110 protein-coding genes, 1 tRNA gene and 1 riboswitch (2 of these 112 cut by a window edge) are annotated in these 112227 nt (G+C 65.1%); of the genes, 52 read left to right on the plus strand and 59 right to left on the minus strand.

Features of this window, described 5'->3' with window-relative positions; all coding sequences use genetic code 11:
• Positions 1-565, plus strand: partial view of an acyltransferase family protein gene (locus SLG_RS14745; RefSeq protein ID WP_014077292.1) — the 3' end only. It extends 620 nt beyond the left edge of the window; 565 of the gene's 1185 nt are visible here — the last part of the coding sequence; the start codon falls outside the window, past its left edge; it ends in the stop codon at positions 563-565.
• Here SLG_RS14745 and SLG_RS14750 read toward each other — a convergent pair.
• Both SLG_RS14750 and SLG_RS14755 read right to left on the minus strand, forming a co-directional pair.
• Complete coding sequence (locus SLG_RS14750; RefSeq protein WP_014077293.1) at positions 509-841, minus strand: ArsR/SmtB family transcription factor; 333 nt, start codon at positions 839-841, stop codon at positions 509-511. The genes SLG_RS14745 and SLG_RS14750 overlap by 57 nt on opposite strands.
• Positions 841-1467, minus strand: coding sequence for an SRPBCC family protein (locus SLG_RS14755; RefSeq protein WP_014077294.1), 627 nt, complete (start codon positions 1465-1467; stop codon positions 841-843). Before SLG_RS14755 ends, SLG_RS14750 begins: the two co-directional genes overlap by 1 nt.
• Before the next feature lie 249 nt (positions 1468-1716).
• On the opposite strand from SLG_RS14755, the gene rpsD reads away from it, so the two are divergent.
• Complete coding sequence (rpsD, locus tag SLG_RS14760) at positions 1717-2331, plus strand: 30S ribosomal protein S4 (RefSeq protein ID WP_014077295.1); 615 nt, start codon at positions 1717-1719, stop codon at positions 2329-2331.
• Between the two features lie 156 nt (positions 2332-2487).
• On the opposite strand, the gene SLG_RS22245 is transcribed toward rpsD, so the two are convergent.
• Entirely contained in the window at positions 2488-3150 is a 663-nt protein-coding gene (locus tag SLG_RS22245; RefSeq protein WP_014077296.1) for a PEPxxWA-CTERM sorting domain-containing protein, read from the minus strand.
• Between the two features lie 228 nt (positions 3151-3378).
• Entirely contained in the window at positions 3379-5340 is a 1962-nt protein-coding gene (locus SLG_RS14770) for an alpha/beta hydrolase family protein (RefSeq protein WP_014077297.1), read from the minus strand.
• Positions 5341-5481: 141 nt separating this feature from the next.
• On the opposite strand from SLG_RS14770, the gene SLG_RS14775 reads away from it, so the two are divergent.
• The 5 genes from SLG_RS14775 (at position 5482) to SLG_RS14795 (ending at position 11676) form a co-directional block, all read left to right on the plus strand.
• The gene (locus SLG_RS14775) at positions 5482-7194 is read left to right on the plus strand and encodes a M28 family metallopeptidase (RefSeq protein WP_014077298.1); all 1713 of its coding nucleotides are present in this window, start codon (positions 5482-5484) and stop codon (positions 7192-7194) included.
• Between the two features lie 169 nt (positions 7195-7363).
• Positions 7364-8356, plus strand: coding sequence for a KpsF/GutQ family sugar-phosphate isomerase (locus SLG_RS14780; RefSeq protein WP_014077299.1), 993 nt, complete (start codon positions 7364-7366; stop codon positions 8354-8356).
• A 26-nt stretch (positions 8357-8382) separates the two neighbouring features.
• On the plus strand, positions 8383-9222 hold the full coding sequence (locus SLG_RS14785; RefSeq protein WP_014077300.1) for a 3-deoxy-manno-octulosonate cytidylyltransferase: 840 nt from the start codon (positions 8383-8385) through the stop codon (positions 9220-9222).
• Positions 9223-9244: 22 nt separating this feature from the next.
• Positions 9245-10135, plus strand: coding sequence for an alpha/beta hydrolase (locus SLG_RS14790; RefSeq protein ID WP_014077301.1), 891 nt, complete (start codon positions 9245-9247; stop codon positions 10133-10135).
• Positions 10132-11676 carry a capsular polysaccharide export protein, LipB/KpsS family gene (locus tag SLG_RS14795; protein WP_014077302.1) on the plus strand — a complete coding sequence of 515 codons (1545 nt, stop codon included), beginning with the start codon at positions 10132-10134 and terminating at the stop codon, positions 11674-11676. The genes SLG_RS14790 and SLG_RS14795 overlap by 4 nt, the downstream gene beginning before the upstream one ends.
• Here the strand turns inward: SLG_RS14795 and SLG_RS22250 are convergent.
• A complete protein-coding gene (locus SLG_RS22250) occupies positions 11613-11984 on the minus strand; it encodes a hypothetical protein (RefSeq protein ID WP_231848684.1) in 372 nt (123 codons plus the stop codon). The two genes, SLG_RS14795 and SLG_RS22250, sit on opposite strands and share 64 nt — an antisense overlap.
• Between SLG_RS22250 and SLG_RS14800 the strand changes: the two genes are divergently transcribed.
• The gene (locus SLG_RS14800; RefSeq protein WP_231848685.1) at positions 11955-12917 is read left to right on the plus strand and encodes a capsular biosynthesis protein; all 963 of its coding nucleotides are present in this window, start codon (positions 11955-11957) and stop codon (positions 12915-12917) included. The genes SLG_RS22250 and SLG_RS14800 overlap by 30 nt on opposite strands.
• Here SLG_RS14800 and SLG_RS14805 read toward each other — a convergent pair.
• The gene (locus tag SLG_RS14805) at positions 12904-14094 is read right to left on the minus strand and encodes a glycosyltransferase family 4 protein (RefSeq protein WP_014077304.1); all 1191 of its coding nucleotides are present in this window, start codon (positions 14092-14094) and stop codon (positions 12904-12906) included. The genes SLG_RS14800 and SLG_RS14805 overlap by 14 nt on opposite strands.
• A 17-nt stretch (positions 14095-14111) precedes the next feature.
• The gene (locus SLG_RS21495) at positions 14112-14336 is read right to left on the minus strand and encodes a hypothetical protein (RefSeq protein ID WP_148276614.1); all 225 of its coding nucleotides are present in this window, start codon (positions 14334-14336) and stop codon (positions 14112-14114) included.
• A 285-nt stretch (positions 14337-14621) separates the two neighbouring features.
• Between SLG_RS21495 and SLG_RS14810 the strand changes: the two genes are divergently transcribed.
• The 9 genes from SLG_RS14810 (at position 14622) to SLG_RS14850 (ending at position 24800) form a co-directional block, all read left to right on the plus strand.
• Positions 14622-15605 carry an agmatine deiminase family protein gene (locus tag SLG_RS14810; RefSeq protein ID WP_014077306.1) on the plus strand — a complete coding sequence of 328 codons (984 nt, stop codon included), beginning with the start codon at positions 14622-14624 and terminating at the stop codon, positions 15603-15605.
• Between the two features lie 21 nt (positions 15606-15626).
• Entirely contained in the window at positions 15627-16493 is an 867-nt protein-coding gene (gene aguB / locus SLG_RS14815) for an N-carbamoylputrescine amidase (RefSeq protein WP_014077307.1), read from the plus strand.
• A 28-nt stretch (positions 16494-16521) separates the two neighbouring features.
• Positions 16522-16812: a putative quinol monooxygenase gene (locus SLG_RS14820; protein WP_014077308.1), complete on the plus strand. Its 291-nt coding sequence runs from the start codon at positions 16522-16524 to the stop codon at positions 16810-16812.
• Positions 16813-17872: 1060 nt separating this feature from the next.
• Complete coding sequence (locus tag SLG_RS14825) at positions 17873-18586, plus strand: response regulator transcription factor (protein ID WP_014077309.1); 714 nt, start codon at positions 17873-17875, stop codon at positions 18584-18586.
• Entirely contained in the window at positions 18586-19956 is a 1371-nt protein-coding gene (locus SLG_RS14830) for an ATP-binding protein (protein WP_014077310.1), read from the plus strand. Before SLG_RS14825 ends, SLG_RS14830 begins: the two co-directional genes overlap by 1 nt.
• A gap of 47 nt (positions 19957-20003) precedes the next feature.
• On the plus strand, positions 20004-20699 hold the full coding sequence (locus SLG_RS14835; protein ID WP_014077311.1) for a carbonic anhydrase: 696 nt from the start codon (positions 20004-20006) through the stop codon (positions 20697-20699).
• The gene (locus SLG_RS14840) at positions 20696-22237 is read left to right on the plus strand and encodes a SulP family inorganic anion transporter (protein ID WP_014077312.1); all 1542 of its coding nucleotides are present in this window, start codon (positions 20696-20698) and stop codon (positions 22235-22237) included. The genes SLG_RS14835 and SLG_RS14840 overlap by 4 nt, the downstream gene beginning before the upstream one ends.
• A 326-nt stretch (positions 22238-22563) precedes the next feature.
• Positions 22564-24330 (plus strand): DEAD/DEAH box helicase, encoded by a 1767-nt coding sequence (locus SLG_RS14845; RefSeq protein WP_014077313.1) that lies wholly within the window; start codon positions 22564-22566, stop codon positions 24328-24330.
• Complete coding sequence (locus SLG_RS14850; RefSeq protein WP_041393460.1) at positions 24330-24800, plus strand: YaiI/YqxD family protein; 471 nt, start codon at positions 24330-24332, stop codon at positions 24798-24800. Before SLG_RS14845 ends, SLG_RS14850 begins: the two co-directional genes overlap by 1 nt.
• Positions 24801-24922: 122 nt before the next feature.
• On the opposite strand, the gene SLG_RS14855 is transcribed toward SLG_RS14850, so the two are convergent.
• From SLG_RS14855 to SLG_RS14880, 6 genes are all read right to left on the minus strand, one after another.
• Positions 24923-25321, minus strand: a complete 399-nt coding sequence (locus SLG_RS14855; RefSeq protein WP_014077315.1) for a nuclear transport factor 2 family protein — start codon at positions 25319-25321, stop codon at positions 24923-24925.
• Positions 25318-25842, minus strand: a complete 525-nt coding sequence (locus SLG_RS14860; protein WP_041392083.1) for a nuclear transport factor 2 family protein — start codon at positions 25840-25842, stop codon at positions 25318-25320. Before SLG_RS14860 ends, SLG_RS14855 begins: the two co-directional genes overlap by 4 nt.
• Positions 25843-26070: 228 nt before the next feature.
• On the minus strand, positions 26071-27657 hold the full coding sequence (locus SLG_RS14865) for an alkaline phosphatase D family protein (protein WP_014077316.1): 1587 nt from the start codon (positions 27655-27657) through the stop codon (positions 26071-26073).
• A 12-nt stretch (positions 27658-27669) separates the two neighbouring features.
• Entirely contained in the window at positions 27670-30939 is a 3270-nt protein-coding gene (locus SLG_RS14870) for a TonB-dependent receptor (RefSeq protein WP_014077317.1), read from the minus strand.
• 90 nt (positions 30940-31029) lie between these two features.
• The gene (locus tag SLG_RS14875; RefSeq protein WP_014077318.1) at positions 31030-32019 is read right to left on the minus strand and encodes a FecR family protein; all 990 of its coding nucleotides are present in this window, start codon (positions 32017-32019) and stop codon (positions 31030-31032) included.
• A complete protein-coding gene (locus tag SLG_RS14880; RefSeq protein ID WP_014077319.1) occupies positions 31988-32590 on the minus strand; it encodes an RNA polymerase sigma factor in 603 nt (200 codons plus the stop codon). Before SLG_RS14880 ends, SLG_RS14875 begins: the two co-directional genes overlap by 32 nt.
• A 158-nt stretch (positions 32591-32748) precedes the next feature.
• On the opposite strand from SLG_RS14880, the gene SLG_RS14885 reads away from it, so the two are divergent.
• The 9 genes from SLG_RS14885 to SLG_RS14930 all read left to right on the plus strand — a co-directional run bounded on the left by SLG_RS14885 (position 32749) and on the right by SLG_RS14930 (position 41550).
• Positions 32749-33180 carry a MarR family winged helix-turn-helix transcriptional regulator gene (locus tag SLG_RS14885; protein ID WP_014077320.1) on the plus strand — a complete coding sequence of 144 codons (432 nt, stop codon included), beginning with the start codon at positions 32749-32751 and terminating at the stop codon, positions 33178-33180.
• Positions 33181-33252: 72 nt separating this feature from the next.
• Positions 33253-33762 (plus strand): 2Fe-2S iron-sulfur cluster-binding protein, encoded by a 510-nt coding sequence (locus SLG_RS14890; protein WP_014077321.1) that lies wholly within the window; start codon positions 33253-33255, stop codon positions 33760-33762.
• A complete protein-coding gene (locus tag SLG_RS14895) occupies positions 33759-34745 on the plus strand; it encodes an FAD binding domain-containing protein (protein WP_014077322.1) in 987 nt (328 codons plus the stop codon). Before SLG_RS14890 ends, SLG_RS14895 begins: the two co-directional genes overlap by 4 nt.
• On the plus strand, positions 34742-37054 hold the full coding sequence (locus SLG_RS14900; RefSeq protein ID WP_014077323.1) for a xanthine dehydrogenase family protein molybdopterin-binding subunit: 2313 nt from the start codon (positions 34742-34744) through the stop codon (positions 37052-37054). The genes SLG_RS14895 and SLG_RS14900 overlap by 4 nt, the downstream gene beginning before the upstream one ends.
• A gap of 193 nt (positions 37055-37247) precedes the next feature.
• A complete protein-coding gene (locus SLG_RS14905) occupies positions 37248-37703 on the plus strand; it encodes a carboxymuconolactone decarboxylase family protein (protein WP_014077324.1) in 456 nt (151 codons plus the stop codon).
• A gap of 141 nt (positions 37704-37844) precedes the next feature.
• On the plus strand, positions 37845-38291 hold the full coding sequence (locus SLG_RS14910; RefSeq protein WP_014077325.1) for a YybH family protein: 447 nt from the start codon (positions 37845-37847) through the stop codon (positions 38289-38291).
• Between the two features lie 408 nt (positions 38292-38699).
• Positions 38700-40265, plus strand: a complete 1566-nt coding sequence (locus SLG_RS14920) for a tyrosine-type recombinase/integrase (protein ID WP_014077327.1) — start codon at positions 38700-38702, stop codon at positions 40263-40265.
• A gap of 124 nt (positions 40266-40389) precedes the next feature.
• Complete coding sequence (locus SLG_RS14925) at positions 40390-41268, plus strand: nickel/cobalt efflux transporter (RefSeq protein WP_014077328.1); 879 nt, start codon at positions 40390-40392, stop codon at positions 41266-41268.
• 15 nt (positions 41269-41283) lie between these two features.
• Positions 41284-41550, plus strand: a complete 267-nt coding sequence (locus SLG_RS14930) for a metal-sensing transcriptional repressor (protein ID WP_014077329.1) — start codon at positions 41284-41286, stop codon at positions 41548-41550.
• A 15-nt stretch (positions 41551-41565) separates the two neighbouring features.
• On the opposite strand, the gene SLG_RS14935 is transcribed toward SLG_RS14930, so the two are convergent.
• Genes SLG_RS14935 through SLG_RS14945 form a run of 3 tightly spaced genes read right to left on the minus strand, consistent with a single transcriptional unit; the run spans position 41566 to position 44746 of the window.
• Positions 41566-42459 (minus strand): DUF1259 domain-containing protein, encoded by an 894-nt coding sequence (locus SLG_RS14935; RefSeq protein ID WP_014077330.1) that lies wholly within the window; start codon positions 42457-42459, stop codon positions 41566-41568.
• 23 nt (positions 42460-42482) lie between these two features.
• Positions 42483-43895 carry a chromate efflux transporter gene (gene chrA / locus SLG_RS14940; protein WP_014077331.1) on the minus strand — a complete coding sequence of 471 codons (1413 nt, stop codon included), beginning with the start codon at positions 43893-43895 and terminating at the stop codon, positions 42483-42485.
• Positions 43892-44746, minus strand: coding sequence for a chromate resistance protein ChrB domain-containing protein (locus SLG_RS14945; RefSeq protein WP_014077332.1), 855 nt, complete (start codon positions 44744-44746; stop codon positions 43892-43894). Before SLG_RS14945 ends, chrA begins: the two co-directional genes overlap by 4 nt.
• 239 nt (positions 44747-44985) lie before the next feature.
• Between SLG_RS14945 and SLG_RS21500 the strand changes: the two genes are divergently transcribed.
• The 10 genes from SLG_RS21500 (at position 44986) to SLG_RS14990 (ending at position 55978) form a co-directional block, all read left to right on the plus strand.
• Positions 44986-45411, plus strand: a complete 426-nt coding sequence (locus SLG_RS21500) for a hypothetical protein (RefSeq protein ID WP_148276615.1) — start codon at positions 44986-44988, stop codon at positions 45409-45411.
• A gap of 59 nt (positions 45412-45470) precedes the next feature.
• Entirely contained in the window at positions 45471-46751 is a 1281-nt protein-coding gene (locus SLG_RS14950; protein ID WP_014077333.1) for a TolC family protein, read from the plus strand.
• Entirely contained in the window at positions 46751-48001 is a 1251-nt protein-coding gene (locus SLG_RS14955) for an efflux RND transporter periplasmic adaptor subunit (protein WP_014077334.1), read from the plus strand. The genes SLG_RS14950 and SLG_RS14955 overlap by 1 nt, the downstream gene beginning before the upstream one ends.
• Positions 47991-51197 carry an efflux RND transporter permease subunit gene (locus tag SLG_RS14960; protein WP_014077335.1) on the plus strand — a complete coding sequence of 1069 codons (3207 nt, stop codon included), beginning with the start codon at positions 47991-47993 and terminating at the stop codon, positions 51195-51197. The genes SLG_RS14955 and SLG_RS14960 overlap by 11 nt, the downstream gene beginning before the upstream one ends.
• A gap of 59 nt (positions 51198-51256) precedes the next feature.
• Complete coding sequence (locus SLG_RS14965) at positions 51257-51979, plus strand: HupE/UreJ family protein (protein WP_014077336.1); 723 nt, start codon at positions 51257-51259, stop codon at positions 51977-51979.
• Positions 51980-51994: 15 nt separating this feature from the next.
• A complete protein-coding gene (locus tag SLG_RS14970) occupies positions 51995-52642 on the plus strand; it encodes a hypothetical protein (protein WP_014077337.1) in 648 nt (215 codons plus the stop codon).
• Positions 52643-52695: 53 nt separating this feature from the next.
• Positions 52696-53193: a YqaA family protein gene (locus tag SLG_RS14975; protein ID WP_231848686.1), complete on the plus strand. Its 498-nt coding sequence runs from the start codon at positions 52696-52698 to the stop codon at positions 53191-53193.
• Between the two features lie 37 nt (positions 53194-53230).
• Complete coding sequence (locus tag SLG_RS14980; RefSeq protein WP_014077339.1) at positions 53231-54565, plus strand: MFS transporter; 1335 nt, start codon at positions 53231-53233, stop codon at positions 54563-54565.
• 160 nt (positions 54566-54725) lie between these two features.
• Entirely contained in the window at positions 54726-55673 is a 948-nt protein-coding gene (locus SLG_RS14985; RefSeq protein WP_014077340.1) for a LysR family transcriptional regulator, read from the plus strand.
• Complete coding sequence (locus SLG_RS14990; RefSeq protein WP_014077341.1) at positions 55670-55978, plus strand: hypothetical protein; 309 nt, start codon at positions 55670-55672, stop codon at positions 55976-55978. The genes SLG_RS14985 and SLG_RS14990 overlap by 4 nt, the downstream gene beginning before the upstream one ends.
• Positions 55979-55996: 18 nt before the next feature.
• Here SLG_RS14990 and SLG_RS14995 read toward each other — a convergent pair whose 3' ends face one another.
• The 28 genes from SLG_RS14995 to SLG_RS22255 all read right to left on the minus strand — a co-directional run bounded on the left by SLG_RS14995 (position 55997) and on the right by SLG_RS22255 (position 81976).
• The gene (locus SLG_RS14995) at positions 55997-56218 is read right to left on the minus strand and encodes a DUF2274 domain-containing protein (protein WP_014077342.1); all 222 of its coding nucleotides are present in this window, start codon (positions 56216-56218) and stop codon (positions 55997-55999) included.
• Positions 56215-57432: a TrbI/VirB10 family protein gene (locus tag SLG_RS15000; RefSeq protein WP_014077343.1), complete on the minus strand. Its 1218-nt coding sequence runs from the start codon at positions 57430-57432 to the stop codon at positions 56215-56217. The genes SLG_RS14995 and SLG_RS15000 overlap by 4 nt, the downstream gene beginning before the upstream one ends.
• Positions 57429-58445 carry a P-type conjugative transfer protein TrbG gene (gene trbG / locus SLG_RS15005; protein ID WP_014077344.1) on the minus strand — a complete coding sequence of 339 codons (1017 nt, stop codon included), beginning with the start codon at positions 58443-58445 and terminating at the stop codon, positions 57429-57431. Before trbG ends, SLG_RS15000 begins: the two co-directional genes overlap by 4 nt.
• Complete coding sequence (gene trbF / locus SLG_RS15010) at positions 58442-59125, minus strand: conjugal transfer protein TrbF (RefSeq protein ID WP_014077345.1); 684 nt, start codon at positions 59123-59125, stop codon at positions 58442-58444. Before trbF ends, trbG begins: the two co-directional genes overlap by 4 nt.
• A gap of 6 nt (positions 59126-59131) precedes the next feature.
• Positions 59132-60517, minus strand: coding sequence for a P-type conjugative transfer protein TrbL (trbL, locus tag SLG_RS15015; RefSeq protein WP_014077346.1), 1386 nt, complete (start codon positions 60515-60517; stop codon positions 59132-59134).
• A complete protein-coding gene (gene trbK-alt / locus SLG_RS15020) occupies positions 60514-60816 on the minus strand; it encodes a putative entry exclusion protein TrbK-alt (protein ID WP_014077347.1) in 303 nt (100 codons plus the stop codon). The genes trbL and trbK-alt overlap by 4 nt, the downstream gene beginning before the upstream one ends.
• An 8-nt stretch (positions 60817-60824) precedes the next feature.
• Entirely contained in the window at positions 60825-61541 is a 717-nt protein-coding gene (gene trbJ, locus SLG_RS15025; protein ID WP_014077348.1) for a P-type conjugative transfer protein TrbJ, read from the minus strand.
• Positions 61538-63994 (minus strand): conjugal transfer protein TrbE, encoded by a 2457-nt coding sequence (gene trbE / locus SLG_RS15030; RefSeq protein WP_014077349.1) that lies wholly within the window; start codon positions 63992-63994, stop codon positions 61538-61540. Before trbE ends, trbJ begins: the two co-directional genes overlap by 4 nt.
• Positions 63991-64272: a VirB3 family type IV secretion system protein gene (locus SLG_RS15035; protein WP_014077350.1), complete on the minus strand. Its 282-nt coding sequence runs from the start codon at positions 64270-64272 to the stop codon at positions 63991-63993. Before SLG_RS15035 ends, trbE begins: the two co-directional genes overlap by 4 nt.
• The gene (locus SLG_RS15040) at positions 64269-64604 is read right to left on the minus strand and encodes a TrbC/VirB2 family protein (protein ID WP_014077351.1); all 336 of its coding nucleotides are present in this window, start codon (positions 64602-64604) and stop codon (positions 64269-64271) included. Before SLG_RS15040 ends, SLG_RS15035 begins: the two co-directional genes overlap by 4 nt.
• A complete protein-coding gene (trbB, locus tag SLG_RS15045; protein ID WP_014077352.1) occupies positions 64601-65587 on the minus strand; it encodes a P-type conjugative transfer ATPase TrbB in 987 nt (328 codons plus the stop codon). The genes SLG_RS15040 and trbB overlap by 4 nt, the downstream gene beginning before the upstream one ends.
• Positions 65588-65752: 165 nt before the next feature.
• Entirely contained in the window at positions 65753-66421 is a 669-nt protein-coding gene (locus SLG_RS15050; RefSeq protein WP_231848687.1) for a hypothetical protein, read from the minus strand.
• 41 nt (positions 66422-66462) lie between these two features.
• Positions 66463-69477, minus strand: coding sequence for an HsdM family class I SAM-dependent methyltransferase (locus SLG_RS15055; RefSeq protein ID WP_014077354.1), 3015 nt, complete (start codon positions 69475-69477; stop codon positions 66463-66465).
• Between the two features lie 54 nt (positions 69478-69531).
• Entirely contained in the window at positions 69532-69822 is a 291-nt protein-coding gene (locus SLG_RS15060) for a DNA-binding protein (protein WP_014077355.1), read from the minus strand.
• A gap of 84 nt (positions 69823-69906) precedes the next feature.
• Positions 69907-70332 (minus strand): CopG family ribbon-helix-helix protein, encoded by a 426-nt coding sequence (locus SLG_RS15065; RefSeq protein ID WP_014077356.1) that lies wholly within the window; start codon positions 70330-70332, stop codon positions 69907-69909.
• Positions 70329-72359 (minus strand): conjugal transfer protein TraG, encoded by a 2031-nt coding sequence (locus SLG_RS15070; RefSeq protein WP_014077357.1) that lies wholly within the window; start codon positions 72357-72359, stop codon positions 70329-70331. Before SLG_RS15070 ends, SLG_RS15065 begins: the two co-directional genes overlap by 4 nt.
• 179 nt (positions 72360-72538) lie before the next feature.
• Positions 72539-74269, minus strand: coding sequence for a relaxase/mobilization nuclease domain-containing protein (locus tag SLG_RS15075; protein WP_041392086.1), 1731 nt, complete (start codon positions 74267-74269; stop codon positions 72539-72541).
• Between the two features lie 259 nt (positions 74270-74528).
• Complete coding sequence (locus tag SLG_RS15080) at positions 74529-75245, minus strand: lytic transglycosylase domain-containing protein (RefSeq protein WP_231848688.1); 717 nt, start codon at positions 75243-75245, stop codon at positions 74529-74531.
• Between the two features lie 189 nt (positions 75246-75434).
• Positions 75435-75767, minus strand: a complete 333-nt coding sequence (locus tag SLG_RS15085; RefSeq protein ID WP_014077360.1) for a DUF736 domain-containing protein — start codon at positions 75765-75767, stop codon at positions 75435-75437.
• Positions 75748-76326, minus strand: coding sequence for a S26 family signal peptidase (locus SLG_RS15090; protein ID WP_014077361.1), 579 nt, complete (start codon positions 76324-76326; stop codon positions 75748-75750). The genes SLG_RS15085 and SLG_RS15090 overlap by 20 nt, the downstream gene beginning before the upstream one ends.
• Positions 76323-76844, minus strand: coding sequence for a DUF2840 domain-containing protein (locus tag SLG_RS15095; RefSeq protein WP_041392088.1), 522 nt, complete (start codon positions 76842-76844; stop codon positions 76323-76325). Before SLG_RS15095 ends, SLG_RS15090 begins: the two co-directional genes overlap by 4 nt.
• A 235-nt stretch (positions 76845-77079) precedes the next feature.
• On the minus strand, positions 77080-77973 hold the full coding sequence (locus SLG_RS15100) for a replication initiator protein A (protein ID WP_014077363.1): 894 nt from the start codon (positions 77971-77973) through the stop codon (positions 77080-77082).
• Positions 77974-77978: 5 nt separating this feature from the next.
• Entirely contained in the window at positions 77979-78245 is a 267-nt protein-coding gene (locus tag SLG_RS15105; protein ID WP_014077364.1) for a helix-turn-helix transcriptional regulator, read from the minus strand.
• A gap of 119 nt (positions 78246-78364) precedes the next feature.
• On the minus strand, positions 78365-79144 hold the full coding sequence (locus SLG_RS15110) for a DUF2285 domain-containing protein (RefSeq protein ID WP_041392089.1): 780 nt from the start codon (positions 79142-79144) through the stop codon (positions 78365-78367).
• A 166-nt stretch (positions 79145-79310) separates the two neighbouring features.
• Positions 79311-79565 carry a hypothetical protein gene (locus SLG_RS15115; protein ID WP_041393472.1) on the minus strand — a complete coding sequence of 85 codons (255 nt, stop codon included), beginning with the start codon at positions 79563-79565 and terminating at the stop codon, positions 79311-79313.
• A 138-nt stretch (positions 79566-79703) separates the two neighbouring features.
• On the minus strand, positions 79704-79955 hold the full coding sequence (locus SLG_RS15120; RefSeq protein ID WP_014077367.1) for a transcriptional regulator: 252 nt from the start codon (positions 79953-79955) through the stop codon (positions 79704-79706).
• Between the two features lie 228 nt (positions 79956-80183).
• Positions 80184-81026: a DUF932 domain-containing protein gene (locus tag SLG_RS15125; RefSeq protein WP_014077368.1), complete on the minus strand. Its 843-nt coding sequence runs from the start codon at positions 81024-81026 to the stop codon at positions 80184-80186.
• A 398-nt stretch (positions 81027-81424) separates the two neighbouring features.
• Positions 81425-81976 (minus strand): DUF736 domain-containing protein, encoded by a 552-nt coding sequence (locus tag SLG_RS22255; RefSeq protein WP_231848689.1) that lies wholly within the window; start codon positions 81974-81976, stop codon positions 81425-81427.
• A 150-nt stretch (positions 81977-82126) separates the two neighbouring features.
• On the opposite strand from SLG_RS22255, the gene SLG_RS15135 reads away from it, so the two are divergent.
• Together SLG_RS15135 and SLG_RS15140 are read left to right on the plus strand one after the other, a co-directional pair.
• Positions 82127-82405 (plus strand): type II toxin-antitoxin system ParD family antitoxin, encoded by a 279-nt coding sequence (locus SLG_RS15135; protein ID WP_041392091.1) that lies wholly within the window; start codon positions 82127-82129, stop codon positions 82403-82405.
• Positions 82406-82407: 2 nt separating this feature from the next.
• Complete coding sequence (locus tag SLG_RS15140; protein WP_014077372.1) at positions 82408-82716, plus strand: type II toxin-antitoxin system RelE/ParE family toxin; 309 nt, start codon at positions 82408-82410, stop codon at positions 82714-82716.
• Positions 82717-82858: 142 nt separating this feature from the next.
• Here SLG_RS15140 and SLG_RS15145 read toward each other — a convergent pair whose 3' ends face one another.
• Entirely contained in the window at positions 82859-84946 is a 2088-nt protein-coding gene (locus SLG_RS15145) for a ParB/RepB/Spo0J family partition protein (RefSeq protein ID WP_014077373.1), read from the minus strand.
• 555 nt (positions 84947-85501) lie between these two features.
• A tRNA-Gly gene (locus SLG_RS15150) sits at positions 85502-85576 on the minus strand.
• Between the two features lie 172 nt (positions 85577-85748).
• Between SLG_RS15150 and SLG_RS15155 the strand changes: the two genes are divergently transcribed.
• Positions 85749-86660 (plus strand): tetratricopeptide repeat protein, encoded by a 912-nt coding sequence (locus SLG_RS15155; RefSeq protein ID WP_014077374.1) that lies wholly within the window; start codon positions 85749-85751, stop codon positions 86658-86660.
• A 5-nt stretch (positions 86661-86665) separates the two neighbouring features.
• Positions 86666-87286, plus strand: a complete 621-nt coding sequence (locus SLG_RS15160; RefSeq protein ID WP_148276616.1) for an LON peptidase substrate-binding domain-containing protein — start codon at positions 86666-86668, stop codon at positions 87284-87286.
• Positions 87287-87390: 104 nt separating this feature from the next.
• Here the strand turns inward: SLG_RS15160 and SLG_RS15165 are convergent, their stop codons facing one another.
• From SLG_RS15165 to SLG_RS15195, 7 genes are all read right to left on the minus strand, one after another.
• A complete protein-coding gene (locus tag SLG_RS15165; protein ID WP_014077376.1) occupies positions 87391-87696 on the minus strand; it encodes a PspC domain-containing protein in 306 nt (101 codons plus the stop codon).
• Positions 87697-88095: 399 nt separating this feature from the next.
• Positions 88096-89304, minus strand: a complete 1209-nt coding sequence (locus SLG_RS15170) for an FAD-dependent monooxygenase (RefSeq protein ID WP_014077377.1) — start codon at positions 89302-89304, stop codon at positions 88096-88098.
• A gap of 95 nt (positions 89305-89399) precedes the next feature.
• Complete coding sequence (locus SLG_RS15175; protein WP_014077378.1) at positions 89400-90158, minus strand: ABC transporter ATP-binding protein; 759 nt, start codon at positions 90156-90158, stop codon at positions 89400-89402.
• A complete protein-coding gene (locus SLG_RS15180) occupies positions 90158-91126 on the minus strand; it encodes a FecCD family ABC transporter permease (RefSeq protein ID WP_014077379.1) in 969 nt (322 codons plus the stop codon). The genes SLG_RS15175 and SLG_RS15180 overlap by 1 nt, the downstream gene beginning before the upstream one ends.
• Positions 91123-91956, minus strand: a complete 834-nt coding sequence (locus SLG_RS15185; protein ID WP_014077380.1) for an ABC transporter substrate-binding protein — start codon at positions 91954-91956, stop codon at positions 91123-91125. The genes SLG_RS15180 and SLG_RS15185 overlap by 4 nt, the downstream gene beginning before the upstream one ends.
• The gene (locus SLG_RS15190) at positions 91956-93764 is read right to left on the minus strand and encodes a TonB-dependent receptor plug domain-containing protein (RefSeq protein WP_231848690.1); all 1809 of its coding nucleotides are present in this window, start codon (positions 93762-93764) and stop codon (positions 91956-91958) included. Before SLG_RS15190 ends, SLG_RS15185 begins: the two co-directional genes overlap by 1 nt.
• A gap of 180 nt (positions 93765-93944) precedes the next feature.
• A riboswitch (cobalamin riboswitch) is annotated at positions 93945-94166 on the minus strand.
• A 74-nt stretch (positions 94167-94240) separates the two neighbouring features.
• Positions 94241-95461: a DUF418 domain-containing protein gene (locus SLG_RS15195; protein ID WP_014077382.1), complete on the minus strand. Its 1221-nt coding sequence runs from the start codon at positions 95459-95461 to the stop codon at positions 94241-94243.
• A 58-nt stretch (positions 95462-95519) separates the two neighbouring features.
• On the opposite strand from SLG_RS15195, the gene SLG_RS15200 reads away from it, so the two are divergent.
• Both SLG_RS15200 and SLG_RS15205 read left to right on the plus strand, forming a co-directional pair.
• Positions 95520-96284 carry a methyltransferase domain-containing protein gene (locus SLG_RS15200; RefSeq protein WP_014077383.1) on the plus strand — a complete coding sequence of 255 codons (765 nt, stop codon included), beginning with the start codon at positions 95520-95522 and terminating at the stop codon, positions 96282-96284.
• Positions 96277-96819, plus strand: coding sequence for a GNAT family N-acetyltransferase (locus SLG_RS15205; protein ID WP_014077384.1), 543 nt, complete (start codon positions 96277-96279; stop codon positions 96817-96819). Before SLG_RS15200 ends, SLG_RS15205 begins: the two co-directional genes overlap by 8 nt.
• Before the next feature lie 36 nt (positions 96820-96855).
• Here SLG_RS15205 and purL read toward each other — a convergent pair whose 3' ends face one another.
• Positions 96856-99087 (minus strand): phosphoribosylformylglycinamidine synthase subunit PurL, encoded by a 2232-nt coding sequence (gene purL, locus SLG_RS15210; RefSeq protein ID WP_014077385.1) that lies wholly within the window; start codon positions 99085-99087, stop codon positions 96856-96858.
• 112 nt (positions 99088-99199) lie between these two features.
• Here purL and SLG_RS15215 point away from each other — a divergent pair, with 112 nt between their 5' ends.
• The gene (locus tag SLG_RS15215; protein ID WP_014077386.1) at positions 99200-100579 is read left to right on the plus strand and encodes a hypothetical protein; all 1380 of its coding nucleotides are present in this window, start codon (positions 99200-99202) and stop codon (positions 100577-100579) included.
• A 140-nt stretch (positions 100580-100719) separates the two neighbouring features.
• On the plus strand, positions 100720-101232 hold the full coding sequence (locus SLG_RS15220; protein ID WP_014077387.1) for a nuclear transport factor 2 family protein: 513 nt from the start codon (positions 100720-100722) through the stop codon (positions 101230-101232).
• A gap of 79 nt (positions 101233-101311) precedes the next feature.
• On the opposite strand, the gene SLG_RS15225 is transcribed toward SLG_RS15220, so the two are convergent.
• Positions 101312-101695, minus strand: a complete 384-nt coding sequence (locus SLG_RS15225; RefSeq protein WP_014077388.1) for a hypothetical protein — start codon at positions 101693-101695, stop codon at positions 101312-101314.
• Between the two features lie 123 nt (positions 101696-101818).
• Here SLG_RS15225 and SLG_RS15230 point away from each other — a divergent pair, with 123 nt between their 5' ends.
• From SLG_RS15230 to SLG_RS15245, 4 genes are read left to right on the plus strand one after another with little or no spacing between them, the layout of a single operon-like run.
• On the plus strand, positions 101819-102064 hold the full coding sequence (locus tag SLG_RS15230; protein WP_014077389.1) for an exodeoxyribonuclease VII small subunit: 246 nt from the start codon (positions 101819-101821) through the stop codon (positions 102062-102064).
• Between the two features lie 7 nt (positions 102065-102071).
• Positions 102072-102974, plus strand: a complete 903-nt coding sequence (locus SLG_RS15235) for a polyprenyl synthetase family protein (protein ID WP_014077390.1) — start codon at positions 102072-102074, stop codon at positions 102972-102974.
• 6 nt (positions 102975-102980) lie between these two features.
• Positions 102981-103484: a pantetheine-phosphate adenylyltransferase gene (coaD, locus tag SLG_RS15240; protein ID WP_148276617.1), complete on the plus strand. Its 504-nt coding sequence runs from the start codon at positions 102981-102983 to the stop codon at positions 103482-103484.
• Between the two features lie 59 nt (positions 103485-103543).
• Entirely contained in the window at positions 103544-104248 is a 705-nt protein-coding gene (locus tag SLG_RS15245) for a peptidylprolyl isomerase (RefSeq protein ID WP_014077392.1), read from the plus strand.
• An 893-nt stretch (positions 104249-105141) separates the two neighbouring features.
• Here the strand turns inward: SLG_RS15245 and SLG_RS20530 are convergent.
• From SLG_RS20530 to SLG_RS15260, 3 genes are all read right to left on the minus strand, one after another.
• Positions 105142-105669, minus strand: coding sequence for an FxDxF family PEP-CTERM protein (locus SLG_RS20530; protein WP_148276618.1), 528 nt, complete (start codon positions 105667-105669; stop codon positions 105142-105144).
• A 373-nt stretch (positions 105670-106042) separates the two neighbouring features.
• Positions 106043-106567 (minus strand): FxDxF family PEP-CTERM protein, encoded by a 525-nt coding sequence (locus SLG_RS20535; RefSeq protein ID WP_014077394.1) that lies wholly within the window; start codon positions 106565-106567, stop codon positions 106043-106045.
• 249 nt (positions 106568-106816) lie between these two features.
• The gene (locus tag SLG_RS15260) at positions 106817-108883 is read right to left on the minus strand and encodes a M13 family metallopeptidase (protein WP_041392099.1); all 2067 of its coding nucleotides are present in this window, start codon (positions 108881-108883) and stop codon (positions 106817-106819) included.
• A gap of 320 nt (positions 108884-109203) precedes the next feature.
• Here SLG_RS15260 and SLG_RS15265 point away from each other — a divergent pair, with 320 nt between their 5' ends.
• The 4 genes from SLG_RS15265 to SLG_RS15280 all read left to right on the plus strand — a co-directional run bounded on the left by SLG_RS15265 (position 109204) and on the right by SLG_RS15280 (position 111854).
• Positions 109204-110082: a LysR substrate-binding domain-containing protein gene (locus SLG_RS15265; protein ID WP_014077396.1), complete on the plus strand. Its 879-nt coding sequence runs from the start codon at positions 109204-109206 to the stop codon at positions 110080-110082.
• 297 nt (positions 110083-110379) lie between these two features.
• Entirely contained in the window at positions 110380-110751 is a 372-nt protein-coding gene (locus SLG_RS15270) for a response regulator (protein WP_148276619.1), read from the plus strand.
• A 22-nt stretch (positions 110752-110773) separates the two neighbouring features.
• Entirely contained in the window at positions 110774-111109 is a 336-nt protein-coding gene (locus SLG_RS15275; RefSeq protein ID WP_014077398.1) for a hypothetical protein, read from the plus strand.
• 124 nt (positions 111110-111233) lie between these two features.
• On the plus strand, positions 111234-111854 hold the full coding sequence (locus tag SLG_RS15280; protein WP_014077399.1) for a class I SAM-dependent methyltransferase: 621 nt from the start codon (positions 111234-111236) through the stop codon (positions 111852-111854).
• A 105-nt stretch (positions 111855-111959) separates the two neighbouring features.
• On the opposite strand, the gene SLG_RS15285 is transcribed toward SLG_RS15280, so the two are convergent.
• Positions 111960-112227: the end of a M28 family peptidase gene (locus SLG_RS15285; RefSeq protein WP_014077400.1), read on the minus strand. 1061 nt of this gene lie beyond the right edge of the window; the window shows 268 of its 1329 coding nt (coding positions 1062-1329); the start codon falls outside the window, past its right edge; its stop codon occupies positions 111960-111962.

Here is a 112227-nt window from a genome sequence, read left to right on the forward strand (position 1 = left end):
CTTTGCCACCAATGTCCCCCAGCAGATTTTCCGGCTCGACCAGCTGCTCCAGTTCATTCCCTGGTTCGCGGCGGGCTGCCTTGTGGCGCGCGCCCCCCGGCTGCGGGATGCGCTGCATCGGCCCTCCTTTGCGATCGCCTTGCTCGGGGTCCTCGCACTGGCAGCGCATTTCATGTTCAAGGGGCAGCTGCATCCCGCCGCCGGCCGCCTTGTCGAGACGGTGGCCGCGGTGGCCATCACGCAGATGCTGCTCGCAGGGGTCAAGCATGTGGCGGACCGGCCGCATCCCGCCGTTCAGGAATTGGTGCGCGCGTCCTTCGTCATTTATCTGTTCCATCTGCCGATCACGGCCGCGCTCGTGGTGATCGGGCAGCCGCTGGCGCTGCCGGTCAGCGTCAAGGCCGTGCTGGCAATCCTGCTGACGCTGGGTCTTTCCTGGATGGCCTGGCGCATCGTGCTGCGCTCGCCCATGCTGCGCCTGCTCTATGACGGCGTGCCGCCTGCGGTGTCACCCCGTCCCGCTCTCCCGCTGGCCGCGCGCGACCTCCGTCGCCAGAGCCTCTAGTCGCGGCGTCCAGAAGCCCCGGAAGCGTTCCAGCCATTGATCGACATCGCGCATCGGCTCGGCGTTGACGCTGTAGAGCCGGACGGCGCCCAGCGGACGCACCGTCGCAAAGCCGCTGTCCCGCAGCACGCGCAAATGCTGGGAAACGGCCGACTGGGTGATGCCGAACTCGCGCTGGACGATCGCCGTCATGTCGCCGGCCGCACGTTCTCTTTCGGCCAGAAGCTCCAGGAGCCGCCGCCGCACGGGATCGCCAAGCACATCGAAAGCATGCATCAATCGCCCATATAGAAGGCCGCGGTGCGTTGCGCCATGGCTTGTGCAACGGCCCGATCCTCTCCCGCCGCGATATGGACTTCCGCCCAGGCGGCAGTGCTTGCCCGCATGAAGCTCCTGCCCGGCTCGGAGAAGGACCAGCGCTCCACCTCCTCCTGGTCGACGCTTCTGCCATCCTTGAGATGGAGGCCCAGTCCCATGAGCGCGAGGTCCCAGCCGGTGCCCGTCGCGGCGGGACCGAAGCTTTCCCAATGGGCCTCCATGACGCCGACCGGGGCAATATGCTCCAGGACCAGCAGCGTGCCCGCGCCCTCCGGGCTGAGACGGACGGTCACCCAGCTCGTGGCGCCGGAGAATTCCCAGCTGATGTCCAGCGCGCGCGGGGGATCGCAGCGCGTGATGGTGCCGCCCGCATTACCGTCAAGCTGGTAGCGTCCGCCCTGTCTCAGCTCGCCGCTCACCGGCAGGAACCAGCGCGGCAGACGCTCCGGGCTCGTCATGGCATTCCAGATGTCGCGCATCCCGGCGAGATAAGTTCGTTCGAGGATCACGACGCGCGCCGGGACGCCCTCATGTTCGCGTTCCTCGAAGCGGCGCACCTGCGCGCCGATGGCATTGGTGAACATGGCAGCCTCTCCTTTGCGCCGCGCATGCTAGTAGCCATGTCTAATATTAGTCAATTCTTACCACTGGGGAGTTGATCATGCGGCAGGGCTTCCCCGGGGACGAGAAAACTTGACTCATGCCGCTCCTCTCGTCATAGGCGCGCCTTCGCGATTGGCCCCGCATCCCGGTGAAGCGGCGGCCCTGCCTCTGAAACATGAGTGTCAGGCGGATACCGGGACCAACGTCATCAGCAATCGAAGGACAAGGACATGACGAAGCGCACCAGCGCCAAGCACAAGATCGATCGCCGCATGGGCGAGAATATCTGGGGCCGCCCCAAGAGCCCGGTCAACAAGCGTGAATATGGCCCCGGCCAGCACGGCCAGCGCCGCAAGGGCAAGATGTCGGACTTCGGCATCCAGCTGCGCGCCAAGCAGAAGCTCAAGGGCTATTATGGCGACGTGACCGAGAAGCAGTTCAAGAAGAACTATATCGAGGCGAGCCGCATGAAGGGCGACACGGGCCAGAACCTGATCGGCCTGCTCGAGCGTCGCCTGGACGCCGTCGTCTATCGCGCCAAGTTCGCACCGACGATCTTTTCGGCGCGTCAGATCGTCAGCCACGGCCACATCTATGTGAATGGCGTGAAGTGCAACATTGCCTCGCGCCTCGTGAAGCCGGGCGACGAAGTCACGCTGGGCAAGAAGGCGCAGGAAATGGCGCTGGTCATGGAAGCGCAGAGCCTGTCCGAGCGGGACATCCCCGACTATATCGCGCCCGATGGCGCCGCGAAGGTCGTATACACCCGCGTCCCCACGCTGGACGAAGTGCCCTATCCGGTGAAGATGGAGCCCAATCTGGTCGTCGAGTTCTACTCGCGCTGATCCGGCTCTCGCCGAAACGACATACAAAAAGGGCGGCTCCCCGGAGCCGCCCTTTTTCGTTTCGCGCTACCCGGAGCCGCGTGACGCAGACTGGCCTGCAAGGCAGCCGCCGGACTTCCGGATCGCGTCTCTCAGCCGGTCATCGGACGGAGCGGATCAGGACGCGAAGCGCACCGTCTGCACGGCGATGGCCGGCCTGCGCCGCCGCATGGCGCCGCCCGCCAGACCGAAGCCGGCGATCATGAGGGCCCAGCTTGCCGGCTCGGGCACTGCCGAGGACGTCACCTGCGTGACCGAGACCCCATCGAGCGTCCAGAAGGAGAGGCCGCTGTAGAAGCGGAACTCCAGCGTCGCGCTGGTCCCGGAAGCGATCACCGACCCGCCGAAATTCGCCCAGTCGAAATCACTGGCGCCCACATTGTCGATATAGGTCACCCCATCGAAGACGAGCGCGAAGAAGTTGTCGCCGCCATCGTCCATATGCGCGAGATCGAACGAAATCGCGTAGGTCGCGCCCGGCGTCGTCGAGATGGTCTGGCGGATGCCGCCTGCGCCGAAGGCAGGGCCGAACACGCCCAGGAAATCGCCCTCCGCTGGCGGATAGCCGGCCTCGGCGGGGAAGACGCCCGTGAAGCTCGTGTCGCCGAACTGCGTCCAGCCGGAGAAATCCCCCGTTTCGAACCCGCCATTGACGATCAGATTGGCTGCATGCGCCGGTCCCACGGCCGCGAGCGTGCTGAAGACGAGCGCCACCGCGCCCGGAATGATCCTGATCAGAATTGTCGCCTCCCACCTGCGATCCGCACGGCCCAGCCGCACCTTCCCGCGCCCGGAGACTCCGGCGATTGCCCCACCCCCGTCCGCGTCTGTCGGAGATGCACTGCATCAACTGGGTTGGCAACAATTAACCACGTTCACCCCGGAGGCCCATCGCCTCACGGTGAGACAGGGCCAGCGCATTCACGCCCGCCTGCAACCGGCCGGCGAGCGGCAAGGTGAGCAGGTCTGCTTGCCCGACGTCCCTGCCGCGCGCCGCACGCTCCTCGCTCAGCGGCCCGCAGCGAGAAGGAAGTCGCTGCTCTTCTGGAGCATGTCGGCGCGCACGTCGCTATCCACCAGACTATGCTCCAGATCCTCGTAGATCACCAGTTCGCTGCGCTTACCAGCGCCGCGGAGCTTCGACTCCATGATCTTCGCCTGCGAGACGTCCACATTCCTGTCGGCCGTGCCATGAAACATGAGCACCGGCGCCTGGAACTTGTCGACATGGTTGACCGGCGAAGCATCCTCCGCCTCCGGCCCGCTGCCCAGGCGCGCACGCTCGACATAGTAGCTGCCATCGGAGCGGGCCCGGCGCAGGCGATCGCCGATATCAGTGACGGGCGCGATCGCCACCACTGCCTTGAACAGGGTCGGGTCGATCGCCTGCGCCTGCAACGCGGCATAGCCGCCATAGGACCAGCCGAGAATCGTCAGCCGCGCGGGATCGGCAATGCCCTCGGCGACCAGCCATCGCCCGGCGTCGGCAACGTCGCCGACGGACGTCCGCCAGGAGCGAAAACCCGTATCCATGAGCCACTGCTCGCCGAAGCCATAGGAGCCCCGGAACTGCGGCTGGATGACCGCGAACCCGCGCGCCGCGAAATACTGGGCCAGCCAGTCAAATCCCCATTGGTCGCGCGAGTCCGGGCCGCCATGCGGCATGACCATCGCGGGCAGACCCCGAGCGGTCTCCTTGCCGGGGGGAAGCGTGAGATAAGCCGGGATGACTGTCCCGTCCCCGGCCTTGTAGCTGATCGGCTTCATCGTCGCGAGCGTCCGGCCGGCCAGCTCCGGTCGATCGGGCATGACGGGCGCGAGCTTCTTCGTCGCCCGGTCGAACAGATAATATTGCCCCGGATCGACATCGCTGCCCGCCCAGACCAGCGCTTTCTGCCCATCCTCGCTCATGTCCCCCATATGCACGGCCTTGCCGCCGAGCGCCTTGCCGAGCGCGTCGACCAGAGCGGCCGTGGCCGGATCGAAATAGACCGCCTCGCCATGTTCGAGCGTATAGCGCGCGCCCACGATCCGCCTGTTCCGCCCGACCTGCACGATGCCGGAGACGTCCGCCACGGGATGCGCGAAGACCACTTCGCGCGTCATGTCCTGATCGAGCGTGATGCTGACCAGCGCATCGCGACCATCCACGCGCTCGAGGCCGTAAGCGACATTCTTATCCGAATCGACGCCGACCGGCCAGAAGCCCGCATTCTGGAGGGAATCATATGTCGAAAGCTCGTGCCATTTGTCCGATCCGGCCATGCGGAACATGAACTTGTATCGGGCCTTGAAGCCCGTCTGGAGATCGTCCCACAGGCCCATCACCCGGATCCTGCCTTGTCCGTCGGAAATGTAATTATAGGCCAGCGGTCGCGGCTGTTCGATCCGCCGCGCGGCGCCTGAGCGCGTGTCGATCCGGTCGACGCCGAGTCCATCCTGCCGCTTCTCGACAAGGCTGCCGATCTTCGCTTCCGGAACATAGGAGCGGGTCATGAGAACCACCCCATCCTGCCCGGGCAACAGGTCGACGATGCTCCCGCCCCGGAAATCCCAGCCGAGCGCATTGCTGCCCCGTCGCTGGCTGAGCGTCTTCACATTTCCGCCGCCTGCATCGATGGCAAGGATGTTCGAGAAGCTGTAGACCTCGTCCGCGTAGCGGGTGGTACCATAGATTTTACAGGCCAGCCGGTCGCTCGCGACCCAGTCGCATCCGGTGAGATTCTCCGGCTTTCCCGTGGTGGCCATGATCGGCTTGGGCGTCGCGCCCTCGGCCGCATCGAGCACATAGCCCCGCGTGGCGCGCCCGCCGGCCGCCGCGATGATTGCGATCTTCGAGCCATCGGGTGAAAGGCTCGCGGACATCACGGTTTCCCGCGCTCCGAATGCCTTCGCCAGCGCGTCCGGTTCGGCATGCGCGGCCATAGCGAGCAACAGGCCGGCGAGGCCCGCCCCTGCAATCTTGTACATTTAGCCCCCAGTTCCGCGCAAACAAGCGCGGCACAATCATTCCCCCAAAGCGAGTCTCCCCCAAGCGAACGGGCGGCGACCCTTGTTCCCATTGAGAGCAAATGGCATCAGGCTTGGCAACGAAAATTGCCGACCGGGGACATGAACATGCGCCGCTTTCCACTCCTGGCCCTTTGCGCGCTCGCAAGCGCCACCGCTGCCCATGGACGGGATGCCGCCGTGCCGGCGCCCGCTGTGGTGGCGAACGAAGCGGCGGCGCTTGTCCTGCCCCCGCCGGCCCGGGTGCCGCCCATCAGCCTCAATCTGCTGAGGACTATCACCAAGACGTTGTCCTCCGATGCCTTCGAAGGCCGGGCGCCGACGACGCCCGGGGAAGAGAAAACCGTCGTCTATCTGATCGACCAGATGCAGCGGGCCGGGCTGAAGCCGGGCAACAAGGGAAGCTGGACGCAGGACGTGCCGCTGGTGGAGCTGACACCCGTCCGCACGAGCGCGCTCGCGATCGAGGGTGGCAAGGCGCCACTGCACCTCGCCTACAAGACGGACTTCGTCGCGGGCACCTATCGCGTGGTTCCCCACAGCGAGATCGCGCGGAGCGAGATGGTATTCGTCGGCTATGGCATCAATGCGCCCGAAAAGGGCTGGAACGACTATGCCGGGGTCGACGTCAAGGGAAAGACCGTCGTCGTCCTCGTCAACGATCCGGACTATGAAATGGAGGGACTGGATGGCCCCTTCGACGGGCGCGCCATGACCTATTATGGCCGCTGGACCTACAAGTTCGAGGAAGCCGCCCGGCAGGGAGCGGCAGGCGTTCTGCTGGTCCATGACGACTTCCCGGCAGCTTATCCCTGGGGTGTGCCCCTGTCCTCCTGGACCGGCCCGCAACTCGGCCTCGATCTGCCCGATGGCCACATGGACCAGTCCGCCGTGATCGGCTGGGTGACATTGGACGCGGCGAAGCAGATCCTGGCGAGCGCCGGCAAGGATTTCGATCAGCTCGCCGAGGAAGCCAAGCGCCCCGGCTTCCGCGCCCGGCCGCTCGGCCTGCGCGCGAGCCTCGAGGTCGAGAACAGCATCCGCAAACAGGCGTCCCGCAATGTCATCGGCATCCTGCCCGGCAAGACGCGGCCCGACGAATATGTCCTCTATTCCGCGCATTGGGACCATCTGGGGCGCTGCGAGCCGGTGGATGGAGACGATATCTGCAATGGCGCGCTGGACAATGCCAGCGGCACCGCCGGCCTTATCGCACTGGCGCAGGCCCATGCACGCACCGGTGCCAGTGCGCGCTCCATCGTCTTCCTCGCCGTCACGGCCGAGGAAAGCGGCCTGCTCGGCTCGCAATATTATGCGGAAAATCCGGTGTTCCCGCTGACGAGCACGGTAGGCGGCGTGAACATCGACGGCCTGAACCTTTCCGGTCCGACCCGCGACGTAGTGATCGTCGGGGGCGGCAAGTCGCAGCTCGAAGCTTTTCTTGCCCGCGCGGTAGAAGCCCAGGGCCGGAGCATCCTGCCGGAGCCCTCTCCGGAGAAGGGCAGCTTCTATCGCTCCGATCATTTCAACTTCGCCAAGCGCGGCGTGCCCATGATCTATGCGACGAGCGGAGAAGACATGGTCGATGGCGGCGTTGCTGCAGGACGCGCTGCAAGCGAGGACTACACGGCCAACCGCTATCACAAGCCGCAGGATGAATATGATCCGGCATGGAACTGGTCGGGCGCCGTGCAGGACCTGCAGATCTATTATCGGATCGGCCGCGAGCTTGCGACCAGCGATCTTTGGCCCAACTGGCACCCGGGCGCGGAATTCCGGGCGATTCGAGACCGGAGCCGAGAAGGCGCGAAGTAAAAGACGAAGTGAGAGGCCGACCGCCTTGATGCCCGTTCACCATTTTTGCGCGCAGCATGGATAAAGAGTGCTGGAACCGCGATGAATTGCTGCGATGCAAAATTGTCTTGATCCGGCATCCTCGCGGGACTAGCCACGATCATGAAAATTGAGGGAGTTTGAGAAGTCTATGGCGACCCGCCATCATCGCGCCAGGGAACAATCGCTCTCCAATCAGGCAGAAATACTGGACGCCGGCCGCGCGGCTATTCTTCAGGAAGCGCAAGGGCTCGCCGCCCTCGCAACCGCACTGGACCATTGTTTCGTGCAGGCCGTCGACGCGATCCTGAATGTCGAGCGCCGGGTCATCGTCACCGGCATCGGCAAGTCAGGTCATATTGGCCGGAAGATCGCAGCGACGTTTGCGGCGACGGGCACGGCCTCCTTCTTCCTTCATGCGAGCGAGGCCGCGCACGGCGATCTCGGCATGGTCACCACGGGCGACCTTCTGCTCGTGCTGTCCAACAGCGGCTTCTCGCCCGAACTGCGCCCCCTTCTCGCTTATGCCCGCCGCAACGGTGTGCCGGTGATCGGCATCGTGTCGAAGCCGCATTCGCCGCTTGGCCGCGCGTCCGACATCATGCTGCAACTGCCCGATGCGCCGGAAGCCTGCCCGGTGCGGATCGCGCCGACCACGTCCACGACCATGATGCTGGGTCTGGGTGATGCGCTCGCGCTGGCGGTTATGCAGCGCCGTGGCCTGACGCGCACGGACATCGCGCAATGGCACCCTGGTGGGGAGATCGGCTCGCGCATCGCGCCGATCGACGAGATCGTCGCGTGCGGTGAGCCCCTGCCCCTTGTGCGCTGGGACGCACCCATGCGCGACATCGTTTTCGAGATGACGTCCGGGGGCAAGGGTGTCGCCGGAGTCATCGGCGAGGACGGCCGTCTGATCGGTGTCATCACGGACGGCGACCTGCGCCGCGCGTTCGATCAGGTGCTGACCGCTCGCGCCGTCGACATCATGACTCCTGATCCGATCACGGTGCCAAGTGGAACCCCGGTCGAAGAAGTGCTGACGCTGATGAACAACGCGAAGATCACCGTGCTGTTCGTCACGGAGGTGGACGACCCGGCCCGGCCGATCGCCATCGCTCATATTCACGACCTGGTGCCCTGACCGGCCCCGGCCGCGCCGCAGCCGCCATGACCACCGCCGGTTCGCTCGATCCTGAGGCCCTCGCCCGTGCGAAGACCGTCATCGTCATTCCGGCGCGCTACCCATCGAGCCGCTTTCCGGGCAAGCCGCTGGCCGTGCTGCGGCAGGGTTCCGTCGCCGCCAAGCCTCTGATCCGCTGGAGCCATGACGCCGCATCCGCGGTGACCAATGCGCAAGCCGTGCTGGTCGCCACGGATGACGAGCGCATTGCCGAGACCGTTCGCGGGTTCGGTGGTCTCGCGCTCATGACGCCGGAAAGCTGCGCCAACGGAACGGAGCGTGTCGCGGCCTGCCTCGAACAGCTCCCCGGCGCCGAGCTGCTGGTCAATTTCCAGGGCGATGCCCTGTTGACGCCCCCGCCCTTCGTCGAGGCGCTGATCGCGCATATGGAACGCCATCCCGAGGCGCAGGCGGGCACCGTCGCGGTGCGCTGCTCGGCGGAAACCTTCCGCCATCTCGCCGAAGATGCCGCGCAGGGCCGCGTCGGTGGCACGACCGTGGTGGTGAACGATCGCGGCGAGGCCCTTTATTTCTCGAAGCGCATTCTTCCCTACCTGCCGGCGGGTCGCATGCCGGACGACGACATGCCTGTGCTTCTGCATCTCGGCCTTTACGCCTACCGGCGCGCCGCGCTGGAGCGCTATGTCGGCAGGGGCGCAACCATGCTCGAAACGGTCGAGGGTCTCGAGCAGCTGCGGTTCCTCGTGGCGGGCATGCCGATGACTGTGCTGACGCTGGATGAACCGGGCTTTCCGATGGTCGAGATCAACAACCCCAGTGACATCGCCATCGTCGAGGGGATCTTGGCGAGCCGCGACAGGCCCTAGGGACGAAGGCGCACCGCATCACATGATTGTCCGCCAAGGGACTGCCGGCGACTGGCCGGGCACCGGACGCCTCAGGGGATGGCTCGTCCTGCCGCTGGCGCTTTGCCTCTCTCTCGGGGGCTGCGGCATCTCGCGCCAGATCCTCTATTCGCCCGATCCGGTATCGGCGACCGAGCCCGCGTGGGTCGGGGCTGCGCCGCAATCGGTCGATGTGCAGACAAGCGACGGCCTCGCGATCAGGGGTCTCTACTGGCCCGCGTCGAAAGGCAGCAATGACGACATCATCATATTCTTCCACGGTCGGAACTGGACCCTGAACCGTAGCGGGCGAAGCGCCCAGTATTTGGCCGGGGATGACATGGCCGTTCTGGTGGCGTCCTATCGCGGCTTCAGCGGCAATGCCGGGCATCCAAGCGAGCAGGGCCTGCTCCGCGATGCCGCCGCATTCATCGGGACGGCGCGCAGCCTTGCCGGCCCGAAGGCGCGCGTGTGGCTCATCGGCCATTCGATCGGCGCGGCTGTTGCCATGCATGCGGCGGCGCAGGAGGGGCATATCGATGGCGTCATCGCCATGAGCAGCTTCGTGCGCGTGCAGGAGTCCGCGCCCCGCATCGCCCGTGCGTTCATTCCGGACGATTGGGACAATCTGACCGCCCTCGAGTCCCTATCCATCCCGCTCATCGTCATCCAGGGCGGCCTCGACCGCTTCATAGCGCCGGATAGCGGAGACACGCTGTTTTCCGCCTATCATGGCCCGTCGAGTCTGGTCATGGGCGTGAATGCTCGTCACAATCCGGACATGGAAGTCCTCGCGCCCTGGCTTCATCAGGCGATTTCAACCATGCGCAGCGGCTCGCTCGACAGCCTGCCCCATCCCCCGGCCGGTTGGGTGGAGAAGGTCCGGCGCCCATGAACGGCGTGACCTCTCCTGCCCCTCTGGCGATCGCGCGCGCCATCATGGCGGTGCCCCCCTTCCCGGGCGCCAGGCCGCATCCGGTCGTGCAAGCGCGCAGCGAAGGCCGGCCGGCCCCGAGCGCTTCTCCCGCACAACTGATCGCCGCCCTGCGGGAGCAGCGGGTCGGCGGTTCGTTCTGGCTGCCCGAAAGCGTCTGGTCCACGCCGGATGAGACCGTTTCCGGGTCTGGCGCCGATCCGGTGCTCCTGCTGGCCGCCATCGCCGGAAAGCGCATCCGCAGCGAGAGTGAAGGACCATTCGCGATCCTCTCGGGCATGGAGCCCGGTTCACCCGATGCGGAAGGCCGCATCGAGGATCTGGTGGACCGCTATCTGTGGCGCGATGTCGCTTATGCCGACCCGTTCACGGGCGACCCCGTCGACCCTGTCGCGCTCACCGACAGTCTCGCGGACTGGCGCAACCTCATCGATGCCAACCGTCCGCTCGCCGCCGCCTTCGGCTTCGCGCACTGGAAACGGGACACGGTGGAACCGCTGCTCTGGGGCGGTCATCCCGTCCCCTTCAGAAGTGCCAGCCGCAGCGCGCTGGACGCATTGCCGCCCGGCGCCGCCGTAGCCGTCTGGAAAGCGCGCGTGCCCCCGGCCTTTCTCGCCGAGCTTGAGCGCGGCCCCTGGCGCATCCTCGAAGTCGAGGATGGGTTTATCCGGTCCGCAGGCCTCGGCGCGGACTGCGTTCCGCCGCTCTCGATCGTGGTGGATGATCTTGGCGTCCATTATGATCCGTCGCGGCCAAGCCGCCTGGAAGAGATGCTCGCGCGCGACGACACCTCCCCGGCCGATCGCGCGCGTGCGCAGCGCCTGTGCGCCTGGCTGGTGCGCGAGGGTGTCAGCAAATATGGCGTCGGCGGTGGCGCGGCAGTCCCGCGCCTCGGCGGAAGCAAGCGGCACATTCTCGTGGTCGGCCAGGTGGAGGATGATCGATCCGTCCTTTCGGGCGGCGGCGATGTTCGCTCCAATCTCGAATTGCTGCGGCGTGTGCGCCGGGATGCGCCGGATGCATGGATCGTCTATCGGCCTCATCCCGATGTGGAGGCGGGCCATCGTCGCGGTGCCATCCCCGCGCCGGTGGCCCTGAGCCTCGCTGACGCGATCGATGCGGAGAGCCCGATCAGCGGCCTCATCGCGATGAGCGACGAAGTGCATGTCATCACGTCTCTTGCGGGCTTCGAGGCGCTGCTGCAGGGACGAGCCGTCGTCACGCACGGCACGCCGTTCTTCGCGGGCTGGGGCCTGACACGGGATCTCGCCGCGCCCGTCTCCCGCCGTGGCAAGTCCCTGTCCATCGAGGCGCTCGCGGCGGCCGTGCTGCTGCGCTATCCCCGCTATCTCGATCCTGTGACAAATTTGCCCTGCCCGGCGGAAATTGTCGTCCGGCGATTGCTCTCTGGTGTTCAGCGCGAAAATATTGCACTAGTTCAGTCACGCCGGTTGGTTGGGTGGGCCAGACGCGCATTTGCGCAACTTGTGGGAACAAGATGAAGTACCAACCCATAGCGCACCGGAATTTTCTGTTTCTGCAAGGTCCTCCCGGCAGCTTCTTCTGGAGTCTGGCCGAACGGCTTCGCGATCTTGAGTGCGGGATCTTCCGGATCAATCTGAACGGTGGCGATCGTGCCGACTGGCCGGGAGACGCGACAGATTACCGCGGCACCCGCAGGCGATGGACCCTGTTCATCGACAGGTTCCTGAGCGAGCATGGCATTACGGATATCGTGCTCTTTGGCGATTGTCGGCCGATGCACATGGCCGCCCATCACATGGCGCAGCTCCGCAAGATCGATGTTCATGTCTTCGAGGAAGGCTATATCCGTCCGGACTGGCTCACGCTGGAACCGAGCGGCGTCAACGGCAACTCGTCACTTTCCCGCGATCCCCAATGGTATCTCGATGCGGCGAAAAAGCTCCCTCCCCTGCCGGATCGCCCGCCGATCACCGCCAGCTTCCGCCGCCGGGCGCGCGACGCCTATCGTTATTATTCCCAGGTTGTTCTGAAGCGGCCATTCTATCCCTTCTACACATCCCATCGCCGGGGATCGCTGCTGCTCGAGGGCTTCGGCTGGCTCTACAAATTCGCGCGCGAAAAGGCGGATGAGAATCACGCCGCAAAGATGGTCGCCCGCCTGCCGGAAGCGCCGTATTTTCTCTTCCCGCTCCAACTTTCCAACGACTACCAGATCCGCGAGCACTCACCGTTCCAGAACATGGCGGAAGCGGTCGACTATGTGCTCTACAGTTTCGCCCGCCGCGCGCCGCAACATGTGCGTCTCCTCGTCAAGGAACATCCGCTTGACGCGAACTTCCTCAGCTGGAGGCGGCGCATCGAGGCGCGGGCGCGACGCTTGGGTATTGCGGACAGGGTGATGCATATCGCCGGCGGGGACCTGGCCCTGCTGACGGAAGATGCCTGTGGGATGGTGACCGTGAACAGCACGTCCGCCACGCTGGCGCTGGCGGCCGGTGTGCCCACCATGGCGCTGGGCAAGGCGATTTACGACATTCCCCAGCTCACGCATCAGGGCCGGCTCGACGATTTCTGGACGCGCCCGCAGGCGCCCAATGCCCGGCTGTTCGACGCTTTCCGGCGCGTGCTGTATGATCGCTGCCTGATCTACGGCGGTCTGGCCAGCCAATCCGCTACGGAAATCCTCGTGGAATCGGCGGTCGAGCGTCTCGCGGGCGATCGCGTGAGCCACTGGGCGCCGGAGCTTATCCGGGCGTGACAAGGAACTCCAGCCAGTGGTCGACTTTCGCGAAGTGAGTTTCCCAGCGATGCGGCTCCCAGCCTGAAAGGCGGCCGAGCTGGCTGGCGCGCGAGGGGCTGTTTTCCAGCGCATAATCCTCGATCAGCCGGGCCCAACCCAGCCCGTCGATCGGGCTCAGATAATCCGGAATTTCGCCGGCAAGCTCGCGGAAAACGGGCAGATCGCTTGCGATTGCCGGCGTGCCGCAGGCCAACGCCTCGACCAGCGGCAGCCCGTATCCTTCCGCGAACGACGGGAAGAGAAGCGCGCGCGCGCCGCGCATATAAGTGATCAGCGCGGCATCGTCGCAGCGTGAAAGCTCGATCACATGCCCCCGGATCGCCTCGCTGCGCTCGAGCATGTCGACTGTCTGTTCGCATTCCCACCCGCGCTGCCCGATGATGACCAGTTGCGGACAGGCAGCGCCCAGTCGCCGCGCCATCTGCGCCCAGATATTCAGGATCAGGAGGTGGTTCTTGCGCGCCTCGATAGTGCCGACCATCACGAAATAAGGGCGCCCCGGCAACAGCGGCACGGGCCCCGTCTCGGGCATAGCCGGCGCGGCCACGCCCAGCGGCGCCATCAGCGACGGCGGCAAGCGCAATGTTCGCTGCAGGCCCGCGAAGACGGCGAGTTCGTGAAGCGTGTCCCGGCTGTTGCCGATCACGCCCGCGCCATGATGCAGGAGCGAGGTCATGCGCCGGAGATGCTTCTCGGGTTCACCGGGACGGCAATATTCGGGATGGGTCAACGGAATGAGATCATGCACGAAGTAGATGGGCTTCACGCCGGTCCGTTCCAGCCAAGCGGCATGGCCCGGCCGATCCAGACCCGTATGACCGACATTGAGGTAAATCCGGTTGGCGACATCCCGCCGTCCCGGGCTCCCCATGAGAGCCCCCGGAAGCGTCGCCAGCAATCGGGAACGCACCTCACCACCCTGAGCGAGCAGCAGATCGAAGAGCCGCGCTGAGTCCCGCCGGTTCAGGACACGCGTGAGCCCGCCCCGCTGCACCACAGCCCGGGCACGCTCCCGGAAATGCCGCACATAAGCGAGGCAGGTCCGATCGATCCCCGTCGGGAAAAGGCCCTCCCACGCCCGCCAGACAAGCCGGCTGACGTCGAGGAGGATTTCATTGCCATCTCCGCTTTGCATGACAACAGCCGGGGCGATCAGACGATGGTCTGCGATACGGCCTGAGGAACCTTCGAGAAGTCCGCCAGCGGCGCGTTCGTCACGTCGATCACATCCATGTCCCTGATCTTCGAAATCTCGGTCACTCTACTCAGGTTGATCTTCAAACCGACCATCCGATCCTGATAACGCACGAACAGCCGGCCGGATAACATTCCCTGGTCGCGGCGCCTTCCACGGCGGCAGTGGCTCGGCTTCGGCATGCCCGGCAATCGACGTCTTTGCAATGCATAATGGCTGCTCCGCGCACGCATGACAGTCACGACCTCGTGGCTCGCAGCTGCGCATTCTTCTGACGGAATCGGCCTCATCTTTCCTTGGAGATGACGCAACCGCCCCCCCCGATCGCGATCCGGACAAGGAGTGCGGCGGCGGATGCGCGCTCGTCCTGGCTCCTTGCCGGGCTTTCCCGGAGGCTACCGGCTTGATGACGGGGCCCAAGCACGTCAAGGACGGATCAAGCATCCAAAAAGCGAGTCTGGTTCATCATGTCCCTTCTCATGCCTCCCGAATGGGCGCCGCAGGAGCGGCTCTGGATCGGCTTTCCCGGCGATCCTGCCGAGTGGCCGGCTGCCCTGCCGGCTGCGCAAAGCCAGGCCGCGGCTTTCGCCAGTGCGGTGGCGGATGCAGGGCAGCCGGTCACGCTGCTTGTCCGCAGCGAGGCTGACCTTGCCACCGCCCGGTCTCTCGCCGCGCCTGCGGTCACCGTGCAGCACCTGCCCTTCGGGGACGTCTGGCTGCGCGACACGGGCCCGCTCGGCATCCTCGGGCCTAACGGCGCCCGCGCGCTCGCCGATTTCGATTTCAACGGCTGGGGCGGCAAGTTCAGGATGTCGGGGGATGAGGATATCGGCGCGCGCCTCGCCGCGACGACCGGCCTTCCCTGCCGCCATGTGCCGATGATCTTTGAGGGCGGCGCGGTGGATACGGACGGCACCGGCCTGTTCGTCACCACCGAGCAATGCCTCCTTAACCGAAATCGCAATCCCGGACTGGATCGCCGCCAGATCGAGACACTGCTGGCCGGCGCGCTTGGCCTTTCCGCCATGCTCTGGCTGGGCGACGGGCTGGTCAACGATCATACCGACGGCCATGTCGACAATCTCGCTCGCTTCGTGGCGCCCGGCGTGCTGGCCGTCCCGCAGGCGACCACGCCGGAGGACCCCAACACGGCTATCTATGCCGATGCCGCCGAGCGCGCCCGTGCCTTCGGGCTGGAGATTGCGCCGATGCCCTCGGTCGGTCGATATGAAGTGAACGGCGCGATTGTGCCCGCGAGCTACATGAATTTCTGCATTACCAACGGCGCCGTCATCGTTCCTCAATATGGCGTGGCGAATGACGGGGCCGCACTGGACGCGCTGGCGCCCTTCTTCCCCGGCCGCGCCCTTGTGGGCCTGCCCTCGGACGCCATATTGCGCGGCGGCGGCAGTTTCCATTGCATGAGCCAGCAGCTTCCCGCCGCCGCCTGATTTCCACCGCAGGATCGCCAGATGTCGAAAGTCACCATCGCCGCCCTTCAACTCGCCTTCTCGGATGACGAGGCCGCCAATATCGCGCTCGTCGAGGAGAATGTGGCCAAGGCCGCCGCTCGCGGCGCGCGGATCGTGCTGCCGCCCGAACTGTTCGAGGGGCCCTATTTCTGCACGGTCGAGGATGAGGCTTTGTTTGCCCGCGCCCGGCCGGTTGGCGAGCATCCTGCCGTTCTCGCCATGCAGCGGGTGGCCAAGACGCAGGGCGTCTACATTCCCGTGAGTTTCTTCGAGCGCGACGGGCAGCATCACTACAACAGCCTCGCCATGATCGATGACGAAGGCGAGATCATGGGGGTCTATCGCAAGAGCCACATCCCGGACGGCCCGGGCTATGAGGAGAAATATTATTTCCGCCCCGGCAACACCGGCTTCCGGGTGTGGGAAACCCGCTACGGCACCATTGGCGTCGGGATCTGCTGGGACCAGTGGTATCCCGAGGTCGCGCGCGCGATGGCGCTGATGGGAGCCGAGCTGCTGTTCTACCCCACCGCAATCGGCACCGAGCCTTATGATGCCGACCTCGATACCAGCCGCATGTGGCGCCGCGCCATGCAGGGCCATGCGGTCTCCAACTGCATGCCCGTGATCGCCGCCAATCGCATCGGCGAGGAAGCCATGCCGGGCTGCGCTGGCCCGCAGCGTTTCTATGGCCATAGTTTCATCACCGATGAATGGGGCGACCTCGTCTCGGACGTGGAAGACTGGCAAACGGGCGCGCTCGTCGCTACGCTCGATCTGGCCCAGGCACGTCGCCATCGCGCGGGCATGGGCTTCTTCCGGGATCGGCGGCCGGATCTCTACGGCCGGCTGGTCCAGGATATCTGAACGGCCTCATCTGCAAGGAGAGCTAAGCATGACCGTTGCCCGCCTCTACATCATTCCCGCCGCTGACGGGAAAAGCGCCGAAATGGAGGAAGCCCTCGTGGAACTGTCGAAAGTGGTCTCGGCCGCGGATGGCAGCGAAGGCGTGGAGCTTCTGCGCGACCTCGGCAACGAGCATCGCTTCATCTTCATCGAGAAATGGGCGAGCGAAGAGCATCACGCCCGCAGCCTCGCGGCGATGCCGGCCGGGTCGCTCGACGGTGTCCAGGCTGCCGCCGGCGGCCCGCCGGACGGGGCCTATTACGACTATCTGCTGTCCTGACTTCACAGCCTCGCGCCGCTTCCTCGGGAGCGGCGCCATGGCCCCTCTCCAAGCGCGTGCGAAACGACGGTGACCGGAGGGTCACCCTGCGCCGCCAAGCGTAACCGCGCGCGGTCCAACCGTGCCGGCCCAACACCGCACAGCGGGCTGGAAGTTTACAAAGATGACGGCACGTCCCCGTCATCTTCCGCTTCCGTGAACCTCGCGGGAGGGCGGATATGGCGGACACCTCGTCCAACCCCGCAAGCCTGTGCGGCCTGACCGATTGATGAAAGCGCTCCGAGAAGAAAGAGCCGTACATGGACTGTCTCCGTCGATGGCAAGAGGCGTCGGGCGGGGTTGCCATGGCGGATAGGGTGTAGGACAGCGGAAAAGCGAGGCTGATGGAAGAAGGAGTCGAGGTCGACGCCGGCCCATCTCATCCGCCTGCCCTGTAGCGCGACGCGATGGGCGCCATGCACGTTCCGTGTGGGCCCCGCCATCTGGTCGGCGAACTCTTCCTGACGATGGCGCGGCTCTCTGCAGCAATCTTTTGTAATGTATCGGCGCAAATCGCGAAACAATCCGGTGGCACTCCTCTCATGGATAATCCACGGAGGTTCCCGCTTGAGTTCCCGTCCGCGGTGTGCGCGATCAGCCCGTTCTGCCCAGGTTGCGCGCCCTACAGTTCGCACGGTCTCTCGTGTCGGGACGAACCATGCCGCTTCCTGCGGGCTTCGGCCTGCGCTGGCTCCCTTTCTCGCCGGGGACCTTGAAGAGGTTGTTCCCCGCATCGCCGCAGGATATGAGCCGGGTTCGCGCGTGGCTCATGCCCGGGATGATCTGGACCGCACTGGCAATCCCGCAAAGAGGGACAGTTCCCGGGCTGACGCCGCAGTTTTACAGTAAGTGCTGAAGACATGGCGACGGGGGAGCCGGGGACCGGCCTGATCCGAAAGGATCTGATGAAAGGAGAGGGAGTCGATGCCGGTTGTCCGGCTATTTCGCTTGGGAAGGCGGCCGGCGTTGCGGCTGTCCCCACCATTCAACAAAAAACGACTTCAAAGAGCCCCGAAACCCTATGACTGCCCAGACTATCATTCTCGTCGAGGACGACCCGGCCCTGCGCACGCTGATTGCGCGGCTCCTGCAGGAAAACGGCTTCATGGTGCGGACCGCCGCGACGGCGCCGGAAATGTGGGTCGCGCTGGAAAACGGCCCCGAGGCGGACCTGATCATCCTGGATATCATGCTGCCCGGCACCAACGGCATCGACTTGTGCCGCAAGATCCGCAAGAGCAGCGACGTGCCTATCATCTTCATCAGCGCGAAAGGCAGCGACGAGGACCGCATCCTGGGACTCGAGCTCGGGGCCGATGACTTCCTCTCCAAGCCTTTCCAGCCGCGCGAGCTCATCGCGCGCACCCGGGCGATCCTGCGCCGGGGGCCGCGCACGGACCGGGATGATTCGCGCGGGCGCAACGAATTCCAGTTCAACGGCTGGACCGTCTTCTTCTCCCGCCGCGAGCTTCGCTCGCCGACGGGCGCAGTGGTCGATCTGACGGGCGCCGAGTTCGATCTCCTCGCCACATTCGTGTCGCAGCCCATGCGCGTCATCGGCCGCGAGCGATTGATCGAATTGTCGCGCACGCGGCTGAGCGACAGTTCGGACCGCAGCATAGACGTGCTGGTCAGCCGGCTGAGACGCAAGCTCGCGGCGGCCGGGGGCGATCCGCCCATCGTGACCATCCGCGGCGTCGGCTACATGTTCAGCGCGCAGGTCACGCCGGCTTGATGCGCCTGCCGTCCGTCGGCCTGCTGGGCAGGATCGTGCTGATCCTCGCCTTCGTGCTGATAACCGAGTTCGTCGCCAACACATTCGTCTTCGAACGGGTGAGCCGCTTCGCGCTTCAGGACGACGAAGCCAATCTCATGGCGGAATATCTCGTGGTGGCGCGCCGGGTCATGGATCGCACGCCGCCCCAGGATCGGGATGCGGTCGCGCGCGAACTCAGTACGCCCCGGCTGCAACTGAACTGGCACAAGGGCATCGACAGCCGGGCGGCACGGTTCAATCTCGACGAACTGCGCTCGCAAATGCTCGCCATCGAGCCCAAATTGCGGGAAGCGAAGCTGCGCCTCTATCTCATGCCGCTCAGCCGTGGCGGGGAAGTGGGTGGCAGCGTGGAGCTGAGCGACCACACGACCGTGATGTTCCGGGCCGTCCAGCCCCATGCCTTCTGGCCTCTGACGGTCGGCCGCATGCTCGCACTGTCGGTGCCGATGATCCTGCTGGCGGTGCTGGGCGGCCTCATGATCCGCGCGACCCTGAAGCCCCTGAGCATGCTGATGCACGCCACGCGAACCCTCGGCAATCAGGAACCCGTCCCCGTGACGGAGCGTGGCCCGCGCGAGGTCCGCACGCTCATTCGTGACTTCAACATGATGCAGCAGCGCATCCATCGGCTGGTCTCCGCGCGGACGCAGGCGCTTGCCGCGGTCGGGCATGACCTGCGCACGCCGCTCGCCCGCATGGAGCTGCGGCTCCACGGCGCGAAGGTCGACGAGGAGACGCGGGCCGCGCTCATCAAGGACATCGGAGAGATGAGCGACCTGCTCCAGTCGCTCCAGACCTATCTTGGCGGCGAGGGCGATACCCTTCCGGTGGAGAAAGTGGATATCGCCGTGATGGCGGCCACCATCGTCGACGCCGCGAGCGACGCCGGGCACGACGCGACCTATGATGGCCCTTCCAGCCTCGAGGTCATGACCCGTGCCGTCTCGATGCGCCGCGCCATCTCAAATCTCGTCGAGAACGCGCTTCATTATGCGGGCAATGTGCGCGTCAGCGTGCGCGAGGAGAACGGCGCCGTCCTCATCTGCGTGGAAGATGATGGCCCCGGCATTCCGGCGGAAAAGCTGGACACAGCCCTCCAGCCCTTCGTCCGCCTGGACGAAGGCCGGGCGCGGAACACACGCGGCATGGGGCTGGGCCTCGCGATCGTCCACAACGGCGTGCGGGCGGAAGGCGGGACGCTGAGCCTGACCAATCGTTCCGAGGGTGGCCTGCGCGCCGTCATCCGTTTGCCGACTGCCGGTCACGATGCGTCGCGCAGCAATATTTCCTTACAAGACGGAGCAAGCGCAGAAATTTTCCGTGGCTAGATTTCCTGAAACGCGGGCCCTGGCTCGCCATCAAGGAGATTTCTGCGATGAACGAACTGATCGGACGAGTTTTCAGCTTCGAAAAAAGCGTCTTCCCGGGGAGCTTCGACCTTTATTCCAAGCTTGCCGCTCATGGACAAAGCCCCAAGGCACTGATGATTTCCTGCGCGGACTCCCGCGTCGTGCCGGAGCAGATCATGCAGGCGCAGCCGGGCGACCTTTTCGTCTGCCGCAACGCGGGCAACATCGTGCCGCCCTTTGCCACTCAGAATGGCGGCGTGTCCTCGACGGTCGAATATGCCGTCATGGCGCTGGGCGTGCGGGACATCATCGTGTGCGGCCATTCCGACTGCGGCGCGATGAAGGCCCTCAGCAAGCCCGAATCCCTGGCGACGATGCCGAATGTGGCCGCATGGCTGCGCCATGGCTCGGCGGCACAGCATGTCGTCGACACCTGCTATGCGCATCTGGAGGATGATGCCCGCATCCGCGCCATCAGCCTCGAGAATGTGATCGCCCAGCTCGCGCACCTGCGCACGCATCCTTCCGTGGCGGCCGCCATCGCGCGTGGCGAGATGAGCCTGCACGGCTGGTTCGTGGACATTCATGCCGGCCATGTGCTTGGCCTCGACGGCGAGACCGGACGCTTCCGGCCGCTGCGCGAGAACCAGCCGCTTCCGGTCGCCGTGCCGGCCTCGACGCGGATCGTTTCCGACTTCTACGCGGTCGAGGCTGCCGAATGATTGGCGCGCTGAAGGGCCGATCCTTGGGCGGCGGGGCGGAAGGCGGCACCTTCACCCGCGACTTCACCGCTTCGATCGTGGTGTTCCTGGTGGCGATGCCGCTTTGCATGGGCATCGCGATCGCCTCCGGTGTCCCGGCCGAAAAGGGCCTCATCACCGGCATCATCGGCGGCATCATCGTCGGCTTTCTCGCCGGCTCCCCCCTGCAGGTCAGCGGCCCCGCCGCTGGCCTGGCCGTCATCGTATTCGAGTTCGTGCGCGAGCATGGCCTCGCCGCGCTCGGCCCGGTGCTCCTGCTGGCGGGCCTTCTTCAGTTCGTCGCCGGCATGGCCAGGATGGGCGGCTTCTTCCGCTCGGTCTCGCCGGCGGTGGTTCACGGCATGCTGGCGGGCATCGGTGCCCTCATCGTCGTCGGGCAGTTCCATATCCTGTTCGACAATCAGCCGATGTCCAGCGGCCTCGAGAACATTGCCCTGATGCCGGCCCGGGTGCTGGGCCTGTCGCCCTTCAGCCTCCAGTCCGCAGAATATGCGCTGTTGCTCGGCCTCGTTACCATCGGCGCGATGGTGGGCTGGGAGAAGCTGCGTCCCGCCAGCATGAAGCTGGTGCCCGGCGCTCTTCTGGGCGTGGTCGCCGCGACCCTGATCGCATGGATCGCCCAGCTGGACGTAACCCGGATCGACGTGCCCGCATCGATCGTCGGTGCGATCGATGCACCCGGCACCGGCTTCCTTGCGCCGCTGACGCAGCCCGCGCTGCTGGTGGCCGCGCTTGCCATCGCCTTCATTGCCAGCGCGGAGACCCTGCTCTCGGCGGCGGCTGTCGACCGCATGCACGATGGCGTCCGCACGGATTATAACAAGGAACTGCGCGCACAGGGCGTCGGCAACCTGCTCTGCGGCCTCGCGGGCGCCTTGCCGATGACCGGCGTGATCGTCCGCAGCTCGGCCAACGTGCAGGCCGGCGCGAAGACCCGCTGGTCGGCCATTCTGCATGGCATCTGGATCCTCGGCTTCGTCGCGCTGCTGCCCGGCCTGCTGCGCGAGATCCCGATGGCAGCGCTTGGCGGTGTCCTGGTCGTCACCGGCTGGCGGCTCGTGAGCCTGACGCATGTGCGCCACCTGTTCGCCAATTACGGCATATTGCCGGCGGCGATCTGGGCAGTCACCTTCATCCTAGTAGTGACGACGGACCTTCTGACCGGTGTTCTGGTGGGCCTTGGCCTCTCGGTGATCGAACTGATCCAGCATCGCAAGACGCTGCGGCTCAAGGTCGAGGAAGAGCGCTCGGAGGAAATCAGCCATCTGCGTCTTGATGGCTCGGCCACCTTCGTCAGCCTGACCCGGCTCACGCAGGTGCTGGAAAGCATTCCCCGCGAGCATGCCGTCGAACTCGATCTCCATCGGCTGCACGGCATCGACCATACCAGCACGGAGCTGATGCGCGAATGGGTCGCGCGCCGGAAAGCCACGGGCAAGCCCGTGACGCTGCTCGGCCCCGATCACCTCGTCAAACGACTGGCGTTCAACGCCCACTGACCCCCAGGGGAGGCGCCCCCAAATCCCTCCCCAAGGCCGGATCGTGGCAATGCCGCGGTCCGGCCTTTCCTGTTCAGGCGTCCGCATCGGGTACTTTGCTCTCCCGCTTCACGGACAAATCGCGGCCCTGCCCACTCGCTGGCGGGACGAATCGAAAACTGTGGAAGCCAAAAGCACAGATAAGCTGTATGGGGCCCTTCAAGGCATCCGCTGACGCGGCCGGCCCACCACAGCCGCCAGATCATGCGCGCGCCCGATGCCGGGCCGCGAAAGCGTCTATTGCCACATTCCGGGCCGCGCGCGGCTCTTCTTGATTTGCGAGTCACATGTCCTTTTCCAATCTTCCGCTTGTTCTTGGCGATGCGCTATCCGAGCATGGCTACACTGCCCCCACAGCCGTTCAGGCCGCCGTCCTCGAGGCAGAGGCCCATGGCCGCGACCTCATCGTCTCCGCGCAGACCGGTTCCGGCAAGACGGTCGCCTTCGGCCTGGCCCTTGCGAGCGATCTGCTTGGGGACGATGGCCTCATGCCGCCGCCCGGCAAGCCGCTGGCGCTCATTATCGCCCCGACGCGGGAACTGGCCCTGCAGGTCAGCCGCGAGTTCATCTGGCTCTACGGCAAGGCCGGCGCCCGTATCGCGACCTGCGTCGGCGGCATGGACGCATCGCGGGAAAGGCGCGCGCTCAACCATGGCGCGCATATCGTGGTGGGTACCCCCGGGCGCCTGCGCGATCATCTGGAGCGCGGCGCGCTCGATCTGGCGGCGCTCCGCGGCGTGGTGCTCGATGAAGCCGACGAAATGCTCGACATGGGCTTTCGCGAGGATCTCGAGGAAATCCTCGACGCGACGCCGTCCGAACGGCGGACCCTGCTCTTCTCGGCAACGATGCCCGCGCCGATCGTGGCGCTCGCCCGGCGCTATCAGCGCGACGCCCTGCGCATCTCGACCGTCTCGCAGGATCGCGGCCATGGCGACATCAGCTATCAGGCCATGGCCATCGCGCCGTCCGACATCGAGAATGCCGTGGTCAACCTGCTGCGCTTCCACGAGGCGGAGACAGCGATCCTGTTCTGCGGGACGCGGGACAATGTCCGCCATCTCCATGCCAATCTCGTGGAGCGTGGCTTCGGCGCCGTCGCGCTTTCCGGCGAGCACAGCCAGAACGAGCGCAATCAGGCGCTGCAGGCCCTGCGCGATCGCCGCGCGCGGGTCTGCGTGGCGACCGACGTGGCCGCGCGCGGCATCGACCTGCCCAATCTCAGCCTCGTCATCCATGTCGATATCCCCCGTGACGCGGAGACGCTGCAGCATCGCTCCGGCCGCACCGGTCGCGCGGGAAAGAAAGGCACGGCCGTCCTCATCGTGCCCTATCAGCGGCGCAGGCGGGTCGAATCCATGTTGCGGGGCGCCCGCATCCCCGCCGAATGGGTCTCGCCGCCTTCCGCGGACGACATTCGCCGCGCCGACAGCGAACGCCTGCTGACCACCCTGCTCGCCCCCGTGGAGCTCGACGAACAGGACCACAAGCTGGCCGACCGGTTGCTGGCCGAGCGAAGCGCGCATGACATTGCCGCGGCGCTGGTCCACGCCCATCGCGTCCGCCTGCCCGCGCCCGAGGATCTGCTGGGCAGCGATGCGCCTCAGGAAGCGCGCCAGCCCCGCGCGGGGTTCGAGGGGAGCGCGTGGTTCCGCCTCAACATCGGTCGCCGACAGAATGCCGAGGCCCGCTGGATCCTGCCGTTGCTCTGCCGGCGCGGCCATGTGAGCCGCAACGAGATCGGCGCCATCCGCATCGCGGCCAGCGAGACGCTGTTCGAGGTGCCCGGTGCCCTGGCGTCACGGTTCCTGGATGCCGTCCGCCGCACGGCGAATGAAGAGGATGATGTCGAGATCCAGCCGGTCGAGGGAAAGCCGCGTGACGCTGCGCGTCAGAACCGCCGCGAGGAGAACCGTCCGTCCGATGGCCCACGCCCCATTCGGGCCCGTCTCGGGCGAGCCGATCATGGCAAGCCGGATGGCGGCAAGGGCCGCAAGCCCGGGCCGGGGGCTGGCAAGGGCGGCTGGCGCAAGAAGAACGGGCGGGAGAGGTGATCCGCATCCTGGTGGATGCCGACGCCTGCCCCGTGAAGGACGAGATATACAAGGTCGCCTTCCGGCATGAGGTCGCCGTCAGCATCGTCAGCAACAGCCCGATGCGGGTTCCGATCGCCCCCTCGATCGAGCGCGTGATCGTCTCCGACGGTTTCGACGCCGCCGATGACTGGATCGCGGAGCGGGCGGACGGGGAAGCCGTCTGCATCACCGCGGACATCCTGCTTGCCGACCGGTGCCTCAAGGCCGGGGCGATCGTGATTGCCCCGAACGGCAAGCCCTTCACCATGGCCTCGATCGGCGGCGCGATCGCCACGCGGGCGATCATGGCCGACCTGCGCGCCGGAGGCGATATCATCGGCGGCCCCGCTCCCTTCAGCAAGACCGATCGCTCCCGCTTCCTCTCGGCCCTCGACGAAGCACTGGTGCGCCTGAAGCGCAGCGGCACCGGGGCCAGCCGCGAGGGGTAGGATCGGTGTTTTGATATGGACGACGTGCGCTGGCTGACGAGCTTGCCCGGGCCGTTATTGGGATCCGCCGTCGGAAAGTTGTTCGCCCCGCTCTGATCGCGGCAGCGGTATGCCGATCGTCTTCAGCCGAACGGCCCGAAATCCCGACGGAAAACGGCGGCGCGGATATTGGTGTACTGGTCAGCTTCATACTCATAGAGCGCGAAGCTGTTGATACGGTAGCGATCGCCCTTCTTGAGCGGACCGGACGTGAAATCAGGAGCATCCACGATGGCCTCAAACTCCGAGGCCAACTCCGCGACAAGGCGCTTGCCGTCCGTAAAGCTGTGGCGGACTTCGATAATTCGGCGGGTCTGCTGGTTAACCTTGCGATAGAATTCGATGATGGCATGATGTCCGATCATCTGGGTGCCATTGCCGATGGTGAGGTGCACATCGGGCGCATAGTGGCGCACCAACTCGCTCCAGTCCTGTGCATTGAAGGCCGCGATGTAGGCGCGGAACCGCTCTTCCTGGTTCATGCGCTGCGTCCCTTCTGTGGGCTGAACCGGGCTGAGCGGACGCGGGTGAAGAATCCCTCCGCAATGTCATACATCACGAAGTTCACGCTCTCGCGCGTGTCTCCAGCTTTCAGCGGGCCGGTGGGCATATCCGGCCAGTCTGTATGAGCCACCAACGTGGTTCTCAGCACCGCGAGCATGTGGGCGCCCGTGGGATCGCCAACAAAGGTCTGGAGCTCCACACGCTCATGAAGATATTTCCGGACTGTTCTGTAGAAGTCCAAGATAGCCTGCCGACCCGTAACCTGAGCAGCTTGGCCGAAGAACTGCACATCATCGGCATAATAGGCACCGAACTTCTCTTCGTCCGCCCGATTGAACGCGTCGAGATACGTCTCGAACCAGGGCTGGGATGCAACGGGATGGGTGCGGGTAGAGACGGCCAGCGCGCTTTTGCCACCGAGGCCCAGAACAGCGGCACCTCCAATAAACCCTCGTCGAGAAGCGGTAAGGAATTGGTGCTCAACTGGTTTCTCGGCCATGATCCTCTCCGCTGCCGGCTGCCCGGCATGCTACCATGGTGCCTCACCGATGTTGAGAGATCAACAGCCCGTGACGACACCGTTGGTTCAGTCACGGCTCAAAGAACCGCGTTCCCTGGCAGAAGACATACGCTCATGTATGTACGGCGAACTCCGGCATGAGAGCATTCCTTTAGACAGCAGACAGCAAGTCGAGAGTGATCAGTGTTCCGCTGCGCTTATGCATCGTCAGGCACGCACTATCGCGGCTCCGTGAGGGGCCACGGCAAAACGCGCCAATGTGTGCGCGCTCCCGCCCGGCTTCTGGACCTGGTCGATCACCTTGACGTCGGTGCGCCACAGCGCCGGTTCGATATCGAACCGGTCATAGCCGCGCTGGTGATTGGCGAGGACGAGATTGGGGTTGCGGCCATCCAGATAGGCCTGGATGGCAGGCGTTACCGGAGCGCCATCGCCCTCGGAGGAAATCGAACTGGCCATGAATTCGACAGCGGCGGCTGGTCCATCGGGCTCATCGTCCCGCATGGGCACGGTGCCGACATTGTGCATATGCGCGTCTCCCGTGGCGACAATGACATTGGTGAGGCCGGCTTGGGCGATCTCGCTCACCAGCCGCGCGCGCGCTTGCGGGTAACCGCTCCACGTATCGGTTGGAGTGGGCAGCGCTTCGCCCGCCGGCCCGCGCCGGACCAGCGGCATCATGCGCACCTGTTGCGCGATCAGGTTCCAGCGGGCCGTGCTGCCGCGCAGGCCCTCGGCCAGCCAGGCCTCCTGGGCAGGGCCGATCATCGTCGAGTCCGGGCGCTCATCGGTGCGGCAATGATGGTCGTCCGATCCCATGCAGAGCTGGTCGGTCCGGTAGCTGCGCGTGTCGAGCACATGGATGCGGCAGAGGGCACCATAATCCAGCCGCCGAAACATGGTGAGACCATCGGCATGGGGGAACTGCGCGCGCCGTACCGGCACATGTTCGTACCAGGCCTGCATCGCGGCGAAGCGGCGTAGCAGGAAAGCCTCTGGCGGCGTTCCGTCCTGATCGGATGCCCCGACCCAGTTATTATCCACTTCATGATCGTCGAACGACATGATGAAGGCCGCCGCCGCATGGGCGGCCTGCAGATCGGGGTCGCTCTTGTAGAGCGCATAGCGGCGGCGATAATCGTCGAGGCTGTATGTTTCGCCGCCCAGATGAGCGCGGCTGACCACCTTGCCCGAGGCATCGCAGATGACCTTCTTCGAGGGGCCGCCATCCTCATAGATATAGTCGCCATAGTGGAACACGGCGTCGATATCGGGTTCTTCGGAAATATGGCGCCAGGCGCTATACCAGCCATGCTGATAATTCTGGCAGCCCGCCACGATCAGGCGCATCTGTTCCGGCAGATCGCCCGGGGCGGGCGCCGTGCGCGCCATCCCGACGGGACTTTGGGCAACCCCACCGATGGCAAAGCGATACCAATAGGGGCGGCGCGGATGCAGTCCCTCCACTTCCACATGGATGCTGTGCGCCAGTTCCGGTCTTGCCAGCGTGTCGCCATGCTGGACCACGCGCCGGAAGGCCGGGTCCTCCGCCACTTCCCATTGCAACGCGACGGCCGCCTTGGGCATGCCGCCATTCTCCTCGAGCGGTCGAGGCGCGAGCCTCGTCCAGATGACGAAGCCGTCCGGCCAGGGATCGCCAGCCGCTACCCCCAGCGCGAACGGATCGTCGGGAAACCGCGGGGCCGCCCAGAGCCTGTCCACGCGTCCCAGAGCGCCGGTCAGGGCCAGCCCGCCCGTCGCTGCCAGGAAATGCCGGCGATCGCATGTCAGCATGGCTGGCCTCGCTCAGAAGGTTGCCCGGACGCCGAAGGTCGCGCTGCGACCGTAGGCACGATAATCCCCAGCATGGTCGCCGACCGGACCGGCCGGCGTGTCGACGCCGGGCAGCATGATGAGCGTCTTCTCGTTGAGCAGGTTGCGCATGGACATGAACAGCCGCACGCGGGGGCTCAGCGAATAGCTGCCCGAGAAGTTCATGTCGGTGCGCGGCCGGATGTAGGAGCCGCTCGCAGCACTGTTGAGCTTCCGGCCGGTCCAGAGGCTGTTCAGGTTGAAGGCGATGGGCCCCTTCTTGTAGGCCAGCGATGCGGAGATCAGATGCCGTGCCGAAAGGGCGATGGGGACTTCCGGCGCGGTATAGGTGTAAGAGCCCCGCACCGTCAGTCCGCTCAGCAGGCCCGGCAGATAGTCGAGCGAATGATTCAGCTCGAGCTCCAGACCGCGAATGTTGATGGCGTCGCCCGACACCGTCCGCGTCGTGCGGAAAATGTATCCGGCATAGTCGGTACCGGTATAGCCGAACTCCTCCGCCGTCATTTCCTCGGTCTGGAACAGACCCTTCACACGGTTCTGGAAATAGTTGACGGCGACGAGACCCACCGGCTCGAAATATTTGACGATCCGCGCGGAAAAATTGTCGGATACCTCCGGTTTCAGGCCGGGATTGGGCGCGGTCACCGTCAGCGTGGCGTCGTTCACCGACCAGACGCCCGCCAATATGTTGACTTCGGGCCGCCGGATCGTGCGGCTGTAGCCGAGCTGGATGTCCAGGCTGTCCGTGGGCGAAAATTTGAGCGACGCGCTCGGGAAGAAATAGTCGTAGCTTCCTTTCCGGTCGATCAGCGGATTGCTTTCATATTGATATTTGATGCCTTCCAGCGTCGAGGCACGCCCCGTGCTCGCCGTGACCGCATAGCCAGCGGCGCGAACGGCGTCGGCGGACAGGGCATCGAACTCGCGCGACCGGGTCCGCGTCTGCTCCCAGCGCAGGCCGGCCCGGACCTTCAGGCGGGCGGTAATGTCCGCCGTGCCCATGACGTAGGCGGCATTGGTGTCTTCCTCGAAATGCCGGCGATTGGCGATATAGGCGGTGTAGTAGTTCGCGGCGGTCAGCGTATGCTCGAACAGGTCGGGGTTCGAGAGGAACATCTGCCCGATCTTCTGGTTGCTGGGCATGTAGAGCCGGCTGCTGCCGGACAGTGAGGCGATGTCGATATCGAGTTGATCGAAGGACAGTTCGTTGGCGCTCTGGTTCAACGCCAGGAAGGCAGCCGGGCTGAGTGGCCCCGTGTAGCGATACTGGCTGGCCGCGCGCTCATTGGCGAAGTCATAGATGGCGCGCTGGAATTTCACGCCTGTCTTGAACAGGATCGGCAAGGCTTCGAAAGGCGAGTGGAACGAGAGGTTCAGCCCGCCGCCCCATAATTCGGTGCGCGCCCACCGCCCGTCCTGCGTGTTGAGCACGATCGATGTCGGGCTCGTATAGCTGGCCGGATCGCTCCAGTCGGCACCGGTCAGCTGGGTGATCGTCCAGTCCTGCGTGTCCAGGCCCGAGCGATGCACAGAGAAGCTGCCCCGCGCACTGGGAGACGTGGCAAGACTGAAGATGGCGCCCTCATTGCCCAGCGGATCATAGTTGCTGGTCGAGTTGGAGTAGGAGAAATTGCCGTCGAGCGTGAAACGCTCGTGCTTATATTCGAAGCTCGGGAGCAGCGTCACACCTTTGCCACGCTTGGAAATGGCGTTGGACACGGCCTCGACGCTGGCCGTGCTGGACTTGGTCGTGAAATCCACGGCGGGATCGCCAATCACGCCGGCCGCCCGCGCGCCCGTGATGAAGCTGTAGGCACGCTGGCCGGACCAGAGATAGGACCGGTTGTAGATGCCGGCCAAGGAAAGTGTCAGCGCGTCCGTCGCGCGGAAGTCCAGCGTCAGCGATGAGGCGAAGCGCGAGACCTCCTGCGCGCGCATATGCGTATAGATGCTCGTCAGCGCCAATGGCTCGGGGCTGGCGGCGGTGGGCACGTAGCTGCGCGGATAATAGACCTGTTCCATCTCCGTATAGGTCTTGGACTGGCTGATGCTGGCCACCACGCCCAGGCGATTGCCGAAGAAGACATCGGAATATTCAAGTTGCCCATTGGGTCGAAAGCGCCCTTCGTGCTTGCCTTCGCCCGGCCCCGTCACGCGATCGCGCCACATGTCGTCGTGAGTGTAGCCGCTCAGCTGGACGTTGATCCGTCGTCCCTTGCGATCGAAAGCGCGCTTGGTCCGCAGATTGATGGTGCCGGCCGGGGCATTGGCGTCCACGTCCGCGCTGATCGTCTTGGAAATCTCGATCGAATCCACACTGCTCAGCGAGACCTGCTCGAAGCTGAAGGAGCGCGAAGTGGTCGAGCCGTCATTCGCGTCCGCTGCGGCCATGCGCACCCCGTTCACCGTGATGGCGGTGTACTCGGACGGTAGGCCGCGCAGGCGGACATAGCGCACCGTATCATCACCTTCGCCAGCCGTGTCGACGCCGGGCATGAACTTGATGAACTCGCCGACATTGCCTTCGGCGATATCGCCGAAGGATTCCGAGGAAAGGCTGTTGGTGATGTTCATCGACTTGCGCTGGCTCATGATCGCGCGCGCATCGCCCTCTCGCACGGTGCCAGTCACCACGATGTCATTTCCGGACGACGCCTGCGTCACGCCGGTCTGCTGGAGATCGAAATTCAGCGTGGTCGTGCCGCCTGCGGTGATTTCGACCGTCTGGGAAATCTCCTCATAGCCCGTGTAGCTGACGGTGATCTGCGCGGTGCCTGCGGGCAGATCGGCGATGCGATAGGCCCCTTCGTTGTCTACGGTGGTGACATGCCGGTCGCCATCGGCAGTCGTCAGCCGGATGATGGCGTCACGCATATAGTTGCCGGTGACTGGGTTCAGAACCTGGCCGGTTATGCTGCCTTTCTCCCGCACGGCACGCAGGGTGGACTGGAGCATGATGAGCTTTCCATTGTCCGACACGATGCGCAGTGGCGTGCCTTCGAGCAGGCGGCGAAGCGCGACGCGAATGTCCAGCGAGCCGATGACCGCCTTTGTGTGAACGCCCTGGAGGTCGCCGGCCGGCGCGATGATCTGGATCTGCGCCTGCCGCGCGAACTCGGGAATGCCGCTGACGGCAGGCTGCTCTGAAACATTGAAGCTGCGCGTCTGTGCCTGCGCTGGCGTGGCAGTCGCAAGCACGGCAAGAGCCACGCCGCCCGTCAGGACGGCTGCACGAATAGTCATTCCCTACCCCCGATTTACGATGATGCAGTGATCGGGGTGGTTGACGTTCGGCAGAGCGACTTCCGCCACTCGCCATCAGATTATTTTTGATCAGGCGGCCGGACGGCTCAAAACGATGCTGCTGCCCTGGCGGACCAGATGGGCGCCGAACAGGCTTGCAATGGCCTTGCTGAACCCGACCGGATCGTTGGCCGCGAACAAGCCCGTGACCTGCTCCTGCCGCAAAGCCTCGTCGCGAATTTCGATCGATGGATCACCATAGCGTGCGAAGGCCTCCGCTGCCTGTGCGAGCGTCTCGCCCTGAAAGGCGATCTTGCCGTCGCGCCAGGCAAGATCGCGAATGATCTCCTCTGCCGAGATCGAGACGGGGCGTGCCCGGCCCGGGGAGTCCAACGCCATATCCAGACGGGTTCCCGCCCGCAGCAGGACATTGTGGCCGGCAGCAGCGGTCGCGCTCACCTGCCCCTCGTCGACGAGAATGCGGGCCGGCCGATCTTCCAGCAGGCGCACGCAAAAACTGGCGCCCCCGGTGCTGATGCGATCCTCACCGGCCTCGACCGTGAAGGGACGTTTCGCATCGGGCGCGACGGTGAAGAAGGCTTCTCCCTTGACCAGATCGACAATCCGCGCGCCGCCGGCATAGCGCACGGAAACGCGCGTATCGGTGTTGAGGAAGATGCTCGACCCGTCTTCGAGGCGCACGAGCCGCCGTTCTCCGCGCTCCGTTGCATAAGCTTGCGGCATGAGCAGGCCGAAACCGAGCCCGCCGACAATCACAGCGGCCGCCATGCCGCTGCCCGCCATCAGCAGACGCCGCCGCGAGACTTGAGGGGCGGAGATATCCGCCTTGGCCTCGATCTGGAAGTCTGCCGGATCATAACGATTGCCCAGAGCGCCGGCGGCCTCGCTGCGCAGGAACACCGCCTGCGCTCTCAGGAGCGCGCCGGGCCGGCGCACGTCTCCCATCAACCAATGCTGAAAAGCCGCCTCTTCCTCTTGCGTCAGATCCGCCCGATCACGGCGCGCCACCCAGTCAGCCGCCGCCTCATCAATGCTCTGACTGGACTCGGACTTGATCATGCAGGGTCGGGCTCTCCGGTTTCGCGGTCTTAGAGGATCGGGCATTGGTCTTTCCGCCATTCCCGAACCAATCCGTCAAGAAACGAATTCCCCGCGATATATGTTTCTCGACCGTGTTCTCGGATAAGTTGAGCTCTTGCGCGACTTCACGCTGGGAAAGTCCGTTCACCCGCCGGAGCGTGAACGCCTTGCGCGTCTGCGGCGGCATGGCGGCGATGGCGCAGGCAAGCTGGCGCAATTCGTCACGATCGATGGCCTGCCGTTCGGGCGACGGCGCGTCGTCCTCCCAATCGCCCGTGTTGAGATCCTCCAGCGCCTGGAAGGACACGATGCGCGCCCGGCGAATATGGCGAATGACGAGCGAATGCGCGATCTGGAACAGATAGGCCCGGGGGAAGCGGATATCGGCGACGCTTTCGCGGCATGCCAGGGTGCTGTAGGTTTCCTGCACGATATCGTCGACATCGATGCCGATCGACCTTTTCGAGGACAGCCACGCCTTGAGCGCCGGCTCATGGGGCAGGATATGCCGCATGAACCACGATGTTCTGTCTTCATCGATCGTGATCACGAAAGCCCCATTCCCGAAAATCTGGGGCTCGCTAATGCGCTATTCTGACAGTCTGATGACGGTGAGGTTCAGGTGGCTTCAATTGGCGCTTGCTTCGCCTATCGTTCTCCCACGGGCAACACTGGCCAATTGAGGCCGAGACGCGATATGCGGGCAGAATGAGTGATCCCACTGAAGACCAGCTCGTCGCGCTCGGCACTGCGTTCGAAACGTTCGCGCGAAGATACAAGCTTGCGGACGCGCTGCGGTCCGAGCGACCCCTTGCCGAGCTGGACAAGGCAGTGCTGCAATACATTGCGGATCATGCCGGCTGCGGGCCCACTGACGTTGCTCGCTTCCTGGGCGTGCCCACCACCACGTTGTCCTCGGCGACGGACCGGCTCGTGAAGCGCGGCTTCCTGAAGCGCGAGCGCATCGAAGCGGATCGTCGGGCGGTCGCGCTGACCCTGTCCGAGGCTGGCGCGGCCTATACACAGGCACAGAGGGAGACCTATCGCCAGATGTATATGCTGATGCTCTCCCGACTGTCGCCCGATGAGCGGGATCGGTTTATCGCAATGATTACCAAGATCGTCTACAACGATGGTTGAATAGTCCGAACTTCGTTGTATCTTGCTTGCGACGCTGACCGGCTTGGTCGCGTCAGCAAGTGGAGCGAAGTCATGGCGATACGCGTGAACGGTGTGGACGTCTTGCCGCCTGACGACGCCAGGGTCTCGCTGCTCGACCACTTGCGGGAGCATCTCCACCTTACCGGCACCAAGAAAGGATGCGACCAGGGCGCCTGCGGGGCCTGCACGGTCCTTCTCGATGGGAACCGCGTCCTGTCCTGTCTCACGCTTGCCGCACAGGCGGACGGGAGCGACGTCCGGACGATCGAAGGCCTTGCCGCTGAGAGCGGGGAGTTACATGCGCTCCAGCAGGCCTTCATCGAGCATGACGGACTGCAGTGCGGCTATTGCACCCCCGGCCAGATCTGCTCGGCGATCGCGATGGCGCAGGAACTGCGGCGCGGGGACCCCAGCTACGTGACCCTCGACATCGCCGCAGGCCCGCCGGCCGTGACGCGCGCGGAAATCCGCGAACGCATGAGCGGCAATCTCTGCCGTTGCGGCGCGCATAACGGGATCGTTGAGGCGATCGAGGAGATGCTGGCGGAGGCCACGGCATGACGCCGCTGCGCTATGTCCGCGCGGCGGATCGGGCCGATGCCCTGGCGCGGTCTGGCGGCGGCGCGCGGTTTCTGGGCGGCGGGACCAACCTTGTCGATCTGCTGCGCCAGAATGTCGAGCAGGCGGGCGAGCTGGTCGACGTCAGCCGCCTGGATGGCGCCATCCGGGAAGGCGATGGCGGTGGCTTGCTGATCGACGCATCGGTCAGGAACGCCGCCCTTGCCGCCCATCCGCTCGTGCGACGCCGCTATCCGGTGCTCGCGCGCGCGCTCCTCGCCGGGGCCTCTGCACAGATTCGCAACATGGCGACGGTCGGGGGCAATATCCTCCAGCGTACGCGCTGCATGTATTTCTACGATGTCGAGGGCGCCCGCTGCAACAAGCGACAGCCGGGCGCCGGTTGCGACGCGCTCGACGGATTCAATCGCTATCATGCGATCTTGGGCGCGTCGGACCAGTGTGTCGCCACGCATCCCTCCGACATGTGCGTCGCGCTCGCCATGCTCGATGCTGTGATCCATCTCTCGGGGCCCGACGGGGAGCGATCAGTGCCGCTGGCGGGCTTTCATCTCCTGCCCGATGCCACCCCACAGACAGAGACCGTGCTGAAGCCAGGAGAATTGATCACCGGCGTCGAGCTGCCGCCGCCTTCGGACGCAGTCAAGCATTCGGAGTACCGCAAGGTCCGCGACCGCGCCAGCTACGCCTTCGCGCTGATCTCCGTGGCCGGCGGCCTGGCGCTCGCCGACGGACGCATTACCGAAGCCCGAATCGCGCTGGGTGGCGTCGCCGCCAGACCCTGGCGGGCGACGCGGGCCGAGACGGCGCTGATCGGTGTTGCGCCGAATCGCGACGCCATCCTTGCCGCGATCCGGGAAGAGCTGGCCAATGCTCGGCCCCTGTCCAGCAATGCCTTCAAGATCGGCCTCGTCGAACGCACGGTGGTCGCCGTCCTCTCCACCCTCGCAGGAGCGCGCGCATGACCAGGCTGCAGAACGCCATTGTCGGCGGCGTGCGCGCCGTCCTTGGCCATGTCCCGGCGAGTTGGCTGCCCGGCGGCATCCCTGATCCGCTGATCGACAAGCGCGTGGCGCTCGGCGGACAGCAGTCGCGGGTCGACGGGCCCGACAAGGTGCGCGGCGCGGCGCGGTTCGCCGCCGAAGTGCCGATGGAGGAGCTTCTCTACGCGGCCTTTGTCCATTCCACGATCGCGCGCGGCAAGATCGCCGAACTGGACATATCCGCAGCGCAAGCGGTGCCCGGCGTCGCGCTGGTCATGACCTATCGCAATGCGCCCAGAATGAGCGTTCCGCCGCCCATCGGGATGACCAACCTGAAGGCCGCCGGCAATCACACATTGCCGATCATGCAGGACGCCGAGATTCGCTGGAACGGGCAGGTCGTGGCCGTGATCCTCGCCGAAACGCGCGAGCAGGCCGATCATGCCGCCACCTTGGTCCGCGTGCGCTATGATGCCATGCCGGCCCGCACGCGGTTCGAGGAGGGCAAGGCGAGCGCCTACACGCCGGAATCGATCCTTGTCGAGCGCAACCGCCTCGACAAAGGCGATGCACGAAGGAAGTTCGCCGAAGCGGCCTGCAAGGTCGATGCCGTCTATACGACGCCCTGGGAGAACCATAATCCGATCGAGCCGCATGCCGCGACGATCGTCTGGCGTGAAGGCAAGCTGATCGTTCACGATGCGACCCAGATGGTTCACGGAACCGCCGGTTCGCTCGCAAAGATATTCGGGCTGAAGGCAGGCAATGTTCATGTCAGCTCGCCCTATGTGGGGGGTGGGTTCGGCGCGAAGGGCTTGTGGGATCATCAGATCCTTGGCGCGGCAGCCGCAAAGCTCGCGGGCCGCCCGGTGCGCATCACCCTCTCGCGCGCCAGCATGCACCGGCTGGTGGGCGGGCGCACACAGACCGAGCAACGGGTGGCACTGGCTGCGGACGCGGATGGCAAACTCAAGGCGCTGCTTCACCATGGCTATGGCGTGAAGCCGCTGCACAGTGTCTGCGACGAAGGGTTCAGCCTCACTGGCCGCTCCCTATACGCCAGCGAGAGTTTCGATATCGTCCAGCATTATGTCGATCTCGACCTTCTCGCGAACAGCTTCATGCGCGGCCCCGGCGAGACGCCGGGCACTTTTGCGATCGAATGCGCGATGGATGAGCTGGCGCATGCCCTCGGCATGGACCCTATCGAACTGCGCCGAATCAACGCCGCGAGCCGTGACCCGGTAAGCGGGGCGCCCCACTCGCAGAATGCGATGATGGAGGCCTATGACCTGGGCGCGGCGCGCATCGGCTGGGACCGGCGCACGGCAGAGCCAGGCATGCGGCGGGACGGCGAATGGCTGATCGGCATGGGCTGTGCCACCGGCACCTTTCCATTCACCCGCATGCCCGGTACATCCGTCCGGATCACCATCGACGCCGCCGGCGACGCCCATGTGGCCAGCGCCGCCCACGAAATGGGCATGGGCACCGCGACGGTCCAGCGGCAGCACGCGGCCGATCGCCTCGGCCTCCCGCTCGATCGCGTCACAGTGACGATCGGGGACTCGAGCCTGCCTTTCGCCAGCTTTGCCGGCGGATCGTCGCAGACCGCATCACTGGCGGCGGCCATCAGCGCGGCCAGCGGAAAACTCGCGGTTCAGCTTATGCGGATGGCGGGCAATGACACGCCGCTGGCCGGCCTCAAGCCAGGCGAGGTCGAATTTGCCGACGGCGGCTTGCGCAGTGTCGAGGATCCCGCCCGCCACGAAAGCTTCGCCTCCATCCTGGGCCGCGCCGGCCGACACGAGCTGAGCGTGGTCGGCGAAAGCGGTGCGCCGCTCGAAATACTGAAATATGCCATGCACAGTACCTCGGCGATCTTTTGCGAATTGCGGGTCAGCAACGTCACGGGCGAAATTCGCGTCGATCGTCTGGTCGGTGCGTTCGATTGCGGTCGCATCCTGAATGCCAAGACAGCGACCAGCCAGTTCAAGGGTGGCATGATCATGGGCCTGGGCATGGCCCTGACCGAGGAGACGCTGCTCGACGAACGCAGCGGCCGCATCATGAGCACGTCGCTCGCCGACTATCATGTGCCGGTGCATCTCGACGTGCCGGACATTGATGTCTTGTGGACCGACATCCCCGATCCCCGCACGCCCCTCGGCGCGCGCGGGATTGGCGAGATCGGAACCACCGGCGTTGCCGCAGCCGTCGCCAATGCTGTCTTCAACGCAACCGGCAGGCGGGTGCGCGACTTGCCCCTTACACTGGACAAGCTGATCTGACCTGACCGGAATGGCGGCCGGCGGCTCAGCAAGGATGAGATCGTCGCGCCCGGGATGGCGTTGGCACTCGCGGAACGAACGGAGAAAACCCGCCCGAGTGAAAAAAGATCGGCGGATATGTCACACTGCCTCTTCCTGCGTCGTCAGGGTTGGCGAGCGTTTTTGAACGCCGTCCAAGACGAAGGAAATCATCATGAGCAAAGACAAGCGACTGATCTGGCACGAGGTCGCCCCGCAGGGCGCCAAGGCGCTGTTCGGCATCCACCATTATGTCACCACGGGCACCAACCTTCCTGAGGAACTGATCCACCTCGTCTTCCTGCGTGTTTCGCAGATCAACGGTTGCGCCCATTGCATCGATCTGCACACGCGCGATCTGCTGAAAACCATGCCGATCGACAAGGTCGCGCTGCTACCGGTCTGGGCCGAGGTGCCTCATCTGTTTCCCGAGCAGTATCGCGCGGCGCTGGCCTGGGCCGAGGAGGTGACGCTACTCAGCGAAACGCGTGCATCGGATGAAGCCTATGCTGCTGCGGCGGCCGCGTTCCCACCCCAGGATCTGGTTGATCTCACCATCACGATCGCAGCGATGAACGCCTTCAATCGGCTCGGCGCACCGTTTCGACTACCCGTGAAGGCTCAGGCCTAATCTGCGCTGGCGATTCCATACCGCGCTGCGAACCGAAACTCTTCTCATAACACCAACAAGGAACCTGCCGATGGCTTCCAAGCCTGAACTCTCCCGCGCGCTGGAGGGATCGTCCCCTCGCTTCTCCAGCATTTCAACTCGATGGATATCGACATCATGTGCGGCTTCTATGAGCCCGACACCATATTGGTCAGTGCCAATGGCGAACCACAGCGCGGGGCCCCGGCCATTCGGGCTGAGTTGCTGAAATATTATAGCGCGCAACTGCCGATGGTGATCATCGCCCGCCACATCTTAGTGGCGGACACGATTGCATCGCTCGTGCTCGACTGGAACATCGTTGGGAAGACACCGACCGGTCAAGACTTTCACATGGTCGCGACGTCGAATGACATCGCCCGGCGCGGTCCGGACGGATATTGGCGGTACATCATCGACAACCCCTTCGGCACACGAGTCCGTCACTCGCCTGACCTGCTTTGTGCGTCTGGTCCGGGGCGGACGCCTTGTAAGAGCCTGTCGAGCGGAGGGTGCGGGGTGCCCCTAGAAGGGGTAGCGGGAGACAGGTCGCCCCCGCTCAAGGGATAACTTTCCCCAGGAGCATCGACTCTCAGCGCCGAAACATAGCTGCTCCATGAGGGATCTGAGCAATTACGCAGGCAATTCGACGCTCACGGATTCCGAGCCCGTGGACGCCAGCGGCCATGAGACGGCGCCCCCCGAGATGGAAGGCATCGCAACACATTGATATAAGGAAGAAATCTGGAGCGGGCGAAGGGATTCGAACCCTCGACCCCAACCTTGGCAAAGTTGCATCAACTATCCGTCAGGTCTGCGCCATAGTTCGCCACTATACGATTAAGTCACTGATTATCAGTTTGTTTTCCACACAAAACTACGCTAGAATGATCCTAGAGGAAACCCACATTTTTCTCTTTTGGTGGACACCATGTGGACACCAATTCGAGGGTGGGATCGCCCGGAGATCGCAAGAAAATGGCGGAAGAAAAATCGGTCAAGCTGACGAAAACGGTCGTCGATGCAGCCGGCGCGCGCTCGGAACGCTATGAGATTTGGGATAGCGAGTTATCCGGGTTTGGTATTCGCATAGCGACAACCGGCCGCAAGACTTTCATCATTCGCTATCGCGCGGAGGGCGGTGGCCGCACCGCACCGCGCCGGTTCATGACTGTCGGCCGCTTCGGAACCCTGACGGTGGAGCAAGCCAGAAAGAAGGCAAAGGAATTGCTCGCCGCCGCCACTGTCGGCGACGATCCTGCGAACAAACGCAATGCGAAACGGGCCGAGATGAAGATGAGCGGGCTGGTCGACCGCTATGAGCAGGAAGGCTGTTTCATCCAGCGCGGCAAGCGCCAGGGCCAGCCGATGAAGTCCTTGACCAAGAAATACACCATCGCTCGGCTGCGCCACCATGTCGTGCCGCTGCTCGGCTACAAGCGCGTGACGGAAGTCAACGCCGCCGACATCGAGCGATTCTTCCGCGATGTCGAGGCTGGCAAGACGGCGAAGAATGAGAAGGCGGGGCCGCGCACGCGAATCATCGTCAAGGGTGGCGCTGGTGCGGCGCGCAAGGTGTTCCGCGATTTGTCGGCCGTGTTCAGCTTCGCCAAGCGGCATGAAATTGTCGCAGCTAACCCCTGCGAGAAGGCGGTGGTGAACAAGTCCGACAACAAGCGCACACGCTTCCTCACACTTGAGGAAGTCGCGCGCCTCGGTGCGGCCTGTGACGCATTGGAAGCCGAGGGCGTCAACATCAAGGCGCTCAACATCACCCGGCTATGGGTGCTGACCGGCTGCCGCCGCAATGAAATCGCGGAGTTGAAATGGGATGAGGTCGATCTGGAAAATGGTCTGCTCGTTCTCGACGACAGCAAGACCGGCAAGTCGATCCGTCCACTCTGCCTCGCGGCAGCGACTTTGCTCAAAGGCATCGAGAAGGTGGACGGCAAGGATTACGTGTTCCCCGCCGATGAAGGTGACAGCTATTTCCAGGGCACCAAGAATGTCTGGCCGAAGATCGTGAAGAAGGCCGAGTTGTCGGGCGTCACCCCTCATACGCTGCGTCATACGGTCGGCGCTACGGCCACTTCGCACGGCGAGGCGCTGGCGCTGACGGGCGCGATCCTCGGCCATGCAAATCTGCGCTCAACGATGATCTATGCCCATGTTCAGCATGATCCATCGGTGAAGGCCGCCAATCGCGTAGGCCGTCGGATTGCCTCGGCGCTGGCGGGGGAGATCAAGCCCACATCCCAAAAGCGTCGCAAGGTGGCCGGGCCTGTCCCGATCAAGGAAGCGGCTCCTGTCAGCAATGGCTTGCTGCCCGACGCCGAATGGGATGCGTTGACTGAGCTTGCGGCGTTGCCGCCCGAGGGTAAGGGTTTCCTTGCTTCGGCGAGCGATCCGGCACTTGCCATGTTAGTGAAGCGGGGTTTCGCCCAAGCACATGCTGGCCCAAATGATCTCCTGGCATGGTGGCAGATTACCCTTATCGGCAATGCGCTGATTAAATCGCACACCCGCCACAAAGCGGCTGCATAGATCGCTGCCTGACATAACCGCGAAGCATGGTCTGTGCAGCCCACCTCACATCAAAATCGCGATTCCTATCCCCCCCTGGGGGATAGGATAGACTCCAAGGCAGTTTTGGTGTTAGGCGGCGCGAATGGACTCTCTCGCCGACCTTCTCCAGCAAAGCGCCGCTCACGCGTGGCTGTTCGTCCCGACCGCCATTCTCTTGGGGGCCTTGCACGGGTTGGAACCCGGCCATTCCAAAACAATGATGGCGGCGTTTATCATTGCGGTCAGGGGGACGGTGCGACAAGCTGTGTTGCTTGGCCTTGCTGCAACCATTTCCCACACGGCAGTTGTCTGGATTGTGGCACTGGGCGGTATGTGGCTGTTTGGCGGCCTCAACGCAGATGCCACCGAACCCTATTTCCAACTCGCATCGGGCGTGCTCATCGTCTTCATCGCCGGGTGGATGCTTTGGCGCACGCGCCGCGAGCAAATCGCCGGTGAGCACTATCATCACCATGACCATGACCATGACCATGACCATGGTCATAAACATGATGGCAACCACCATCTTCACGGTCACGATCATCATCATGACGAGCCAAGCGAAGCCGAGGAACGCGGGCTGGAAGTCGCGACTGGCGGGTTCATGGACGCGCATGAGATGGAACATGCCGAGGATATTCGCCGCCGCTTTACGAACCAGAATGTCACCACTGGCCAGATCGTCCTGTTTGGGCTGACCGGGGGGCTCATTCCCTGTCCCGGCGCGATCACGGTGCTATTGCTCTGCCTCCAGCTCCAACGGTTGACCCTTGGCGCCGTGCTGGTCCTGTGCTTCAGCATCGGGCTTGCCATTACAATGGTTGCATCGGGCGTGATTGCGGCGGTGAGCGTGAGGCAAGTAGCGAAGCGTTGGAGCGGCTTTGGTGAGATCGTCCGCAGAGCGCCTTATGTGTCGGGCGCTGTCATTCTCGTTGTCGGTGTCTATGTGGCGCTTCACGGGTGGCAAGCATTGCCGCGTTGAAGCGAGGAGCGAACAATGAGTCATGCCGCCAATCCTGACCTGATCAATCGCCTGAAACGCGCGCAAGGCCATCTCGCTAAGATTGTGGAGATGGTTGCGGACGGGCGAGATGGTCTTCAGACGGCTCAGCAGATGCAGGCGGTAATCGCGGCACTCGATAAGACCAAGACATTACTGGTGCGCGATCATATCGAGCACCATTTGGAGGAACTGGTTGGGCCGTTGCCTAAGGCTACGCGCGAGGAACTGGCGAAGCTCGGCGAATTGGCCAAATATCTTTGATGTTCATCGCATCGCTTATTGCCTGGTGATCGCCACATGGCCGAGCGCCGCCGCCAATCCACGGGCGAGCTTCTGCGCATCGTCATTGGCCCAGAAATGCATAAAGAACAGGCGCGGCTCATCATCGAGCATATGGTTATGTAGAGCCGTCACCTCGATGCCGTTCTCGCGCAGTGTCTTGAGAACCGGGTTCACTTCGGCGGCCGTAAGCACGAAATCGCCGGTGATCGCCGCCTTGCCTCCGCCGGTCGGTTGGAAATTGATCGCGATCGCCGCACCCATCGCTGGTGGCAGCGCCATACCTCCATCGCGCGGCGTCTCGGCGCGGGGGATGCCAAAGGCATAGACGCCGCCGCCGACCTTGCCCTTGTGGCGAAGGAGGCGGTCAAGCGCGGCTGTGTCGAGATCAAGTGTCTCCGGCGCTGCCGGGTTGGTCGCAGGCGCTACCGAAAGCGGCGTTCCGCTCAATGCCAGCGCATCATGCACTGTCCTGGCCAACCGGGCCGGATCACCGTGCCCGGCGATATGCATATACATAGTATGCGGTGTGTTTCGCAGTAGATGATTGTGGAGCGCGGTGATCTCGATCCCGCCGGCAATCAGCTTCGCCATTACGGGATTAACCTCGGTATCAGTGAGCACCAGGTCTCCCATGACCATCACCTGATTCTGGCCATGTCCAACAAAGGCGAGCCACGAGCTGAGCGCGAGCGCTGGCTTCAGCGTCACGCCGTCCAGCGTCACTTTAAGATCGCTGCGCGGCAAGCCAATGCGATAGACCCCGCCGGGCATTTCAGTGCCGGTCTTGCCTATCACAGTGCTGACCGTTTGTTCCCAAGGCTCTGCCGCCTGAACGGGCGAGGCCATGCCGAGAATCCCGGCGAGGCCGAATACAACAAAACCCTTCATCTCGATCTCCTTTCGAAAGAGCTTCAACCGATTACGCCGGACAGATAGAGCAAGACACCGGCTGCCGACGTGGCCGCCAGCGTCGGAATCATGCCAACCTTGAAACGGAATACAGCGATCGCGGCGGCCGCCGCCAACACCAGCGCTGGAATGTAGAGAGAGGCCACCATCGGCGCCTCGAAGATGAGTCCGGCGAACCGGATCTCGCGCACATCACGAAACAGCGTGTGAATCGCGAACCATAATGCGAGATTGAGGATCACGCCGACAACCGCCGCGGTGATCGCACCCAGCGCGGCCGACAGCACCCGGTTGCCGCGCAGCCGCTCCACAAAAGGCGCCCCAGCGAAAATCCACAGAAAGCAGGGCATGAACGTCACCCAGGTCGTGAGAGCCGCGCCGAGGGTTGCGGCGACCAGCGGCGGCAGCCCGGTCGCCTGCCGGAATGCAGCCAGGAAACCGACGAACTGCGTCACCATGATGAGCGGACCCGGCGTCGTCTCGGCAAGGCCCAGGCCATCGAGCATTTCGCCCGGCCTCAGCCAGCCGTAGGTATTGACCGCCTCCTGCGCGACATAGGCGAGCACGGCATAAGCGCCGCCGAAAGTCACGACTGCCATCTGGCTGAAGAAGGTTGCGATGCGCGTGAACACGTCATCAGGGCCAAGCAGAAGCAGCAAAGCCGCGATCGGCGTCAGCCAGAGGAACAGAAACACCGCTGATATCTTGAGCGACCAGGCCAGATTGGGGCGGGCATGATCGGGCAGACCTTCACCGAGCGCGGTATCGCGGTCGTGGATCACCTCGCCGCCGGCCGGGCCGTGCCCGCCATTGCCCTTGAACGCCGCGATCCCACTGCGTCCGCCGATATAGCCGATGATGCCGGCGGTGAGGATGATGAGGGGAAACGGCGCGTCGAAGAAGAAGATCGCAATGAACGCTGCCGCCGCGATACCACGCATGACGCTGTTCTTCAGCGCGCGTGATCCCACACGCACCACGGCCTGAATCACCACCGCCAGGACCGCTGCCTTGAGGCCAAAGAACAGGCCAGCGATCACCGGCGCGTGACCAAGCAAGACGTATAGATAACTGAGAGCCAGAATGGAGAGAAAGCCGGGGAGCACGAACAAGGCTCCCGCGACGAGGCCACCCTTCGTCTTGTGGAGAAGCCAGCCGATATAGGCTGCAAGCTGCTGCGCCTCGGGGCCGGGCAGCAACATGCAATAGTTAAGGGCGTGCAGGAACCGTTCCTCGCCGATCCAGCGTTTCTCCTCGACCAGAATGCGGTGCATCACCGCGATCTGGCCGACAGGTCCGCCAAAGCTCAGTGCTGCGATCCGTGCCCAGACGCGGACCGCCTCACTGAAGGGGATGCCATGATCCTTCGGTGGAGCCGCGACACTTGCGGTCATTTCCGTCACCGCGCCGCTCATGACCGCACCTTGCCCTTGGCGCGCGCCTTGGCAGGCTGGTGAGAAACCCAGTTGTGGGTCTCGTCGGTCGCATCGCGGCACCAGCGGAAAAAGGCATCATAGAGCAGCATCCCGGCTTCGAGCTGTTCCTGATCGTCGGCGAACATGCGCGATAGGCCGAGCGAAGCGGCCAGCAGGCCCGCCGCTTCCGGCACGAGATCGGGGCGGCCCGTATCGGCCCCGCGCACGATCGGCGCGAGGCGCGTTAGCGGCCCATAGCCGCCAAGGCCGAACGCCTCGACCATCACGTCGAAGGTGCAGGCGTCGCCGCGATGGCTCCAGAGGATATTTTCGCCTTCGATATCGAAGGGCGCAGCGGCGAAGCGTTCGGCGACGCCTTCGACTTCAGAGGGTGGGACGAACAGGAAGATGGCCCGCGGATCGACGAAGCGGCGGATCAGCCAGGGGCAGGCGATCCGGTCCACTTTTGGCCGACCACGCGTCACCCAGATCGTGCGGCCTTCCGTGTCACGCGGAGGCAGGACGGTTTCCGGCACCATCGGCAGGCCGGCAGCAGCCCAACCGGCAACGCCGTCTTCGAGCGCCTCCGCCGAAACCCCCTCATGGCGCAGGCGCGCTGCGACGCCCTGGCTGAGCGAACCACCATCACGGCAGGCGATCACGGCAGAGCGACCGCGAAACGCCGCCGCCCACGTCGCGACGTCGGTCGCGGATCGCCGCAATGTTCCGGGAACGAGAAGCGGTTCGGCCGCGAACGCGTCATCCGGCCGGACATCAACGAGTACTGGTCCGGTCGGGATACCGATCAGGCGAACGAACTTATCCGAAGAGATCGTATTCAAAACAGGCATGATGCGTCCTTCCAAGAAGCAGGACGCGATTCTTCAGCCTGTCGCCTCGTGGGGAGATCGCGTTCCCCATGTCTGGCAATAGATCGTCGATGCCAGATCGAGTCAATTGCAAAAGAACATGCCGTAGCGCCCACTCGCCGGATTGCCCCGGCTGCGAGAGGCTTGATCGGCTCGCTCAGAGTAAACAATACGATGCGCGATGCTTGCGCGCTTCCGGCTAACTCTGTAGCAGGATGCCTGTGGTTCGCCTGATTCAATTTCCGCCATTTCGGCTCTGCTCGATGCTTTGCATCGCGCTGACGCTCGTCTTTGCGGGTGCGAGCATGGCCAGCACCGTCGATCGCTTTCAACATCAAACTGGTGTGAGCGCCGATCACGAACACCTGCCGCTCAGCATTATCGCCTCCGACATGGGCGATGATGGTGACGGGCATTCGGATACTACGAACCCCGATGATAGCGGCAGCGTGCCCAATCATCAGTCCGGTGCTGGACATCACCATCATGGTGATGCGGGATCGTCGTTGCCAGCTCTTGGATCGCAGGGTGAGGGCGGGCTTTTCCAAGCATCATTATCTCAGCCTCCCGTAGCTGACGACCGATTGGCTGGGATCCTCATTCACGGGCCTGAACGACCGCCTAAAAACATCGCAAATCGCACCTAGAACCGCCGCGTCACGTGAGGCGCGGCTTTCGCCACGCCTGCTCGTGAGGCCGATTTGTCATGTTTTCAATTATTGCTGCGCGCCCGTCGGCGCGTTTGCGGCGCGCGCTTGCGATAAGCGCGGCGTTCGCAGCCCTGTCCATTCCGTCCATCGGGGCGGCGCAGGAACTCAGTCTATCCGACGCCCTGTCGAGGGTCGCCACTGGCGACCCCACGGTGGCAGCAAATGCCGCTCGGCTCCAGGCGGCTGAGGCCGCTATTGCTCAGGCCGATGTGCGACCGCGCGATGTCATCGGCGTCGATGTCGAGGATTTCGCGGGCACAGGTCCCTATTCGCCTATCGAACGGTCACAAACGACCGCATGGTATGAGCGGACTTGGGAACGGGGCGGCAAGCGGGAGGCCCGCATCGGCGCAGCCCGCTCGGAAATCGGTGTCGCTTCGACACGCAATCGCTTGCGGATGCTGGACCTGCTCGCCCAGGTCCAGGCCACATGGGTCGAAGCCCAGGCGGCGGAAGCCGAAATCTCCATCGCGGAGCAACGACATGCCGAAGCCCTGCGCGTTGAAACGGAAGTAGGGCGCCGCGTCGGGCGCGCGCTCGATCCGCTGTTTTCCGGCGAACGCGCGCGGACAGCCGTGGCGCAAGCACGGATCGCTCTCGATCAGGCGCGCGAAAGGGCGCGAATTGCCCGCGCCGCGCTGGCCTCATATTGGGGGGGAACCGCCGACTACAGCCTCGATGGCGCAGCTTTTACCACGTTCGCGGCGACGCCAGCGGATGCCGAGAATAGCCCTGACCTTACGCTGCTTGCCGCTGAGCGAGAGGCGGCCGAGACACGGATACGGCTTGCTGAATCCGGTAATGTCAGTGATCCGACTGCCCGCGTTGGCGTTCGCCATTTTGGCCAGGGCAACGATGTCGCAATCATGATCGGCGGTTCTATTCCGCTGGGTAGCCGCACGGCCAATCGCGGCAATGTCCTGCGTGCCAACGCCGAAGCCCAGGCCGCCGAAGCGGAAATCGCCGTCACGCGCCTCCAGATCGAACGAGAGGTCAACCGCCTCGTTGCCGAGCGGGCGGCGATCGTTGCCGAGGTCACGCGAATAGACCGAGAGGTTCTGCCAAGCGCCCGGCGCGCGGTGACACTCGTTCGTGACGGCTTCGCGCGTGGCGGCACCGCCTTCACCTTCCTCGAAGTGAGTCAGGCCCAGCAGGCGCTGTTCGATGCGCGTTCCCGCCGTGTGGAGTTGCTGCGCAGCTTCCATCTCGCGGGCGCTCGCCTCGACCGGCTGACCGGCCGCCATGCTTCCCTGCTTTCCAATGCGGAGAACCGCTGATGAAACAATCCTTCCTTTTCGCAAGCTCGCTGCTCGCGCTTTCCCTGCTCGCCGGATGCGGCGAATCCAATACCACCAACGAGGCCGCCGAACCCAAGGCTGCCGCTGCCGCCGATGATTATGAACGTGGGCCGCATCGCGGGCGAATGCTGCGCGATGGCGATTTCGCGGTCGAGATCACCATCTTCGAAGATGGCGTCGAGCCGGAGTATCGAATCTATCCCTATCGAGACGGCAAGCCGCTTGCCCCCGGCGAAGTTCGCCTCACGATCGAGCAGAAGCGTCTTGGCGGCAAGGTGGACCGTTTCGCTTTCCGGCCGCAGGAAGATTTCCTGCGCGGCAATGGCGTCGTCACCGAACCGCACTCCTTCGATGTGAAGGTGCGCGCTGCTGAAGGCGGGCGAGCCCACAACTGGTCCTATGCTTCCTATGAGGGCCGCACGACGATTTCGGCCGAGGCTGCGCGGGCCGGAGGCGTGCAGACCGAGCGTGCAGGTTCCGCCAGTGTAGCCGAGCTGATCGACATGGCCGGCAGGATCGAAACCACGCCGGAGGGTCGCGCCGAGGTGCGCGCGCGCCTGCCCGGACAAATCGTGTCAATGTCGGGCCAGTTGGGACAGCCGATCCAACGCGGACAAACCTTGTTCCGGGTTGAATCCAGTCATTCGCTGCAAACCTACACGGTGTCCGCTCCGATCAGCGGCGTCATCGTCGAGAAGAACGCGAATATCGGCGATACCACCGGCGATCGCGCCATATTCGTGATCGCCGATCCCACAAAACTTCATGCCGAGTTCTTCGTCTATCCGCGCGATGCGGAACGCATCCGCGTCGGACAAAGCGTCCGCGTGCGCAACCTCGCTGGCGACAACAGCTTTCAAAGCAGGGTGGAAGCGGTGCTGCCAACGGCGGACGTGGCGAACCAGACGGTTATGGCGCATGTCGAAGTGCCGGCGTCCGTCAGTCGCGGTTTCCGGCCTGGAATGGGAGTCGAAGGATCGTTTGCCGTTGCCGAGGCGCAAGTGCCCCTTGCGGTTCGGACGAAGGCTATCCAGCGCTTCCGCGATTTCGAGGTGGTCTATGCCAAGGTCGGCAACACCTATGAAGTGCGGATGCTGGAGATCGGGCGGCGCACACCCGAATGGACCGAGGTGCTGGGCGGCCTTGAGCCGGGCACCGAATATGTAACCGACGGCGCTTTCCTGATCCGTGCCGACATCGACAAGTCGGGGGCCAGCCATGACCATTGAGAACGAAACGCCTGTGCGTTCCGAGCTTCTCGAACGCCTCATCTCCAATGCGATCCGCTTCCGCTGGGCGGTTCTCGCCCTCGTCGTGCTGCTGTGCGGCATCGGCGTCTGGGCCTTCCAGCGGCTGCCGATCGACGCCACGCCCGACATCACTAACGTCCAGGTTCAGATCAACAGCGAGGCGGCCGGCTTCTCGCCGCTCGAAGCAGAGCAGCGCGTAACCTTTCCGGTCGAGACGGCGATCGCCGGCCTGCCGGGTCTCCAATATACCCGCTCGGTGTCACGCTACGGACTTTCCCAGGTAACTGCGGTGTTCGAGGATGGCACCAACATCTATTTCGCGCGCCAGCTCATCAACGAGCGGCTCCAGACCGCGCGCGACCAGCTTCCCGAAGGCGTCATCCCGGAAATGGGGCCGATCGCGACCGGGCTGGGCGAAATCTTCATGTATACGCTGGAAGCGGAGCCGAACGCCCGCAAGTCCGATGGCAGCCGTTACACGCCAGAGGATTTGCGCACGCTTCAGGATTGGGTGATCCGGCCGCAACTCCGCAACACGCCAGGCGTCACCGAGGTCAACAGTATCGGCGGCTATGAGCGGCAATATCATGTGACGCCGCTGCCCGACCGGCTTTCGGCCTATGGCCTGACGCTCAATGATGTGGTCGAGGCGCTCGGCCGCAACAATGCCAATGTCGGTGCCGGCTATGTCGAACGCTATGGCGAGCAATATCTGGTTCGCGTGCCAGGTCAGGCTTCGGGCATAGATGATCTCAAGTCGATCATCGTCACCAATCGCGGCGGCGTGCCGATCCGCATCGCCGATGTGGCCGATGTCGGGATGGGCGAGGAGTTGCGGACCGGGGCTGCGACTGAAAACGGGCAGGAAGTGGTGCTGGGCACCGTGTTCATGCTGGCCGGCGAGAACAGCCGGATCGTCGCGCGCGCGGCAGCCGCGCGGCTTGAGGAAGCGGCCAAGGCACTCCCGGCGGGTGTGAAGGCCGTGGCGATCTATGACCGCACCGATCTTGTCGAACGGGCGGTCTGGACTGTCGAGAAGAACCTGCTCGAAGGCGCGCTGCTCGTCATTGTCGTGCTGTTCCTGCTGCTGGGCAACATCCGCGCGGCGCTCATCACAGCGGCGGTCATCCCGATCACCATGCTGATGACGATCACCGGGATGCTCCGCGCAGGCGTCTCGGGCAACCTCATGAGCCTGGGCGCGCTCGACTTTGGCCTCATCGTCGATGGGGCGGTCATCATCGTCGAGAACTGCCTGCGCCGATTCGGTGAGGCGCAACACCGGTTAGGGCGCCTCCTCGAACGCGAGGAACGCTTCGCTCTCACGGCGTCGGCCACGTCCGAGGTCATTCGGCCGTCCCTGTTCGGGATGCTCATCATCGCGCTGGTCTATGTGCCGATCTTCGCGCTCACCGGCGTCGAAGGGAAGATGTTCCACCCGATGGCGATCACCGTCGTCATGGCGCTCACCTTCGCGCTGATCCTGTCATTGAGCTTCGTGCCGGCGGCGGTGGCGCTGTTCGTCACCGGCAAGGTCGAGGAGAAGGAAAGCCGCCTCATGGTCTGGGCGCGCAAAATCTATGCGCCTGCGCTCGATACCGCCTTGCGGCTACGGGTTGCATTCATCGCGGGTGCGGTGGCGCTGGTCGCCATCGCAGGCTTTGCCGCGACGCGCATGGGATCGGAGTTCGTTCCCAATCTCGATGAGGGCGACATCGCGCTTCATGCACTGCGCATCCCCGGCACCAGCCTCAGCCAGGCGATCCAGATGCAGACAACGCTCGAAGCGCGATTGAAGCGGTTCCCCGAGGTCGAGCGGATCGTCGCCAAGATCGGCACCGCAGAGGTGGCTACCGACCCGATGCCACCTTCGGTCGCCGACACCTTCATCATGCTCAAGGATCGCAGCGAATGGCCGGACCCGCGCAAACCCCGTGCGGAGCTGGTCCGCGAGATGCAGGAAGCGGCCGCCGCCATCCCCGGCAATAATTATGAGTTCACCCAGCCCATCCAAATGCGGTTCAACGAACTGCTGTCAGGCGTCCGGGCCGATGTGGCGATCAAGGTGTTCGGCGATGATCTCGACCGGCTTCTGGAGATCGGCCAGTCGATCGAAGGCGTGGTGAGCGGGATCGAGGGCGCTCAGGATGTGAGCGTCGAACAGGTGACGGGCCTGCCTGTCCTCCAGATCACGCCCGACCGGCCCGCGCTGGCCCGGCTTGGTCTCAACATCGGCGACATTCAGGATGTGGTGGCCGTTTCGATCGGCGGCCGGGAAGCCGGCCGGATATTCGAGGGCGATCGTCGCTTTCCGGTGATCGTGCGATTGCCCGAGGACATCAGGAGCAAGGCCGACGAGATCGGCAGGTTGCGGATTCCGCTGTCAGGCGATGGCGCCGGTCCGCGCGGATTCGTGCCGCTTGCCGATGTGGCTAAGGTCGAGGTGGTGATCGGCCCGAACCAGATCAGCCGCGAGGACGGCAAGCGGCGCGTGGTCGTGACTTCCAATGTCCGAGGCCGCGATCTCGGTTCCTTCATCGAGGAACTGCGGCAGAAGGTCGATGCGGAGGTTGAAGTCCCGTCCGGCTATTGGGTGAGCTATGGCGGCACATTCGAGCAATTGATCTCGGCGGCCGAACGGTTGCGCCTGGTCGTGCCTGCCGCGCTGCTGCTGATCTTCGGGCTCCTCTACGGGCTGTTCCGATCCGCCAGGGACTCCGCCATCGTCTTTTCGGGCGTGCCGCTGGCGCTGACCGGCGGCGTGGCGGCGCTGTTGATCCGGGGAATGCCGCTGTCGATCTCGGCAGGCGTCGGGTTCATCGCATTGTCGGGCGTGGCGGTGCTGAACGGCGTGGTGATGCTGAGTTTCATCCGCCAACTCCGCGCCACCGGCGGCGGTCTTGAGGACTCGATCCGCGAAGGCGCGCTTACGAGGCTGCGGCCAGTGCTGATGACGGCGCTGGTGGCGAGCCTCGGCTTCGTGCCGATGGCGTTCAACGTCGGCGCGGGCGCGGAGGTTCAAAGGCCGCTCGCAACAGTGGTGATCGGCGGCATCATCTCCTCGACGCTGCTGACGCTCCTTGTCCTGCCCGCGCTCTATCGCCTCGTCCACGGTCGCGAAGCGCGCCCGGAAGACGAACACCCATCCCCCGATACGGCCCCGGCGCAAGCCTGAGCCACCGCTATTCCCACGCGTCGCCCCCCGGCGCGTGGGAGACCGGAAAGGAGATTTTCATGAGTTTCTACGCAACCATTTTCGAGAACGCCTTGCGAAATAGGTTGAGTCTTGCGCTCGGCCTTATCGCGCTGACATTCTGCTTCGGTTTCGACGCCTTTGCTCATGGTGTGGCGGAAGGCGATCAGGGCTATATTCAGGAAAGCAGCGGCGTCCTGTTCATGCCCTTCGTCTATCTGGGCGCCAAGCACATGGTCACGGGATACGACCATCTGCTGTTCCTGTTCGGCGTGATCTTCTTCCTCTACCGGATGAAGGACATCGGCCTTTACGTGACGCTGTTCGCGATCGGGCATTCAACGACGATGCTGTTCGGCGTCCTCACCGGGATCAGCGCCAACGCCTATGTGATCGATGCGATCATCGGCCTGTCGGTGGTTTACAAGGCGCTCGACAATCTGGGCGCATTCCAGCGCTGGTTCGGCTTCCAGCCCAACACGAAATGGGCGACGCTGATCTTCGGCTTCTTCCACGGCTTCGGTCTGGCGACCAAGATCCTTGAATTCGAGATTTCGCCGGACGGCCTGCTGCCAAACCTGATTGCGTTCAACATCGGCGTCGAGATCGGCCAACTCCTCGCGCTTGCCACGATCCTGATCCTCATGGGCTTCTGGCGCCGGACGAGCAGTTTCCATCGCCACGCCTTCATCGCCAACGTCGCTCTCATGACCGCCGGCTTCATTCTCGTCGGCTACCAGCTCACCGGCCTCGCGGTCGCGTAACAAGGAGTAATACCAATGTTCAATTCCCAGATGCCCCGCCTCGAAGATTTGCCGACTTCGAAGCAACTCATCCGCTCCACGATTATCGCCGCCGCGACTGCGGGAGCGATCTTGGCCATCGTGATCCTGCCTTCCGAATATGGGGTCGATCCAACTGGTGCCGGCAAGGTTCTCGGCCTGACCGCGATGGGCGAGATCAAGATGCAACTCGCCGAGGAAGCCGCTGCCGATGCAGCCGCCGATGCCGCGGCCAGAGGCGAAAATGCCCGCGCACTCGTTGTTCAAGCGGCCAATGGTGGTGCGCAATCGACACCAGCTCCACCAGCGGTGCCGAGCACGGTTGCCGGCCGCAACGACACAACCAGCCTGACGCTGGCGCCGAACGAAGGCGCGGAGATCAAGCTGACAGCCGCAAAAGGCGCGCGGATTGCGTTCGACTGGTCGGTTGAAGGCGGGCACGTCAACTTTGACACGCACGCCGATGCACCGGGTATCTCTTACCACGGTTATGGCAAGGGCCGGGAATCGACAGGCGAGCAAGGTGAATTGGTCGCGGCGTTTGACGGCAAGCACGGCTGGTTCTGGCGTAACCGTTCCGGTGCCCCCGTCACGATCACGCTTCGCACTCAGGGTGAATATAGCGAGGTCAAGCGGGTTGTCTGACGCCCCCGCCTCTCGTCTGAACCGTCCCCGCCTCGCTGCCCGACCTGTGCGACGTGGCGGGGCGGCAGGTGCTTTGTCAAATATCCGAGGGCGTTCTGCTGCCAAACGTCGATTTGATGACGCTGGGTTATCCTGGCCTCTTTCTCGCCGCGCTGGTCGCCGCGACGCTACTGCCTGCCCAATCGGAGTTCCTATTGCTGGCGATGCTGGCTTCGGGCCGCTTCGATCCGGCTTTGCTCCTTTTCGCCGCATCGCTGGGCAACGTGCTGGGATCGACGATCAATTGGGCGTTGGGACGCTTCCTCGCGCATCATCGCGGCGCGCGCTGGTTTCCGGTGTCGAAGCCCGCAATGCTAAAGGCGGAGCGGCGCTATCGGCGGTTCGGCGAGCTTTCCCTGCTGCTGTCATGGCTGCCGATCATTGGCGATCCGTTGACCTTGATCGCCGGTGTTCTGCGCACGCCGCTTTCGCGTTTTCTCCTGCTCGTCACCATCGCAAAGGCCGGACGATACGCCGTCCTGATGGCCGCTCACGGCTATCTGACGGCATGACCAACCCGCTAAACCCCTAAGATCGAACGAGGTTCTGATGCTCTCTGTATTGGCCAACCGAACCTATCGCCACCTTTTCCTGGCGCAGATCATCGCGCTGGTCGGCACCGGCCTCGCCACAGTTGCGCTCGGCCTGCTCGCATATGACATCGCCGGGGCCGATGCAGGCGCCGTGCTCGGCACGGCAATGGCGATCAAGATGGTCGCCTATATCGGCATCGCCCCGATCGTCGGCGCTTATGCGAGCCGCTTGCCGCGCCGCAGCTTCCTCGTGGCGATGGACGTTATCCGCGGGCTGGTCGCACTCGCGCTGCCGTTCGTGGATCAGGTATGGCAAGTCTATGTGCTGATCTTCGTGCTGCAATCGGCATCGGCCGGGTTCACGCCGACCTTTCAGGCTACGATCCCCGACGTGTTGCCCGAGGAGAAAGACTATACTCGGGCGCTGTCGCTCTCGCGCTTCGCCTACGATATGGAAAGCCTGACCAGCCCGATGCTGGCCGCAGCCCTGCTGACGGTGATGAACTTCCACTGGTTGTTCTCGGGCACGGCGATTGGATTCGCCTGCTCGGCGCTGCTGGTGCTGACGACGGTTTTGCCCCGCTCCACCGCCGTCAAAGCCAAAGGCGGCATCTATGACAACACGACGCGCGGCGCCCGGCTTTATCTGAGGACGCCCCGGCTGCGCGGGCTGCTGGCGGTCACGCTTGCCGCCGCCGCCGCGAGTGCGATGGTGATCGTCAATACGCCGGTGTTGGTGCAGGCCGCGCTCGGACTTGGCCAACGGGAGGTGGCGATCACGCTCGCCGCTTTCGGTGGCGGTTCGATGCTGGCCGCTTTGCTGCTGCCGCGCGTGCTCGACAAGCTGCCTGATCGAACGGTGATGCTTGCGGCGGCTGCGGCGATGACCGTCGCGCTCGCTGTGCTTGCCCTGGCCTGGCATGGCCATGCTTCACCTAATGATTGGGGAGTGATCCTCGCGGGCTGGGCTGTGCTGGGCATCGCTTATTCGGCGAGCATCACGCCTGGCGGCCGCCTCCTGCGCCGGTCATCAGGCGAGGATGATCGCCCGGCACTGTTCGCCGCTCAGTTCGCGCTGAGCCACGTCTGCTGGCTTATTGCATATCCGCTCGCGGGTCAGCTCGGCGCAGCAGGTGGAATGGGGGCGGCGCTGGCTGCTTCCGCAGTGCTGGCGCTGGTCGGCACGGTGATCGCGTTCCGCATCTGGCCTGCAAATGACCCGGAAATTCTCGCGCACACCCACGACGATTTAGCACCGGATCATCCGCATCTCGCCGAGGGGCACCCGGACGGAACAGCCAGCCACGCCTTCATGATTGACGAACTGCATCCGCACTGGCCCTTGCGATAGGGGTTAGTCAAATCATGCTGTTTGATACCTGCGACCCTTGTCATGCCTTTCTAGCGTCAAGCTGGACATTTCCCTCGCACCGCATGGCTAAAGGCTACCCTCAAGACCTTGCGTGGCGCTGCAAGGTCAACGACGGCTTGCGCAAAATGCGGGCGATCCAATGATTGAGTTGCGCCAGCTTCGCTACCTGATCGCAGCGGCCGAAGCGGGCAGTTTCAGTCGTGCTGCGCGTGTACTGAACATCAAGCAGGCCACGCTTAGCCGGCAGATTCTCGAAGTGGAGAAGCGATTGGGCATGACGCTGTTCGACCGCAAGACCCGTGGAGCTACCCTGACACCGAATGGCGAGAACTATCTGCGCACGGCTCAGCGTATCGTGAGAGAGTTTTCAGAGCTTAATGCTTGGGTCCGCGCGGCTATTGACGGGCGCGCCGGCAAACTCACCATCGGGTTTTATACCTCGTTCTCCGCGGGCAACTTACGCGCGACTCTGCGTGAGTTCAGCGAACGTTATTCCGGTGTGAAACTGCATGGCTTTGAACGTGACCGCGATATGCTGTTAACCGGAGTAGAGAACGGACTGCTGGACATCGCGGTCATGATCGGCGAGGCGCAATATTCTGGACTTCAGAGTCGCTCACTCTGGAGCGAGCGCATTCTGGTAGCGATGCCAGAAGACCATCCGCTTGCAACACGCGAACGCATCCATTGGCCCGATCTTGTCGGCGAGCGGTTCCTGCTGACAGAGCGAGACCCTGGACCTGAGACGCGCAACATGCTCCTCGGCAAGCTCGGGATGCCAGGCTACTCACCGGAGATCGACATGGACGACATCAGGCGGGATACCGTGTTGAGCGTCATTGCGTTCGGCGGGCATATCTCGATCGTCGCGGAATCCGCACTCGGCATCCATATTCCCGGCGTGGTCTTCCGCGAGATCCACGAGGCCAACGGGCACACACGGATCGGCTTCTCGGGCTATTGGCGCGAAGACAATGAAAATCCGGTGTTGCGTTGCTTTCTTGAGTTCGTCGCCGACCGTTATTCGATGCCGTCCGTGCCTGGGCCGCAGCCACCGTTTCAGCAACCGGGAAAGGAGCCGTCATGACGCAAGGAAAGACACTCATCATCGTGCTGGTCACGCTCATCATTGGGTTCGGAGCGGGCTTCGTCCTGCGCCCGGTGATCTTACCCGTCGAACGGACCGCGATCGTCGCCGGCCCGCCTGCCGCCGCCCCGACGCAGGCCGAGCCGCGCGGAACGCAATATTTCGCGGCGCATCTCGATGAAGCACGCCAGGTCGTGGCGCAATGCGCGGAGGGCTCGGCGCGCGGCGACGAGTGCGCAAACGCCGAGCAAGCGGTGATCGAGGCGGAAGGCCGAGAGCGCTTCAAGAAGTTCATGGGGAATTGACGCTGGCGACTGCCGCCATCAATTCCCCTGTGCGCGGTGCCGGCGAAAGGCGCGGTCGGTTTCCATGAACCGGGTGAGCATCGGCGCGACCAGCTTGTCGGGCGGGACCGGCGCTCCTCCGGTCTCGGCCGCGAGCGCGGCGGCATAGGCGATGAGATCGCGATGCACGGCAGCGGGCAACTCCACGGAGAGCTTGACCGGCCGATCGTCGGCCAGCGGCCCCAGCTTCAACTTGCTCATCGTGCGCCTCCAACCGGCTCCAATACGAGATCGCGCATCAGAACCACGCGCAGCGGATGCCCCGGCCGGATGGTGAGCGTCGGCTGCACGTTGAGCTGCCGCCGCACGATCTGCTGGCCGGTCTGGTTGATGGTGTCCTGCGAGCCCCGCCGCAGCGCGCGGGTCAGGTCATCCTCGCTGTCCGCGCCCAGCTCCGCACCCACGCCGAGCAGCGTCGAGACGGCGGCGGCCTTGAGCAGATTGCCCCAATGCTGGTTCACGCGGTCCTGCAAGCCGGCATATCCGGCCGCATCGGCGCCGGGCTGGCGCTCGAGAACGATCGAGCGGCCGTCCGGCATGATGAGACGGTCCCATGCGAGCAGCACGCGGGTCTGACCGGCGGCGACCTTGCTGTCATACTCGCCGATCAGCCGCGCCCCTTGCGGGATGAGCAGGATGCGCCCGGTGATGCTGTCATAGACGTTCGCCGTCACCTGGGCGGTAATCTGGCCGGGAAGGTCGGAGCGGATGCCGGTGATGAGCGCGGCCGGGATAATGCTGCCGGCCTGCACGATGTTGGGCGAGGCCGGCGCGACAAGCCGCTCGACGCTCACCGTGCGCTGGCTGGACGCCTGCGCCATGAACGCGCGCTTGGCGGCCTGGTCGGCCTGCGCGGCCTCGACGGGCTGCGGAGCGGCAGCGTCGGGCGTTGCGATTGCGAGGTTCGGCAGCGAAGGCATCGCAGCGGTCCCGGCGCTGCTGCCGCCGAGGAACACGCCGCTCATGCGCGCCGCGTCGCGTTCCTGCTGGGCGCGCTGGCGGGCGGCTTCCTCGGCCTGCGCGCCCGGGTCGGGCTGGGCGCCGACCGGCGGGACCGGGACATTCTCCCCGCGCTGCTGGGCCGAGACGATCGGGCCGCCGAGGTCGCCGGGAAGCGGCGGGCCGAGTTTCGGCGCCTGACTGTAATCGCGCGGTCCCGATGTGATGGTCTCGGACGTGGCGCGACTGTCGGTGCTGTAGAGTTCCTTGGCTTCCTTCTCGCCGACAGGCTTCAACGCATAGATCAGCGAGCCGCCAATCCCGAGGCCGGCGACGACGCCGATGGCGGCCAGCGCCTTGCGCGACAGGCGCATGACGCGCGGCGTCGACCCACGAAGCTGGAAGGCTTGAGGATCGGAGCGCGGAGCTTGCGGTGCGGCGGCCTCGGGCGGGGAATTGTCAGCGGGATCGGTCATGGCCGCCCCCTGCGCCCATCGTCGCGCACGATACGGACGCGCTGCTCGGTGCGCCGGTCGCCCAGGCGTAGCTCGGCGGCGGCGAACAGCCTGTCCACCACCATGTAGCGGCCCTGCACGCGGTAATTGACCAGCTCGGCGTCGCCAGCCGCGCCGGTCACGAACAAGGGCGGCATCTCGCCCTGCGAGATCCCGGCCGGAAACTCGATGAACACCTGGGCGGAATCGTCGAAGGCGCGAACCGGCTTCCACGGCACGCGGTCGCCCTCGATCCGGTAACGGAAGTTGAGCGCCGCGAGGTCGAGGCCGGTCGCGACGGAGGCCGAGGCGGCGGCTGCGGCATTGGCGCTGCGGAGCGCAATGAGCTGGTCCTGCGGATAGGTCCACGAGACGGACGCCATGTAGGTCGAAGCCGTCGCGCGCAGTTCCAGATGATAGGTGCGCCGGTCGGTGTTGATGATGAGGTTCGTGGAAAGGTCGGGCCGCGTCGGCTTCACGAGGATATGCACGCGCGCCGCCGCTCCGCTGCCGCTCACCGTGTCGCCGATGATCCACCTGACCGTATCGCCGGCAGCAACAGGCCCCGGCCCCACGAGCTGCTCGCCTTCTTGCAAGGCGATGTCCGTCACCTGTCCGGGCGCGGCATAGACCTGATAGAGCGCGCCGTCCGTCCAGGGATATTGCTGGATGGCATTGAGAAAGCCGTCTCGCACCGGCTGCACGCGGGCGGCGGCGTTGGCGGCCCCGACGCGGCGGCGCGGATCGGCGGGCTCGGAAGTCGCCACCCCGGCCGCGACCGGCTTCAATTGGCCGGGGAGCGGCAGGGGTTCGGGGATCGTCACCACCTCGACGGCACGCGGAGGTTCCGCGGCCGGCGTCGCCGCGATCTCGCGCGGCGGATCGTCATAAGCGATGGCGGGCGGCTTCGCCGATGTGGTGGCGCAGCCGGCAAGCGCGGTGGCGGAGAAAAGCAGGACCGCCGAGGCGGAACGGCGAAATGGCGTGTGCGTCATTGCGACAGCTCCTTTGACCAATTGAGGGCGTTGACGAAGACGCCGAGCGGGTTCTTGCGCAGCGCATCGGGCGTGCGCGGCGGTTGCACGACGATGGTGAGGATCGCCGACCAGCGTGTCGTGGCGGCGAGGCTGCCGTCCTGGTAGCGGCGCTCGGTCCAGGCGACGCGGAAGCTGTCGGGCGATGCCCGGATCACGCTCGACACGTCCACCGCGACCTGCATCCGGCCGACATTGGCGAAGGGGTCGTTGGCGCGCGCATAGTCGTTCAATGCCAGCGCGCCCTTGTCGGTGGTGAAGTCGTAGGCGCGCAGCCAGTTCTGACGGACGATCACCGGATCGGCCGGGATCGCCCTGACCTGCTCGATGAAGCGGGCGAGATGGAACGCGATCTGCGGATCGGTGGGGCGGTAGCCGGCTTCGGCGGGGGCGACGGCCTGGGCCTCGCCGAGCCGATCGACCTGCACCACCCACGGCACGATATGCCCACGCGCCGATTGCCAGACGAGTCCGGCGGCGAGCCCGCCCGAGAGCGCCAGCGCGCCGAAGAAGGCGAGGCGCCAGTTCTTCGCCTGCACGCGCGCGGAGCCGATGCGGTCGTCCCACACCTGGGCGGCGCGTTGATAGGGCGTGGTGGCCTCGGGGGTCTGGCCGTAGCGGATGGTGGGGCGTCGGAACATCGGAGGTCAGTCCTTCTCTTTGATGTCGGGACCGGCTCCGCCGCCGTGGCTGTCGCCGGCCTTCATGGTGTGGGCGATGACGGTCGCGCCGTGGCCGACGGCCTGGCGGCGTTTCATCGCGGCCGCCCATTCAGGCTGGGCCGACGAGCCCGCCGATGCGGAACCGCCAGCGGTTGCGGCGGCCGGGGCGGCGGTCGCGGGTCCGCCGGTGATCGTGCCGCCGGTGGCGGTGAACCCGGCGCGGGTGCCCGAGCGGAAGTTGGACTTCATCGCCTCGCCGCCCTTGGCGGCCGCCTTGCGCAGCGGCGAAAGGACGGCGCTCGCCGCGCTTCCCGCCGCCGCCTGGCCGACCGCAGCCACGCCGCCCGCAACAGCGCCCGCGCCGCTCTTGCCCAGCGAGCCGAGGCTGTAGGCGCTGGTCGCACCGCCCGCCATCTGAGCGCCGCCACGCGCGGCGGCGCCGGTCATCCGGCCGGCGGCACCGAGGGCCGAACCGGCGGCGCCCACGCCAAGCCGTGCGGCGGCCGCGCCACCGACCAGCGCGCCGCCTGCGGCCAGCGCGGTCCCGGCCGCCGCGCCCGCGCCGAGCTGCGGGCCGGCCGAGACGATGCCGTTGGCGATGCTGGGACCGAAGATCGACAGGCCCAGCAGCGAGAGTGCGGCGAGCGCGATGGCCATGACCTGATTGATGTCGGGCGCGGGGCCGAGGGCCGCGCCGGTGAACTGGCTGAACAGCGTGGTGCCGATGCCGGTGATGACGGCTAGGACCAAGACCTTGATGCCGGTCGAGACGACATGGCCCAGCACCTTCTCGGCCATGAACGCGGTCTTGTTGAAGAAGGCGAACGGCAGCAGGACGAAGCCGGCGAGCGTCACCAGCTTGAACTCGATCAGCGTGATGAAGACCTGCACGGCGATGATGAAGAAGGCGAGCACCACGATCACCCAGGCGAGCAGCAGCACGAGGATCAGCGCGAGGTTCGAGAACACGGCCCAAAGGCTGGAGAACTGCCCCGCCGCATCGAGCAGCGGCTTGGCGGCTTCGAGCCCCTTCGCCGCGATCGTGCCGGGCTTCATGAACTCATCGATCGTCATCGCCCCGCCGCTGGCCTGGAGGCCGAGCCCGGCGAAGCTCTCGAACACGATGGTCGCGAGCAGCGCGAAGTTGCCAATGATGAAGGCGAAGGTGCCGATATAGAGCGTCTTCTTGACGAGGCGCTGAAGCACGTCCTCGTCGGCGCCCCAGGCCCAGAACAGGCCGGCGAGCGTTACGTCGATGGCGATCAGCGTGGTCGAGAGGAACGCGACCTCGCCGCCGAGCAGGCCGAATCCGCTGTCGATGTAGCCGGTGAAGACGCTGAGGAAATCGTCGATAACGCCGGTGTCGTTCATGGCCGGACGCCTTCATCCGGCGCCGTGTCGCCGCCGCGCTCGATCTCGGGCGCGGGCTCGTCCTGGCGGAAGAAGCGGCGGCGGTTGGCGGCCCAGGCCGCCTCGCAGCCGCTGTCCGGCATGGTGAGCGAGGCGCAGCGATCCAGCTCGCGGGCGAGCCTGGCCTGGCCTTCGTCCGCCGGCAGGATAAGCGGCGGCGCGGGCGCAGGATCATCGGGCTGGACGGCGGCGACGATCGCCACCGTCATTATCAGCCCGGCCAGCGCCGCCACCCCCGCGATCTTCGCCGTGCGCGACATCGGGCGTCTCAGTTGCCCATGAAGCGGCGGAACCGCTCGCGTCCCTCGGCCTCCTCGGCCGCCTGGCGGGCGGATTGCAGCGCCTGCGCCCGGCCCTGCGCCGCCACGGCGGCGGTGAGGTCCGCGAGCTGCTGCGATTGCAGCGCGAGGAGCTGGTTGCCCGCCTGCGTCGCCTGGAGCGCGCCGGTCGCGGACTGGCTGGCCGAGACCAGGCTGTCCATCGTCGTGCGGGCGCCTTCGATGTTGCCGACGACGCCGGCCTGCACCTGCAAGGCGTCCTGAAAGGCGCCGACGCTATCCTCCCAGCGGGCATTGGCGCTGGCGACCATCTGCGCGTGATCGCCGGTCAGCGCCGCGCCCTTGTAGCGGCCGTTGAACGCCTGCTGGATGTCCTGCACGTCGTAGGCGATGCGCTGCGCCTGGCCGAGCAGTTGCTGCGTCTGCTGAATCTGCTGCTGAAGCGTGCTCACCGTCGAGAGCGGCAAGCTGGCGAGGTTGCGCGCCTCGTTGATGAGGCTCGTCGCCTGCTGCTGGATTTGCTGGATTTGATTGTTGATCTGCTGGAGCGACCGCGCGGCCGTCAGCACGTTCTGCGCGTAGTTGGTCGGGTCATAGACGATGCCGCCGAACTGCGCGTAGGCCGGCATGGGCGCGATCATCGGCACGACGGCCGCGCTGGCGAGGACGCCGGCCAGGATGGCGCGGCGCAGGGGGAATCCGGTCATAGAGGTAGCTCCTGCTGAGGTTGGCGTTGAGGATCGGAGGGAAGAAGCTCGACGGCCCAGGCGCAGCCGCGATGGCGCAGCCATTCGGCCGCGAACCCGACCTGGCCGTGGGTCTCGATGATTTCGGCGATGGCGAGCTGGTCGGTCTTCGACGACGCGGCGGCGAAGGTCAGCGCAACCTCGCCCAGCCCCAGCTCGAACAGGCGATTGCCCCGCCTGCTTTGACAGTAATAATCCCGCTTGGGCGTCGCCCGGCTGAGGATTTCGATCTGCCGGGCGTTGAGCCCGAACCGCTCGTAGATGGCCGCGATCTGCGGTTCGGCCGCGCGCTCGTTCGGCAGGAAGATGCGCGTCGGGCAGGACTCGATGATGGCCGGCGCGATGCTCGACGTCTCGATATCGGCGAGACTCTGCGTCGCGAAGACGACGCTGGCGTTGCGCTTGCGCAGGGTCTTCAACCACTCGCGGAGCTGCGCGGCGAAGTCCGGGCTATCGAGGACAAGCCAGCCCTCGTCGATGATGATGAGCGTCGGCGAACCGTCCAGCCGCCCTTCGATCCGGTGGAACAGGTAGGACAGCACCGCCGCGGCCGAGCCGGCGCCGACCAGGCCCTCGGTCTCGAAGGCTTGCATGTCGGACTCGCCCAGCCTCTCGGCCTCGGCGTCGAGCAGCCGGCCCCACGGCCCGCCGATGCAATAGGGCGCGAGCGCCTGCTTGAGCTGCTGGCTCTGCAACAGGACCGCGAGCCCTGTCAGCGTCCGTTCGGCCGGCGGCGCGCTGGCGAGCGAGCCCAGCGCCGACCAGATATGCTCCTTGGCTTGCGGATCGACCGCGACGCCTTCGCTGGCGAGGATCGCCGCCAGCCATTCGGCCGCCCAGGCGCGTTCGGCCGGATCGTCGATATGGGCGAGCGGCTGCAACTGGACGCCGCCGTCGCTGTCGTCGGACAGCCCGCCGCCGAGATCCTGCCAATCCCCGCCACAGGCGATGGCGGCCGCACGGATCGAGCCGCCGAAGTCGAAGGCGAAGACCTGGGCGTTCTCGTAGCGGCGGAACTGCATCGCCATCAGCGCGAGCAGCACCGACTTGCCCGCGCCGGTCGGGCCGACGATCAGCGTGTGCCCGACATCGCTACCGTCGGGGTGAAGGGAAAACCGGAACGGGGTCGAGCCTTCGGTCCTGCCATAGAGCAAGGGGGGTTGTCCGAAGTGCTCGTCCCGTTCCGGCCCCGCCCATACTGCTGAGAGGGGGATCAGGTGGGCGAGATTGATGGTGGAGATCGGCGGTTGCCGGACGTTGGCGTAGGTGTGGCCGGGCAGGCTTCCAAGCCATGCCTCGATCGCGTTCATCCCCTCGGGGATCACGGTGAAGTCGCGGCCCTGGATGACCTTCTCGACCAGCCGCAGCTTCTCGGCGGCGATGGCGGGATCACGGTCCCACACCGTCACCGTAGCGGTGACGTAGGCCATGCCGGCATAGTCGGCGCCGAGTTCTTGGAGCGCCGTATCGGCGTCGGCCGCCTTGTTCGAGGCGTCGCTGTCGAGCAGCGTGGACGCCTCGTTGGTCATGACTTCCTTGAGGATCGCCGCGACCGATTTGCGCTTTGCGAACCATTGCCGCCTGATCCTGGTCAGCAGCTTGGTCGCGTCGGTCTTGTCGAGCATCAGCGCGCGGGTGGACCAGCGATACTCGAAGGCGAGCCGGTTCAGCTCGTCGAGCAGGCCGGGGAACGTGACGCTGGGGAATCCCACAACCGTCAGCGTGCGGAGATGATGATCGCCCAGGCGCGGTTCGAGCCCGCCGGTCAGCGGCTCGTCGGCAAGCAGCGCGTCCAGGTGCATCGGCGTCTCGGGGACGCGGACGCGCTGGCGGCGGGTCGAGATCGTGCTGTGCAGATAGGTCAGCGTCTCGGCGTCATCGAGCCAGCGGACCTCGGGCACGAAGCCCTCGACCAGATTGAGAACCCGGTCGCTGCGATCGGCGAAGCCCTTGAGCAGCTCCCACGGATCGACGCCGGTGGTCGAGCGGCCCTCGTAGAGCCAGCCCTCGGCGCGCGCGGCTTCCTCGGCCGGCGGCATCCACAGCAGCGTGAGATAATAGGCGCTCTCGAAGTGGGCGCCTTCCTCGCGGAACTGTTCGCGCCGCTCCATATCGACCAGCGCGGAAACCGGATCGGGGAATGCCGATTCCGGGTAGTCGAGCGCGGGCGTGCGCTGCGCCTCGACGAAGATCGCCCAACCCGAGCCCAGCCGGCGCAGCGCATTGTTGAGCCGCGCCGTGGTGGCGACCAGCTCGGCCGGCGTGGCGCTGTCGAGATCGGGGCCGCGAAGCCACGCCGAGCGCTGGAACGAGCCGTCCTTGTTGAGAACGACGCCCTCGCCGACCAACGCGGCCCAGGGCAGGAAATCGGCCAGGTGGGCGGCGCGGTTCCTGTATTCGCGCAGGCTCATCATGGCCGCATCCACGCCGGATAGCGGAGGTGCCGGCGGGCCACGTCCACGAACTGCGGATCGCGGCGCGCGGCCCAGACCGACAGCGCATGGCCGATCGCCCAGATGGCGAGGCCCGCGATCCAGAGGCGCAGGCCGAGGCCGATCGCACCGGCGAGCGTGCCGTTGACGATGGCGAGCGAGCGCGGTGCGCCGCCCAGCAGGATCGGCTCGGTCAGCGCCCGATGGACCGGCGCATAGAAGCCGGCGATCGGCTCGGCAAGATCGGCCGCGCCCGTCATGCGACGACGAGCCCCCCGCCGAACGAAAAGAACGACAAGAAGAAGCTCGACGCGGCGAAGGCGATCGACAGGCCGAAGACGATCTGGATCAGCCGGCGAAAGCCGCCCGACGTATCGCCGAACGCCAGGGTCAGGCCGGTGATAATGATGATGATGACCGCGATGATTTTCGCGACTGGCCCTTCGATGCTTTCGAGGATGGATTGCAGCGGGGCTTCCCACGGCATCGACGATCCGCCCGCGTGGGCGGGCGCCGAGATGGTGAGCGCGACGACGCTGGCGGTGGCGGCGAGCATGGCGCGGCGTGCGCCATGCCGAATGGCATGGATCATGGTGCGTCTCCGAGGTTGGGGGGTGCGAGGGGGGTCAGGCGGTAATCGCCGGTCGCGGCGTCGATCCCCTCGACGCGGGCCAGCTCGGCGAGGTGGCGGCCGTGGCCGTCGCGGACCAGCACGGCGATCAGGTCGATGGTCTCCGCGAGCAGCGCGCGCGGGACCGTGACGACGGCTTCCTGAATGAGCTGCTCCATGCGGCGTAGCGCGCCGAGCGCGGTCCCGGCGTGGATGGTGCCGACGCCGCCGGGGTGTCCGGTCCCCCAGGCTTTGAGGAGGTCGAGGGCCTCCGCACCGCGCACCTCGCCGATGGGGATGCGGTCGGGGCGCAGGCGCAGGCTGGACCGCACGAGATCGGACAGCGTGACGACGCCATCCTTGGTCCGCATGGCGACGAGGTTCGGCGCGGCGCACTGAAGCTCGCGCGTGTCTTCGATCAGCACGATGCGGTCGGCGGTCTTGGCGACCTCGGCGAGCAGCGCGTTGACCAGCGTGGTCTTGCCGCTGCCGGTGCCGCCCGCGACGAGGATGTTGGCGCGGGTCTCGACGCCGTGCCGCAGCGCCTCGGCGTGTGCCGCCGACATGATCCCGGCCGCCGCATAGTCGTCGAGCGTGAACACGGCGACCGCGGGCTTGCGGATCGCAAAGGCCGGTGCAGCGACGACGGGCGGAAGCAGCCCCTCGAACCGTTCGCCGCCCTCTGGCAGTTCGGCCGAAACACGCGGGGACCGGGCATGAACCTCGACGCCGACATGGTGGGCGACCAGACGGACGATCCGTTCGCCGTCCGCTACGCTCAGCGTCATGCCGGTATCGGAAATCCCGTCGCCGAGCCGATCGACCCACAGCCGTCCGTCTGGGTTCAGCATCACCTCGATCACGGCCGGGTCGTCGAGCCAGGCCGCGATCGACGATCCCAGCGCCGTGCGAAGCATCCGCGCGCCGCGTGATTTCGCCTCGGATCGGATTGGCTGGATGGTCAACGGCTGGCCCCTGCAATGGGCCGGGCGAACCGCCGCCCGGCGTCAGGGGTTCAGCAAGAGAGACTGAAAAGGCCTGTCTTCAATAGATAAATGCGCGCGTCGTAGTCTGGCGCAGAAATACAGGGAGCGGCGTAGGCGAGTTGTTTTACGAAGACTGGGCGCGACTCAGGAAAGCCAAAGGTGCCACACGCTGATAGGCCCCGGCATCGCCATTGAGGTCTTCGATCCCAAATAGGTGAAGGCGCGGCCATGTCGTGAGCAGGCCATATCCGCATGGCCAGAACCGATGCTGATCGGAAGCGTCTCGACCAAATAACCGGGGGGCTTCTGTGTCATGGACTTGGATAGAAAAGGCGTGAGTTTCGCGCTGATCGACGATCCGTCCCGAACATAGGCGATCATGAAGGCTTCGCGGTTGCCCCAGGCATATTCGCCTTCGACAAATCGACGAATGCCGTTTTCACAATAGAGCGCCTCGGTCTTCGATGTCGATATATCGATGATCTTGGCTTCCGTTACGAGCGGGAAACCACGGTGCCGGTTCGAAAGATAGATCGAAAGATCGGGGCGCTTTTCCAGGTGCGACCCGTCAAAACTGAGGCTCTCTTTTCCTCTGGCGACGCATAATACAAGCTGCGCCCATAGCGGGTCATCTTCGATCATCCGATTCAAGCGCGCTTCGAGGAGCGCCGTGACCTCTGCTTCGCTTCCAGTGTTCACGGTGGCTGGCGCCTCGACGCGAATGTCGCTGAATGCTTTTAGAAGCCCTTCGGCAATGATTTCGAGATGAAGCGCCGAAACCTCCGGCAGCGGCATTTCAATGCCGCGGGTCAATTCGGCAACCTGATCTGCACGGGGTCGGATCGCAGCAACTCTCACGCGTCCGCTCGCCCCTTAAGCAGATCCACATGCGACCAGGCGATGCGTTGCGCGAGCAGACGTGCTTGCGTCTCACTCCAATAGCGGCGTTGAGCCAGCCGCCCGATCAGCAATGCATCGTCGCCATCACGCAGGATGACTTCAGAGGCCGCAGCATCATTGGCGGCGCGCAATAGCCCATTCCAGTGATCCTGGCTCACTGCCAATTCACCGCCTTGGCGCGTCGCGCGAACTTCGATCCCGTACCAAGGCGACAGAGCCGGTTGAGAGAGGCGACGAACAACAAGTTCGGTCCCGAACCGGTTGGACCATGCGCCGAGTTCAGCGCTAAGCGCTTCACAGAAGCGCTCTTGTTCCTGATCCGACGGCGTGGCTTGCGCATCCCGCTTGTTATGCGCGTAGGGAAGATTGAACTTAAGCGTATCGGAGATGACTTGCAGGTCACGCGAACCGAGACCGTAGAGTTCGGCCACCCATCTGTCGACTTCGCTCCACGAAGCCTCATTGACTCGCAACCCTTCAAACAGGGCTACGGCTTCGGCTTTCTGAGATGGCGACAGCGTTCTGAAGTCGGGGACCGGCATTCGATCCAGGGTCGCCTTTTCAATTGCCTCCCGTTCGACGCCAAAACGCCCGCTTGTCACCAATGTGATCCAGGTAGCGAGTTCGCTCCCGAGGATAAGCGCTAGGTATCGAACCAGCGTACTCGCCTCAGGAAAACCATAAGGACTGTAGCCGTAGAAGCTCTGATTGAACACCACATCCTGGTCTGAAACTGAAACCCCGATCCGGCCGGTCAGAACGGGGGGGGCTTCATGTACGACCACGAGAGGGCCGACAAACAGTTCGGGCGATCGCCGGTCATGAATGCGTTGCTGCGCGAACGGCGCCAGGGTGCGGGGATCGGTGTAGATGCGTGTAAACGTCGAGGCGGTAATCTCGCCGCGCCCGCGCAGATAGCTCGCATCGACACCGGGGATGCCGTCCCCATTTTTGCGAACGCGGCTGCTGTCACGCAGTTTCTGATAGCCATTCCCGCTACCCCGCATTTGCGCCCGCTCGCCAAGGCCGATCGCGTCCTTCCAGAAGTACTCAAGGGTCGGAAAGCCCCGCGTACGAATACGCTCGACCAGTCCAAGATCAGCTTTCGTCCCGCGAAACAGGATTTTCAGAATGTCCGGTATCTCGAACAATTGACGCGAAGGGATGACCTCGGCGTTCAACGTGTCGATCCGCATACTGCCCGCGTCGTTCAGCGTTTCCTCGATCCGAGGGCTGATGAGACGAAAGCCGGCACTGACGCCCGGCGTCCGATTGGACGCCAGCAGGAGGCAAAATGGCGCTGTAATCTCGGGCCAGACCTTGGTTTGTCGTAGTTCGACGCCATTGATGACGGATGTGACGTCGAGCGCTTCGAACAGGGCTTGGCGGGCTTCCGTCATGCCGTCCCCCTGCTGGAACAACAGCCTGGCGTGCAATGCGAACGCAATCTGCCCGCCCGGTTTCGCCCACTCCATCGCCCGCCAGACAAAGGGCAGGTCTAGCCCTTCGTTCGGAAGCGGTGGCGACGAAATGGAGATTTGGCGATCGGTAGCGATCTGGCGCACCTTCCCGCGTACCAGATGCCAGTCGGGCAGACCCGTGCCGCTTGCCCACGGCGGATTTCCGACAACAAGATCATATTGGCCAAGATGTTGGTCGCTGACCAACGGCCCCAGACTTCCAAGACTTGCGCCTTCCACGGCATCGTCGCTGCAAATCCGGTGCAACACCGTCCCACGCAGATCCTTGAATCTTAGCTTATCAACAGGCCGCGGGTTTGGATCGAGTTCAATCGACGACAGATACAAGCCCAGCGCCGCAAAGCGCAGTGCGGCCTCATTGATGTCGAACCCGACGACCTGCTTATAAAGAATCGATCGAAGCGTATTGGTGTCTGGACGCTGCCCCACCACGCGCCAATGTTCCGCGACCAGCTCACGAAACGCCGTCAGCAGGAAGACGCCGGCGCCTGCGGCTGGATCTAGCACTCTCGCTTTGTGGCTGAGGTCTTGTCGTTGCAGCGCACGGAATGATGCGCGCACCATCAAGTCGGCTATTGGCCGGGGCGTGTAGTAGCCGCCCTCCCGGCGCTGACGCACGGGAGCGTGGCTACGGAGGTAGAGTTCATAAGCCTGACTGAGAACCCCGACCGGGATATGCGCGAAGTCCAGGTGATCCCATTTTTCCTCCCAGCCGAGGAACAGTTGGCTATCTGGTGCGCGCCGGAGGATATCGCCCAAAATGTCGAAGGCGTGATCGGGCAATACCGTGAAAATGCCACTGGAAAGCGGCAGAAGATCGCCGTTGAAGGTCACATCCAGCCACGCTGACGTCTTCTGCGCAACATCGCGTATATCGAAGAGACTAGCCCCGTCATCGTCCCCCGACAGCCCCGCCGGCAACAAACCGCGATCGGCCAGAAAGCGCGTAAACAGAGCGCGACCGACGAGGGAGATCGCGTCCTCGTCGGTGACGCCCTCGATGGCGATCAGTCTGCTGATCGAGCCGGTAAGGAGGTTCAGAACGACATTAGAAATCCAGTTTCTCTGGCTGATGACGGCGTGTGGCCGCACATTGCCCAGCCGCGCGAAGGCCGTGCCTCGGCTCCCTTCATCGCCCCAATCCACCCGCGCTTGGCGGGGGGATTTGCTGTCGAGCGCGATCCGGTAAACATCGAGCCTGCCCGGCCCGATGACCCCCATGTAGGGCGCATCTCCCCGCATCGCGAGCAGACGTCTGATCTTATGAAGATGGTCGTCACCCTCAAGCGCATCGACTTCCATCAGGAAGATCAGCGGCGCGCCTTGCCACTCATAGACCGCACCGACGCCCCGTAGCGCAGCATCAGCATTTCGCCGCGCCGTGAGAAGCGTCGCATAAGGGAGGAGATCGGGTCCATCGGCGTCCAGCAGCCGAAGATCGGCCGGATCGCCGCCATAGTCCGCCAGCAGGGAGGCCAAGTCACCCATGACCGCGCCTCGGAAGATGCACGGCCGCGACGCCTACTGCCTCAGGCCCGGCCATCATATGTCCAGATCCAGGTTGGTCTGCTTGTCACCCCCGAAATGGCCGCGACGGGCGCCGCCGCGCGGCTTCTTCGGAGAAAGCTGGACCTTGGACATCGCGGCCCGATAATCGCCGCCCCGCTCGCTAATCTCTGCCATCAGGACAGCGATGAACGCCAGGTGCGTGGGCAATTCACCGGTACGGGCATAGTTCGAGATGGAGTTAGGGTTCATTCCGATGAGTTCCGCGAACGCCCTGACGCTCAATCCGGCCTTGCTAAGCTCTTCCAAGAACTCCGTATAGAGCATGCCAAGCGTACCGCTACATAGTTTAATGTAGCATATCACATAATTTTATGTGAGTAAAGCCAGAGCCGCAGGCAATACATGCGGTTATTCCCGCTTGGCGCCCGCCTCCACGTCGTCGCTGATTTCCTGCGCGACTGTCGGCCCCTTCGCGAGTCGGCGCCCCAGTGCCTCGATGAAGGTGTCGTAGCGATCTCCGCCCTGTAGGCGCATGGCGGGGCGCTCCGCTTCGGGCGGCGGGGGAGTATTCGACAGCCAGAAGCGCACAAACAGCGCGATCATCTCGACGCCGATGCCGACATCGCGCTCCATTCGGTTCATGCGCCGGTCCAGCTTGTCGAGCCGCTTGGCGATGGCGGCCTCGCGCTGCTCATCGGCGTCGGGCGACAGGAAGGATGCGATGGCCGCCTCGGCGATCAGCGAGCGCGACTTGTCCCTCCGGTCGGCATAGGCGGCGAGCGCGCGCATCAGCTCGGGGTCGAGATAGACCGACAGAGGCGTCTTGGTCGTCATAGCTCGATGCCGTCGTCGGGATCGAGCGATGCCTGCCGGGCCACGCGCTGCATCTGGCGGCGCACCGTCGCCTGCCGTGCCGCGTCGCTATCGGGGTCGGGCTCGTCCAGCTCGAACTCATTGGCGGGCGCGGGCCTGGACGTGGGCGCGATGTCGACATGGCGCTCCAGCGCCGGCTCGCGGCGCAGGTCCGCATTGGCGGCATCGTCCTGCGCGTCCACCTTCCTGGCGGCCTTTTTCTTCTTCGGCTTCTTCGGCGCGTCATGCTCGATCGGCTCGGGCATCGGCGGTGCCTCGATCGGCGGCAGGCCGCTCCAGTCGTCGGGGCGCGGCGGGCCGCCTCCGACATTCATGTCCGGCGGCGACATCACCCGTTGCGCGAACCACCGGTCCTTGAAGTAGCGGACCTTCTTCGCCCGGATCGGCGGGATGCCCGCGACCATGACGATTTCGTCGTCGGGCGGGAGCTGCATGATTTCGCCAGGTGTGAGGAGTTGCCGGGCCGTCTCGGAGCGCGAGACCATCAGATGCCCGAGCCAGGGCGAGAGCCGGTGGCCGGCGTAGTTCTTCATCGCCCGCATCTCGGTCGCGGTGCCGAGCGCGTCCGATATGCGTTTGGCGGTGCGCTCGTCGTTGGTCGCGAACGACACGCGCACATGGCAATTGTCGAGAATCGCGTTGTTCTGCCCGTAAGCCTTCTCGATCTGATTGAGGCTCTGGGCGATTAGGAAGCTCTGGATGCCGTAGCCGGCCATGAACGCCAGCGCGGATTCAAAGAAATCCAATCTGCCGAGCGCCGGAAACTCATCGAGCATCAGGAGCAGCCGGTGGCGCGACTGCCTCGCCTTCAGGTCTTCGGTGAGCCGACGGCCGATCTGGTTGAGGATGAGGCGAATGAGCGGCTTGGTGCGCGAGATGTCGCTGGGCGGCACGACGAGGTAGAGCGTCACCGGCAGCTCGCCCTCGACCAGATCCTTTATGCGCCACTCGCAGGTGCGCGTAACCTGGGCGACGACGGGATCGCGATAGAGGCCGAGGAACGACATGGCGGTCGAGAGCACGCCCGATCGCTCGTTGGCCGATTTGTTCAGCAGCTCGCGCGCGGCTGAGGCGACGACGGGATGCACGCCCGCCTCGCCCAGATGCGGCGTCGTCATCATCGCCCATAGGGTGCTTTCGATCGGGCGGCGGGGGTCGGACAGGAAGGCGGCTACGCCCGCCAGCGTCTTGTCGGCCTCGGCGTAGAGGACATGGAGGATCGTGCCGACCAGCAGGGCATGGGAGGTCTTTTCCCAGTGGTTGCGCTTCTCCAGCGAACCTTCCGGGTCCACCAGCACGTCGGCGACGTTCTGCACGTCGCGCACTTCCCAAGCGCCCTTTCGGATTTCGAGCAGCGGATTGTAGGCGGCCGACGCGCCATTGGTCGGATCAAACAGCAGCACCCGCGCGTGCCGGGCGCGAAAGCCGGCGGTGAGCTGCCAATTCTCGCCTTTGATGTCATGCACGATGGCCGAGCCCGGCCAGGTGAGCAGCGTCGGCACGACCAGGCCGACGCCCTTGCCGCTCCGGGTCGGCGCGAAGCACAGCACATGCTCGGGGCCGTCATGGCGCAGGTAGTCGCGCCCGAGCCGGCCGAGCATGACGCCGCTGTCGCCCAGCAGCCCAGCGGCGGCGATCTCCCCGCGCGTCGCCCAGCGCGCCGAGCCGTAGGTCTCGGCGTTCTTCAGCTCGCGTGCGCGCCATACCGACATGCCGATGGCGACGACGATCGCGGCGAACCCGCCCGACACGGCGATGAACGCGCCCGTCTCGAATATTTCCGGCGCATAGGCGTCGAAGGAGAACCACCACCAGAAGAAGGCCGGCGGCGGATAGATCGGCCAGTCGCCGAGCATGAACCAGGGTGCCCCAAGCTCGGGCTGATAGGCGAGCGCCGCGGCCGTCCATTGCGTCGCGGCCCACACGGCGGCGAGCACGATCAGGAAGACCGCGAAGACCTGACCCCAAAGGATTTTGGTTGCCGACATGGCATCGAAGTCGATGCGTGCAGGATACTAAATCAAGTCACTGTTATTATGAATGAAACTCTAGCGTAGAAAGACAGGGAGTAGCGTAGTTTGGCTTATTATATTCTCAGGGTGATCGACGTTATTGGGCGGATATTCGCGTGATAGCCGGACCACTTCCCGAATCTCTGTGATCCGTCCTACAGGCTCAGCCCCCGGCCACGCCCGAACGACCAATCGACGCCCCCGCCCGCGCGCATGACGCCGGAGATGTGCTTGCCGATCTGGCGGTCGAGCGAGGGAGACCAGGGCACGAGCTGGAAGCTCAGGCCGTTGTCGATCATCGCGAAGCGCCCCGAAGCGAGCGTGACGCGCTGGCGCACCGTGCCCGCGACATACTCCCCGGCCTTGGACGGCGCGTGCGGCAGGCCGATCTCGGCCGACAAGTCCTTGGCAGTCGCATCCAGCTCGCGGCGGCGGAGCGTGTCGAGGAGATTGCGCGCGAAGATGATCCGCTGGCCCTGCCGCCGCGCCAGCCCCTCGTCGGCGAGATGCTCGGCGCGCGCTTCCATCGCCGCGCGCACCTCCGTCCCGAAGCCGCCGCCCAGATCGCGGCCATCGCTCGACAGGTTGCGGCGGTCGAGCCAGGTGGCTCCCGGCGCGCGGACCTGCGCGGACAGGTCCATGTCGGAGCGCACGGCGAGCGCCACCCGCTGGCGGCCCTTGCGATCCTCGAAGCGGCGCAACTCGACGATTGCACCGGGCCTGCAATCGCCGGTCGCCTCGATGTCGGGAAGCTGGACGTGGTGGGTGCGGCCGTCGATCCCGTCCACGATCGCATAGGCTTTGCCGGTCAGCTCGTCGTGCAAGCCGCGGTCGACCAGCCGGCCGATGACGGGCTGGGCGGGATCGGGTTCGAGCGCATAGCTGGCGGCGCCCCGGTCGATGCCGCGATCGGTCATCGCCTTGTGCATCCGCTTGATGATGTTGTCGCGTTCGCCCAGCTCGCGCAGCGCCGCCTGCGCGTCGCCCGCCAGCGTCCATTGGCCTGGCGCGATCTCGCTGGCGAGGCCGAGCCCTTCGAGCTTGCGCAGCCGCCCCATCCTCAGCACATGGTCGCCGTCGGGCCGCACGCCGGGCTCGGGCGCCATGTCGATCATCCCATCGCGTTGCATGGTCCGCGACAGGTCGCGGTCGATCTCGGTCCAGCGCTCGGTCTCGACCTGCCGCTCCAGCGATTGCCGGATTTCGAGGTCGGTGCGCGGGCCGAGTTCGTGGGTAACGATCTCACGCGCCTGCGCCCGCATCCCTTCGCGGATATAGTCGCGCGAGATGACGAGGTTCTGCCCGTCCTCGCCGACGCCGCGCACGATGATGTGGACGTGTGGGTTGTCGGTGTTCCAGTGCTCGACGGCCCGCCAGTCCAGGCGGGTGCCAAGATCCTTTTCCATGCGCGTCATCAACTCGCGGGTGAAGCCTTTGAGGTCGCGCATCTGCTCGGCATCCTCGGGCGAGACGATGAACCGGAAATGATGCCGATCGTCCTCGCAGCGCGCGGCGAACTCATTGCGGTCGAGACCCTCGGCCTCGGCGCCGAACAGCACGCCCTTCTCACCGTCGCGGGTGACGCCATCGCGTTGCAGGTAGTTGAGGTGGGCCGCGAGGGAAGCCCGGCCGCCATGCCGAACCACGCGCGCCTTGACGATGACCTGGCGCGATCGGTGGCCGAGCCGTTGGGTCGCGCGGACGCTTGCCACTCGGCCCCGGCCGAAGGTGGAGCGGCCCGGCGCGACGATCTGGCCTCGCCGCGAGACATGGCCGCCGGCCCTCTGCGCGGCGGCGAGCGCCTGGGCGATGATCGGCAGCGCCCGCTGACCGCCGCGCGAGCGGATGCGGCCTGGCCGGAGGCGGGAATCGTCGTCGCGGGTCATGCCGCGACAGGCCGCAATGTGCGGAAAACCCTTACGGCTGCTGGCGTTCGCCCAGCTCCACACAGTGCGGGATTTCCGCACACATTGCGCAGCAATGCCCGAAAGCCTTGAGAATCAAGGCCACGACCGGGGCGCATGGGCTTCGCACATTGCCGCCCTTTATCTTGCCCTCGACCTTCCCCCTTCAGAAAGACAGCCCTGCTCCCTTCCGGCGCTGCGAAAGCCTGCGCCGAAACCCGCCAGAGAGCGCGGGAGCCGCTCACGGCGGAGGTCGCCCGGAAAGCGGGACGAACAGGCCGTTGGAGGGCGGCGCGGCATCGGCCATGACAAGCTCGGCGCGGTCGTCGGCCAGTCGTTCCGGCGGCACCTCGGATGCCGTGCGATCGGCGGACGGCGGCGCAGGCGACAGCGCGCCCGGCCGCACGGCGAACAGTGCGGCGCGACGCCAGGCGAAGGGATCGGACGGCGGCGCGGTTGCAAGCCGAGTGTCGTCCGAACCTCCGGTGATCGACGCCAGCTTTGCAAGATAGGCGCGGGTCTCGGCGGGCAGCGGACGGCCGCGCGACAGATATTCGTCGTAGCGGCCCGGCCCCGCATTATAGGCCGCCAACATCGCCGTCACGTTGCCGTAGCGGTCGTGCATCGCGCGCAGATAGGCCGCGCCCGCCATGATGTTGTCGCGCATGTCGAACGGGTTGGACCCGAGGCGATGGCGCGCGCGGAGGCCCGCCCAGGTGCCGGGCATGATCTGCATCAGGCCCATCGCCCCGGCCGGCGAGACGGCGCGAACATCGCCGTTGCTCTCGACGCGCATGACCGCCCATATCCAGTGTTCGGGGATGCCGAAGCGCCAGGCCGCGGCGGCGACATGGGTGGCGTAGGGATGGCGCGCGACCGATCGCTCGGCGGGCGCGTCCTGCGCCAGCGCGGCGACGGGCGCAGCGCCCAGCGCGAGCAGCAGCAGAACCGCGAGCATGGCGGCCGACTCGCCCCCGCTCCGCCGCCAGCCTGCCAGCGTGCTCGCTCCGGTAAAGGGTGCGCGCGATGCGCCGGCCAGAGGCCGCCCTTGACCTTCGCTGCGCGCGCCGGCCGGCCTGCGAACGAGCAGGACGGAGGGATGATGCGGTCTTTCCGCGAACAAAGGGATGATCGGGGAAGGCACCGATCAGCTCCGATCGTCGCGGGGCCGGGGGCGTTTCCACGACAGCTTGAAGGTCCGCCCGTCGTCATCGGCGCGGAACAGCACTGGCCGGAACGCTGCCGGGAAAAGCGGGCTGTCGATCTCCAGCGCGATGTAGTTGCCGGCGCGTTCACCGATCCGTTTCCACGCGCCGCCGACCTCGGGGCCGTCTTCGTCGTCGAGATGGACGCGATAATCGGGCGCGTTTTCGGCGTCGGTTGGATCGAGCGCGACGAGCGCGATTTCCTCGCTGATGCCGAACAGTCGAATGCTGCCGGCATAGCCGTTGGCGGTGGGTTCAAAGATATTCGTCGGCATGGCCGATCTCCTTAGCTTCGGGGGGTGAAGGTGATGGGGACGGCGCGCGCAGCCAGAGCGGCGTCGCCCGTCCGATGACGGCGGACGCTGGCAGCGGGCCGAAATAGCGGCTGTCCAGACTGTCGGGGACGGCGGGATTGAGCAGCAGCAGTTCGCCGGCCCGAAGGGTGCGGCATCCCTGCCAGACCGGCAGAGCACGGCCCCGCCGATCGCGCGCGAGGGCGCGAACGACGGGCCGGCCGTCGATGCTCACCACGGCACCGCTACGGCAAACCCGTTGTCCGACCTTTGCCGCGATATGCTTCAGGAGCGGCACGCCCTCGGGCAGATATCCGTGCGCTGCGAGCCATCGGGACAACCGCTCGGGCGGCGTGATCGCAACCAGCGCGCGGGCAGGCGGATCGTTGTCCGGGTGGATGCGGTAGAGACCGATCGGCGCACTGGCGCTCGCGTTCCAGACGACGCGCGGGATCGGATCGGCGATGGCGACGACCACGAACGATATGGCGAAAGCCGGTGCGGCGATGGCCGTCGCCACGAGATAGCGGCGGCGGGTCATCCTTCGATTTCCTTGCGCCGAAGCCATGCTTGATGGCGTTCCATCGTGTAGAGCCGGGATTGTTGACCGGCGGTGAGGCGGTTGTGGACGTGGCGCCAGTGATCGGGGGCAACGTCGCAGGGATCGACGCCGGCCGCCTCCACCGCATCGATCGCGGCGAGCACCTGGGCGACCTTCGGCCAGCTCTCGATATGGAGCAGGATGTCGCCGCCCGGTCGCACGAACGGCAAGGTCGTATAGGCTTCACCCGTGCCGACCGCGCGCACCACGTCGATGCGCGAGCTGATCGTGCCGAAGTCGTTGGCGGCCCACCGAACGAAAGCAAAGATCGCGCCCGGGCGGAAACCCGCGACGCGCGTTCGGCGGGTCAGAATGCGATCCTCGGCGATCCGCCCGAACCGTATCCAGTGCTCCAGCTTCTTCTCGATCCAGGTCAATTCGACATGGGTGAGGCGGTCGCGGGCGGACGCAATGGGCGCACCGCCAGCGCGAGGGCCGCTGGGCCGATCGGGCATCACGATTGCTCTCCGGAGACGGTGCGGCTTTCAGGAGCGCGCGCGACCGAGCGCACGGCGCTGTCCACAGCCGCGCGCGGCGTTAGCAAGAATCCGAAGGATTCTTTTCTATTAGCATAGTTAGAAGGGGGCCGATTCCGCGCGGATTTCTGCGGGTTTTCGAGGGGTTCGCGTTCCCGATAGTCCGACTCCGGTGTTCCTGATCGTCCGAATCCGGCTGTTCCCGATAGTCCGAGTCTCATGGCCAGTTCTCCACAGGCGTGAGACCGACCCGGCGCATGCCGGCGTCGAACGGATCTGGTGCGATTGGAACGAAGTTGAGCCGGTCGCGGCCGAGCGCATGTTCAAGCCTAAGGACGTAACCGGGGAGCGACTGGCGGGCGACGATGGCGCGCAACTCGAACGCGAAGCGGCGGAGCGGCGAAAGCGCCCCGGATTTCAGATAGAGGTGCGGAACGTCGAAGCTCCAGCCACCTTCCTGCCGCCCGCCATGCTTGCGGACGATGCGGTAGAGCCAGCGCTCCAGTCCGCCGGTCAGCTCGAAATAGGCCCGGTCAATGGTCAGCACCAGCGCGCGATCAAGCACGCCGGCATAGAACCAGTCGGGCAGGATCAGCTCGATTCCGAACGCGCGGCCATTGCCATCCGCCAGTTCACGCCATTCGTTGATCCATGAGAAACGATGGCGCCGCCGTTGGTGCTGCTGGCGGATCGAGGTGGCGACGGTCGTGGATTGCAAGCGGTCGAGCGCGGCTTTCAGGCGCTCGTAGCTCGCCTTGCCGGTGCCGCGCCGGGTGAAGGCCAGTATCTCGTGCGGCGTCGTCACCATGAGGCGCGAGGTCGGTCGCCCGGCGTCGCGCGCCTCGATAAGCTGGCTCGCCGCCCAGATGAGGACATCGGCGTCCCAAATGGTCGCCATGCCATGTTCGGGAACGGCCTCGACCGAGATCCATGTCGCTCCCATGCGAAACTCGATCGGGGCGATGCGCTTGCTCTTGGCGAGGCTGAAGAACGGCCAGGCCATCAAATCCTGCGCGTCGCGAGGCGCGAGGTCGCCGGGCACGGAACGGAACAGTTCGAGCTGTGTCCGCTCGGCACTGGATTGGCCGGAAAGAGAAGATGCGGCGCGCATGTCGATCAGCGGCGCACGCAATCGGTCGGCAGGCGCTTGGCGGGGTGGACGACGCCATTGCCGGGATCGGAGGTGGAGCGTCGCGTGCCGATCGCCGCCCAGGCATCGAGATCGTCGATCGCATAAACGATGCGGCCGCCCAGCTTGCGGAACACTGGCCCGGTGCCGAAGCAGCGATGCTTTTCGAGGGTCCGGGCGGACAGGCCGAGGTGGATCGCCGCGTCAGGCGTCTTGAGATAGTGTGGCGTTGCGGCGGTGACAGGCTCGCCCATGATGATCCTCCTGATGGCGGCTGGCCCCAAAAAGCGGGACCAGCGGACAGGAGGTGATGGTGGCGAAATGGCCCCCACGCGGAGAAGGGACACCGCCGCAGGGGACGGAAATGTCCCCGTCAGCCGCCGCGCAACAGGCGGACATACCCGCCGTCGCGCAGCTCAACGGCTTCGGTGATCCAGCGATTGATGCGTTTGCGTTCGCGGCAGTCCGCCCATTCGGCGGCGTTGTAATCGCGAACATTCCGGTCGATCAGCGCGACGGCCAGTTCGCGGCGGCTCGCGCCCATAATATGACCATCAAGCACTTGCAGAAGGGTAAGGAGGTGGCTGCGGCGGAACGGTGGCGGGCGAAGCACCGGCGGGCCGGTCGCGATGCCTTTCAGGCGACGATATAGCCGCTCCGCCGATGCGAGGCGGATAAGGGAATCGGACCCGATCGGCAGCATGATTGCCATCGGCTGATTGGGCGGACCGCATATCCATAGGTGCTCGTCGCCATTGCGGTCGGCGAGGATGAGATGGAGACGATCGCCGATCTTCATCCGGGCGCGAACGGCGCCGAGTGTCCGAGTATCGAAAGCCGGTTCCGCGCCCGTGCCGGGCACGGCTGGCGCCAGAACCACGTTGTCCGGCGAGAGGTCGGGGCGCGCGACGGTCAGTTTGCGATCGTAGGGGGATGAGGGAGCGGCGTGAAAGCTGATCCCCCAGCGTCGCACCAATGTCGCCGTTGCCTCGTCGGCGGTTATGGCCCCGCGCTTCACCTTGGCGAGCGCGCGAGCATAATCGGTCCGGTAGCGTGCATTGCGTCTCAGATAGCCGATCGCGATGTCGGAATATTGCAGCGCGTCGTCCCCGGCTTCATCCGGAGGCGCACGCCAATCCTTCTCAGGCGGCATCGGAACCCTCCCAAGCATGGCTCTCTGCGGAGCGCGAAGGGGGATGTTCTCACCCGCCGAATTGCCGAGAAGGCCCGGTGACAGGGCCTGTCCATAGGGGATTCAAGTCAGCTTTCCGGGCCGATTTCAGCGGGTTGTTCGCACGTGATGCGCGCTTCTGTACCCGTTACGAACGCAGGTAGTGACGATAGCCGGTCTCGGTCATCCATCGGGCGCGGGCGAGATGGGAGTCATAGACCAGGCGCGCGCGCTCAGGCTCGGCGGCTGGATCGATCCCGAAGATGATGCGAACCGCCTCGCACCAATCGGCTTTTTCCGCGGCGGCATCGAGCAGCCGCCAATAGGTGCGATGATGGCGCTCATCATATTCGGTCACGCAGGGCGCGTCGGGAGCCTGATCGTTGAATGCGGTTATTGCCATCGCCTTGCTCCGGCTTCGGCTTTTCGACCCGGCGCCAGCCGGCGCCACGATATACACCATAATGGACCGGCGTAATCGCACCATCTTTGCTATGGTGTGGTCATAGATAAGGGATAACAAAGCGGGCCTTCGTGCCTGCTATCTGTGCGACTTCTCCGATGAACCGCGCACCAGCATGACCCCTTCGCCACGTTCCGAATCGAGGAAGACGATCCCGGCCGCCTCCAGTGCCTTGACGACCTGATGGCGGGTATCCTCGCGCACTGGCAAATCGCTTACGGATTCAAGACGTTTGAGCGCGGTCAACGCGACAAGGGCTTCGTCGGCAAGCATCTCCTGAGTCCAACCGAGAAGCGCACGAGCGGCCCGCACCTGGCGGGAAGTGATCATGCACGATCACGTTCACGAGGCGACGGCTATACGCCATGAAAACGACTATTATAGTCGTCTTGGTATAAGGCCGAGTACGATTGCGAGCCGGGCGCAAGCCCGGCGAGCGCGGCCGCGCGGACCTGCGGGACGCGCGGCCGCCGCCGGTCCGGTTCCCCGGATCGGCGGTGCCCGGCGGTATTGGAAAAGGGAACCGCAGGGCTGGAAATCCAGCCCTGCGACGGACGGTCATCCCGCCTTCAAGCGTTGCATCCCTTCGGCCAGCGTCCAGAGCGCGCGGTTGAGAGTCACATTCTGGTCGATACCGTTGATCGGACGGGAACGGCTGCGCCGGATACGGCCTTCGGCATTGCGCCTGTGGCCATGCAAGCCGCCTCGAACGACGTTCTCCTGAATGACGTTGAACGTGGTCCACAGGCTGTCGCCCGAATCCTCGCGGCGGCGCGGTTCGATGATCTGCTCGGGGCGCAGCGGACTTTCGTCCTCACCATAGCGCGCCACTAGGCTAACCTCGGCCAGCAAACGGCGCTCATCTTCGGAAAGGCGAACATCCTTCATGGACTCGCTGGCGTCGATCAGCCGGGGGAAGTCCTCGGCAACCGTATAGACACCCTCGATTATGTCGTGTTGGATATTGCCCTTGTGCGGCACCCGCACCTCCTCGAACCGCTCGCCCGCGATCATGCTGTTGGTGCAGACGAAGCGAAGCATTCCCGCGAACATCTGATAAGCGGACGTGCCATCGTGGCTGTTCACGATGATGACCTCGGCGGCCTCGGGCTTGCCGATGCCCTCGTCCCGGCGCAGACGCAGCATATGCTTGGCGTGGCCGTGGCGACCACCATCGCGGGGGACGGACTGGACGGCGAAGAATGGAAACCATCCTTCCCTGCGCAATCCCTCCACAATGTCGATCGTGGGGACATAAACATACCGCTCGGAACGGCTGTCGTGCGCCTCGCGGGCGAAGATGGACGGGACGTGGCGATACAGCGCTTCGTTGTCGAGCGGCTCGCGCCCGCTGATCTGGTGGCTGTTGCGGCCGAACCGGGTGGCAAGTTGGTGATACATGGTCTTAACCTTCCTTGGCTTGGGTTTCCGCGCAGCGGGAAGCGCCGCGCTGAAACCCTGCCCGTCGGCGAGACTGGGGTAGCAAGGGGCAAGGGCGGCCGGGGCGGAGGGGAATCACCCGGCCTGCACAAGCGAAGCGCGGAAGGCTGGGGATACCGCCCCGGACGGTTCCACTTACCTTGCCCCGCGCGAGGGCCAGCCCTTAGCAACCCGCGCCGCTTTGGCGGCGCATGGAGATGCGTCCGCATGGCGGACTCGATTTTGGGCCAGTCCCGCCAAAGCAGATATTAGCCGGAATATCGGCACGGCTGTTAGGTCGATGCCGTTGGGCATGGCGAAGATCCTTTCACATGCCGAAACGGGAGCGCCCCGCCCGGAGGGGCGAGGCGCGGAGCCGATCAGTCCGCCACCAGCTCGTATCCGCCGGTGGTCTCGTTCAGGAAAAGCCGGAGATAGACCGGCGCAGCGATGACCGGATTGAGCTTGAACGAGATGTAGTCGCGGCCTTCCTTGCTCTTTTTCCGCCATGCGGCGCCGAACTCGATCCGCTCGTCGTCGGCCGCAACGATGCGGAAGTTCGGGGCCTTCTCATTGTCCTGGCCCTCGATCGGAAGGAGCGCGACCTGTTCGCCGCGCTGGCCGAAGAAGCGGATTTCGCCGGTGAAGCCCTGTTCGGTGGGGGTGAAGTTGCCGCAGATCATGATGTCTTCCCTTCTTGCCTCAGGACCGCGCCCATCGCGGCCTCGATGGCTGTCGAGAGGACGGGAGCCGACCGGCCCGCACCCGAAGGGCGGAACGAAGTGGCAGGCAGCGGCGGGCGGCTTTTTTGTTTCGCGATGCAAAGCCGGCTTGCCCGGCGGCGGGAAAAAGCCGCCCGCCGCTGTTGCGGGAAGACGGCGGGTTTCGGCCAGATCAGCCTTTCGAAAGGCCGTGTGGCGGCGTTGCCGCAAGATCACGGAGAAATCAGGATGGTTGGAGGCATAGTCAGTCGCCAGCGGGGTCTCATTGTTGTCGACCTCGCACCATGGTTGCGGGGCGTGCACAGCCTTGAATACCATCGCGAGTAGGATTAAATCATATCCATAAGGAGTGACGTATCCATGCGAACAACTCAGCAGTTCAGCGTAACCCTGCCGAACGATATGGCGGCGCAGGTCCGCGCCAAGGTCGCGTCGGGCGAATATGCCAGTGAAAGCGAAGTGATCCGCGACGGACTGCGCGCGCTCCAGGCACGAGACCGGGCCGTCGAACAATGGCTGCGCAACGAGGTCGTTCCCGCTTATGACGCCTATCAGGCCGATCCGTCTCGGGGCATTCCGCTCGACGATGTGCGCGCTGGCCTTGCAAAGCGCCACGAGCGAACCGCCAAACGCGGCTGAACGTGAAATACGCGATTGCCCTCACACCGGAAGCGCGTGATCATCTCGATGCCATCTATGATTATATCGCCACCGCCGCGTCCCCAGACGTCGCGCAGCGTTTCACCGATGGTATCCTCGATCATATCGACAAGCTGACCGACTATCCTCGTCGCGGCACGATGCGCGACGATCTGCGGCCCGGTCTGCGGACAATCGCGTGGCGGCGGCGGGTGACGATCGCGTTTGCGGTCGAGGCCACCGCAGTCGTCATCGTCGGGATTTTCTACGGCGGTCGCGATTTCGAGACCCTGTTGAACGAGGACTCCTGAATCTGCGAGCCGGGCTGTGCCCGGCGAGCGGCGATCATCTCCATGACAAAGCGGCCGCGCCCGACACCGGGCGCGGCCGCGAATTTTCTGGCCTCGGGCAAATGGGAAGCCGGAGCCGCCAAGGCGGCCCCGGCTCCTTCACTTATTCAGCGGCAATCGAATAGGCGGCTTCATCCTCCACCGTTTCGACCTCCACGGCCTCGCCGTCCTGCGCTTCGGTATTGGGGGCCTCCGCTTCGGACGGCTGCGCGGTCCCTTCTGCGTCCTCCGCCTCGACGGGTTCGGCTTCCGGTTCCGGCGTCCGCAGCGCAGTGGGAAGCCAGCCCATCCCGGCTAGAAGCTGCTCGGCGGCGTCCGCCATTTCCGGCTTCTTCTTGTCCGCGATACGGCGGGCCGCATCTTCCGACACGCCATCGACCACGGCTTCGAGGATATGCGCCTTGGTGATACGGCCAAGATAGCTGCCCACGGTCGGCGTCCAGTCCTTCGCCATGTCGAGCCGCAACGCCGTCGCGAGCCTGTCCGCCGTTTTCAGCGTCCGGGGCTTGCGATCCCACGGAAGGCGCAGGGCGTTGACGGTGCAGGACACGCAATGCGCCAGCAGCGCCAGCCGCTCCCCATCGTCCAGTGCGACGATGAAGCCCCACAAGTCGGCCACGTCGCGCGGCATCCGCTCGGCCCACGCCTCATGCGCCTCGTTCGCCCGCGCTGCCAGCGGGGTATCCTCGATCCCCGGCGCATGACTGCCTAGCGGCGTCACGGTCGGACGGACTTCAAGGCAACCGGCTTCCGCATAGCTGTAGAACAGTTGCGCGGTCAGCGTGTGGGTCAACGCGATCAACGCCATATCGGGCTGCTCGCCAAGCGCCACGCGAAGGGCAAGCGTCCGGTGGGCGGATAGGTCGCGAATGAGACTGTCGGAAATGGGCTTGCCCGCTTCCTCGTCCTCGATTTCCTCCGCGTCTTCCTCGGCATCGTCATCCTGCTCATTCGCCACGGCGTTCGGCTCGATCATGTCGGCCTCGTCTTCGGGCTGCGGATCGGCAAGCGCCTCGTCCTCGGGGCGGACGAAACCGCGCTCGATCCTCACCGTGCCGTCGTGGCGCAGCACGACGAACGCCCCGCCATGCGCAATGACATTGGCGTCATAGGCATGGCGCTTGGCCGAAATCGTGTCGATCTCGTCGGACACCGCTTCCAGCTTCGCCGCCACATCCTCGGGCATTTCGTCATAGGACGAATAGCCTTCGGCAAGCTCGTCATGCTCGGTGGACAGCGTATCCAACCGGGCCTCGTCTTCGTCGGACAGTTCGACCGGCTCCGGGTAGAAGCGCCGCATCCCATGCGAATGAGGGTAGTCAATATGGGCCTCGGTCCATTTCCAGCCCTCGGCCAACACCTCACCCGCGATCTCGCGCAGCTTCTCGGTCGCGAGCATATCGAGCAAACCCGCATCCTCGAAGAAACCGCCTTGGTCGTCGGTGAACAGGTCGCGGATGATGTTGCCGCCCGCTTCAAGATAGGCATCGGCCCCCACGAACACCGCACAGCGGCTATCTGCGGGCACGTTACCAGCGGTCATGTCGCGGCGGATGATCCACGGCTCGCGATTATGATGCAGGTTCTCGAAAACCTGCTCCTGTCGAGCATGGTCCTCGGTAATGGCAAAGGCCATCAACTGATCCAAGGTCAAGCCGTCCTCGCGATAGACCTCCAACAGCTTCGGGCTGACGCTACCAAGCCGTAGCCGCTGCTTCACCACATTACCGGACACGCCGAACCGCGCACCGATTTCCTCCGCGCCCCATCCTTTGGCCTCGGACAGCTCATGGAACCGCTCGAACTGGTCTGCGGGGTGCATCGGGGTCCGGGTGACATTCTCGTCCAGACTGATCTCGGACGCATCATTCTCGGTGTCGAGGCGGCAGCGAACCGGGTGGTTCTTCCTGATCTGCTTGCGCTTGGCGCGCAACAGATAGGCCAGCCTGCGGCCTTCGCCAGCGCTGACGAGATAAGCACCAGTCGGCTTGTCGCCCTTCATCTCCGGCTCGATCACGAGATTCTGGATAAGGCCCTTGTGCGCTATGGAAGCGGCCAACGCCTCGATGGCGGCTTCGCCATGCGGCACCTTGCGAGCGTTCTTGGGGGACTTCTTGAGCTTGTTCAGCGGCACGAAGATTTCTATGCCCGACACAGGCTCGGCAGCGGTCATTTCGGTAACAGCGTTCATCGCTTTTCTCCTTCAAACCGCACTCACCCCGGAATGGGGTGGGCGGCGAAGAAGCGACCGGCAGGCCCGCCGGCATAGCCGGGGCGCACCCGGAGGGCTGGAACGCAGAGGAGGTAAGCGCGCCTTGCGCGCGTTGCGCCCCGGCGCGGCGGGCCTAAAGGGAAGCGGCGCCCACCCCATCGACGGGGAGAGACACAACAGACGCGATTGGGCCGGCGAATGCCCTGGCCCGATCTCCGAAATCTCAAGGAAGCTGCAAATCCGCTATCGCGGATTTACGCATCGGCGCGAAGGCGCCGACCGGGGCGTTGCGGGGTATCCCCGCAGAAGGGGTAGCGGGAGACTTACAGGCTCCCGGTCAGGGGAAGGCTTTCCCCTCCAGCACGTCGATTCTCATAGAAACGATTTCGGCTGCTGAAGCTGAAACGAAGGAATGGGAGCTACGATAGGTGTCCACGGCTCCAGATTGGTGGACACCAGGTGGACACCAATAAATTCCGAGACGAACTCGCCCCTGAGGGCGATCGCATAGGCAATTGATTTTTCTTGGAAAACTGGAGCGGGCGAAGGGATTCGAACCCTCGACCCCAACCTTGGCAAGGTTGTGCTCTACCCCTGAGCTACGCCCGCTCTGGCGGACCGGAGAGTTGCCCCCGGTCGGGTGAGCGGCGCACCTAGCACCGCCTCCCGAGGGCGGCAAGCCCCTTTTTCATCTCCTCAAAGAATTCGCCGCGCCCTTGCGAAGGAGGCGCGTTCCACCCCATATGGGCCCAGTCAAACGGGCGCAGCAGGAGACAGGAACGTGGCCACTCTCGGGTTGAGCGAGCAAGACAAGCAAGCCGTTGCGGACTTCCGCCGCGACGTCGTCGAGCCGTCGCAGACCAAGCTCGTGCTCGTCGATTTCTGGGCGGAATGGTGCGGCCCCTGCAAGCAGCTCTCGCCGGTGATCGAGAAGATCGCGGCCGAATATGCTGATCGCGGCGTCCTGCTGGTCAAGATCAATGTCGACGAGAACCGCTTCATCGCCAGCCAGTTCCGGGTCCAGTCGATCCCCACGGTCTATGCCGTCTTCCAGGGGCAGCCGGTGGCCGATCTCACTCAGGCCCGGACGGAAAGCCAGTATCGCCAGATGCTGGACCAGATCCTCGCCCAGTTGCCGATCGAGAGCGAAGCCGGGCAGCGCGCGCAGGATCTCGAGCCGTTGCTTGCCATGGGCGAAGAAGTGCTGAACGCAGGCGACGCGGAGCGTGCCCTCGCCATCTTCGCGCAGATCAGCGAGATGGCACCGGAAAGCGCGGAGGCTGTTGGCGGCCAGATCCGTGCGATGGCGGCGCTGGGCCTTGCCGACGAGGCCGAGGCGCTCATCACCTCGCTCCCGCCCGAGCTATCGAAAGAGGCCGCCATCGAGCGTGGCCGGTCGGCGATCGCGCTTGCCCGGTCCGCCAAGCCGGGCATCGACGTTGCGCCCCTCCAGGCCCGGCTCGAGGCGAACCCGGACGATCATGAAGCCCTGTTCGAGCTGTCCTCCGCCTATATGGCCAATGGCGATCGCGATGCGGCAGCGGATGCCCTGCTCCGGAGCATCGAGAAGGATCGGTCCTGGGAGGATGGGAAGGCCCGCGCGCAGCTTCTCCAGCTCTTCGAGGTGGTGGGTCTTGAGGATCCCTGGGTCGCTGCCCAGCGGCGCCGCTTGTCCGCCATCCTCTTCGCGTAAGCCATATCGTGGGACGGCGCCTGGCGATCTTCCCTTTGGGTGGCGCGATCCTGTTCCCGCGCATGCATCTGCCCCTGCACATTTTCGAGCCGCGCTATCGTGCGATGGTGATGGAGGCCATGGCGCGAGACCGCCGGATCGGCATGATCCAGCCGAGCGGCCCGGGCGAGCCTGCGCCGCTTTATTCCGTTGGCTGCGTCGGGCGCATTGCCGAGGTTGAAGCGCTGGAGGACGGGCGCTTCAACATCATTCTGACGGGAGAGACGCGGTTCCGCGTCGCGCGCGAGCTCGACGTGACCACCCTGTTCCGGCAAGTCGAGGCCGAACTGCTGGATGAAGAGGAAGCGGAGCCCCAATTCCTGGCGCCCAGCGAACGTGCAGCGCTCGAAGAGGAGGCCCGGACCTTCGCGGACGCTCTCGGCTATGCCGTGGAATGGGATGCCGTTGCCACGCTGGACGATGAGACGCTGGTCAACGCCATTGCCCAGATCGCGCCGTTCGACACCGCTTCGAAGCAGGGCCTGCTCGAGGCGGAAGGCCTCTCTCAGCGCTCGGAAATGACCATCCAACTCATGCAGTTCTTCCGTCGCGGCGAGGACGGGCAGGGAAGCATGCGCCTACACTGAGGCTCCCTGCCTACGACAGCCTGCACCCTGGACGCATCAGAGCGCGGGAGCAGGCTGTGTGGAACCGTCGGCGCCCGGATGAGGCGTCGCGACGGACCGGAAGGTCAGGCCGCGACTGCGACGGGGAGCATGTCGTCATTCTCGGCATCGACCGACTCAGATGCCGATACAGTCGATACGGGCTGCGGGACGGCAAGCTTGCGCGGCGCCTTAAAGAGGAGCCGGCTCGCCAGCACGATTGCGCCCGCGGCGAGATAAAGCGCGACCGCAGCCGTCAGATTGAAGAAGACCAGAGTCGCGAAGGCCACCCGCAGCCATGTGGGGTTGACGCCCAGATCCTCACCGATCGCTTCGCAGACGCCCAACAGGGTATCGTTCCGGGCGACGAGGGAAGGCTGGTAGGTCTGCATATCTGGCTCCTGTAATCTCGTTTGGCCGGACAGTCGGCCATCTGTTGTCTTGCTCTATGCAGGGACCGTGCCATTCCCGAGAATGGCTGTTTTCCGCCCTTTCTATAGACGCACCGTCTCATGCTCGGCTCCACAACTCAGTGCCGGGTGCCAAATGTTGGCGTTTTCCCCATGTTGGTGAAGTGTCGATGCAAGACCGCGATGGGCCGCATTGTGCACTGCAACACGTTAACCGCGCATGTACGTGCCTCCTGCGCGAGCGGAAAGCCTGCAGATCGAAGAGGCGCGAGCACGCGCCCTGGCGGATGCTTTCGCGAGATGGGGCGGGGCGGCCTCGCCGGGCGGACCGCTTGCGTCTTGCCGCGTGCAGGCTGGGGCCGCGCTTGCGGAACCGGGCAGCTAGATCGCTTCGCCCAGCAGGAGCCGCGGCTTGGCGCCGCTCTCCCCACGCGCTTCGGCCATGAAGCGGGACTTGAGCGGTTCGAGGCGCTGGACGGCGGAAAGGCCGGTCCGCCTCAGCAGGGAGGCCGGACGGCCGGGCACATCGAACAATCTCACCAGCCCGTCCATCATGATCGTCACGCTGAGCGAATCCAGGGCTCTCCAGCGCTGGTAGCGGGTGAGCAATTGTGCATCGCCCGGCTCGAGGCCGATGCGCATCCCCTCGACGATGACTTCCGCGAGGGCGGCGGCATCGCGATAGCCCAGATTGACGCCCTGCCCCGCAATCGGGTGGATGCCGTGCGCGGCATCGCCCACCAGCGCCAGGCGGCGATCAACGATCCGCGCGGCGCGGTGATACCCCAGCGGATAGCTCTGCACTGGTGCTGCCAGCTTGATCGCGCCGAGGAAACTGCCCATCCGCTTTTCCGCCTCGGCGAGAAGCGCCGCCTCCGGCAGCTTCATATAGGCGGGGGCATGGCCGGTGGGCACGGTCCAGACAATGGCCGAGCGGGTGCCGGGCAGCATCGGCAGCAGCGCGAAGGGGCCGCCGGGATAGAAGATCTCATAAGCGGTGTTGCCGTGCGCCGCCTCATGATCGATCGCCGTGACCAGCGCCGTGTGCGGATAGGACCATCGGGCGACGGGAATACCCGCCAGCTCGCGCGTGGGGCTGCCGCGCCCTTCCGCACCGACGAGCAGGCTTCCGGACAGCGCGGCGCCACTTGCCAGACGCACGCACACCCCGTGCTCCTCCCGCTCCACCGCCACAGCGCTGTCCGGCTGGAACCGGGTGATGCCGCTGGTCAAGCGTGCAGCCGCCTCGATGCCGATCCGCATGTCGCGGTTCGGGATCATGTAGCCCATGGAGCCATCGTCCGGATCGGGCGTGAAATCGAGCGCGCCGCCCGAAAGCCCTTCGCTCACCCAGATGCGGTCGATCGGGCAGATCTTGCCGTCCAGATGCGGGGCGACGCCGATCGCCTCGAACAGCTTCCAGCTCGCGCTGGCAATGGCCGAGACGCGTCCGTCGAAGCCGGGGGCCAGCGTGCCGGCCGGATCGGCGGGATCGATGACGGCGCTGGACACGCCATGGCGGCCCAGAGCGATGGCGAGACTGAGGCCGACCAGACCGCCGCCCAGGATGATGACGTCAAATCGCTGCATGCTGCCTCTCTAGCTCCGGCAATGGCGAAAGGCGACGGAAAATGCCGCACCCGCGTGGCGAGCGACAGCAGAATGATGGCCCGGAAGGGAGCACGTCAGACGCGCGGGCAGCTCACCAGCACTTCCCCTTCGTCGAGCCGCGCATAAGCGAATGCCACGCCGAACACCGTCTCCAGCGCTTGGGGCGTCATGACCGTTTTCGTGGGGCCCGCCGCCGCCAGCCGGCCACGATCGAGCAGGACCACCTCGTCGGCAAGTTGCGCCGCGAGCGCAAGATCATGCACCACCACCACGACGCCGATGCCCCGCGCGGCGATCCGCCGAAGCTGCATCATCAGCGCCTGACGATGAGCGATGTCGAGCGCCGCGAAAGGCTCGTCGGCCAGCAGCCAGCGCGGCTCTCCGGCCAGGACTCTCGCCAGCATCGCCCGCGAGCGCTCTCCCCCGGAGAGGGTCCCGGCGAGCCGATCGGCAAAGCCGGTCATGCCCGTCTCCTCCAGCGCTGTCGCGATGGCGCGCTGCCCCGCTTCGCTTTGTGCATCGCCATGCGGAACGCGGCCGAGGCTGGCGAGCGCGCGCACCGAAACGTTCCAGTGCAGCGGCGGGTCTTGAGGCAGATAGCCGATGTCCCGCGCGCGCACCTTCGCTGCACGGCCCGCCAAGGGCGCTTCATCGAGCAGCACATATCCACGCGCGGGCGGCAGAAGCCCGGCCAGGCAAGCGAGCAAAGTCGACTTGCCAGCGCCGTTGGGACCAATGATCGCCGTCACGCGTCCCGGCGCGAGCGACAGGTAGATGGAGTCGAGCAGGACGGCATCGCCTGCCTTCACATGCACGCCCTGAGCCGCAAGCATCAGACCAGCTCCCGCCGATAGCGCGCCAGCAGCGCGAAGAAGAACGGCGCGCCGATCAGCGCCATCGCGACGCCGAGGCGCAATTCCCCGGCACCGGGCGTGAGCCGCACCAGGCTGTCCGCGACCAGCACGAGCAGCGCACCGCCGAGCGCGGACGGCAGCAGCAGGCGGGAAGGCTCGGCGCCGAAGAAAGGCCGCAGCATGTGCGGCACCATCAGTCCCACAAAGCCGACAATGCCGGTGACCGCGACCGATCCCCCGACGGTAAACGCAAGCGCCACGGCCAGCATCCACTGCAGCCGGGCGAGATCGACACCGAGCGAGCGCGCCACCACCTCGCCAAGTGTCAACGCATCGATCGCGCGCCCCTGCGCGAGGACGAGCAGGCTTCCGGCAAGGACAAGAGGCGCGGCGATCCGCAGCTCCGCCCAACCCCGATCGGTCAGCGCGCCCATCAGCCAATTGATGATCTCCGAGGTCGCGAAGGGATTGGGCGCCAATGTGATGAGCAATGCGGTCAGGGCACCGGCAAGCGAGGACAGGACGGTCCCCGCCAGTACGAAAGCGACGGCGCCGGCGGTTCGGCCCGCCAGCAGGCCGAGCAACAGTACCGCGAGCGCGGCCCCCGCCATGGCAAAGGCCGCCACGATCTCGCCCGATGCACCCAGGCCGAGGAAAATCGCCGTCACCGCGCCAAGCGCGGCCAACGCGGAAATGCCGAGAATGGCCGGATCGGCGAGGGGATTGCGCGTGTAGCCCTGCAAGGCCGCACCGGAGAGGCCGAGGCCCGCGCCAATCGTCATCGCGAGCAGCGCGCGCGGGAGCCGCAGATCCATCATGATGATCGCGCGCGGATCGCCGCTCGCCATCCCCCCGATCGGCACCCAGACCTTGCCTGCGAGGAGCGCCAGCACGAACGCCAGCACGACGCCCGCGCACAGCAGCGCAAGTTTCCCGCCCCGGCTCATGCGCCTGTCGCCCCGCGCCGGATCGTCGCGAGCGTCCCGGCCGCTTCGATGAGATTGGGGCCAGCGCATTGCAGCAGGCGGGACGGAAAATCGACCACTCGCAGGCCCGGAACCCGCGCGAGCATCCCTTCGCGGGTGCCCGGACCGGCCCCATCCGTAAGCAGCAGATGCGGCGGCCGGGCGATCAATGGTTCCAGTGGCAGAATGTCCCACATCGCAAGGCCATACTCACGGCTCATGTTGCGGAAGCCGGTCCGCGCGAACAATTCGTCCGCCAGCGTCCCCTCCCCCGGCACCAGTCCGCCGCCCAGCCGAATGAGAGCCGGCACCGGCGGGCGGTCCGGTGCCGGCCGCGCTGCCGCCAATGCCGCGTCGATCCGTTCGAGCAGGCGCCTGCCCCGCGCCTCATGCCCGATGGCCCGCGCCACCTGCAGCACCTGCGCCCGGCTCTCCTCGATGGTAGCGGGCACGCCCACGCTCTCCACGCGGACGCCGGTGTCCGCGATGGCCCGCTGCGTCGCCGGGGCAACATGGGAGCCGAGCAGAACGAGATCAGGGCCCGCGGCGATCACTTCCTCCGCCGTGCCGCCATTGGCCGGGAAGCGCCGGGCCACATCCAGCGGAGCCGAGGTCGCACGAGGATCATGGCTATAGTGGCTGATCGAGAGGATCTGGCCCGGGTCGGCCACGGCCAGGAGAATGGCGTCGATACAGGGGTTGAGGGACATGACGCGCGGCAGCGTCCCTGCGTGATCGACGGGCGGCGTGGGCACGCGCGCCTCCCCGCAACCGGCGAGCGCCAGCAGCAATGCCAGCCCCCCCAGCCGCATCAGATCCTCACCCGGATACCGCCATAGGCGGCGCGGCCATAAGTCGCGTAGCCATAGGCCGTTTCGTAATCGGTATCGAAGGCATTCTCCAGCCGCCCGTAAAGCTCGATATGCTCGCTGATCGGCAGGCTCGCCCGCAGATCAACGAGCACATAGCCATCGAGCGTGCCGGCCGGCGCCACCGGATCGACCGCGTCGCTGGCCATGCGCAGCGAGACGCCGGTCGCGAGGCCGAAGCGCCAATGCTGGTCCACGGACGCACTGATGCCATGCACTGGGCGCCGGGCGAGATGCCGGTCGTAGTTCAGCGAGCCGAGCGAACGATCCCGAGTATCAACGAAGCTGTAGGCCAGCGCGAGATCGAGACTGTCGACCGGGCTCACCGAGACTTCCAGCTCCACGCCCCGCGCCCTCGTGCGGGCCAGATTGGCGTAACGATAGGTCGCCATGTCGAAATCGATCTGGTTGCGGGTGGTGCGCGTGAACAGGGTCAGCGAGACACGGCCCCGCCCGTCCGCGATGCGCCGGTCCATCCCGAGATCGAAGCTCTCGGATCGCTCCGGCGCGAGGTCGCTCGTGCCGCTGAACGTGTCGTAGAGCTGATAGAGCGATGGCGTGCGGAAGCCCTCTCCATAAGCGAAGCGGATGCGCGTCCGCTCGTCCGCCAGCCCGAGATTGGCATTGGCGCCGAAGGTGGTGACGCCGCCGAAGGCGCTGTGCGAATCATGGCGCACGCCGCCGGTGAGCGAAAGCCGGCTCGTCGGCTTGAGGATCAGCATGCCATGCACGCTGTCCGTGTTCGCCTCGTGCCGTTCGTCCGACCCGAAACCGAAGAAGCGGTAATTCGGCGCATCATGCGTGTAGCCGAACATCAGGTCCACGCCGGATGCCGCCGCCACCTGGCCGCGATAGTCGATCCGCCAGTTTTCTCCACGATAGCCGAATTCGACAGGCCCGTCGGGCGCGTAGCGATAGTCGCGGCGATTGCCGAGATAGGTCACCGACAGGCGGCTGCGCAGCACGCCGCCGAAACTGCTGGCATTGAGGCCGGCATAGCCCGTCGCCTGACGGAACTTGCTGGTGTCGGCGCTGTCCGCCGGCGCTCCGAAGAAGCTGTCATAATCGAGCGTCGCGTCGATGGCATAGCCGCGCAGGTCGAGGCTGAGGCCAGCCCCCAGCGGCGCCTCGATGCGCGCATGCGCCGTCCAGTTCTCCAGCCCGTCGCGCTCGCTGGCGCCGAAGCGCGTGGCGGCGCTGGAGATGCCGTCGGTGCGCAGGCCTGCAATGCCTGCATCCACGCGCAGCTCTCCCGCCCGCCAGCCCAGATCGGCCGTCCCGCGCATCGTCTCGGCATAGCCGCCTTCAGCCGACCCGCGCAGGGACAAGCCCTCCGGCGCGTCCGGATCGCGCGTCGAGATGTCGATCACCCCGCCGATCGCTTCCGAACCATAAGGAACGGCATTGGAGCCGCGCATCACTTCGATCCGCCGGATGTTCCCCACGAGCAGATTGCCGAAATCCACCGCATCGGCCGTGCTGCCCGGATCATTGACCGGTACGCCGTCGATGAGCACCAGCGTCTGCCCGGTTTCCGCGCCACGCAGGGAAACCCCCGTCACCGCGCCCAGGCTGCCATTGCTGTTCACCCGCACGGAAGGGAGCCGGGCGAGCAGATCCCCCACGCTCCAGGACTGGCTGCGATCGATCGTCGCGCTGTCGATGATGCTGATCGCCTGCCCGCTCTCGTCCCGGTCCTGCGGGGCACCGGTGGCGGTGACGATGATCGTCTCCTGTATGGCCTGTGCCATTGCCGGAACCGGCATGAGCAAACCAAGCGCCGCGACGGGCACTGCCGAATGTCTTCTTCCTCGCGTCACATGACGTCCCTTGCCATGAGCCGCCCCCGGCTGAGTGGCCGGTGACGTCCTTCTGCCTTGTCGTCACACGAGGGTTTCGGCCCCGTTCGTCCGGCACATCCCGACCGGCGAAGGACAGACTGTCAACGGGCAGGTCTCCTGGCTCCCGGGTCAATGCATCCGCACCGCCTTCCCATGGCATTGGCCGGGGACATCCCGACCGCCACAGTGGCATGAAAGGCGCGTCACTCGCCGGTTACAGTTGCGGGAACAGCACCGGACTTGCGGCGGACCGCGCACCGGACTTCCCTTTTGCTCCCCGCTCGCGCGGGAACCCGTAACAGGGTGCTGTCTAGGCGACCGACTCGCCCCGGCGCAACCAGATATGGATGGCGGGCATGGCGCGCAGGGCGATGCCGCTGGGGTCCTCAGCCGGTTCGGCGGGCTGCCCAGCGCCACAGCCGTTCGGCAGGCCCCTGCCCGAACTGACGGCGCCACAGCGCGGACCAGGCGATCATCACGGCCATCATGGCCACGGCCACGAGCATGAGGCCCGCCCGGTCCAGCCGGCCGAACAGACCCGCACCATAACCGTAGAAGAGCGTGGTCATCGCGAGACTCGTGAGCAGATAGTTCGACAAGGCCAGACGACCGACCGATTCGATGAGCCGCACGGGCAGCGACTGGGACCGGGCAGCCGCGATCCCCATGGCGAGCGCCGCCAGTCCCACGGCAATGGGAAGGCGCAGGGGAATGGACCAGCCGAAAGCCGCCGACTGGGCCGCCAGAGGATCATGCGAGACGAGCACCCAGATCGCCAGCCCGCCCATGGGGACCAGCCCTACCAGCAAGGCGCGCCGCCACGTCGCCTGATAATGGGAAACCGCCCATTGCCCGGCCAGGAAACCGCCCTTCAGCATCGCCATGCCAAGCGCGGTAAAGGCCAGCATTTCCGGCAGGGAATAGACAAGCTGCCCAAGCATGTCGCTCGCGAAGGACGCGAAGCGCTCGCCGAAGATCTCGCTATAGCCGGACCGATAGCGGATGATTTCCCGGGCGACGGCACCGCTTTCGCCGATGCCCAGCTGATCGGCATATCCTTGCCAGCGCGCCACCGCAGCGGCGGATGCGCCGGGCGCCGCGGCTGCCGCGCGGACGCCGAAACCCGGCAGCGTGACGGACAGATTGATGATGGTCTGCAGGACCAGCAGCCCCAGCGAGAGCTTGATGAGGCCCAGCGTCTCCAGCCGCACGAAGAGCGTCGCGATGAGTCCGCAAAGCGCCAGCATCAGCAAGATGTCGCCGGACCACAGCAGGAGGTGATGCGCGAGGCCGATCGGCAGCAGCCACAGCATCCGCAGCCTATGAGCGCGCATGCCATCCCGGCCGGACATCTCGGCAGATTCCATGACGAGCAGCGTGGAGGCGCCGAGCAGCATGGCGAAGATGGCGCGCATCTTCCCGTCCACCAGCAGGAAAGTGAACAGCCAGGCGGCCAGATCGCTCGCCCCGGTCGTCCCCACCGTGAAGGGATTGAACAGCGCCGCAGAGGGCAATCCGAAAAGGACGATATTGGGAAACAGGATGCCCATCACCGCGCAACCGCGCAGGAAATCCAGCCCACCGATGCGAAAGCTCTCGTCTGCCATGGCGCTTCCTATCGTCTTTTGGCGTGACGTCCAGCCCCCGGCATGGCAAGCGCGGCGCATGCCCCCCGAACGCAAGGCACTGATCCGATCCGCCTTTGCCGCCGCGGCCGGGCAATATGATGCGCACGCCCCGGTCCAGCGCGCCGTCGCCGAGGATCTGGCAGCCTGGGCAGACGCGGCACGCCCCGCTGCGCCGGAGCGAATTCTCGAGATCGGGTGCGGGACGGGGCTTCTCACGGAGGAGCTGCGCCGCCGCTGGCCGCAGGCAGACCTCATCGCCACCGATCTCGCTCCGCAAATGGTGGATGCCACTGCCCGGCGGTGCCCCGGCGTGGAAACGATGGTGATGGACGGTGAGGCCCCTGCCTTTCGCGAAGCCGCTTTCGACCTCATCGTCTCCAGCCTGACGTTCCAGTGGTTCGAGGATCTCCCCGCCGCGCTATCGCGCTTGCATGCGCTGCTGCGGCCGGGCAGTAGCCTGTTCTTCTCGACCCTGGGCGCGGAGAGCTTCTCCGGCTGGCACAGGGCATATCAGCAGGCCAATATCACGGTCGGCCTTCCCGCCTATCCCGACGCAGGAGAATTGCGCGCGATGCTGAGCGTGATCGCCCCTCGCACCGAGGTCCGGGAGGACCATTATCACCTGCCATCCGTCGGGGGCCTCGCTCTCATGCGCCATTTCCGCGCGATCGGCGCGCAGGTGCCTCATCGGGGTTACCGGCCTCTCCCGCCGTCCGCTCTACGCCGCGTCGTCGATCATTTCGACCGGAGCGGCGGCGAGACGCTTTATCATGTTCTGTTCGGACGCATCGACAATGGCTGACACGATCCCTCCCCCTCGCATCCGGCGCGCAACGAGCGACGACGTTCCCGCGCTGGCCGCCCTGAAGCTGTGCTGCTTTCGCGAGACATTCCTGGAGGACTTCGCCGTCCCCTACCCGCCTGCGGACCTCGGCGTCTTCGAGCGGACCGCCTATGGAGAACCCACCATCGCTGCCGAGATCAGCGCGTCGGATCACGCCACATGGGTCTGCGAGGCGGGGGACGGGGCGTTGGTCGGCTATGCGCATGCCGGGCCGTGCAAGCTGCCGCACCCCGATGTGACGGACAGGTCAGGCGAGCTGTACCAGCTCTACCTGCGGCGGGATGCACAGGGCATGGGGCTCGGGCGGCGATTGGTCACCACCGCGCTCGACTGGCTCGATGAGCATTTCCCGGGGCCGCTCTGGCTGGGCGTCTGGTCCGGCAATGCGCGCGCGATTGCGGTGTATCAGTCGCTCGGCTTCCGGAGGGCAGGGGAATATCAGTTCAAGGTCGGCAATCACCGCGACGATGAATATATCCTGCGGCGCGACTGACCGGGAGCGCAGAAGGGTTCCCCCCGGCCGTTTCGCTCAGATCTCCGCGTCCATCAAGGCCGGGAAGAAACCTTCATGGGCCTTGCGCAGGTCGGCCAGCGAAACCGCGTGGTCGCTCTGCGGCAGCTCGAAGATCACCCGGTTGGCGATCGTCCGCCCCAGCCGCGCGACCTCGATGCCCTGCGCCTCGGCCTGGCTGAGCAGCTCGACCAGCGCGACATCGCGCGCCGTAATGACATAGAGCCCCTGGTCCTCGGCGAAATAGGTCTGCGCGGCGGTGCCCGAAAGCGGCTGGTCCAGGATCGCGCCGATGCCGCTCGCCAGCGCCATTTCCGCGACGGCGACCGCGACGCCGCCGTCCGACACGTCATGGCATGCCGTGATGGCGCCGCACTGGATGGCGCTGCGAATGAAGGTTCCGGTCCTGCGTTCCGTCTCGAGGTCGACGCGCGGTGGTGGCCCGGCGTCCTTTCCTTCGATGCCATGGCATTCGCGCAGCCAGAGCGACTGGCCGAGATCGCCATGCCTCTCGCCGACCAGCAGGATGATGTCCCCCGTGCCCTTGAACGCGATCGTGCACATGCGATCGATATCGCCGAGCAGCCCGACGCCGCCGATCGCCGGCGTCGGCAGGATGGCGCTGCCCCCGCCCGTCGCCTTCGACTCGTTGTAGAGGCTGACATTGCCGGACACGATGGGGAAATCGAGCGCGGTGCAGGCTTGCGCCATGCCTTCGATGCAGCCCACGAACTGGCCCATGATCTCGGGGCGCTGCGGGTTGGCGAAGTTCATGCAGTCCGTCGTGGCGAGCGGCGTGGCGCCGACCGCCGTGATGTTGCGCCAGCATTCCGCGATCGCCTGCTTTCCACCTTCGACCGGATCGGCAAAGCAGTAGCGCGGCGTGCAGTCCGTGCTGATCGCCAGGCCCTTGCTGGTGCCGTGGACGCGCACCACGGCGGCATCGCCACCGGGGCGCTGCAGCGTGTCGGCGCCGACCATATGATCATACTGCTCCCAGATCCACCGGCGCGAGGCGAGGTCCGGCGAGCCCATCAGCCTGAGCAGGTCGGCGGCGGGATCGGCACTGTCCGGCACCGTCGCGAGCGGCGCGAGCGCGGGCGTCGGGACATGGGGCCGGTCATAGACCGGCGCGTCATCGGCAAGCGGGCCCAGCGGAATGTCGCACACCGTCTCGCCATGATGGACGAGCACCATCCGCCCGGTATCGGTCACTTCGCCGATCACGGCGAAATCCAGCTCCCATTTGCGGAAAATGGCTTCCGCGAAAGCCTCCCTGCCCGGCTTGAGCACCATGAGCATGCGCTCCTGGCTTTCCGAGAGCATCATCTCATAGGCCGTCATGCCCGCTTCCCGCTGGGGAACCTTGTCCATGTCCAGCCGGATGCCGACGCCGCCCTTGCTGGCCATTTCGACCGAGGATGAGGTGAGGCCCGCGGCGCCCATGTCCTGAATGGCGACGATGGCATCGGACGCCATGAGTTCGAGGCACGCCTCGATCAGCAGCTTCTCCGTGAACGGATCGCCAACCTGCACGGTGGGCCGCTTCTCCTCGCTGTCCTCGCCGAAGTCGGCCGAGGCCATGGTCGCGCCATGGATGCCGTCCCGTCCGGTCTTGGAACCGACATAGACGATCGGATTGCCGACGCCGGAGGCGGCCGAATAGAAAATCTTGTCGGTCTCGGCCACGCCCACCGTCATCGCATTGACGAGGATGTTGCCGTCATAGGCCGGATGGAAGTTGGTCTCGCCGCCCACCGTGGGCACGCCCACGCAATTGCCATAGCCGCCAATGCCGCGCACCACGCCCGCGATGAGGTGCTTCATCCGGGGATGATCGGGGCGACCGAAACGCAGCGCGTTCATGTTCGCGACCGGACGGGCGCCCATGGTGAACACGTCGCGCAGGATGCCGCCCACGCCGGTCGCGGCGCCCTGATAGGGCTCGATATAGCTGGGGTGGTTATGGCTCTCCATCTTGAAGATGGCGGCCTGCCCGTCGCCGATGTCGATCACGCCGGCATTCTCGCCGGGCCCGCAGATCACCCAGGGCGCCTTTGTCGGCAGCTTCTTCAGATGGATGCGGCTCGACTTGTACGAGCAATGCTCGCTCCACATCACGGAAAAGATGCCCAGCTCGGTCAGATTGGGCTCTCGGCCGATCGCCTGGACGATTCGGTCATATTCTTCCGGCGTGAGCCCATGATCCGCGACGATCTGGGGCGTGATGGCGGGCGTGTTGGTTGACATGCTGCGCCTTTATCGCTGCATCCCGGACGGCACAACCATGCTCGGCGGCGTTTGCGCAGATTTGCGCGGCGCGCACTCGACAGGTAGCGGGCGAGGCGCCAGAGTGAGGGCCATGCACTTGAACGGACACCCCCGCTTTCGCGCCGCCCGCCCCTTCCAGGCCGCTGCCGCCCTCGCCATTCTCCTCTCCGCCGGCAGCGCGACCGCGCAACCGTCCAGCGCCCCGCAGCGCGGCGCCACGCAGGCGCGGGACGACAGCAGCGAAGCGAGCCGCGCCCTGGCAGAGCTGGCCCGCGCCTTTCTTTCCCTGGCGCTGGAAGTCGGCACGCACGAAGCGGAATATGTCGATGCTTATTATGGGCCGGCCTCCCTGAAAGCGGCGGCGGAAAGCGCGCCCCGTTCCCGCGAGGACCTGCAGAAGGCGGCGGAAGCGGCGGTCGAGCGGATCGATGCCTTGTCGCCGGCCTTGCGCGCGCCGCAGGATCAGGCCCGCGCCAAGGCCCTTCGCGGCTTCTATCGCGCAGCTGCCACGCGCCTCGCCATGATCGGCGGCGCGCGCTTCCCGTTCCTTGATGAAGCGGAAGGCCTGTTCGGCATCCGGCCCGATCTCAAGCCGCTCTCTCATTATGATGACTTGCTGGCCCGGCTCGAGACATTGCTGCCCGGTCCGGGCACGTTGGCCGCGCGGGTCGATGCCTTTCAGGATCGCTATGTCGTGGCCAAGGATCGCGTGCCGGCCGTCATGGAAGCGGCGATCGGAGAGTGCCGCCGGCGCACGCTTGCCCATTTCGACCTGCCGGCCGACGAGAGCTTCGACATGGGGTTCGTCACGGACAAGCCATGGTCCGGCTACAATTACTACAAGGGCGCCTTCCACAGCCGCATCGAGATCAACATGGACCTGCCCGCCAGGGTCGGCCGCGCGGTCGACCTTGGATGCCATGAAGGCTATCCCGGCCACCATGTGCTCAACATCATGATCGAGCGGACGCTCGTCGGACAGCGGGGCTGGCAGGAATATCAGGTCAATCCGCTCTACTCGCCGCAGAGCCTGATTGCCGAGGGCAGCGCCAATTACGGCATCGACCTCGCATTCCCGGGCGAGGAGCAGCTCGCTTTCGAGCGGGATGTGCTCTTCCCGCTCGCCGGGCTGGATCCCGCCGGCGCCGAGGCGCTGTGGAAGGTCCGCAAGGCAACGGAGGAGCTGGGCGGCGCGCGCATGACCATCGCGAAAATGTATCTCGATGGCGAAGTCGACCGGGCGACCGCCCTGGAACTGCTGAAGACCTATCAGCTGGTGAGCGCCGAGCGGGCCGAGCAGTCACTCGGTTTCATCGAGCATTACCGCAGCTACGTCATCAATTATCATCTCGGCCGCACCCTGGTGCACGACTATGTCGAGCACGGCGCGCCCGACGAGTCGACGCGCTGGGAGCGGATGCGCCATGTGCTGTCCGACGCGGTCCTGCCCACGGACCTGCTGGTTCGCTGACACTGGTCCGGACCGCGCGCTGTCTGCCCATGCAAAGAAGGTTTCATTTCCCTTCCTCTCCAGACTAGCCTTCTCCCCGGCAATCAAGCATCCTGCCCGCGATACCAATGGATCCGGGGAGAACCCGGGGAGAGGACATCATGCTTCGTCATTCGCTCGCCGCCCTCGCCTTGCTCAGCCTTGCAGCGCCCATGCCCGCCCAGGCGCAGGAGCCGGTCACCGGAGTCGACAATCCGGAAGCGCTCTTCACGGACAGCGACCCGGTTCTACACCGCAACAAACAGGCTGCGCTCCACATCATGCGGGAATTGCTGCAGTGCAATCACTGGAGCGACGCCGGGCAATGGCTCACGGAGCGCTACATCCAGCACAATCCGAATGTGGTATCCGGCCTTGCGCCGGTCATGAAATATTTCGGCAGCCGGCCGCGGACCGAACCTTGCGGTCCCTTGAAGACGCCCATCGTCGCCGTCTTTGCGCAGGGCGACCTCGTCTCCGTCGTGATGGGCCGGACTCTCCCTCACCCGACCGAGCCCGGCAAGACCTACTCGACGAGCTGGTTCGACATGTGGCGCTTCGTGGACGGCAAGGCCGACGAGCATTGGGACGCGGCAGAACTGGCCCGGCCAAGGCCCGCGCCGGCGGCGAAATGACGACGGGCCAATGAAAAGGCCGGCTCTCGCGGAGCCGGCCTGAAAAAGAGCGAAAGAAACGGAACGACCGCTCGCCGGCTCAGCCGGTCTTGCAGGTCTGGCCGTTGTAGCTGATCTCGTCGCCCGAACCGGTGATGGTCGTGGCGCCATCGGCCGAGACGAAAGGCTCCCCGGCCTCCGGAGCGGCGAGGTGGACCACCGGCGCATCCTTGGCGGAGCGGAAGTTGGCCGTCTTGTCGTCGGTCATGAAATCGACGAAAATCAGGCTGTTGTCCTTGCACCGATAGGTGTGGCTGGCCTTGATCATCGGCACGGCCGGCGGCGGCGCGGCATTCGCCAGCTCTTCGGCCGTCGGATCGTCGGCGCTCATGTTGGAGGAATCCGGCTCGCTGTTGCAGGCAGCCAGGGTGAGGAGCGAGGCGCAAAGCGCCATCGATATTGCGGTGCGACGTGAGTTTTTCATAGCCCTCTCTCTATTTCGTGCTGCATTTGCGTGGTCAACTCAATTTCCGCGACAGCCGGGCATTTTTCCTTTGGATGATGAGAGCGCTTGACCCTGTGCGGGAGGCGGGTCAATGCAGGGACCATGGCTGACAGCGCCGAAACCCAGATGTTAAGCTTCGAGGATGCGCTCCGACGCCTGGAAGCCATCGTCCAGCAGCTTGAGCGCGGCGACGTGCCTCTCGAGCAGTCCATCACGCTCTATGAAGAGGGAGACCGACTGCGCGCTCAGTGCCAGCGCCGCCTTGAAGCCGCGCAGGCCCGGATCGAGCAGATCGTGAGCAATGCTGGCGGCGACGCAACCAAGACGGCTCCTTATCCGGTCGAATGACAGTCTGATGCGCATCGACGCGCCGCCCCGGCTTCCCGCAGCCATGGCCGCCATGGCCGAGGCGATCGATCGTCAGTTCGATCAGTGTCTCGCGCTGCCGGAGGACCAGCGTGCCCGGCTCTACGCCGCGATGCGCCATAGCGCGATCGGCGGCGGCAAAAGGCTGCGCCCCCTGCTCGTCCAGGCGAGCTGCGACCTGTTCAACGTGTCGTTCGAGAGCGCCGTGCGCACTGGCCTCGCCGTCGAGTGCATTCACGTCTACTCCCTGATCCATGACGATCTCCCGGCGATGGACAATGACGATCTGCGCCGGGGCAAGCCGACGACACATCGCGCCTTCGACGAAGCGACAGCCATTCTCGCCGGGGATTGCCTGCACGACCTGGCCTATTCCATCCTCGTCGACGAGCGAACGCATCCCGATCCTTTCGCGCGCTGCGAGCTGGTGAAGGCACTGGCCGCGGCGAGTGGGCCGGGCGGCATGGCGGGCGGCCAGATGATGGACCTGATCGCCGAGACCATGGCCTTCGACCTCGCCACGGTCACGCGCATGCAGCAGCTCAAGACAGGCGCGCTGATCCTGTTCTGCGTCGAGGCTGGCGCGATTCTGGCGCGGGTGCCGGAGGACAAGCGGGTCGGTCTGCGCGGCTATGCCCATGACCTCGGCCTTGCCTTCCAGATCGCGGACGATCTGCTTGACGTGGAAGGCGATGCCGAAACGACCGGAAAGGCCGTGGGCAAGGATGCCGTGGCCGGCAAGGCGACGTTCGTCTCGCTGATGGGGCCGGCGCAGGCGCGCGCACAGGCGGAGATGCTGGTCGCGCAGGCGAAGGATCATCTCCATGGCTTCGGCAGCGAAGCGGCGTTGCTGCGCGAGATCGCGGACTTCGCCATCGCGCGCAAGCACTGAGGGATCATCATGGTACAGCGCATCGGCCTTTATCCCGGCACCTTCGATCCGGTCACGCTCGGCCATATGGACATCATCCGGCGCGGCGCGAAGCTGGTCGACCGGCTGGTCATCGGCGTCACCACCAATCCCAGCAAATCGCCCCTGTTCAGCCTGGAAGAGCGGCTGACGATGGTGCGCCGCGAATGCGCGGGCATTGCCGACACCGAGATCGACGTGCGCGCGTTCGATTCGCTGCTGATCGATTATGCCCGCTCGGTCGGCGCATCGATCATCCTGCGCGGTTTGCGCGCCGTTGCCGATTTCGAGTATGAATATCAGATGGCCGGCATGAATCAGTATCTCGATCCGGGCATCGAGACGGTATTCCTGATGGCGGACGTTGCGCTGCAGCCGATCGCCTCGCGCCTGGTCAAGGAAATCGCGTATCTGGGCGGCGATATCAGCCGGTTCGTGCCGCCCACGGTGCGGGACGACATGCTGGCCCGGATCGCGGCCAGAAAGACGTGATGAAAACGGTCAGCGCAGGTTCAGCCATGCGCGGCCAGGGACATGAAATGAGGACTCGAATGATGCGTGTTTCCCGTCTGATCGGCCCTGCCCTGGCCGTCGCCTTGCTGGCAACCGGCATCACGCCGGCCTTTGCGCAGCGCACAGGCGAGGACGTTCTCAAGGAAGCGGAAATGGCCGCGCGCGCGCGCAAGGATGCCGACGCGTTGCGTGACGAGGCCGAGAAGACCGGCGTGAAGCCGGTTACCGCCATGGCACCGGTCACGCCGGAGAATGTCTGGGTGCTGGAGCTTTCCGATGGCAAGCGGGTGCGCGTCCTGCTGCGCCCGGACATCGCACCGAGCCATGTCGAGCGGATCAAGTCACTGACCCGGCAAGGCTTCTATAACGGCCTCGCTTTCCATCGCGTGATCGATGGTTTCATGGCGCAGGGCGGCGATCCCAAGGGCGACGGAACCGGCGGTTCGGAATTGCCGGACCTCAAGCAGGAGTTCAATTGGCTCCCGCACATGCGTGGCACCGTTTCGATGGCCCGCGCGGAAAGCGAGGACAGCGCCAACAGCCAGTTCTTCATCATGCTGATGCCGCGCCTGCAACTCGACAACAAATATACCGTCTTCGGCCGGGTGATCGACGGAATGGCCGGCGTGGATGCCATCGCCAAGGGTGAGCCTCCCGCGACGCCCACCAAGATCGTCCGCGCCTGGATCGAGGGCGATCAGCAGGCCGCGGCGCCGGCGCCCGGCGGGCATCCGGCGGGATAAACCTCCCGTCACGGAGCCCGGCGGCACCCATGGTGCTGACCCTGTGACATGAGGGCCCTGGAGTAATCAGGGCACGGCCGCCGGCCGTTGGTGTCAGCCCTCGCACTCCTGCTCGAAATACCGGATCATTCCACTGGGATGCTTGCCCGAATTGCAGCGCCCCGGCGCATCCGGCGCGCCCTTGGGCTCCGGAACCATGGCACTGCGAGCGCATCGGCTGGCGCAAGGCATCCATAAATGTGCGGGGCCGTTCGGCCATGGGCGCGACAACCGACCCCTCAGAATGTGGCCAGACCGTCAGGCTGCCGCGCAAAGGAGGGAGAGTCTCGACGCGCGTAGCAGCCGCTTCCGGGAGCAGCGGAGACGTCGATCACGACCGTGCTCGCGGGGCAGTTCGCGTGCATGGATGGAGGACCACTATTGCCGGCCCTGCGACGGCGCGGGAAGGCGCGGGTCGAAGGACATCGCGCAGCAAGATAGTGGATGGGGCAGCGCGTTCAGCGTTGTGGGCGGCGCTCCATCGGTCGACCCGCAGTAGCGGGCGCTCCCCTCGCGCCTCCTATTCCAGCTTGTCATCCGTCGTGGACAGGAAGCTGCCGGAGAGCGCCGCACGACCTGCGACTCCAGGATCGATCAGGACTCGCATCGGCGATTGCAATGGGTGGCTTCCGCTTCCCGGCTTCCCGCGCGCCCTGCTCTGATGCGCTGCGCGCCCGGTTCCGAAGAACCACCATTCCCGTTACGCCATCACCGGAATGTCGATCAATCCAGAGGTTCAACCGGACGTGGCGCGCCAGCCCGGAATAGAAAAAGGCGCCAGCGATCCCACGATGCTGACGCCTTCTTCTTTGCTTTGAGAGCGGAGACGAGCCTGACGCTCGTCCCTGCCTTGATCAGCTGAACGCGACGCGCACGTTCCGAGCGCGACGACGCATCGTCATGCCGACGGCAGCGATACCGGCAACCATCATGGCCCAGGTGGCGGGCTCGGGAACCGGCGACACGTTGATGTTGCCGCCATAGCTCGCAGCACCGAAGGCCGTACCTTCGACGACGAGCGTGTGCGCACCGGCACCCAGCCAGACGCCAGCGACAGTTGCGAGGTCAACGCCACCGAACTGGTTGTTGTAGATATCGAACAGGATCGTGCCGTTGAACGACACCTTCGTGAAGTCGATATCCCCGGCGCCCTTGAGCGTCGTCAGGATCGACGTGATCGACGACGAGGTCAGTGCGCTCGGCGTATCCAGAAAGAAATCAAAGGTGTCGACGAAATCGCCGGCGCCCGCAACTTCACCCGTGAACGCGTCGGTGACCTTGCCGCCCGACAGGTCGATCGGATCAACGACCGCAGCGTTAGCGGCCGGCGCGAGGCCGAGTGCCGCCATTGCAGCTGCCGCCGCAAACACAACCTTCTTCATAAAATTCTCCCACATGCCTTGGTTGGCGATTCCTTAATGCCTTTCGCGCTCGCGAAATTCAAGCATGTTAGGCATAACTGATTTCGCCCCTGTGTCAGAATGAGATGCCTCGGGGCAGGAAAAGGGCACGGAAAACGGCGCATTCTCGCCAGAAATCAATCATCTCGATCCGCTGTGGGCGATCACAGGCGCAGGCGATTCCCCTGCCGCAGGCGGACTGTTTGTTAACCAAAGATCGCAACGCAGCATTTAGGGAGATCGAATCCCGGCAGGATGCGCGAGCCACCCGCGCTCAATGCGACGAAGGCGCCGATCCGTTCAGGATGGCGCCTTCGGTGTGAACCGATGGAGCGCGAAGCCCCGTCGGACCGCCTCAGCCGAAGCTGATCTGGGTCTGCGGCTTGCGACGCCGCATCGCCCAGCCCAGCGCCGAGAGACCGACAAGCATCAGGCCCCAGGTCGCGGGCTCGGGCACCGGCAGGATATTGATATTGCCGCCATAGCTTGCCGGTGCATAGGCAAAGCCACTCACCGTCAGCTGATGGGAACCGGCCGAAAGATAAACGCCGCTGATATGAGCCACGTCGGTCGTGCCGGCAAAATTCGTCTCGACGTCGAAGAAGATCGAATTGTTGAAGGTGACCTGCGTGAAGTCGATGTCGCCGGCACCGCCAAGCGCCGTGAGGATGGACGTGATCGAAGAAGACGTCATCGCGCTCGCCTTGTCGAGCGTGAACGAGAAGACGTCCGTGAACGCTCCCGCGCTGGCGATCACACCGCTGAAGGAGTCAGTCGTCTTGCCCGTCAGATCGATCGGATCGACCACAGCGGCATTCACCGCCGGTGCCGCGAACAGCGCCGAAAGAGCGGCCGAAGCCGCGATCAACTGCTTCTTCATTGAACGTCTCCCACATACCCAGTGAAAGATGATCTCATGGTTCGGGGTCGCGCGCAACGAATTATTAACGTTTTGCGTCAACCCTGCGAGCGCACCTGTCTCGAAACGGCACGAATTTATAATATGCAATATCAGTATCTTAGATGACGCTTCAGGGCTTCGCCGGCCGTTCTTCAATGAGAAAGGAAAGGGCGCGCATTAACCCTTTGAATGCGCGCCCTGTAGTCCCGCCAGCAACGACTTTGCCGGTTACCAGATGCGCACCCGGTTCTCGGGCGAAAGCGCCAGACGGGCCGTGGCGGGCACGGTGTAAGCCTCATACCAGGGGTCGAGATTGCGCACGATCGCCACGCGTTCCTTAGAAGGCGCATGGGGGTCGGTCAGCAGCCGCTGCCGCAGATTCGCCTCGCGATAATTGCGACGCCACACCTGCGCCCAGCCGAGATAGAAGCGCTGATCGCCGGTCATGCCATCGATCACCGGCGCCTCCTTGCCGCCCAGGGATGCCTTGTAGGCCTCGTAAGCGACCGTGAGGCCAGCCAGGTCGGCGATATTCTCTCCCAGGGTGAGCGATCCGTTCACATGCTCGCCGGGCAGGGGCTCATAAGCATCATATTGCTTCACGAGCTTGTCCGTGAGCGCCTTGAAGTTCTTCACGTCCTGCTCGGTCCACCACTGCACGAGACGGCCATTTTCGTCATATTTCGCGCCCTGGTCGTCGAAATGATGGCTGATCTCATGGCCGATCACTGCCCCGATGCCGCCATAGTTGATGGCGGGGTCCGCATGCGGATCGAAGAAGGGCGGCTGAAGGATTGCCGCGGGAAAGGCGATCTCGACCATGCCGAAATTGGCATAGGCATTGATCTCCATCGGCGTCATGAACCATTCCCAGCGATAGATCGGCTGGCCGAGCTTGCCGATATTATAGTCGTAATCGAACTGGTTGGAGCGCATGGCATTGCCGAAGAGGTCGTCCCGGCGCACGTCCAGCCCGGCATAATCGCGCCATTTGTCGGGATAGCCGATCTTGGGGATGAAGGCGTCCAGCTTCTTGTGGGCGCGAGCCTTGGCTTCGTCGCTCATCCATTCGAGACCATCGATCCGCTTGCCCATCGCAACCAGCACGTTGCGCACGAGCTCGTCCGCCGCCGCCTTCGTCTCGGGCGGGAAGTAGCGCGCGACATAGACCTTGCCCACTTCCTCGCCGAGCGATCCCTTCACGAAGTTGACGGCGCGCTTCCAGCGCTCCTCGCGCTGCGGCGTGCCGCTGAGCGTCGTCCCGTAAAAGGCGAAGCTCTCCGCGCCGATGGCGTCCGGCAGATAATCCGCATAATCGTCCAGGCTGCGGATCAGGATCTGATCCTTCAGCACTGCGAGCGGCGCCTTGGAGAGAATCTCCGCTTCGCCCTTGATGGCGCTCGGCTGCGAGACCAGCAGCGTGTCGCTATGAATTCCCGCGCCCTTGAGCATCCCGGCGAAATCGAAACCCGGCACGAGCTTCGCCAGTTCGGCGAGGGTCATCTTGTTATAGGTCTTCTCGGCGTCCCGGCTGTCGACCCGGCTCCAGTGGATCTTCGCGATCGCCGTCTCCAGTTCCATGATCGCGGCGGCACGCTTCTCTCCGTCCGGCTCGCCGGCCAGCGCGAACATCTTTGCGAGATGCGCGACATAGGCCTTGCGCGTCGCCTCCATCTTCTCGCCCGGCTGGAGGTAGTAATCGCGGTCGGGCATCCCCAGCCCGCCCTGCATCATCACGAAGATATAGTGGTCAGGCGCCTTGTCATCCTGTCCCACATAGCCCCGGAACGGCCCGGAGACGCCATTGCGCGGCGTCTGCGCCAGCAGCGCGACATAGTCGGCGCGGCTCTTCACGGCCTTGATGGAATCGAGCCAGGGCTGGATCGGCGCCAGCCCCTTGGCCTCGACCGTGGCCGCATCGAGATAGGCAGCATAGGCATTGCCGATCTTGCTGGTGGCGTCGTCCTTGGCCTCATCGAGGATTTCCTGCGTGCGCTGCTTGGAAAGATCATCGAGCACCGTGAACATGCCGTAGTTGGACTTGTCCTCGGGGATCGGCGTGGCCTTCTCCCAGGTGCCGTTGGCATAGGCATAGAAGTCGTCGCCGGGCGCGACGCCGGCATCCATGCCGTTCATGTCGAAGCCGAAGTCTCCGATGGTGGCCTTGGGCGCGGTGGCGGTTTCGGCAGCGGCAGGCGCGGTTGGTGCAGCTGGTGCGGCCGTTTCGGAGAGGCGTGCCGAACAGGCCGAGAGGCTGGCTGACGCCAGGGCAAGGGCAAGAATGGAGCGATGCATGGAAATCCCTTCATGTCTTTGTCGTCCTGCCATCCGGCAGGCGGATGGCGCTTCCTAGCAACGCGGCCGCCGCAACTGAACCCGGGATCGGCGGCCCGGACCCTGATCGCACCGGGTTTTCCGCATGTGTGGCATTCCGGCGGCGCCTTGCGGGCCCGCGCGCTCCCCCACCCAGGGGCAAGCGAAGCACGAACCGCTGTCCGCCGTATCAACCCCGGGCCTGCGGTTGTGCGACATTCCTGTGAAAAGCTGCTGGCGTCTTGCCCGCGCTTGCGGCATGCTTGTGCGATGCAGCATATGTCCGAGGATCGCTGACCCTCATGCGCCGCCTACCCCCGCTGACGGCCCTGGAGGCATTCGTTCAAGTCGCCCGCACGGGGTCCGTCAAGGCGGCGGCGGAGGAGCTTGCGCTTTCGGCGCCAGCGCTCAGCCGTCGCATCCAGGCGCTGGAGCGCTTCCTTGGCTACAACCTGTTCGATCGCAAGCACCAGCAGCTGGAGCTTAACCAGCACAGGGTCGGCCTGCTGAAGGAGATCGCCCCGGCGCTCGATGCGCTGAGCGCGGCGATCGAGACGGCGACAAGCGGCGCGCGGACCATGCGGGTGCGCCTCGGCATGCTGCCGCTCTTCGCCAGTCAGCGGCTGTTTCCGCGGCTTGGCGAGTTCCATCGCGCGCATCCCGATGTGCATCTCGACGTCGACACCAGCCCGAACGCCATCGCGCGGCTTGGAGAAGGGCTGGACGCGGCCATCGCGCTCGCGCGCGATGTCGACCCCTCTTTATATGCACGCGAGCTCGATCGCGACGACGTCTATCTCATCGGGTCCCGGGCCATGCTCGAAGGCGAGAAGGCCATCCGGGCGCCGCAGGATATCGCGCGCCAGACCATCCTGGTCCATCGCGACATGTCCGCCACCTTCGATGTGTGGAAGGAGGCCGTGGGCCTGCCGCAGCTGATGCCCGCCTCGATCGATTATTATGATTCGGGTGCGCTCATGCTCGAAGCGGCGGCGCAAGGGCTCGGCATTGCCATCATGCACGGCCGCCACTTCGCGCATGCCCATGATCCGCGCCTGGTGCGCCTGTTCGACATCCATGTGGAAAGCCCCTACCGCTACTTCTTCGTTTGCCGGCCAAGGGCACTGGAGCGCCGCGGCGTAAGGCTGTTCCACGACTGGCTCATCCAAGCCGAGATCTGAGAGCCCCTGAGAGGCATTTACCATTTGTTGACGGATCGGCGTGTAAAGATGGCGCATTCCCGCGCCGATTGCCGCCGGCTTCTCCCACTCGGCCCGCAGTCGGCGCGGAAGACCCCTCCCCAGCCCTATCCAGACTCCTTGCCCCGCCCTTGCCGGTCCGCGTCCGCGCGTTGATCGCTCGCGGACCATCGGCCGGCTGACAGGGCGGCCGCGCCGGTCGCGGAACCATTTATAAACGCGATCTCCCTATCGTCCGGTCAGAAGGCCGGCAGGATGGCCAGCAACGGAAGGCGGTCCATGCCGACAACACGGATTTTGACGGTCGACGACAGCAGGAGCATGCGCGCGTTGCTGCGCATGACGCTGGCCGGCAATGGCTTTGAAGTGATCGAAGCCGAGGATGGCCAGGCAGCCCTCGACTGGCTCGAGGACCATGACGTCGATCTCATCATCACCGACATCAACATGCCGCGACTCGATGGCTTCGGGCTGATCGGGCGGCTGCGCGAGGAACGCCGGCGCCATGTCGGCCGTCCCATCCTCGTGCTCACCACGGAAGCATCGGACGAGAAGCGGGCGCTGGCACGCGCCGCCGGTGCGACAGGCTGGATCGTCAAGCCCTTCGATCCCGAGCGGCTGATCGCGGCCGTGCGGCATGTCGTGCACTGAGACCGACATCGCGCCGCGGCACATGGCATCCCGTTCCCCTGCTTCCCTGAGCCTCCCGGAACGCGGCGAGCGATCCGAATCGTTCATGCGCGGCCTCATCGCGGATGAACTGGATGGCATCCGGCGCGTGATCGAGGATCTCGGCGTCCAGCTCTGCGGCGACCCGGCGGTCGTGCGCAGCCATTTCAGCGTTCTCCAGGCGATCGACGAGCTGTGCCAGAGGCATGAGAATCTGGCCCGCATGCTGCGTTCGGACGACATGGTGCGGGAGACGGCGGGGATCACGCTCGAATCGCTGCGCGCCCGCTTGTCGGCGAGGCTTGCCGATGCCCGGGATGACATCCACCGGCCAGATTGACCGCAAGCGAGCGTGGCTTTCGGAGCGCGGCGGCGGGCAAAGTGCATGTCCTGCATCTTGCCTCTTTTCATGACCCCGGCCTGCTCTTAGTGTGACGGTCTCGTGAACGCCTGTGTGAGGGGCAATGGCCACCAAGGGATCTGTGCTGACGGAGCGCCGCACAAGCGCCAGCGACTATATTAAGTTTCTCCATGCCTGGATTCGCAAGCCCCGGCAAACGGCGTCGATCGTGCCGAGCAGCCCCTATCTGGGCCGGATGATGGCGTCCCAGATCGATCCGCAAGGTGGACCGGTCATCGAGTTCGGGGGCGGAACGGGCGCGCTCACGCGGCAGATTCTGGCCACTGGCCTGCCGAGCGACCAGCTCGAGGTGGTGGAAATCAACGAGACACTGGCGCGCAACCTGCGCCGGAGCCTTCACGGCGTGCGAGTCATCGAGGCGCCGGCCCAGTCCGTCCTGGCGGAAGCAGCGGGCGGCGCGGGCGGCTATCAGTGCGTCATCAGCGGCCTGCCGCTGCTGGCCATGAGCAAGTCGCTGCAGCATGCCATCGTCGCCGAGGCGTTCCGGTTGCTCAGGCCCGGCGGCGCTTTCATCCAGTTCACTTATTCGCCGCGCCCGCCCCTCGCGGAGAGCGTAGCCGATGCGCTTGATCTCGGCGTCGAACGCATCGGGACGATCGTGCGGAACGTGCCCCCGGCCACCGTCTTCCGCTATCGCCGCGCGGCAGACATCGCGAAGGACTGAGCGGGGCCGGCCACAAGGGCAGATGCCCCGCGCCGCATGATCTGACCGACGCCGGCAACGCGCCGCCCCGCAGGCACAGCGCGTTACGGGGGGTCAGCCCGCGTCTTATTCGGCCGCGATCGGGCCGGGCTCGTTGGCTACGATGGACAGCACCTGCGTCCAGGCCTCGACATTCTGCTCCAGCAGCGCCGGGTCGACCTTGTCGAGCGTGTCGTCCGCCGTGTGGTGAAGATTGAAATAGTCCGTGCCGTCCTGCGCCAGGTCGATCACTGCCAGCTTCTGCTTCGCGATGATGGCGCCCACATCGGCGCCGCCGCCGGCCGGGTCACGCCCGGTCACGATGCCCATCGCGGCGAGCGCGGCGGATATGCGC

The organism is Sphingobium sp. SYK-6, assembly GCF_000283515.1.
GTDB lineage: Bacteria > Pseudomonadota > Alphaproteobacteria > Sphingomonadales > Sphingomonadaceae > Sphingobium > Sphingobium lignivorans.

Excerpts from the sequence above, each read along its gene's own strand:
- SLG_RS14750 (WP_014077293.1), bottom strand. The coding sequence starts at position 841 with ATGCATGCTTTCGATGTGCTTGGCGATCCCGTGCGGCGGCGGCTCCTG.
- SLG_RS14755 (WP_014077294.1), bottom strand. The coding sequence starts at position 1,467 with ATGTTCACCAATGCCATCGGCGCGCAGGTGCGCCGCTTCGAGGAACGC.
- rpsD (WP_014077295.1), top strand. The coding sequence starts at position 1,717 with ATGACGAAGCGCACCAGCGCCAAGCACAAGATCGATCGCCGCATGGGC.
- SLG_RS14770 (WP_014077297.1), bottom strand. The coding sequence starts at position 5,340 with ATGTACAAGATTGCAGGGGCGGGCCTCGCCGGCCTGTTGCTCGCTATG.
- SLG_RS14775 (WP_014077298.1), top strand. The coding sequence starts at position 5,482 with ATGAACATGCGCCGCTTTCCACTCCTGGCCCTTTGCGCGCTCGCAAGC.
- SLG_RS14780 (WP_014077299.1), top strand. The coding sequence starts at position 7,364 with ATGGCGACCCGCCATCATCGCGCCAGGGAACAATCGCTCTCCAATCAG.
- SLG_RS14785 (WP_014077300.1), top strand. The coding sequence starts at position 8,383 with ATGACCACCGCCGGTTCGCTCGATCCTGAGGCCCTCGCCCGTGCGAAG.
- SLG_RS14790 (WP_014077301.1), top strand. The coding sequence starts at position 9,245 with ATGATTGTCCGCCAAGGGACTGCCGGCGACTGGCCGGGCACCGGACGC.
- SLG_RS14795 (WP_014077302.1), top strand. The coding sequence starts at position 10,132 with ATGAACGGCGTGACCTCTCCTGCCCCTCTGGCGATCGCGCGCGCCATC.
- SLG_RS14800 (WP_231848685.1), top strand. The coding sequence starts at position 11,955 with ATGGCGCAGCTCCGCAAGATCGATGTTCATGTCTTCGAGGAAGGCTAT.
- SLG_RS22250 (WP_231848684.1), bottom strand. The coding sequence starts at position 11,984 with ATGAACATCGATCTTGCGGAGCTGCGCCATGTGATGGGCGGCCATGTG.
- SLG_RS14805 (WP_014077304.1), bottom strand. The coding sequence starts at position 14,094 with ATGCAAAGCGGAGATGGCAATGAAATCCTCCTCGACGTCAGCCGGCTT.
- SLG_RS21495 (WP_148276614.1), bottom strand. The coding sequence starts at position 14,336 with ATGCCGAAGCCGAGCCACTGCCGCCGTGGAAGGCGCCGCGACCAGGGA.
- SLG_RS14810 (WP_014077306.1), top strand. The coding sequence starts at position 14,622 with ATGTCCCTTCTCATGCCTCCCGAATGGGCGCCGCAGGAGCGGCTCTGG.
- aguB (WP_014077307.1), top strand. The coding sequence starts at position 15,627 with ATGTCGAAAGTCACCATCGCCGCCCTTCAACTCGCCTTCTCGGATGAC.
- SLG_RS14820 (WP_014077308.1), top strand. The coding sequence starts at position 16,522 with ATGACCGTTGCCCGCCTCTACATCATTCCCGCCGCTGACGGGAAAAGC.
- SLG_RS14825 (WP_014077309.1), top strand. The coding sequence starts at position 17,873 with ATGACTGCCCAGACTATCATTCTCGTCGAGGACGACCCGGCCCTGCGC.
- SLG_RS14830 (WP_014077310.1), top strand. The coding sequence starts at position 18,586 with ATGCGCCTGCCGTCCGTCGGCCTGCTGGGCAGGATCGTGCTGATCCTC.
- SLG_RS14835 (WP_014077311.1), top strand. The coding sequence starts at position 20,004 with ATGAACGAACTGATCGGACGAGTTTTCAGCTTCGAAAAAAGCGTCTTC.
- SLG_RS14840 (WP_014077312.1), top strand. The coding sequence starts at position 20,696 with ATGATTGGCGCGCTGAAGGGCCGATCCTTGGGCGGCGGGGCGGAAGGC.
- SLG_RS14845 (WP_014077313.1), top strand. The coding sequence starts at position 22,564 with ATGTCCTTTTCCAATCTTCCGCTTGTTCTTGGCGATGCGCTATCCGAG.
- SLG_RS14855 (WP_014077315.1), bottom strand. The coding sequence starts at position 25,321 with ATGAACCAGGAAGAGCGGTTCCGCGCCTACATCGCGGCCTTCAATGCA.
- SLG_RS14860 (WP_041392083.1), bottom strand. The coding sequence starts at position 25,842 with ATGGCCGAGAAACCAGTTGAGCACCAATTCCTTACCGCTTCTCGACGA.
- SLG_RS14865 (WP_014077316.1), bottom strand. The coding sequence starts at position 27,657 with ATGCTGACATGCGATCGCCGGCATTTCCTGGCAGCGACGGGCGGGCTG.
- SLG_RS14870 (WP_014077317.1), bottom strand. The coding sequence starts at position 30,939 with ATGACTATTCGTGCAGCCGTCCTGACGGGCGGCGTGGCTCTTGCCGTG.
- SLG_RS14875 (WP_014077318.1), bottom strand. The coding sequence starts at position 32,019 with ATGATCAAGTCCGAGTCCAGTCAGAGCATTGATGAGGCGGCGGCTGAC.
- SLG_RS14885 (WP_014077320.1), top strand. The coding sequence starts at position 32,749 with ATGAGTGATCCCACTGAAGACCAGCTCGTCGCGCTCGGCACTGCGTTC.
- SLG_RS14890 (WP_014077321.1), top strand. The coding sequence starts at position 33,253 with ATGGCGATACGCGTGAACGGTGTGGACGTCTTGCCGCCTGACGACGCC.
- SLG_RS14895 (WP_014077322.1), top strand. The coding sequence starts at position 33,759 with ATGACGCCGCTGCGCTATGTCCGCGCGGCGGATCGGGCCGATGCCCTG.
- SLG_RS14900 (WP_014077323.1), top strand. The coding sequence starts at position 34,742 with ATGACCAGGCTGCAGAACGCCATTGTCGGCGGCGTGCGCGCCGTCCTT.
- SLG_RS14905 (WP_014077324.1), top strand. The coding sequence starts at position 37,248 with ATGAGCAAAGACAAGCGACTGATCTGGCACGAGGTCGCCCCGCAGGGC.
- SLG_RS14910 (WP_014077325.1), top strand. The coding sequence starts at position 37,845 with ATGGATATCGACATCATGTGCGGCTTCTATGAGCCCGACACCATATTG.
- SLG_RS14920 (WP_014077327.1), top strand. The coding sequence starts at position 38,700 with ATGGCGGAAGAAAAATCGGTCAAGCTGACGAAAACGGTCGTCGATGCA.
- SLG_RS14925 (WP_014077328.1), top strand. The coding sequence starts at position 40,390 with ATGGACTCTCTCGCCGACCTTCTCCAGCAAAGCGCCGCTCACGCGTGG.
- SLG_RS14930 (WP_014077329.1), top strand. The coding sequence starts at position 41,284 with ATGAGTCATGCCGCCAATCCTGACCTGATCAATCGCCTGAAACGCGCG.
- SLG_RS14935 (WP_014077330.1), bottom strand. The coding sequence starts at position 42,459 with ATGAAGGGTTTTGTTGTATTCGGCCTCGCCGGGATTCTCGGCATGGCC.
- chrA (WP_014077331.1), bottom strand. The coding sequence starts at position 43,895 with ATGAGCGGCGCGGTGACGGAAATGACCGCAAGTGTCGCGGCTCCACCG.
- SLG_RS14945 (WP_014077332.1), bottom strand. The coding sequence starts at position 44,746 with ATGCCTGTTTTGAATACGATCTCTTCGGATAAGTTCGTTCGCCTGATC.
- SLG_RS14950 (WP_014077333.1), top strand. The coding sequence starts at position 45,471 with ATGTTTTCAATTATTGCTGCGCGCCCGTCGGCGCGTTTGCGGCGCGCG.
- SLG_RS14955 (WP_014077334.1), top strand. The coding sequence starts at position 46,751 with ATGAAACAATCCTTCCTTTTCGCAAGCTCGCTGCTCGCGCTTTCCCTG.
- SLG_RS14960 (WP_014077335.1), top strand. The coding sequence starts at position 47,991 with ATGACCATTGAGAACGAAACGCCTGTGCGTTCCGAGCTTCTCGAACGC.
- SLG_RS14965 (WP_014077336.1), top strand. The coding sequence starts at position 51,257 with ATGAGTTTCTACGCAACCATTTTCGAGAACGCCTTGCGAAATAGGTTG.
- SLG_RS14970 (WP_014077337.1), top strand. The coding sequence starts at position 51,995 with ATGTTCAATTCCCAGATGCCCCGCCTCGAAGATTTGCCGACTTCGAAG.
- SLG_RS14980 (WP_014077339.1), top strand. The coding sequence starts at position 53,231 with ATGCTCTCTGTATTGGCCAACCGAACCTATCGCCACCTTTTCCTGGCG.
- SLG_RS14985 (WP_014077340.1), top strand. The coding sequence starts at position 54,726 with ATGATTGAGTTGCGCCAGCTTCGCTACCTGATCGCAGCGGCCGAAGCG.
- SLG_RS14990 (WP_014077341.1), top strand. The coding sequence starts at position 55,670 with ATGACGCAAGGAAAGACACTCATCATCGTGCTGGTCACGCTCATCATT.
- SLG_RS14995 (WP_014077342.1), bottom strand. The coding sequence starts at position 56,218 with ATGAGCAAGTTGAAGCTGGGGCCGCTGGCCGACGATCGGCCGGTCAAG.
- SLG_RS15000 (WP_014077343.1), bottom strand. The coding sequence starts at position 57,432 with ATGACCGATCCCGCTGACAATTCCCCGCCCGAGGCCGCCGCACCGCAA.
- trbG (WP_014077344.1), bottom strand. The coding sequence starts at position 58,445 with ATGACGCACACGCCATTTCGCCGTTCCGCCTCGGCGGTCCTGCTTTTC.
- trbF (WP_014077345.1), bottom strand. The coding sequence starts at position 59,125 with ATGTTCCGACGCCCCACCATCCGCTACGGCCAGACCCCCGAGGCCACC.
- trbL (WP_014077346.1), bottom strand. The coding sequence starts at position 60,517 with ATGAACGACACCGGCGTTATCGACGATTTCCTCAGCGTCTTCACCGGC.
- trbK-alt (WP_014077347.1), bottom strand. The coding sequence starts at position 60,816 with ATGTCGCGCACGGCGAAGATCGCGGGGGTGGCGGCGCTGGCCGGGCTG.
- trbJ (WP_014077348.1), bottom strand. The coding sequence starts at position 61,541 with ATGACCGGATTCCCCCTGCGCCGCGCCATCCTGGCCGGCGTCCTCGCC.
- trbE (WP_014077349.1), bottom strand. The coding sequence starts at position 63,994 with ATGATGAGCCTGCGCGAATACAGGAACCGCGCCGCCCACCTGGCCGAT.
- SLG_RS15035 (WP_014077350.1), bottom strand. The coding sequence starts at position 64,272 with ATGACGGGCGCGGCCGATCTTGCCGAGCCGATCGCCGGCTTCTATGCG.
- SLG_RS15040 (WP_014077351.1), bottom strand. The coding sequence starts at position 64,604 with ATGATCCATGCCATTCGGCATGGCGCACGCCGCGCCATGCTCGCCGCC.
- SLG_RS15055 (WP_014077354.1), bottom strand. The coding sequence starts at position 69,477 with ATGGGTGACTTGGCCTCCCTGCTGGCGGACTATGGCGGCGATCCGGCC.
- SLG_RS15060 (WP_014077355.1), bottom strand. The coding sequence starts at position 69,822 with ATGCTCTATACGGAGTTCTTGGAAGAGCTTAGCAAGGCCGGATTGAGC.
- SLG_RS15065 (WP_014077356.1), bottom strand. The coding sequence starts at position 70,332 with ATGACGACCAAGACGCCTCTGTCGGTCTATCTCGACCCCGAGCTGATG.
- SLG_RS15070 (WP_014077357.1), bottom strand. The coding sequence starts at position 72,359 with ATGTCGGCAACCAAAATCCTTTGGGGTCAGGTCTTCGCGGTCTTCCTG.
- SLG_RS15075 (WP_041392086.1), bottom strand. The coding sequence starts at position 74,269 with ATGACCCGCGACGACGATTCCCGCCTCCGGCCAGGCCGCATCCGCTCG.
- SLG_RS15080 (WP_231848688.1), bottom strand. The coding sequence starts at position 75,245 with ATGCTCGCGGTTCTGCTGCTGCTCGCGCTGGGCGCTGCGCCCGTCGCC.
- SLG_RS15085 (WP_014077360.1), bottom strand. The coding sequence starts at position 75,767 with ATGCCGACGAATATCTTTGAACCCACCGCCAACGGCTATGCCGGCAGC.
- SLG_RS15090 (WP_014077361.1), bottom strand. The coding sequence starts at position 76,326 with ATGACCCGCCGCCGCTATCTCGTGGCGACGGCCATCGCCGCACCGGCT.
- SLG_RS15100 (WP_014077363.1), bottom strand. The coding sequence starts at position 77,973 with ATGCGCGCCGCATCTTCTCTTTCCGGCCAATCCAGTGCCGAGCGGACA.
- SLG_RS15105 (WP_014077364.1), bottom strand. The coding sequence starts at position 78,245 with ATGGGCGAGCCTGTCACCGCCGCAACGCCACACTATCTCAAGACGCCT.
- SLG_RS15110 (WP_041392089.1), bottom strand. The coding sequence starts at position 79,144 with ATGCCGCCTGAGAAGGATTGGCGTGCGCCTCCGGATGAAGCCGGGGAC.
- SLG_RS15115 (WP_041393472.1), bottom strand. The coding sequence starts at position 79,565 with ATGGCAATAACCGCATTCAACGATCAGGCTCCCGACGCGCCCTGCGTG.
- SLG_RS15120 (WP_014077367.1), bottom strand. The coding sequence starts at position 79,955 with ATGATCACTTCCCGCCAGGTGCGGGCCGCTCGTGCGCTTCTCGGTTGG.
- SLG_RS15125 (WP_014077368.1), bottom strand. The coding sequence starts at position 81,026 with ATGTATCACCAACTTGCCACCCGGTTCGGCCGCAACAGCCACCAGATC.
- SLG_RS15135 (WP_041392091.1), top strand. The coding sequence starts at position 82,127 with ATGCGAACAACTCAGCAGTTCAGCGTAACCCTGCCGAACGATATGGCG.
- SLG_RS15145 (WP_014077373.1), bottom strand. The coding sequence starts at position 84,946 with ATGAACGCTGTTACCGAAATGACCGCTGCCGAGCCTGTGTCGGGCATA.
- SLG_RS15165 (WP_014077376.1), bottom strand. The coding sequence starts at position 87,696 with ATGCAGACCTACCAGCCTTCCCTCGTCGCCCGGAACGATACCCTGTTG.
- SLG_RS15170 (WP_014077377.1), bottom strand. The coding sequence starts at position 89,304 with ATGCAGCGATTTGACGTCATCATCCTGGGCGGCGGTCTGGTCGGCCTC.
- SLG_RS15175 (WP_014077378.1), bottom strand. The coding sequence starts at position 90,158 with ATGCTTGCGGCTCAGGGCGTGCATGTGAAGGCAGGCGATGCCGTCCTG.
- SLG_RS15180 (WP_014077379.1), bottom strand. The coding sequence starts at position 91,126 with ATGAGCCGGGGCGGGAAACTTGCGCTGCTGTGCGCGGGCGTCGTGCTG.
- SLG_RS15185 (WP_014077380.1), bottom strand. The coding sequence starts at position 91,956 with ATGCGGCTGGGGGGGCTGGCATTGCTGCTGGCGCTCGCCGGTTGCGGG.
- SLG_RS15190 (WP_231848690.1), bottom strand. The coding sequence starts at position 93,764 with ATGGCACAGGCCATACAGGAGACGATCATCGTCACCGCCACCGGTGCC.
- SLG_RS15195 (WP_014077382.1), bottom strand. The coding sequence starts at position 95,461 with ATGGCAGACGAGAGCTTTCGCATCGGTGGGCTGGATTTCCTGCGCGGT.
- SLG_RS15200 (WP_014077383.1), top strand. The coding sequence starts at position 95,520 with ATGCCCCCCGAACGCAAGGCACTGATCCGATCCGCCTTTGCCGCCGCG.
- SLG_RS15205 (WP_014077384.1), top strand. The coding sequence starts at position 96,277 with ATGGCTGACACGATCCCTCCCCCTCGCATCCGGCGCGCAACGAGCGAC.
- purL (WP_014077385.1), bottom strand. The coding sequence starts at position 99,087 with ATGTCAACCAACACGCCCGCCATCACGCCCCAGATCGTCGCGGATCAT.
- SLG_RS15215 (WP_014077386.1), top strand. The coding sequence starts at position 99,200 with ATGCACTTGAACGGACACCCCCGCTTTCGCGCCGCCCGCCCCTTCCAG.
- SLG_RS15220 (WP_014077387.1), top strand. The coding sequence starts at position 100,720 with ATGCTTCGTCATTCGCTCGCCGCCCTCGCCTTGCTCAGCCTTGCAGCG.
- SLG_RS15225 (WP_014077388.1), bottom strand. The coding sequence starts at position 101,695 with ATGAAAAACTCACGTCGCACCGCAATATCGATGGCGCTTTGCGCCTCG.
- SLG_RS15230 (WP_014077389.1), top strand. The coding sequence starts at position 101,819 with ATGGCTGACAGCGCCGAAACCCAGATGTTAAGCTTCGAGGATGCGCTC.
- SLG_RS15235 (WP_014077390.1), top strand. The coding sequence starts at position 102,072 with ATGCGCATCGACGCGCCGCCCCGGCTTCCCGCAGCCATGGCCGCCATG.
- SLG_RS15245 (WP_014077392.1), top strand. The coding sequence starts at position 103,544 with ATGATGCGTGTTTCCCGTCTGATCGGCCCTGCCCTGGCCGTCGCCTTG.
- SLG_RS20530 (WP_148276618.1), bottom strand. The coding sequence starts at position 105,669 with ATGAAGAAGGTTGTGTTTGCGGCGGCAGCTGCAATGGCGGCACTCGGC.
- SLG_RS20535 (WP_014077394.1), bottom strand. The coding sequence starts at position 106,567 with ATGAAGAAGCAGTTGATCGCGGCTTCGGCCGCTCTTTCGGCGCTGTTC.
- SLG_RS15260 (WP_041392099.1), bottom strand. The coding sequence starts at position 108,883 with ATGCATCGCTCCATTCTTGCCCTTGCCCTGGCGTCAGCCAGCCTCTCG.
- SLG_RS15265 (WP_014077396.1), top strand. The coding sequence starts at position 109,204 with ATGCGCCGCCTACCCCCGCTGACGGCCCTGGAGGCATTCGTTCAAGTC.
- SLG_RS15270 (WP_148276619.1), top strand. The coding sequence starts at position 110,380 with ATGCCGACAACACGGATTTTGACGGTCGACGACAGCAGGAGCATGCGC.
- SLG_RS15275 (WP_014077398.1), top strand. The coding sequence starts at position 110,774 with ATGGCATCCCGTTCCCCTGCTTCCCTGAGCCTCCCGGAACGCGGCGAG.
- SLG_RS15280 (WP_014077399.1), top strand. The coding sequence starts at position 111,234 with ATGGCCACCAAGGGATCTGTGCTGACGGAGCGCCGCACAAGCGCCAGC.